Source organism: Amycolatopsis sp. cmx-4-61, from assembly GCF_046548775.1.
GTDB lineage: Bacteria > Actinomycetota > Actinomycetes > Mycobacteriales > Pseudonocardiaceae > Amycolatopsis.
On record NZ_JAEBEI010000006.1, the window covers coordinates 111800 to 222871 of the forward strand.

Annotated in this window: 114 protein-coding genes and 1 pseudogene (1 of these 115 running past the window's edge); 60 read left to right on the plus strand and 55 right to left on the minus strand. The window is 72.1% G+C overall.

Translation table 11 applies throughout. From position 1 onward, the window contains the following. From ACLJOU_RS19465 to ACLJOU_RS19475, 3 genes are all read left to right on the plus strand, one after another. Nucleotides 1-677: the 3' portion of a M4 family metallopeptidase gene (locus ACLJOU_RS19465; protein ID WP_410569062.1), read on the plus strand. 1597 nt of this gene lie to the left of the window's left edge; only the last 677 of its 2274 coding nucleotides appear in the window; the start codon falls outside the window, past its left edge; the stop codon is at nucleotides 675-677. Between the two features lie 112 nt (nucleotides 678-789). Then, nucleotides 790-2394 carry a M28 family metallopeptidase gene (locus ACLJOU_RS19470; protein ID WP_410569063.1) on the plus strand — a complete coding sequence of 535 codons (1605 nt, stop codon included), beginning with the start codon at nucleotides 790-792 and terminating at the stop codon, nucleotides 2392-2394. A 166-nt stretch (nucleotides 2395-2560) separates the two neighbouring features. After that, nucleotides 2561-3604, plus strand: a complete 1044-nt coding sequence (locus tag ACLJOU_RS19475; RefSeq protein ID WP_410569064.1) for a chitinase — start codon at nucleotides 2561-2563, stop codon at nucleotides 3602-3604. 24 nt (nucleotides 3605-3628) lie between these two features. Here ACLJOU_RS19475 and ACLJOU_RS19480 read toward each other — a convergent pair whose 3' ends face one another. From ACLJOU_RS19480 to dapE, 3 genes are all read right to left on the minus strand, one after another. Then, nucleotides 3629-4747 (minus strand): NADAR family protein, encoded by a 1119-nt coding sequence (locus ACLJOU_RS19480; protein WP_410569065.1) that lies wholly within the window; start codon nucleotides 4745-4747, stop codon nucleotides 3629-3631. A gap of 21 nt (nucleotides 4748-4768) precedes the next feature. Then, nucleotides 4769-5566 carry a DUF3152 domain-containing protein gene (locus tag ACLJOU_RS19485; RefSeq protein ID WP_410569066.1) on the minus strand — a complete coding sequence of 266 codons (798 nt, stop codon included), beginning with the start codon at nucleotides 5564-5566 and terminating at the stop codon, nucleotides 4769-4771. A gap of 214 nt (nucleotides 5567-5780) precedes the next feature. Beyond that, nucleotides 5781-6851 (minus strand): succinyl-diaminopimelate desuccinylase, encoded by a 1071-nt coding sequence (gene dapE / locus ACLJOU_RS19490; protein WP_410569067.1) that lies wholly within the window; start codon nucleotides 6849-6851, stop codon nucleotides 5781-5783. A gap of 44 nt (nucleotides 6852-6895) precedes the next feature. On the opposite strand from dapE, the gene ACLJOU_RS19495 reads away from it, so the two are divergent. Both ACLJOU_RS19495 and dapD read left to right on the plus strand, forming a co-directional pair. Next, on the plus strand, nucleotides 6896-7306 hold the full coding sequence (locus ACLJOU_RS19495; RefSeq protein ID WP_410569323.1) for a hypothetical protein: 411 nt from the start codon (nucleotides 6896-6898) through the stop codon (nucleotides 7304-7306). A 28-nt stretch (nucleotides 7307-7334) separates the two neighbouring features. Next, complete coding sequence (dapD, locus tag ACLJOU_RS19500; RefSeq protein WP_410569068.1) at nucleotides 7335-8318, plus strand: 2,3,4,5-tetrahydropyridine-2,6-dicarboxylate N-succinyltransferase; 984 nt, start codon at nucleotides 7335-7337, stop codon at nucleotides 8316-8318. 75 nt (nucleotides 8319-8393) lie between these two features. Here dapD and ACLJOU_RS19505 read toward each other — a convergent pair whose 3' ends face one another. Then, nucleotides 8394-9806: an FAD-dependent monooxygenase gene (locus tag ACLJOU_RS19505; RefSeq protein WP_410569069.1), complete on the minus strand. Its 1413-nt coding sequence runs from the start codon at nucleotides 9804-9806 to the stop codon at nucleotides 8394-8396. Between the two features lie 81 nt (nucleotides 9807-9887). Here ACLJOU_RS19505 and ACLJOU_RS19510 point away from each other — a divergent pair, with 81 nt between their 5' ends. Further along, nucleotides 9888-10505, plus strand: coding sequence for a TetR/AcrR family transcriptional regulator (locus tag ACLJOU_RS19510; protein WP_410569070.1), 618 nt, complete (start codon nucleotides 9888-9890; stop codon nucleotides 10503-10505). On the opposite strand, the gene dapC is transcribed toward ACLJOU_RS19510, so the two are convergent. The 3 genes from dapC to ACLJOU_RS19525 form a co-directional block, all read right to left on the minus strand. Beyond that, entirely contained in the window at nucleotides 10499-11590 is a 1092-nt protein-coding gene (gene dapC / locus ACLJOU_RS19515; RefSeq protein WP_410569071.1) for a succinyldiaminopimelate transaminase, read from the minus strand. The genes ACLJOU_RS19510 and dapC overlap by 7 nt on opposite strands. Then, complete coding sequence (fdxA, locus tag ACLJOU_RS19520; RefSeq protein ID WP_003083029.1) at nucleotides 11587-11907, minus strand: ferredoxin; 321 nt, start codon at nucleotides 11905-11907, stop codon at nucleotides 11587-11589. Before fdxA ends, dapC begins: the two co-directional genes overlap by 4 nt. 109 nt (nucleotides 11908-12016) lie before the next feature. After that, nucleotides 12017-12199 carry a hypothetical protein gene (locus tag ACLJOU_RS19525; RefSeq protein ID WP_410569324.1) on the minus strand — a complete coding sequence of 61 codons (183 nt, stop codon included), beginning with the start codon at nucleotides 12197-12199 and terminating at the stop codon, nucleotides 12017-12019. A 59-nt stretch (nucleotides 12200-12258) separates the two neighbouring features. Between ACLJOU_RS19525 and ACLJOU_RS19530 the strand changes: the two genes are divergently transcribed. The 7 genes from ACLJOU_RS19530 to ACLJOU_RS19560 are packed head-to-tail and all read left to right on the plus strand — an operon-like array spanning nucleotide 12259 to nucleotide 17103. Continuing rightward, nucleotides 12259-13023: a GNAT family N-acetyltransferase gene (locus ACLJOU_RS19530; protein ID WP_410569072.1), complete on the plus strand. Its 765-nt coding sequence runs from the start codon at nucleotides 12259-12261 to the stop codon at nucleotides 13021-13023. Then, nucleotides 13020-14009, plus strand: a complete 990-nt coding sequence (gene cofD / locus ACLJOU_RS19535) for a 2-phospho-L-lactate transferase (protein WP_410569073.1) — start codon at nucleotides 13020-13022, stop codon at nucleotides 14007-14009. The genes ACLJOU_RS19530 and cofD overlap by 4 nt, the downstream gene beginning before the upstream one ends. After that, nucleotides 14002-15348, plus strand: coding sequence for a coenzyme F420-0:L-glutamate ligase (locus ACLJOU_RS19540; RefSeq protein WP_410569074.1), 1347 nt, complete (start codon nucleotides 14002-14004; stop codon nucleotides 15346-15348). The genes cofD and ACLJOU_RS19540 overlap by 8 nt, the downstream gene beginning before the upstream one ends. After that, entirely contained in the window at nucleotides 15345-15890 is a 546-nt protein-coding gene (locus ACLJOU_RS19545) for an NUDIX hydrolase (RefSeq protein ID WP_410569075.1), read from the plus strand. Before ACLJOU_RS19540 ends, ACLJOU_RS19545 begins: the two co-directional genes overlap by 4 nt. Before the next feature lie 27 nt (nucleotides 15891-15917). Then, on the plus strand, nucleotides 15918-16388 hold the full coding sequence (locus ACLJOU_RS19550) for a hypothetical protein (protein WP_410569076.1): 471 nt from the start codon (nucleotides 15918-15920) through the stop codon (nucleotides 16386-16388). Then, the gene (locus tag ACLJOU_RS19555; protein WP_410569077.1) at nucleotides 16385-16750 is read left to right on the plus strand and encodes a GntR family transcriptional regulator; all 366 of its coding nucleotides are present in this window, start codon (nucleotides 16385-16387) and stop codon (nucleotides 16748-16750) included. Before ACLJOU_RS19550 ends, ACLJOU_RS19555 begins: the two co-directional genes overlap by 4 nt. Continuing rightward, entirely contained in the window at nucleotides 16750-17103 is a 354-nt protein-coding gene (locus ACLJOU_RS19560) for a hypothetical protein (protein ID WP_410569078.1), read from the plus strand. Before ACLJOU_RS19555 ends, ACLJOU_RS19560 begins: the two co-directional genes overlap by 1 nt. A 181-nt stretch (nucleotides 17104-17284) precedes the next feature. Here the strand turns inward: ACLJOU_RS19560 and ACLJOU_RS19565 are convergent, their stop codons facing one another. Then, nucleotides 17285-18181: a DNA-3-methyladenine glycosylase family protein gene (locus ACLJOU_RS19565; RefSeq protein ID WP_410569079.1), complete on the minus strand. Its 897-nt coding sequence runs from the start codon at nucleotides 18179-18181 to the stop codon at nucleotides 17285-17287. Nucleotides 18182-18184: 3 nt separating this feature from the next. Next, a complete protein-coding gene (locus tag ACLJOU_RS19570) occupies nucleotides 18185-19273 on the minus strand; it encodes a sugar phosphate nucleotidyltransferase (protein WP_410569080.1) in 1089 nt (362 codons plus the stop codon). 141 nt (nucleotides 19274-19414) lie between these two features. Here ACLJOU_RS19570 and ACLJOU_RS19575 point away from each other — a divergent pair, with 141 nt between their 5' ends. Continuing rightward, nucleotides 19415-19867, plus strand: coding sequence for a hypothetical protein (locus tag ACLJOU_RS19575; RefSeq protein WP_410569081.1), 453 nt, complete (start codon nucleotides 19415-19417; stop codon nucleotides 19865-19867). On the opposite strand, the gene ACLJOU_RS19580 is transcribed toward ACLJOU_RS19575, so the two are convergent. From ACLJOU_RS19580 to ACLJOU_RS19590, 3 genes are all read right to left on the minus strand, one after another. Next, nucleotides 19864-20724 carry a glycosyltransferase family 2 protein gene (locus ACLJOU_RS19580; protein ID WP_410569082.1) on the minus strand — a complete coding sequence of 287 codons (861 nt, stop codon included), beginning with the start codon at nucleotides 20722-20724 and terminating at the stop codon, nucleotides 19864-19866. The genes ACLJOU_RS19575 and ACLJOU_RS19580 overlap by 4 nt on opposite strands. A 67-nt stretch (nucleotides 20725-20791) precedes the next feature. After that, the gene (locus ACLJOU_RS19585) at nucleotides 20792-21922 is read right to left on the minus strand and encodes a glycosyltransferase family 4 protein (RefSeq protein ID WP_410569325.1); all 1131 of its coding nucleotides are present in this window, start codon (nucleotides 21920-21922) and stop codon (nucleotides 20792-20794) included. 76 nt (nucleotides 21923-21998) lie between these two features. After that, entirely contained in the window at nucleotides 21999-23075 is a 1077-nt protein-coding gene (locus tag ACLJOU_RS19590; RefSeq protein ID WP_410569083.1) for a glycosyltransferase family 4 protein, read from the minus strand. A 9-nt stretch (nucleotides 23076-23084) separates the two neighbouring features. On the opposite strand from ACLJOU_RS19590, the gene ACLJOU_RS19595 reads away from it, so the two are divergent. The 3 genes from ACLJOU_RS19595 to ACLJOU_RS19605 are packed head-to-tail and all read left to right on the plus strand — an operon-like array spanning nucleotide 23085 to nucleotide 27651. After that, nucleotides 23085-24020, plus strand: a complete 936-nt coding sequence (locus ACLJOU_RS19595) for a glycosyltransferase family 2 protein (RefSeq protein WP_410569084.1) — start codon at nucleotides 23085-23087, stop codon at nucleotides 24018-24020. Between the two features lie 33 nt (nucleotides 24021-24053). Beyond that, nucleotides 24054-26573 (plus strand): glycosyltransferase, encoded by a 2520-nt coding sequence (locus tag ACLJOU_RS19600; RefSeq protein WP_410569085.1) that lies wholly within the window; start codon nucleotides 24054-24056, stop codon nucleotides 26571-26573. Continuing rightward, nucleotides 26566-27651: a glycosyltransferase family 4 protein gene (locus tag ACLJOU_RS19605; protein WP_410569086.1), complete on the plus strand. Its 1086-nt coding sequence runs from the start codon at nucleotides 26566-26568 to the stop codon at nucleotides 27649-27651. The genes ACLJOU_RS19600 and ACLJOU_RS19605 overlap by 8 nt, the downstream gene beginning before the upstream one ends. Here ACLJOU_RS19605 and ACLJOU_RS19610 read toward each other — a convergent pair. Beyond that, the gene (locus ACLJOU_RS19610) at nucleotides 27637-28383 is read right to left on the minus strand and encodes an ABC transporter ATP-binding protein (RefSeq protein ID WP_410569087.1); all 747 of its coding nucleotides are present in this window, start codon (nucleotides 28381-28383) and stop codon (nucleotides 27637-27639) included. The genes ACLJOU_RS19605 and ACLJOU_RS19610 overlap by 15 nt on opposite strands. 74 nt (nucleotides 28384-28457) lie before the next feature. Here ACLJOU_RS19610 and ACLJOU_RS19615 point away from each other — a divergent pair, with 74 nt between their 5' ends. Continuing rightward, entirely contained in the window at nucleotides 28458-29039 is a 582-nt protein-coding gene (locus tag ACLJOU_RS19615; RefSeq protein ID WP_410569088.1) for a TetR/AcrR family transcriptional regulator, read from the plus strand. On the opposite strand, the gene rfbD is transcribed toward ACLJOU_RS19615, so the two are convergent. Then, on the minus strand, nucleotides 29018-29908 hold the full coding sequence (gene rfbD / locus ACLJOU_RS19620; protein WP_410569089.1) for a dTDP-4-dehydrorhamnose reductase: 891 nt from the start codon (nucleotides 29906-29908) through the stop codon (nucleotides 29018-29020). The two genes, ACLJOU_RS19615 and rfbD, sit on opposite strands and share 22 nt — an antisense overlap. 9 nt (nucleotides 29909-29917) lie before the next feature. After that, nucleotides 29918-30907, minus strand: a complete 990-nt coding sequence (gene rfbB / locus ACLJOU_RS19625) for a dTDP-glucose 4,6-dehydratase (protein ID WP_410569090.1) — start codon at nucleotides 30905-30907, stop codon at nucleotides 29918-29920. 137 nt (nucleotides 30908-31044) lie between these two features. Here rfbB and ACLJOU_RS19630 point away from each other — a divergent pair, with 137 nt between their 5' ends. Then, nucleotides 31045-32577 (plus strand): LCP family protein, encoded by a 1533-nt coding sequence (locus tag ACLJOU_RS19630; RefSeq protein WP_410569091.1) that lies wholly within the window; start codon nucleotides 31045-31047, stop codon nucleotides 32575-32577. Between the two features lie 38 nt (nucleotides 32578-32615). Then, nucleotides 32616-33881, plus strand: a complete 1266-nt coding sequence (locus ACLJOU_RS19635; protein WP_410569092.1) for an LCP family protein — start codon at nucleotides 32616-32618, stop codon at nucleotides 33879-33881. Between the two features lie 11 nt (nucleotides 33882-33892). On the opposite strand, the gene ACLJOU_RS19640 is transcribed toward ACLJOU_RS19635, so the two are convergent. After that, nucleotides 33893-34729 carry an NAD(P)H-binding protein gene (locus tag ACLJOU_RS19640; RefSeq protein ID WP_410569093.1) on the minus strand — a complete coding sequence of 279 codons (837 nt, stop codon included), beginning with the start codon at nucleotides 34727-34729 and terminating at the stop codon, nucleotides 33893-33895. Nucleotides 34730-34836: 107 nt separating this feature from the next. Here ACLJOU_RS19640 and ACLJOU_RS19645 point away from each other — a divergent pair, with 107 nt between their 5' ends. Continuing rightward, entirely contained in the window at nucleotides 34837-35541 is a 705-nt protein-coding gene (locus tag ACLJOU_RS19645) for a TIGR03089 family protein (RefSeq protein WP_410569094.1), read from the plus strand. 63 nt (nucleotides 35542-35604) lie between these two features. Here the strand turns inward: ACLJOU_RS19645 and ACLJOU_RS19650 are convergent, their stop codons facing one another. The 5 genes from ACLJOU_RS19650 to ACLJOU_RS19670 all read right to left on the minus strand — a co-directional run bounded on the left by ACLJOU_RS19650 (nucleotide 35605) and on the right by ACLJOU_RS19670 (nucleotide 39516). After that, on the minus strand, nucleotides 35605-36045 hold the full coding sequence (locus ACLJOU_RS19650) for a DoxX family protein (protein ID WP_410569095.1): 441 nt from the start codon (nucleotides 36043-36045) through the stop codon (nucleotides 35605-35607). A 113-nt stretch (nucleotides 36046-36158) separates the two neighbouring features. After that, a complete protein-coding gene (locus tag ACLJOU_RS19655) occupies nucleotides 36159-36974 on the minus strand; it encodes a DUF1206 domain-containing protein (RefSeq protein ID WP_410569096.1) in 816 nt (271 codons plus the stop codon). Between the two features lie 92 nt (nucleotides 36975-37066). Continuing rightward, entirely contained in the window at nucleotides 37067-37492 is a 426-nt protein-coding gene (locus ACLJOU_RS19660; protein WP_410569097.1) for a hypothetical protein, read from the minus strand. A gap of 68 nt (nucleotides 37493-37560) precedes the next feature. Beyond that, the gene (locus ACLJOU_RS19665) at nucleotides 37561-38490 is read right to left on the minus strand and encodes an esterase/lipase family protein (RefSeq protein ID WP_410569098.1); all 930 of its coding nucleotides are present in this window, start codon (nucleotides 38488-38490) and stop codon (nucleotides 37561-37563) included. 87 nt (nucleotides 38491-38577) lie between these two features. After that, the gene (locus tag ACLJOU_RS19670; RefSeq protein WP_410569099.1) at nucleotides 38578-39516 is read right to left on the minus strand and encodes an alpha/beta hydrolase; all 939 of its coding nucleotides are present in this window, start codon (nucleotides 39514-39516) and stop codon (nucleotides 38578-38580) included. A gap of 136 nt (nucleotides 39517-39652) precedes the next feature. Between ACLJOU_RS19670 and ACLJOU_RS19675 the strand changes: the two genes are divergently transcribed. Continuing rightward, nucleotides 39653-40504: a helix-turn-helix domain-containing protein gene (locus tag ACLJOU_RS19675; RefSeq protein ID WP_410569100.1), complete on the plus strand. Its 852-nt coding sequence runs from the start codon at nucleotides 39653-39655 to the stop codon at nucleotides 40502-40504. 183 nt (nucleotides 40505-40687) lie between these two features. Here ACLJOU_RS19675 and ACLJOU_RS19680 read toward each other — a convergent pair whose 3' ends face one another. Continuing rightward, nucleotides 40688-41839, minus strand: a complete 1152-nt coding sequence (locus ACLJOU_RS19680) for an acyl-CoA dehydrogenase family protein (protein WP_410569326.1) — start codon at nucleotides 41837-41839, stop codon at nucleotides 40688-40690. A gap of 110 nt (nucleotides 41840-41949) precedes the next feature. Here ACLJOU_RS19680 and ACLJOU_RS19685 point away from each other — a divergent pair, with 110 nt between their 5' ends. Continuing rightward, the gene (locus tag ACLJOU_RS19685; protein WP_410569101.1) at nucleotides 41950-43632 is read left to right on the plus strand and encodes a class I adenylate-forming enzyme family protein; all 1683 of its coding nucleotides are present in this window, start codon (nucleotides 41950-41952) and stop codon (nucleotides 43630-43632) included. Nucleotides 43633-43681: 49 nt separating this feature from the next. Here the strand turns inward: ACLJOU_RS19685 and purE are convergent, their stop codons facing one another. The 5 genes from purE to ACLJOU_RS19710 form a co-directional block, all read right to left on the minus strand. Then, nucleotides 43682-44179 (minus strand): 5-(carboxyamino)imidazole ribonucleotide mutase, encoded by a 498-nt coding sequence (gene purE, locus ACLJOU_RS19690; protein ID WP_410569102.1) that lies wholly within the window; start codon nucleotides 44177-44179, stop codon nucleotides 43682-43684. A 10-nt stretch (nucleotides 44180-44189) separates the two neighbouring features. Continuing rightward, nucleotides 44190-45374, minus strand: coding sequence for a 5-(carboxyamino)imidazole ribonucleotide synthase (locus ACLJOU_RS19695; RefSeq protein WP_410569103.1), 1185 nt, complete (start codon nucleotides 45372-45374; stop codon nucleotides 44190-44192). A 13-nt stretch (nucleotides 45375-45387) separates the two neighbouring features. Continuing rightward, complete coding sequence (locus ACLJOU_RS19700; protein WP_410569104.1) at nucleotides 45388-46596, minus strand: glycosyltransferase 87 family protein; 1209 nt, start codon at nucleotides 46594-46596, stop codon at nucleotides 45388-45390. Further along, nucleotides 46571-47914 (minus strand): glycosyltransferase 87 family protein, encoded by a 1344-nt coding sequence (locus tag ACLJOU_RS19705; protein ID WP_410569105.1) that lies wholly within the window; start codon nucleotides 47912-47914, stop codon nucleotides 46571-46573. Before ACLJOU_RS19705 ends, ACLJOU_RS19700 begins: the two co-directional genes overlap by 26 nt. A 71-nt stretch (nucleotides 47915-47985) precedes the next feature. Continuing rightward, complete coding sequence (locus ACLJOU_RS19710) at nucleotides 47986-48831, minus strand: GGDEF domain-containing protein (RefSeq protein ID WP_410569106.1); 846 nt, start codon at nucleotides 48829-48831, stop codon at nucleotides 47986-47988. 270 nt (nucleotides 48832-49101) lie between these two features. On the opposite strand from ACLJOU_RS19710, the gene ACLJOU_RS19715 reads away from it, so the two are divergent. The 6 genes and pseudogenes from ACLJOU_RS19715 to ACLJOU_RS19740 all read left to right on the plus strand — a co-directional run. Next, a complete protein-coding gene (locus ACLJOU_RS19715) occupies nucleotides 49102-51372 on the plus strand; it encodes a sigma-70 family RNA polymerase sigma factor (RefSeq protein ID WP_410569107.1) in 2271 nt (756 codons plus the stop codon). Between the two features lie 10 nt (nucleotides 51373-51382). Beyond that, a complete protein-coding gene (locus ACLJOU_RS19720) occupies nucleotides 51383-51892 on the plus strand; it encodes a GtrA family protein (protein ID WP_410569108.1) in 510 nt (169 codons plus the stop codon). A 38-nt stretch (nucleotides 51893-51930) separates the two neighbouring features. Next, nucleotides 51931-52458: a GtrA family protein gene (locus ACLJOU_RS19725; protein ID WP_410569109.1), complete on the plus strand. Its 528-nt coding sequence runs from the start codon at nucleotides 51931-51933 to the stop codon at nucleotides 52456-52458. A 234-nt stretch (nucleotides 52459-52692) separates the two neighbouring features. Next, complete coding sequence (locus ACLJOU_RS19730) at nucleotides 52693-53982, plus strand: MFS transporter (protein WP_410569110.1); 1290 nt, start codon at nucleotides 52693-52695, stop codon at nucleotides 53980-53982. Nucleotides 53983-53992: 10 nt separating this feature from the next. Then, a complete protein-coding gene (locus tag ACLJOU_RS19735) occupies nucleotides 53993-54835 on the plus strand; it encodes an NAD(P)H-binding protein (RefSeq protein WP_410569111.1) in 843 nt (280 codons plus the stop codon). A 13-nt stretch (nucleotides 54836-54848) separates the two neighbouring features. After that, nucleotides 54849-54977, plus strand: a pseudogene (locus tag ACLJOU_RS19740) (DNA-binding response regulator); the annotation flags it as partial. A gap of 428 nt (nucleotides 54978-55405) precedes the next feature. Here the strand turns inward: ACLJOU_RS19740 and ACLJOU_RS19745 are convergent. Together ACLJOU_RS19745 and ACLJOU_RS19750 are read right to left on the minus strand one after the other, a co-directional pair. Continuing rightward, the gene (locus tag ACLJOU_RS19745; RefSeq protein ID WP_410569112.1) at nucleotides 55406-56689 is read right to left on the minus strand and encodes an ATP-binding protein; all 1284 of its coding nucleotides are present in this window, start codon (nucleotides 56687-56689) and stop codon (nucleotides 55406-55408) included. A gap of 4 nt (nucleotides 56690-56693) precedes the next feature. Continuing rightward, nucleotides 56694-57389, minus strand: coding sequence for a response regulator transcription factor (locus tag ACLJOU_RS19750; protein WP_003105231.1), 696 nt, complete (start codon nucleotides 57387-57389; stop codon nucleotides 56694-56696). A gap of 42 nt (nucleotides 57390-57431) precedes the next feature. Between ACLJOU_RS19750 and hisN the strand changes: the two genes are divergently transcribed. Together hisN and ACLJOU_RS19760 are read left to right on the plus strand one after the other, a co-directional pair. After that, nucleotides 57432-58217: a histidinol-phosphatase gene (hisN, locus tag ACLJOU_RS19755; RefSeq protein WP_410569113.1), complete on the plus strand. Its 786-nt coding sequence runs from the start codon at nucleotides 57432-57434 to the stop codon at nucleotides 58215-58217. Between the two features lie 134 nt (nucleotides 58218-58351). Next, nucleotides 58352-61612 (plus strand): GH92 family glycosyl hydrolase, encoded by a 3261-nt coding sequence (locus ACLJOU_RS19760; RefSeq protein ID WP_410569114.1) that lies wholly within the window; start codon nucleotides 58352-58354, stop codon nucleotides 61610-61612. A gap of 25 nt (nucleotides 61613-61637) precedes the next feature. Here the strand turns inward: ACLJOU_RS19760 and ACLJOU_RS19765 are convergent, their stop codons facing one another. From ACLJOU_RS19765 to ACLJOU_RS19785, 5 genes are all read right to left on the minus strand, one after another. Further along, the gene (locus ACLJOU_RS19765) at nucleotides 61638-61898 is read right to left on the minus strand and encodes a hypothetical protein (RefSeq protein WP_003105220.1); all 261 of its coding nucleotides are present in this window, start codon (nucleotides 61896-61898) and stop codon (nucleotides 61638-61640) included. Next, nucleotides 61898-62887, minus strand: a complete 990-nt coding sequence (locus ACLJOU_RS19770) for a TNT domain-containing protein (RefSeq protein WP_410569115.1) — start codon at nucleotides 62885-62887, stop codon at nucleotides 61898-61900. Before ACLJOU_RS19770 ends, ACLJOU_RS19765 begins: the two co-directional genes overlap by 1 nt. Before the next feature lie 115 nt (nucleotides 62888-63002). Continuing rightward, on the minus strand, nucleotides 63003-63992 hold the full coding sequence (locus tag ACLJOU_RS19775) for a hydroxymethylglutaryl-CoA lyase (protein ID WP_410569116.1): 990 nt from the start codon (nucleotides 63990-63992) through the stop codon (nucleotides 63003-63005). Continuing rightward, nucleotides 63992-64570, minus strand: coding sequence for a PH domain-containing protein (locus tag ACLJOU_RS19780; RefSeq protein WP_410569117.1), 579 nt, complete (start codon nucleotides 64568-64570; stop codon nucleotides 63992-63994). Before ACLJOU_RS19780 ends, ACLJOU_RS19775 begins: the two co-directional genes overlap by 1 nt. Before the next feature lie 85 nt (nucleotides 64571-64655). Then, nucleotides 64656-65453 carry a biotin--[acetyl-CoA-carboxylase] ligase gene (locus ACLJOU_RS19785; RefSeq protein ID WP_410569118.1) on the minus strand — a complete coding sequence of 266 codons (798 nt, stop codon included), beginning with the start codon at nucleotides 65451-65453 and terminating at the stop codon, nucleotides 64656-64658. Nucleotides 65454-65534: 81 nt separating this feature from the next. On the opposite strand from ACLJOU_RS19785, the gene ACLJOU_RS19790 reads away from it, so the two are divergent. After that, a complete protein-coding gene (locus tag ACLJOU_RS19790; RefSeq protein ID WP_410569119.1) occupies nucleotides 65535-66563 on the plus strand; it encodes a C40 family peptidase in 1029 nt (342 codons plus the stop codon). Here ACLJOU_RS19790 and ACLJOU_RS19795 read toward each other — a convergent pair. Both ACLJOU_RS19795 and ACLJOU_RS19800 read right to left on the minus strand, forming a co-directional pair. Continuing rightward, nucleotides 66536-67204 (minus strand): response regulator, encoded by a 669-nt coding sequence (locus ACLJOU_RS19795; protein WP_410569120.1) that lies wholly within the window; start codon nucleotides 67202-67204, stop codon nucleotides 66536-66538. The two genes, ACLJOU_RS19790 and ACLJOU_RS19795, sit on opposite strands and share 28 nt — an antisense overlap. After that, entirely contained in the window at nucleotides 67201-68337 is a 1137-nt protein-coding gene (locus ACLJOU_RS19800) for a sensor histidine kinase (RefSeq protein ID WP_410569121.1), read from the minus strand. Before ACLJOU_RS19800 ends, ACLJOU_RS19795 begins: the two co-directional genes overlap by 4 nt. Before the next feature lie 187 nt (nucleotides 68338-68524). Here ACLJOU_RS19800 and ACLJOU_RS19805 point away from each other — a divergent pair, with 187 nt between their 5' ends. Genes ACLJOU_RS19805 through ACLJOU_RS19815 form a run of 3 tightly spaced genes read left to right on the plus strand, consistent with a single transcriptional unit; the run spans nucleotide 68525 to nucleotide 69650 of the window. Continuing rightward, nucleotides 68525-68845, plus strand: a complete 321-nt coding sequence (locus ACLJOU_RS19805) for a DUF6223 family protein (RefSeq protein WP_410569122.1) — start codon at nucleotides 68525-68527, stop codon at nucleotides 68843-68845. An 11-nt stretch (nucleotides 68846-68856) separates the two neighbouring features. Next, nucleotides 68857-69195: a VOC family protein gene (locus tag ACLJOU_RS19810; RefSeq protein ID WP_410569123.1), complete on the plus strand. Its 339-nt coding sequence runs from the start codon at nucleotides 68857-68859 to the stop codon at nucleotides 69193-69195. A gap of 56 nt (nucleotides 69196-69251) precedes the next feature. Beyond that, on the plus strand, nucleotides 69252-69650 hold the full coding sequence (locus ACLJOU_RS19815) for a nuclear transport factor 2 family protein (RefSeq protein ID WP_410569124.1): 399 nt from the start codon (nucleotides 69252-69254) through the stop codon (nucleotides 69648-69650). On the opposite strand, the gene ACLJOU_RS19820 is transcribed toward ACLJOU_RS19815, so the two are convergent. Continuing rightward, nucleotides 69608-70657 (minus strand): alkene reductase, encoded by a 1050-nt coding sequence (locus ACLJOU_RS19820; protein WP_410569125.1) that lies wholly within the window; start codon nucleotides 70655-70657, stop codon nucleotides 69608-69610. The two genes, ACLJOU_RS19815 and ACLJOU_RS19820, sit on opposite strands and share 43 nt — an antisense overlap. A gap of 65 nt (nucleotides 70658-70722) precedes the next feature. Here ACLJOU_RS19820 and ACLJOU_RS19825 point away from each other — a divergent pair, with 65 nt between their 5' ends. From ACLJOU_RS19825 to ACLJOU_RS19835, 3 genes are all read left to right on the plus strand, one after another. Next, on the plus strand, nucleotides 70723-71574 hold the full coding sequence (locus tag ACLJOU_RS19825; protein ID WP_410569126.1) for a sigma-70 family RNA polymerase sigma factor: 852 nt from the start codon (nucleotides 70723-70725) through the stop codon (nucleotides 71572-71574). A 123-nt stretch (nucleotides 71575-71697) separates the two neighbouring features. Beyond that, entirely contained in the window at nucleotides 71698-72516 is an 819-nt protein-coding gene (locus tag ACLJOU_RS19830; protein WP_410569127.1) for a class I SAM-dependent methyltransferase, read from the plus strand. A 24-nt stretch (nucleotides 72517-72540) separates the two neighbouring features. Further along, nucleotides 72541-73182 carry a TetR/AcrR family transcriptional regulator gene (locus ACLJOU_RS19835; protein ID WP_410569128.1) on the plus strand — a complete coding sequence of 214 codons (642 nt, stop codon included), beginning with the start codon at nucleotides 72541-72543 and terminating at the stop codon, nucleotides 73180-73182. Nucleotides 73183-73199: 17 nt separating this feature from the next. Here ACLJOU_RS19835 and ACLJOU_RS19840 read toward each other — a convergent pair whose 3' ends face one another. After that, nucleotides 73200-73583 (minus strand): nuclear transport factor 2 family protein, encoded by a 384-nt coding sequence (locus ACLJOU_RS19840; RefSeq protein WP_410569129.1) that lies wholly within the window; start codon nucleotides 73581-73583, stop codon nucleotides 73200-73202. Nucleotides 73584-73679: 96 nt separating this feature from the next. Between ACLJOU_RS19840 and ACLJOU_RS19845 the strand changes: the two genes are divergently transcribed. Beyond that, nucleotides 73680-74582, plus strand: coding sequence for a LysR family transcriptional regulator (locus ACLJOU_RS19845; protein WP_410569130.1), 903 nt, complete (start codon nucleotides 73680-73682; stop codon nucleotides 74580-74582). On the opposite strand, the gene ACLJOU_RS19850 is transcribed toward ACLJOU_RS19845, so the two are convergent. From ACLJOU_RS19850 to ACLJOU_RS19865, 4 genes are all read right to left on the minus strand, one after another. Further along, entirely contained in the window at nucleotides 74539-75423 is an 885-nt protein-coding gene (locus ACLJOU_RS19850) for a transglutaminase domain-containing protein (protein ID WP_410569131.1), read from the minus strand. The two genes, ACLJOU_RS19845 and ACLJOU_RS19850, sit on opposite strands and share 44 nt — an antisense overlap. A 20-nt stretch (nucleotides 75424-75443) precedes the next feature. After that, complete coding sequence (locus ACLJOU_RS19855) at nucleotides 75444-76442, minus strand: GlxA family transcriptional regulator (protein WP_410569132.1); 999 nt, start codon at nucleotides 76440-76442, stop codon at nucleotides 75444-75446. Nucleotides 76443-76568: 126 nt separating this feature from the next. After that, entirely contained in the window at nucleotides 76569-77318 is a 750-nt protein-coding gene (locus tag ACLJOU_RS19860) for an SDR family NAD(P)-dependent oxidoreductase (protein WP_410569133.1), read from the minus strand. Beyond that, nucleotides 77315-78166: an NAD(P)-dependent oxidoreductase gene (locus ACLJOU_RS19865; protein WP_410569134.1), complete on the minus strand. Its 852-nt coding sequence runs from the start codon at nucleotides 78164-78166 to the stop codon at nucleotides 77315-77317. The genes ACLJOU_RS19860 and ACLJOU_RS19865 overlap by 4 nt, the downstream gene beginning before the upstream one ends. A gap of 82 nt (nucleotides 78167-78248) precedes the next feature. On the opposite strand from ACLJOU_RS19865, the gene ACLJOU_RS19870 reads away from it, so the two are divergent. Next, complete coding sequence (locus ACLJOU_RS19870; RefSeq protein ID WP_354917938.1) at nucleotides 78249-78614, plus strand: winged helix-turn-helix transcriptional regulator; 366 nt, start codon at nucleotides 78249-78251, stop codon at nucleotides 78612-78614. Here ACLJOU_RS19870 and ACLJOU_RS19875 read toward each other — a convergent pair. Beyond that, entirely contained in the window at nucleotides 78580-79770 is a 1191-nt protein-coding gene (locus ACLJOU_RS19875; protein WP_410569135.1) for an FAD-dependent monooxygenase, read from the minus strand. The two genes, ACLJOU_RS19870 and ACLJOU_RS19875, sit on opposite strands and share 35 nt — an antisense overlap. Nucleotides 79771-79843: 73 nt before the next feature. Between ACLJOU_RS19875 and ACLJOU_RS19880 the strand changes: the two genes are divergently transcribed. Next, complete coding sequence (locus ACLJOU_RS19880; protein ID WP_410569136.1) at nucleotides 79844-80416, plus strand: TetR/AcrR family transcriptional regulator; 573 nt, start codon at nucleotides 79844-79846, stop codon at nucleotides 80414-80416. Here the strand turns inward: ACLJOU_RS19880 and ACLJOU_RS19885 are convergent. Continuing rightward, nucleotides 80413-80976, minus strand: coding sequence for a flavodoxin family protein (locus ACLJOU_RS19885; RefSeq protein ID WP_410569137.1), 564 nt, complete (start codon nucleotides 80974-80976; stop codon nucleotides 80413-80415). The two genes, ACLJOU_RS19880 and ACLJOU_RS19885, sit on opposite strands and share 4 nt — an antisense overlap. Nucleotides 80977-81054: 78 nt before the next feature. On the opposite strand from ACLJOU_RS19885, the gene ACLJOU_RS19890 reads away from it, so the two are divergent. Genes ACLJOU_RS19890 through ACLJOU_RS19905 form a run of 4 tightly spaced genes read left to right on the plus strand, consistent with a single transcriptional unit; the run spans nucleotide 81055 to nucleotide 84110 of the window. Continuing rightward, nucleotides 81055-81471 carry a MarR family winged helix-turn-helix transcriptional regulator gene (locus tag ACLJOU_RS19890; RefSeq protein ID WP_410569138.1) on the plus strand — a complete coding sequence of 139 codons (417 nt, stop codon included), beginning with the start codon at nucleotides 81055-81057 and terminating at the stop codon, nucleotides 81469-81471. Nucleotides 81472-81524: 53 nt separating this feature from the next. After that, nucleotides 81525-82322: an SRPBCC family protein gene (locus tag ACLJOU_RS19895; RefSeq protein ID WP_410569139.1), complete on the plus strand. Its 798-nt coding sequence runs from the start codon at nucleotides 81525-81527 to the stop codon at nucleotides 82320-82322. 34 nt (nucleotides 82323-82356) lie between these two features. Beyond that, nucleotides 82357-83463, plus strand: coding sequence for a sensor histidine kinase (locus tag ACLJOU_RS19900; protein WP_410569140.1), 1107 nt, complete (start codon nucleotides 82357-82359; stop codon nucleotides 83461-83463). Then, nucleotides 83460-84110 carry a response regulator gene (locus tag ACLJOU_RS19905; protein ID WP_410569141.1) on the plus strand — a complete coding sequence of 217 codons (651 nt, stop codon included), beginning with the start codon at nucleotides 83460-83462 and terminating at the stop codon, nucleotides 84108-84110. The genes ACLJOU_RS19900 and ACLJOU_RS19905 overlap by 4 nt, the downstream gene beginning before the upstream one ends. On the opposite strand, the gene ACLJOU_RS19910 is transcribed toward ACLJOU_RS19905, so the two are convergent. Then, nucleotides 84094-84906, minus strand: coding sequence for a GNAT family N-acetyltransferase (locus tag ACLJOU_RS19910; protein WP_410569142.1), 813 nt, complete (start codon nucleotides 84904-84906; stop codon nucleotides 84094-84096). The genes ACLJOU_RS19905 and ACLJOU_RS19910 overlap by 17 nt on opposite strands. A 55-nt stretch (nucleotides 84907-84961) precedes the next feature. Between ACLJOU_RS19910 and ACLJOU_RS19915 the strand changes: the two genes are divergently transcribed. After that, the gene (locus ACLJOU_RS19915) at nucleotides 84962-86599 is read left to right on the plus strand and encodes an acyl-CoA carboxylase subunit beta (protein WP_410569143.1); all 1638 of its coding nucleotides are present in this window, start codon (nucleotides 84962-84964) and stop codon (nucleotides 86597-86599) included. Then, nucleotides 86596-86817 carry an acyl-CoA carboxylase subunit epsilon gene (locus ACLJOU_RS19920; RefSeq protein ID WP_410569144.1) on the plus strand — a complete coding sequence of 74 codons (222 nt, stop codon included), beginning with the start codon at nucleotides 86596-86598 and terminating at the stop codon, nucleotides 86815-86817. Before ACLJOU_RS19915 ends, ACLJOU_RS19920 begins: the two co-directional genes overlap by 4 nt. Here ACLJOU_RS19920 and ACLJOU_RS19925 read toward each other — a convergent pair. After that, nucleotides 86808-87266 carry a MarR family winged helix-turn-helix transcriptional regulator gene (locus ACLJOU_RS19925; protein WP_410569145.1) on the minus strand — a complete coding sequence of 153 codons (459 nt, stop codon included), beginning with the start codon at nucleotides 87264-87266 and terminating at the stop codon, nucleotides 86808-86810. The two genes, ACLJOU_RS19920 and ACLJOU_RS19925, sit on opposite strands and share 10 nt — an antisense overlap. 4 nt (nucleotides 87267-87270) lie before the next feature. Beyond that, nucleotides 87271-88161 (minus strand): LLM class flavin-dependent oxidoreductase, encoded by an 891-nt coding sequence (locus ACLJOU_RS19930; protein WP_410569146.1) that lies wholly within the window; start codon nucleotides 88159-88161, stop codon nucleotides 87271-87273. Between the two features lie 480 nt (nucleotides 88162-88641). Here ACLJOU_RS19930 and ACLJOU_RS19935 point away from each other — a divergent pair, with 480 nt between their 5' ends. The 3 genes from ACLJOU_RS19935 to ACLJOU_RS19945 all read left to right on the plus strand — a co-directional run bounded on the left by ACLJOU_RS19935 (nucleotide 88642) and on the right by ACLJOU_RS19945 (nucleotide 92576). Beyond that, nucleotides 88642-90216 (plus strand): TROVE domain-containing protein, encoded by a 1575-nt coding sequence (locus ACLJOU_RS19935; protein ID WP_410569147.1) that lies wholly within the window; start codon nucleotides 88642-88644, stop codon nucleotides 90214-90216. A 139-nt stretch (nucleotides 90217-90355) separates the two neighbouring features. Further along, entirely contained in the window at nucleotides 90356-90982 is a 627-nt protein-coding gene (locus ACLJOU_RS19940; protein WP_410569148.1) for a helix-turn-helix transcriptional regulator, read from the plus strand. Further along, on the plus strand, nucleotides 90963-92576 hold the full coding sequence (locus ACLJOU_RS19945) for a DHA2 family efflux MFS transporter permease subunit (RefSeq protein WP_410569149.1): 1614 nt from the start codon (nucleotides 90963-90965) through the stop codon (nucleotides 92574-92576). Before ACLJOU_RS19940 ends, ACLJOU_RS19945 begins: the two co-directional genes overlap by 20 nt. Before the next feature lie 71 nt (nucleotides 92577-92647). On the opposite strand, the gene ACLJOU_RS19950 is transcribed toward ACLJOU_RS19945, so the two are convergent. Beyond that, nucleotides 92648-94498 carry a glycoside hydrolase family 3 protein gene (locus tag ACLJOU_RS19950; RefSeq protein ID WP_410569150.1) on the minus strand — a complete coding sequence of 617 codons (1851 nt, stop codon included), beginning with the start codon at nucleotides 94496-94498 and terminating at the stop codon, nucleotides 92648-92650. Between the two features lie 118 nt (nucleotides 94499-94616). Here ACLJOU_RS19950 and ACLJOU_RS19955 point away from each other — a divergent pair, with 118 nt between their 5' ends. Both ACLJOU_RS19955 and ACLJOU_RS19960 read left to right on the plus strand, forming a co-directional pair. Further along, the gene (locus ACLJOU_RS19955; protein ID WP_410569151.1) at nucleotides 94617-95246 is read left to right on the plus strand and encodes a Maf family protein; all 630 of its coding nucleotides are present in this window, start codon (nucleotides 94617-94619) and stop codon (nucleotides 95244-95246) included. A 100-nt stretch (nucleotides 95247-95346) separates the two neighbouring features. Next, nucleotides 95347-96705, plus strand: a complete 1359-nt coding sequence (locus tag ACLJOU_RS19960; RefSeq protein ID WP_410569152.1) for a dicarboxylate/amino acid:cation symporter — start codon at nucleotides 95347-95349, stop codon at nucleotides 96703-96705. Nucleotides 96706-96801: 96 nt separating this feature from the next. On the opposite strand, the gene ACLJOU_RS19965 is transcribed toward ACLJOU_RS19960, so the two are convergent. Then, nucleotides 96802-97524: a hypothetical protein gene (locus ACLJOU_RS19965; RefSeq protein WP_410569153.1), complete on the minus strand. Its 723-nt coding sequence runs from the start codon at nucleotides 97522-97524 to the stop codon at nucleotides 96802-96804. 114 nt (nucleotides 97525-97638) lie between these two features. Between ACLJOU_RS19965 and ACLJOU_RS19970 the strand changes: the two genes are divergently transcribed. The 5 genes from ACLJOU_RS19970 (at nucleotide 97639) to ACLJOU_RS19990 (ending at nucleotide 101366) form a co-directional block, all read left to right on the plus strand. Then, the gene (locus tag ACLJOU_RS19970) at nucleotides 97639-97914 is read left to right on the plus strand and encodes an SAV_915 family protein (RefSeq protein ID WP_410569154.1); all 276 of its coding nucleotides are present in this window, start codon (nucleotides 97639-97641) and stop codon (nucleotides 97912-97914) included. A 106-nt stretch (nucleotides 97915-98020) separates the two neighbouring features. Beyond that, nucleotides 98021-99814 (plus strand): acetyl/propionyl/methylcrotonyl-CoA carboxylase subunit alpha, encoded by a 1794-nt coding sequence (locus tag ACLJOU_RS19975; protein WP_410569155.1) that lies wholly within the window; start codon nucleotides 98021-98023, stop codon nucleotides 99812-99814. A 58-nt stretch (nucleotides 99815-99872) separates the two neighbouring features. Continuing rightward, entirely contained in the window at nucleotides 99873-100406 is a 534-nt protein-coding gene (locus tag ACLJOU_RS19980; protein WP_410569156.1) for a DUF1707 domain-containing protein, read from the plus strand. A gap of 7 nt (nucleotides 100407-100413) precedes the next feature. Further along, nucleotides 100414-100803, plus strand: a complete 390-nt coding sequence (locus ACLJOU_RS19985) for a DUF1707 domain-containing protein (protein WP_410569157.1) — start codon at nucleotides 100414-100416, stop codon at nucleotides 100801-100803. Between the two features lie 32 nt (nucleotides 100804-100835). Next, nucleotides 100836-101366, plus strand: coding sequence for a GNAT family N-acetyltransferase (locus tag ACLJOU_RS19990; RefSeq protein WP_410569158.1), 531 nt, complete (start codon nucleotides 100836-100838; stop codon nucleotides 101364-101366). A gap of 526 nt (nucleotides 101367-101892) precedes the next feature. Here ACLJOU_RS19990 and ACLJOU_RS19995 read toward each other — a convergent pair. Continuing rightward, nucleotides 101893-103626 (minus strand): glycerol-3-phosphate dehydrogenase/oxidase, encoded by a 1734-nt coding sequence (locus ACLJOU_RS19995; RefSeq protein WP_410569159.1) that lies wholly within the window; start codon nucleotides 103624-103626, stop codon nucleotides 101893-101895. A gap of 235 nt (nucleotides 103627-103861) precedes the next feature. On the opposite strand from ACLJOU_RS19995, the gene ACLJOU_RS20000 reads away from it, so the two are divergent. Both ACLJOU_RS20000 and glpK read left to right on the plus strand, forming a co-directional pair. After that, nucleotides 103862-104611, plus strand: a complete 750-nt coding sequence (locus ACLJOU_RS20000; protein WP_410569160.1) for an MIP/aquaporin family protein — start codon at nucleotides 103862-103864, stop codon at nucleotides 104609-104611. A gap of 31 nt (nucleotides 104612-104642) precedes the next feature. Then, entirely contained in the window at nucleotides 104643-106166 is a 1524-nt protein-coding gene (gene glpK / locus ACLJOU_RS20005) for a glycerol kinase GlpK (protein ID WP_410569161.1), read from the plus strand. Between the two features lie 58 nt (nucleotides 106167-106224). Here glpK and ACLJOU_RS20010 read toward each other — a convergent pair whose 3' ends face one another. The 5 genes from ACLJOU_RS20010 to ACLJOU_RS20030 form a co-directional block, all read right to left on the minus strand. Then, nucleotides 106225-107016, minus strand: coding sequence for a VOC family protein (locus ACLJOU_RS20010; RefSeq protein ID WP_410569162.1), 792 nt, complete (start codon nucleotides 107014-107016; stop codon nucleotides 106225-106227). An 82-nt stretch (nucleotides 107017-107098) separates the two neighbouring features. Then, nucleotides 107099-107758: a class F sortase gene (locus ACLJOU_RS20015; protein WP_410569163.1), complete on the minus strand. Its 660-nt coding sequence runs from the start codon at nucleotides 107756-107758 to the stop codon at nucleotides 107099-107101. Nucleotides 107759-107821: 63 nt separating this feature from the next. Beyond that, a complete protein-coding gene (locus ACLJOU_RS20020; protein ID WP_410569164.1) occupies nucleotides 107822-108346 on the minus strand; it encodes a hypothetical protein in 525 nt (174 codons plus the stop codon). 123 nt (nucleotides 108347-108469) lie between these two features. Further along, a complete protein-coding gene (locus ACLJOU_RS20025) occupies nucleotides 108470-108925 on the minus strand; it encodes a hypothetical protein (protein WP_410569327.1) in 456 nt (151 codons plus the stop codon). A 71-nt stretch (nucleotides 108926-108996) separates the two neighbouring features. Then, on the minus strand, nucleotides 108997-110397 hold the full coding sequence (locus tag ACLJOU_RS20030; protein WP_410569165.1) for an NAD(P)H-quinone dehydrogenase: 1401 nt from the start codon (nucleotides 110395-110397) through the stop codon (nucleotides 108997-108999). 127 nt (nucleotides 110398-110524) lie between these two features. Between ACLJOU_RS20030 and ACLJOU_RS20035 the strand changes: the two genes are divergently transcribed. Then, on the plus strand, nucleotides 110525-110977 hold the full coding sequence (locus ACLJOU_RS20035) for a gamma-glutamylcyclotransferase (protein WP_285988293.1): 453 nt from the start codon (nucleotides 110525-110527) through the stop codon (nucleotides 110975-110977). Nucleotides 110978-111072 lie beyond the last annotated feature (95 nt).

The following is a 111072-nucleotide window of genomic DNA, read 5'->3' on the forward strand; positions in this document are numbered from 1 at the left end:
CCTCGTGCAGCGGCGGCGGCCCGGACTTCTCCGTCGCGCTGAACCCGGCTTCCGGTTCCGTGCAGCCGGGCGCCTCGGCGACCACGACGATCAGCACCGCGATCACCTCCGGCGCGGCCCAGTCGATCACGCTGTCCGCCTCGGGCCTGCCCGCCGGCGCGACCGCGACCTTCAGCCCGGCCACCATCTCCTCGGGTGGCTCCTCGACGCTGACCATCGCGACCGCCGCGTCGACCCCGACCGGCAGCTTCCCGATCACCATCACCGCCGACGGGGCCAGCACCGACCACACGGCGACGTACACGCTGAGCGTCGGCACCACCGGCTCGTGCGCGCCGGTGACCAACTCGACCCGGCTGAACATCCCGGACTACCCGGCGAGCGCGGTCAGCAGCACCAGCACCGTCGGCGGCTGTGCGCGCAACGCGTCCGGCACCACGAAGGTCGAGGTGCACGTCGTCCACACCTACCGCGGTGACCTGGTCATCGACCTGGTCGCGCCGGACGGCACCGCCTACCGGCTGAAGAACTCCAGCAGCGACGCCACCCCGAACCTCGACACCACCTACACCGTGAACGCCTCTTCCGAGGCCGCCAACGGCGCGTGGCAGCTCCGCATCCGAGACGTCGGCCCCGCCGACACCGGTTACCTGTCCTCCTGGACGTTGACCGTCTGATGCGGCCCGATGCCGTCACTTTCACGAGAAAGTGACCACCCGGGGGCGGCACTTCCACGTGGAGTGCCGCCCCCGGAGTCGTCCCCAACCCCCACCGAAGGAATTCACCGCCATGAAGTGGAAGACACGACTCGGCGCCGGGGTCACCGCCCTGGCCGCCGTCCTGGGTGTGGTGACCGCGCCGGCGGCCACCGCCGCTCCGGCCACCGCGCTCGCCGCGCCGGACATCTCGCTGGCCAACATCAAGGGCCACCTCAACCAGCTGCAGGCCATCGCCAACAACAACGGCGGCACCCGGTCGGCCCGCGGCGGCGGGTACGCGGCCTCGGTGTCCTATGTGGAAAACCTGCTGAAGAACGCCGGGTTCACCACGACCCGGCAGACCTGCACCAGCTGCCTCGGGCAGTCCCAGAACCTGATCGCGGAGTGGCCGCAGGGTGACGCGAGCCAGGTCATCATGCTCGGCGCGCACCTCGACTCGGTCAGCGCGGGCCCGGGCATCAACGACAACGGCTCCGGCAGCGCGTCGATCCTCGAAACGGCGCTGACGCTCGCCCGCACCAACCCGGCGATGGCCAAGCGCGTCCGGTTCGCCTGGTGGGCCGACGAGGAGTCCGGCCTGGTCGGCTCGAAGTACTACGTCAACAACCTGCCGGGCACCGAGCGCACGAAGATCAAGACCTACCTCAACTTCGACATGATCGGCTCGAAGAACTGGGGCTACTTCGTCTACGACGACGTGGCCTCGATCAAGGCGGTCTTCGACGAGTACTTCGCTTCGATCGGCATCCAGACCGAGGGCGACAGCGAAGGCGACGGCCGGTCGGACCACGCGTCCTTCAAGAGCGCGGGCATCCCGGTCGGCGGCCTGGCCACCGGCGCCGGGGACATCAAGAGCTCCGCGCAGGCGCAGAAGTGGGGCGGCACCGCGGGTTCGCCGTTCGACAACTGCTACCACCGCGCCTGCGACACGACGTCGAACATCCCGGACACGCCGCTGGAGAAGAACTCCGACGCGATCGGGTACGCGCTGTGGAAGCTGGCGGTCGCCCCGACGCAGGGCAACGACTTCTCGGTGAGCCTGAACCCGGGTGCCGGAACCGTCCAGCCGGGACAGTCGCTGCAGGTCGCGGTGAACACCACGACGACGTCCGGCAGCGCGCAGTCGATCTCGCTGTCGGCGTCCGGCCTGCCCGCCGGTGCCACGGCGTCCTTCAGCCCGGCGACCATCTCCTCGGGCGGCTCCTCGACGCTGACCATCACGACGTCGTCGAGCACGCCGACCGGCACGTTCCCGATCACGGTGACCGCGGACGGCACGAACGCCGACCACACGGCGTCGTTCTCCCTCGGCGTCGGCAGCTCGTCGTGCGCGCCGGTGACCAGCTCGGCGCGGCTGGACATCCCGGACTACCCGGGGGCCGCGGTGAGCAGCACCGCGAACGTGGCGGGCTGCGCGCGCAACGCGTCCGGCACCACCAAGGTCGAGGTGCACATCACCCACACCTACCGCGGTGACCTGGTCATCGACCTCGTCGCCCCGGACGGCACGGCGTACCGGCTGAAGAACTCCAGCAGCGACTCGACGCCGAACCTCGACACGACGTACACCGTGAACGCCTCTTCCGAGGCCGCGAACGGCGCCTGGCAGCTCCGCATCCGCGACACCGGCCCGGCCGACACCGGTTACCTGTCCTCCTGGACGCTGACCGTCTGACCCCCTCAGGTGGGGCACTTCCACGTGGAAGTGCCCCACCTGGGGCCCGAGCTTTCACAGAAGGCCACAGTTGTCTAGACCACCCGTTCGTAGGTAGTCATCGGTTCCCCGCGGCGCTTATGTTGGGCGGACACGGCGTTCGCCCTCAACGACGATGGGAGCCGGAATGAAAATCCGTTGGCTCGGAACCCTTCTGACGGCGCTGCTCGCCGTCCCGCTGCTCGTGCCGGCCCCCGCGCAGGGGGCGGTGCAGGCCGACACGTGCGCGGTGAAGCCGCGGCCCGCCGGCAAAGTCCTGCAGGGCTACTGGGAAAACTGGGACGGCGCCGCGAACGGCGTCCACCCCGGGCTGGGCTGGATCCCGATCACCGACAGCCGCATGGCCCAGCACGGCTACAACGTCATCAACGCCGCCTTCCCGGTGATCCGCTCCGACGGCACCGTGTTGTGGGAGAACGGGATGGACGCCGGGGTGAAGGTGTCCACGCCCACCGAAATGTGCGCGGCGAAGGCCGCGGGCGCGACGATCCTGCTCTCCATCGGCGGCGCGGCCGCCGGGATCGACCTGTCGTCGTCGACGGTGGCGGACCGGTTCGTCGCCACGGTCGTCCCGATCCTGAAGCAGTACAACTTCGACGGGATCGACATCGACATCGAGACCGGCCTGACCGGCAGCGGCAACATCAAGACGCTTTCCGCGTCGCAGTCGAACCTGATCCGGATCATCGACGGCGTGCTCGCGCAGATGCCGGCGGGCTTCGGGCTGACGATGGCGCCGGAGACCGCGTACGTGACCGGCGGCAGCATCACCTACGGCTCGATCTGGGGCGCGTACCTGCCGATCATCAAGAAGTACGCGGACAACGGCCGGCTGTGGTGGCTGAACATGCAGTACTACAACGGGTCCATGTACGGCTGCTCCGGCGATTCGTACCAGGCCGGGACCGTGCAGGGCTTCACCGTGCAGACGCAGTGCCTGAACAACGGCCTGGTCGTGCAGGGCACGACGATCCGGGTGCCCTACGACAAGCAGGTCCCCGGCCTGCCCGCCCAGCCGGGCGCGGGCGGCGGGTACCTGTCGCCGAGCCTGGTTTCCCAGGCGTGGCGGTCGGTCCCGGGCCTCAAGGGCCTGATGGACTGGTCGATCAACTGGGACGGCTCGAAGGGCTGGACCTTCGGCGACAACGTCCGGTCCCTGCAGGGCCGCTGATCCGGTCGTGAGTGGGAAACGGTGTCAGAACCCTGTTTCCCACTCACGACCCGCCAGCTCGGAACGGACGAGCTCCAGGAGCCGGCCCAGCCAGTTGGCGCCGGTCGAGCTCCAGTACCTCGAAGCCCAGTCGTCGTAGAGCAGGCGGGCGTCCCCGGTGCCCAGCAATGTCTCCGCCATCGCCGGGTGACGCTCGAACTTGTCCCGCAGCAGCGCGGCCAGCACGCCCAGCCGGGCCACCGGCCAGCCCGCCCGCCGGGGCGCGTCCTCGCCGAGGGCCCGGGCGTCGAGGCCACGAGAGGCGGCGGCGATCCGATCGTGCCAACCGGCGTCGTCGGTGGACAGCGCCCAGTAGGCGTGCATGACGCTCGCGTACTCCCGGCCGCGGTGGACCACCGTCGCCGGGTAGTCGATCTGCAGGACCTCCAGGCCCGCGGGATCGGGCCAGCCGCTGGGGTGGACGTGCCCGCCCACGGTCAGCGGGATGGTCGTTTCCGGTCCGTCCGCCACCCGCTGCGCCCGGGTCCCGGCGGCACCGGCCTCGCTCCGGCGGAAGTAGCCGAGTGCCTGCTCGCGGACCTCCGGGGTCACCGTTATCGTCCGGCCCGCGTTCCGGGCCGGGATCGTCTCGCCCGCCTCGGCGAGCAGGATCCGCACCGGGACGTCGTTCTGGTCCATGTCGCCGAGCACGTAGATCCGCCGGTGCTCGGGCACCGCGTGGTACGACTCCCGGACGATCCCGAGGTTCGCCGGCGTCGGATCCGCGGCGTACTCCAGCAGAGCGTTCCAGCAGCGCCCGGAGGAATCCGGCCGGTCGTTGAGGTTGTCCACCTCGTCGGCGAGCTCGCCGATCACCAGCTCCGGGGTCAGCCACGACTCCAGTGCCGGCACGGTTCCCCTCGCCGTGCCGGTGATGAACAGCGGTGCGCCCTCGGGCGGGGTCAGGGTCAGCGTGCCGTCGTCGAACGCGGCGCGGAGACCGTCGAAATCGGTTGTTTCGTACTGCCAGCGGACGACGCCGTCCGCGAAGACGCCGAGCGTGGCGAGCGCGTAATGATCACCTTTGTGGACGAAGACGAGGCGTTGCCGCCCCTCGACGACGTCGCCGCCGGTCACGCGCGACGTCGGAGTGCTGTCCGGCATGCCGGCGAGCCTAACGGCAGGTCAGGAATCGCCCGCCGGGATGGGGTCGTCGTACTCCCCCGGCGGGCCGGCGTACTCGCGGGCGCCGTCCGGGAACGGCCACGGGTTCGGGACGCAGCCGTGCAGCCCGAGCGTCTGCTGCTCCATCACCGGCGCCGGTTTCCCCGGGCCGGGGCACAGCTCGTGGCCCTGGCCCAGCCGGTGGCCGGTCTCGTGGGTGACCATGTACTGCCGGTAGACGTCGAGGGCGGCTCCGTAACCCGGGACGGCGTTGGCCCAGCGGGCGACGTTGAGCACGACGTTGCTGCCGTTGCGGCAGGAGGTGTAGCTGTCCGGCGTGCCACCGCAGAGCTTGTCGCGGCTGGCCGGCGTCGCGAGGTAGATGGTGAAGTCGGCGCTGTCGGCCGGGCCGACCTGCTGCAGCCGCCACTGCCCGCCGGCGGTCCAGCCGCGCGGGTCGCCGAGGATCCCGCGGATGTCCTTGGCGAACGCGGTGGGCCCGACGCCGTCGATGTCGGTCTCGATGGCGATCCGGTAGCGCATCAGCCGGCCCGACTTCCCGGCGACTTCGGCGCTGCCGGGGGTGAACATCCACTGGCCGGAGCCGGTCCGCGGGAAGGTGACGGCGACCTCGGCGGGCGCGGGCGGCGGCACCGGCGCCCGCTCGTCCGGCGGCGGCGGGAGCGAGGTGGCGTCCCCGATGGCGGTGAGGACCGGCCCGGCCGCGGGCGCGGCCACGGGCTGTCGTTCCCCACCGCACCCGCCCACCGCCAGGGCGAGCACGGCCACCGCCGCGGCTCGTCTCGCGGATTGCGGCATGGGTCCTCCCGGGGTGCGCGGCTTCAGAAGGACATACGGCCCGGGGCGGGGAAAAGTTGCGGTGACCTGCGGTGGCGCAGCGTCACCGCAGCTCAGCACCGCCCAGTGTGACGACCACCACAGCGCCCCAAGGCGGCCTTCGGTGCGTCTCACGCACCCAAGGCGGCCTTCGGTGCGTCTCACGCACCGAAGGCCACCTTGGGGCGCTTGGGGGTCAGCTGAGGAACTTGCGCAGGACCTCGGTGACCCGGCGGATCTCCGCCGTCCGGACGTTCTCCTGCTGCGTGTGGGCCAACGTCGGGTTGCCCGGGCCGAAGTTCACCGCCGGCATGCCGCGGGCCGCGAAGCGCGCCACGTCCGTCCAGCCCAGTTTCGCCGCCGCGCGGCCGCCCGCCGCCGCCACCAGTTCCGCGGCCGCCGGGGCCGACAGGCCCGGCAGCGCGCCCGGCGAGAGGTCCACAACGGACAGTTCGTACCCGGCGAACACCTCGCGCAGGTGCCGCTCGGCCGCCGCCGGGTCGCGGTCCGGGGCGAAGCGGTGGTTCACCGTCAGCACCGCCGCGTCCGGGACGACGTTGCCCGCCACGCCACCGCCGACCGACGTCGCCTGGAGGCCTTCGCGGTAGGTGAGGCCGTCGATGTCGACGATCCGCGGCGTGTACTCCGCCAGCCGGCGCAGCGGCTCGGCGAGCGCGTGGATCGCGTTCTCGCCCATCCACGCCCGCGCGGTGTGCGCCCGCTTTCCGGACAGCCGCAGTTCGACGCGCATGGTGCCCTGGCAGCCGGCCTCGATCACGGCGTTCGACGGCTCGCCGACGATCGCCAGGTCCCCGGCCAGCCAGTCGGGCAGCTCCCGCTCGATCCGGCCGAGGCCGTTCTTGACCGCCTCGACCTCTTCGTTGTCGTAGAACACGAAAGTGACGTCGTGCTTGGGCTCCGGCAGCGTGGCGGCCAGGTGCAGGAAGACCGCGTCGCCGCCCTTCATGTCGACCGTGCCGAGGCCGTGCAGGACTTCCTCGGCACCGGAGCCTTCGCGCCGGGACGGCAGGTTGCCGTTCTCCGGCACGGTGTCCAGGTGCCCGGCGAGCACCACCCGCGACCCGCGGCCGAGGTTCGTCCGCGCGAGGACGGCGTCACCGTTGCGGACGACCTCGAGGTGCGGCGCCTGCGCCTGCAACGCTTCCTGCACCGCCGTCGCGATCTCGGCCTCGGCGCCGGACACGCTGAAGGTGTCCACGAGCGCTGCGGTCAGGTCCACGGGGTCGGCGTGCAGGTCGAGGCGCATGCCCCGCACGCTACCGTGGGAGTGTGCGTAGGTTCGGAGCCGCTGTGGGCGGCGCGGTGCTGGTCCTGGTCCTGTCGGGCTGCGGGAACGAGGCCGGCCCGGCCCCCAAGCCGCAGGCCGGGGAGCCCGGCCCGGACGCGCTGCCGGTCAAGCTCGACGCGCTGACCGTCGACCAGTGCTACGCCAGCCCGCGCACCCAGCTGCCGAAGGGCTGTGAGAAGTACGTCACCGAGGTCGGCAACGTCCCGGGCGCGGCCCGCAAGCGCGCGGCCGACCGCGACCCGCAGCTGACCGCCGAGGCCGCCGAGCTGGAGCAGGCGGTCGGGGAGTTCCGGGGCGCGGGCTGCACGACCGTCCCGGCCGCCGGTGGTCCCTGCTCGCAGGCGCTGGTCGACATCGCCGCCGCCCTCGGGGGCCTGAAGAAGCAGGTAGACGCGCGGCCCACGGGTGGTTGATCCGCGTCACTCCACTACGGTGAAGGCCGTGAGCGAGCAGAGCCCGAACCCCGAAACGACCGGCGCCAGCGGCGTCGGGCTGGCCACCGTCACGACCGACGGGACGGTCCTCGACACCTGGTACCCCCACCCCAAGCTGATCGAAGGGGGCACCGCCGGCACGGAACGCCTGAGCGCCGGCGAGGCCACCGAGCTGCTCGGCGAGGCCGCCGCGGCGCTGCTCGGCCCGGACACCGACCGCGGGGTCGAGGTCGTCGCCGTGCGCACCACGATCGGCAGGCTGGCCGACGCGCCCGCGGACACCCACGACATGTACCTGCGGCTGCACCTGCTCTCGCACCGCCTGGTCCGCCCGCACGGCCAGAACCTCGACGGCATGTTCGGCCTGCTGGCCAACGTCGTGTGGACCAACCACGGCCCGTGCCCGGTCGAAGGCTTCGAGACGACCCGGCTGCGGCTGCGCTCGCGCGGCGCGGTGACCGTCTACAGCGTCGACAAGTTCCCGCGGATGGTCGACTACGTCATGCCGTCCGGCGTGCGCATCGGCGACGCCGACCGCGTCCGGCTGGGCGCGCACCTGGCGTCCGGCACGACCGTGATGCACGAGGGGTTCGTCAACTTCAACGCGGGCACGCTGGGCGCGTCCATGGTCGAGGGCCGGATCTCGGCCGGCGTGGTCGTCGGCGACGGCTCGGACGTCGGCGGCGGCGCGTCGATCATGGGGACGCTTTCCGGTGGCGGCAAGGAGACGATCTCCCTCGGCGAGCGCTGCCTGATCGGCGCGAACGGCGGCATCGGCATCTCGCTGGGCGACGACACGGTCGTCGAGGCGGGCCTGTACGTCACGGCCGGCACCAAGGTCGTCGTCGAGGGCAAGGTCGTCAAGGCCCGCGAGCTCAACGGCATTTCGGGCGCGGTGTTCCGCCGGAACTCGGCGACCGGCGCGGTCGAGGTCGTGCCGCGGACCGGCGCCGGCGTCGAGCTGAACGCGGCGCTCCACGCCAACGACTGAGCTCGCCCCGCCTCCGAAAGCCGCGGATGACTCGTTCGGGACCCCCGCGTCCCGGATGAGTCATCCGCGACCCGCTCAGGAGCCGGAGAGCGACCAGACGTAGCCGTCCGGCCGGACCAGCACCCGGCGGCCCCCCGAAGCCTCGTAGGCCGCGTACGCGTGGCCGCCCTCGTCGACCAGGTCCGTGCCCGTCGCCACGCTTCCCGCGGGCAGGATCCGGTGGCCCGCCGTCTCCCCCTCGCCGAAGAAAAGCTCCGTCGCGTGCGGGCCGCGGAACAGCTCGAACATCCGCACCCGCTTGCCGTTCGCGTCCACCAGCGGGGCGTCCGGCGCCCGGTCGCCCGGCTGCAGCGCCCCGGTCCCCGGCGGCGACAGCGGGCCGCCCCGGTAGGTGATGTCCAGCTGCTGCGTGTCCTCGCCGCGCCGGTGGGCGTCCTCGTCGCCGTCGACGTACTTCTGCAGCAGCTCCGTCGTGACCCCCAGCACCCGGGCCGCGACCGTGCGCCGCTCGATCTCGTAGCTGTCCAGCAGCTCCGGTGCGCCGTCCGCGAGTTTCCAGCCCAGGTTGTAGCCGTCCTGGACGCCGGTGTTCAGGCCCTGCCCGCCGGTCGGCGGGTGGACGTGCGCCGCGTCGCCGGCCAGGAACACGCGGCCGTCGCGGAAGCGCGCCGCCAGGCGGACGTTCGGCCGCCACACCGTCGACCAGGCCAGGTCGGACAGCTTGACCGTGCCGCCGCTCAGCACGTCGAGCCGGGCCTGGACCGCCGGCAGCGCCGTCTCGACGTCGGTCTCGCCGTCGCCGAGCGAGGCGCCGAACTGGAAGTGCGGCGTGCCCGGCAGCGGGCTGAACATCATGCCGTTCATCGGCTCGTCCGGCGTCGCGAACCAGTGGCCGAAGTTCCGGTCGAGGCCGTCGGCCCGGACGTCGCCGAGCAGCATCCGGATCGACTCGTCCGTGCTGCCCTCGAACGCGATGCCGAGGGCCTTGCGCACGAAGCTCCTGCCGCCGTCGGCGCCGACCAGGTACGCGGCACGGACGGTCTCGCCCGTGCTCAACGTCGCCGTGACGCCGTCGGCGTCCTGCTCGAAGCCGGTCAGCGCGGTGGCGAGCTCGACGCGCACGCCGAACTCGGCCAGCCGGTCGCGCAGGATGCCCTCGGTCTGCGACTGGCCCAGGAACCAGCCGGTGGGGTACGGCCGCGACGGCGTCGGCTCGACCGGGTCGAACATCATCCGCTCGCCGACCACCTCGCCGCCGAGGTGGATCTTCATCGGCACCGGGGCCATGCCGGCGGCCAGCACCGCGTCGAGCACGCCCAGGTCCTCGAAGACCTCCAGCGTGCGCGGCTGCATCCCGTCCCCGCGCGAGCCGACGAAGTACTCCGCGGCCTTGTCGATGATCCGCACGGCGACGTCGCGCCGCGCCAGCTCGATGGCCAGCGTCAGCCCGGTCGGCCCCGCGCCGGCGATCAGCACCCGAGTGTCCATGTCACCCTCTCAGTGAATTTATGTTCAGTGAATCTGAATTCAGAATGACGCTGCTAGCGTCCCGTGTCAAGGGAGGTGGCGATGACGGCGACGAGCCGCAAGGAGAAGGCCGCGGAGACCGAGAGCGCGCTCAAGGCCGCGGCCAAGCGCGTCTTCGCCCGGAAGGGCTACCTGAACACGAAGATCACGGACATCACCGCCGAAGCGGGCCGCGCCGCGGGGTCGTTCTACAACCACTTCGCGGGCAAGGAAGAGCTGCTCGAGGCGTTGCTGGCCGACATCGCGGCGTCCGGCGACGAGAGCGCCGACAGCGAGGACCACCTGGCCGACTTCAGCGACCCGGACGCCGTGCGCTGGCACGTCGAGCAGTACTGGGAGTTCTACCGGGACAACGCCGCGACCATGCTGGCCCTGCGCCAGGCGGCCATGGTCAGCGAGACGTTCGCGCGCACGCTCGCGCAGTTCGGTGCGTCCCAGGCCGCCGACCTCGACGACCACCTCGCGCACATCACCCGGGCCGGGCTGAAGCTGCCGGCGAGCCCGGACCGGTGCGGGATGCTGATGTACAACCTGGTCGACGCGTTCGCGGCCACCTGGCTGCACGGGTCACCGCCGGACTGGACGCCGCCGTCCGACGAAGAAGCCGTCGAGCTGCTGACCCGGTTCGTCTACCGCGGCCTGACCGGCCGGGACTACTGAGTCAGGCGCTCCACGGCGGCGTCGACGCGCTCGTCGGTCGCGGTCAGCGCGACGCGGACGTGCTTGCCGCCCTTCGGGCCGTAGAACGTGCCGGGCGCGACCAGGATCCCGCGCTCGGCCAGCCAGGCGACGGTCGCCGGGGCGTCCTCGTCGCGGGTGGCCCAGAGGTAGAGGCCCGCTTCGGAGTGGTCGATGCGGAAGCCGTTGTCCAGCAACGCCTTGCGCAGGACGAGCCGGCGGCGCGCGTAGCGCTCGCGCTGGACTTCCAGGGCCTCGTCGTCGGCCAGGGCGGCGACCATGGCCTCCTGGACCGGGCGCGGCACGATCATGCCCGCGTGCTTGCGGACGTCGAGCAGCTGCTTGATCAGACGCGGGTCGCCGGTCAGGAACCCGGCGCGGTAGCTGGCCAGGTTCGCCGACTTGGACAGCGAGTGCACCGCGATCAGGCCGTCGGTCCGGCCGTCGCAGACGTCCCGGTGCAGGATCGAGAGCGGCTCGGCCTCCCAGCCGAGCGCGAGGTAGCACTCGTCGGAGACCACGACGACGTCCCGCTCGCGCGCCCACTCGACGACCTTGCGCAGGTGCTCGGCCGGGAGCACCTTGCCGGTCGGGTTGGACGGCGAGTTCAGCCAGATCATCGCCGGCTTCTGCGGGCCGAGGGCGACCGTGCTGTCGGTCCGCAGGATCGACGCGCCCGCCAGCAGCGCGCCGACCTCGTACGTGGGGTACGCCAGCTCCGGGATGACGACGACGTCGCCGGGACCGAAGCCGAGCAGCCGCGGCAGCCAGGCCACGGCCTCTTTGGACCCGATCGTCGGGAGCACGGCGTCCGGCTCGATGCCGTCGACGCCGTGCCGCCGCGAAAGCGCCCCGCGCGCGGCTTCCCGCAGTGCCGGGATGCCGTGGGTGGTCGGGTACCCGGGGATCTCGGAGACCGACGCGAGTGCCGCGCGGATGCCGTCCGGGACCGGGTCGACCGGCGTGCCGATGGAGAGGTCGACGACCCCGCCGGGATGCGCCTGCGCCGTGGCCTTGACCTCGGCGAGCGAATCCCAGGGGAAGTCGGGCAGGGCGATCCGGTTCATTCGCCCTGCGGGGGCAGCGCCTTGATGAAGGCCGGGTCGTGCGCGGTCTTGCCCACCTTGGACGCGCCGCCGGGCGAGCCCAGCTCGTCGAAGAAGTCGACGTTGGCCTTGGTGTAGTCCGACCAGTTGTCCGGGACGTCGTCCTCGTAGTAGATCGCCTCGACCGGGCAGACCGGTTCGCAGGCGCCGCAGTCGACGCACTCGTCCGGGTGGATGTACAGCATCCGCTCGCCCTCGTAGATGCAGTCCACGGGGCACTCGTCGATACACGCCTTGTCGAGCACGTCGACGCAGGGCTCGGCGATCACGTAGGTCACTGCGCACTCCTGCTTTTCTCTGCAAACAGCCAGTCGGGGCCGACACTACGCGGTTCGGGCACCCGTTCGGACGGTGAGGCAAGCCTTAGCCATACCCCGGGTACGGCGCTCACCTCGGCCGGCGGCGCGGGGGCGGGGTCGCCCGGGCGTCGCCGGTGATGACGAAGCGCGGCTTGGGGGCTTCGTCGGTGTCACCTTCGGTCTTCTTCTCCCCCACGGCCCGGTTGAACCCCTCGGAAATCTCGTCGACGAGCTTCTCGCTGTGCCGCTCGTCCTTGCGCTGGATGCCCACCGCCACCTCCTGAGGAAATCCGTTCCCGCGACGTTCACCGCCTCCGGCACAATCTAGCGGTGAACGCGCTAGAACGGCTCGAAATCACCTGCAGCAGAGCATGGCCGCCACTGGTGGCGGAACCCCTGGGTGAGTGGTCTCTGCGCTGGGCGGCCGGCTTCACCGGCCGCGCGAACAGTGCACTCGCCGTCGGCGACCCCGATCGCGAGCTCGGCGACGCCCTGGACGCGGTGTGTGACTTCGCCCACGGCCGGGGCATCGCCCCGATGGTCCAGGTGGTCCGCGACAGCCCCAACGAGCGCGCGATCGCGGCCGCGGGCTGGGTCCCGGCGGCCCACCACGGCGCCGGCCACGAGGTCGCCGTCCTCACGAAGGGGCACGTTCACGTGAAAGTGCCCCCAGCGGGTCACTTCCACTTGAACGTGGCGGACGAGCCGGAGCCGGGGTGGTGGGAGCTCGCGCTGCGGCCGGGCGAGGACTCCCCCGCCGCGCGGCAGGTCCTGACCGGCGGGAAGGTCGGCTACGGCGTCGCGACGACCGGGGACACCCTCGCCGGCGTCGTCCGGGGCGCCCTGGTCGACGACTGGCTGCACGTCGGGCGGCTCGAAGTCGCCCCGGCCTTCCGCCGCCGCGGGCTGGGCTCCGCGCTGATGGACGCGGTGCAGACGTGGGGTGCGGAACACGGGGCGGCCCACGCGGTGTTGCAGGTCGCGGAGGGGAATTCGGGCGCGCTCGCGCTCTACGCGGGGCTCGGCTACGCCCCGCACCACAGATACCGGTACTGGGTGCCCGCACCCGGCTCGTGCGAGGATTCGACGTCGTGAAGATCGTGGTAGTGGTCGGCGGAGTGGGCGGGGCCCGCTTCCTGCTGGGTGTCAAGGCGGCTCTGGGCATGGCCCCAGAGGGTGCCTCCGAGTCGGAGCACGAGGTGACGGCGCTGGTCAACACCGGCGACGACGTCTGGATGCACGGGCTGCGGATCTGTCCCGACCTGGACACCTGCATGTACACCCTGGGCGGCGGGATCGACAAAGAACGCGGCTGGGGGCACTCGGGCGAGACCTGGGTCGTCAAGGAGGAGCTGGCCGCCTACGGCGCCGAGCCGACCTGGTTCGGCCTCGGCGACAAGGACATCGCCACCCACCTGATCCGGTCGCGGATGCTGCGCGCGGGCTACCCGCTCTCGGCGGTGACCGAGGCCCTGTGCGACCGTTGGCAGCCCGGCGTCCGGCTGCTGCCGATGTCGGACGACCGCGTCGAGACGCACGTCGTGATCGACGACCCAGATCAGGACGGGCAGCAGAAGGCCGTCCACTTCCAGGAGTGGTGGGTGCGCTACCGCGCCGAGCCGAAGGCGCACTCGATCGTCGCGGTCGGCAACGACGAGGCCAAGCCCGCGCCCGGGGTGCTGGAGGCGCTCAAGGACGCGGACGCCGTGCTGTTCGCCCCGTCGAACCCGGTCGTGTCGGTCGGCACCGTGCTGGGCGTGCCCGGGGTGCGGGACGCGCTGCGCAAGACGTCCGCCGGCGTGGTCGGGGTGTCGCCGATCATCGGCGGGAAGGCGCTGCGCGGGATGGCCGACGCGTGCCTGACCGCGATCGGCGTCGAGACGTCGGCCGAGGCGGTGGGCCGGCACTACGGCTCGCGCCGGGACGGCGGCGTCCTCGACGGCTGGCTGATCGCCGAAGGCGAGACCGCGGACGTGCCGGGCGTGACCGTCCGCGACGTCCCGCTGCTGATGTCCGACGTGCACGCGACCGCGGCCATGGCCCGCGCCGCTCTCGAACTGGCTGGAGCCCCTGTTGACTGACACCGGTGACCACGCTTCCCCCAAACTGGAGATCCTGCCGGTCACCGGGCTGCCGGAGTTCCGGCCGGGCGACGACCTGACCGGCGCGATCGCGACCGCCGCGCCCTGGCTGCGCTCCGGTGACGTCCTGGTCGTGACCAGCAAGATCGTCTCGAAGGCCGAGGGCAGGCTCGTGCGCGTGCCCAGCGACCCCGAGGCCCGCGACGCCGAACGCCGGAAGCTCGTCGAGCAGGAGGCCGTGCGGATCGTCGCGCGGATCGCGCGCACGGTGATCACCCAGAACCACCTGGGGATCGTGCAGGCCGCGTCCGGGATCGACGCGTCCAACGTGGCCGGGGACGAGGTCGCGCTGCTGCCCGCGGACCCGGACGCTTCGGCGCTGGCGCTGCGCAACGGGCTGCGGGAACGGCTCGGCGTCGAGGTCGCCGTCGTCGTCACCGACACGATGGGCCGCGCGTGGCGGGTCGGGCAGACCGACGCCGCCATCGGCTCGTCCGGGCTGCGCGTGCTGCACGCCTACCGCGGCCAGATCGACGGGCAGGGCAACGAGCTCGCCGTCACCGAGGTCGCCGTCGCCGACGAGCTCGCCGCGGCCGCCGACCTGGTCAAGGGCAAGCTGGGCGGGACGCCGGTCGCGGTCGTGCGCGGGCTCTCGATCGAGGACGACGGCTCGTCCGCCCGGGACCTGGTCCGCCCGCTGGAGGAGGACCTGTTCCGGCTCGGCACCAACGAGGCCATCGCGCAGGGCCGGCGCGAAGCCGTCCCGGTCCGGCGTTCGGTGCGGCAGTTCGCCGACGAGCCGGTCTCCCCCACCTCGATCCGGCGGGCGGTGGGCTCGGCGCTGACCGCTCCCGCGCCGCACCACACGCACCCGGTGCGGTTCGTCTGGCTGCGCGACCCCGGCGTCCGGAAGAAGCTGCTGGACGCGATGCGCGAGTCGTGGCGGGCCGATCTGGAGTCCGACGACTTCACGCCGGAGCAGATCGCGAAGCGGCTCAGCCGGGGGGACATCCTGTACCGGGCCCCGGAGATCGTCATCCCGTTCCTGGTGCCGGACGGCGCCCACACCTACCGCGACGACCGCCGCAACGACTGCGAGAAGACGATGTTCACCGTGGCCGGCGGCGCCGCGGTGCAGGGCCTGCTGGTCGCGCTGGCGGCCGAAGGCCTGGGGTCGTGCTGGATCGGGTCGACGATCTTCGCCGCGGACATCGTCCGGGACGTCCTCGGCCTCGACGAGCGCTGGCAGCCGCTGGGTTCGGTCGCCATCGGCGTGCCGCTGACCGAGCCGACCCCGCGCGGACCGGCACTGGCCGGGGAAGGACTGCTGGAGCTGTGAGCCTGCACGCCGACGCCGTCGCGACGCTTTCGTCGTGGCGGCCCGCCGCCGCGGCCCAGGAGTCGCTGCGGCAGGCGTTCCTGGGGTTCCTGGCCGCCCGTCCGGACAGTTGCCGGCGCTCCTGCGAGGCCGGGCACCTGACGGCGTCGGCGGTGGTGCTCGACCACACGGGCACGCGGGTGCTGCTGACGCTGCACCCGCGCGTCGGCCGGTGGCTGCAGCTGGGCGGCCACTGCGAGCCGTCGGACACGTCGCTGGCCGGGGCGGCCCTGCGGGAGGCCACCGAGGAGTCCGGGATCCCGGGGCTGCGCCTGGCGGCGGAGCCGGTGCACCTGGACGTCCACCCGATCACCTGCTCGCTCGGGGTGCCGACGCGGCACTTCGACGTCCGCTTCGCCCTGCAAGCCCCGCCGGGTGCAGCGCCGGTGCGCAGCGACGAGTCCGACGACCTGCGGTGGTGGCCGGTGGACGCGCTGCCGGCGGGGTCGGAAGATCTCGCCGATCCGGTGAAAGCCGCGATTCCTGTCGGTGCCGGGCGATAACCTGGTCCGCGGACAGGGAGGGACCAGATGGCTACGCAGTTCCCCGAGCGGGTGCACTACCACTCCGGCGGTGGCGGCGACACCGGCGTGTTCGGGTACATCGTGCTCGGGCTGATCGTGCTGGGCATCATCGTGTTCGTGATCGCGGTGGTCGTCCGGGTGTCGAAGATGCGCCGCGAAGAGGCGATGAAGAACGGCGGGGCGGTCCCGCCGAACCCGAATTTCCCGCCGCAGCAAGGGTTCGTGCCACCGACGCAGGGTTTTGCGCCGCCGCCGCAGGGGTTCGCGCCGCCTTCGCAGGGCTTTCCGCAGCCTTCGCAAGGGTTTTCGCAGCCGGGTTCGCCGCCGCCCGGGTACCCGCCTTCGCCGCCGCCCGGGTACCCGCCTTCGCCGCAGCAGGGATTCCCGCAGCAGCCGGGGTACCCGCCGGCGCCGCAGGGTCCGTCGTTCCCGCAGCAGCAGCTGCCGGGGCCGGGTGCGGGTCCGCAGAGCTGGTGATCGTCCCCTTCGACAGCGGTTCGCCGGTCCCGCCGTACGAGCAGGTCCGGTCGGGGCTCGCGACGCGCATCAACGACCGGAGCCTGGCCGTGGGCACGAAGCTGCCCACGGTCCGGCAGCTCGCGGCCGACCTCGGCATCGCCCCGAACACGGTGGCTCGCGCGTACCGCGAGCTCGAAGAAGCGGGCCTGATCGAAACCCGCGGCCGCGCGGGCAGCTTCGTCGCGGCGGCCGGCGACCAGACCCGCCGCCGAGCCCAGCAGGCGGCGGCGGAGTACGCGAAGACGACCCGCAAGCTCGGCCTCGACGACGCCGAGGCGCTGTCGATCGTCCGCGCGGCACTCGACGAGGGGACCGGCTGATGGTGAGCGTCCTGACCCTGCTGATCCTGCTGCTGGTGCTCGGCGCCATCGTCGCGGTGGTGCTGGTCGTGGTGAACTCCGCCAAGCCGAAGCAGCCGCCGTACCCGCCGCAGCACCCGGGGTACCAGCAGCCGGGATACCCGCCACAGCAAGGGTTTCCGGCCCAGCAGCCGCCGGGTTACCCGCCGCAGCAAGGGTTTCCGGGCCAGCAGCCCCCGGGTTACCCGCCGCCGCAAGGCGGCTCGGGGCCGCAGGGATTTCCGGGGCAGCCTGGTTATCCGGGCCAGCAGCCGCCCTACCCGGGTCAGCCGCCGTATCCGGGGCAGCCGGGCGGGTTTCCTCCGCAGCAGTAGGCCTTTCGCTGGCGAATCTCGGGGATCTCGTCGAGCGTGGGCAAAGCGCGGCAGCGCGAGTTCCACCCCGCGCCGCGGCAGCGCGCCCGGCAGAGCGGCAGCGCAAGCCCACCACCGCACGCGGCAGCACACCCCGCGCCGCGGCAGCGCGCCCCCACCGCACCAACCGGCGGCGGCACCCTCACATCGCGCGGTAGTCGCGCAGCTCGATCCGCGGTCCGAACCGCGGCCGCGTGTGGCCCGCCGCCTCCAGGTACCGCACCGCGCGCTGCCGCTGGGGTGCGTACGGCGCCAGTACCTCCGCCATCCCCGCGTCGTCGAGCTTCGTGCCCAGCACCGCGTTCCCCACCATCGACGGGATGTTGTAGTCGCCGAAGCTCACCGCGTCCGGGTCGCCCCACGCGCGCTGGGCGATCTCCGCCGCCGTCCACACCCCGATGCCCGGGACCTGGCGCAGCCAGTGGCGCCCCGCGAGCCCGCCCAGTTCCACCGCGCGCTCCAGGTGCGGGGCGATCAGGGTCGCGTTCACCAGGGCCGTCCGGCGTTTGATGTCGACGCCCGCGCGGTGCCAGTGCCAGTCCGGGAGCGTCCGCAGCGTCTCCGGCGTGGGCGGCACGCGCAGCCGCTCGGGCGCCGGGCCCGGTGGGCGCCCGCCGAAGCGGCGGCACAGCTCGGCCCACGACCGGATCGCCTCCTTGCCCGCCACCTTCTGCTCCAGCACGGCGAGCACCAGCCAGTCCCACACCACCCCGGTCGCGCCGAGCCGCAGGCCGGGATTCGCCCGGCGCGCCCGCGCGACGACGTCGTGGTGCGCGACGAACCCCGAGTCGTCGTCGTTCGCGCCCAGCAACGCCGGCACCCCGCTCAAGAGCCGGTCCTTCGCCTCGCCCCACGCCGCCGCCTCGATGCGGCCGTCGGTGTGGCGGCGCAGGGCCAGCGTGCCGGGACCGTCCGGGGTGTTCGACGCGAGCCAGGTGATGCCGCGCTCGTCCGTGAGGATGTTGAGCGACCCGCGCCCACGCTTCAGCGGACGCAGGACCCGGTCCAGGTCGACTTCGAACGGGGGACGCCAGAACATCGGCTACGCGTCGCTGGAAAAGCGGACGGAACCGTCGGGCAGGACGACGTCCGGCCAGACGCGGGCGCCGTCCAGGAGCTCGCAGCCGGCCCCGACCGACACGCCGTCGCCCAGCACCACGCCGCGCAGCACCGCGCCGGCGCCGACGCGGGCGCCGTGGCCGAGCACCGAGCGCTCGACGATCGCGCCTTCGGAGACCGCCGCGCCGTCGAACAGCACCGAGCCGTCGATCTTCGCGCCCGAGCCCACGACGGCGGCGACCCCGATCGTCGACCCGCCGGACAGCTGGGCGTCCTCGGCCACCGAAGCGCCGTCGAGCACCAGGAAGTCGCCGGGACGGCCGGGCAGCGCCGACGTCGGCGCCAGGCCGCGCACGAGGTCGGCCGAGCCGCGCACGAACGCTTCCGGCGTGCCGACGTCCAGCCAGTACGAGGCGTCGATGAACCCCTGGATGTGCGCGCCCTGCTCCAGCAGCTGCGGGAACGTCTCCCGCTCCACCGACACGCGGCGCCCGGCCGGGATGGCCTCGATCACCGGGCGGCGGAAGACGTAGCAGCCGGCGTTGATCTGGTCGGTCGGCGGGTTCGGCGACTTCTCGAGGAACGCCTGGACGCGGCCGGTCTCGTCGGTCGGCACCGACCCGAACCGGCTCGGGTCCGGGACGCGCTGCAGGTGGAGCGTGACGTCGGCACCCGACTCGTGGTGCACCCGCAGCTGCTCGCCGAGGTCCGCGCCCGAGAGGATGTCGCCGTTGAAGACGATCACCTGCTCGGCGCGCAGCTTGTCGTACACGTTCCGGATCGCGCCCGCGGTGTCGAGCGGCTCCTCCTCGACGACGTACTCCAGCTCCAGGCCGATGGCCTTGCCGTCGCCGAAGTACTCCTCGAACACCTCTGCACGGTAGCTCGTGCCCAGGACGACGTGGCGGATGCCGGCCTCGCGGATGCGGGAGAACAGGTGACTCAGGTACGGCGTCCCGGCCGTCGGGAGCATCGGCTTCGGTGCCGAAAGGGTGAGCGGGCGCAGCCGGGTGCCCTTGCCCCCGACCAGCACGACGGCGTCGACAGCCTCGCCTCGGACCTCGGACGTCACGGAAATCTCCTCTTTTATCACGCACCGCTGAGCGACAAGCCGCGGGAAACCCTGACGGAGGTCGCCCGGAGGGCCTACCCTAGACAGGAAACAGGCGGGCCTTTCCCCAGAGGGCCCCGGGTCAGTCGGGAGGCCGAGGGGATGGACCCCCGCGATCGGGCGGACGCCCTGCTCGCACGAGCCCAGGCGCGCGGTGTGTTCGTCGTGACACCCGACAGCGCGACGTCACCGATGGACTCGTCGAACACCCAGCAGATCCCGCGCGCGCAGATCGACGGGCTCGACCGCAGCCGCGACCCCGACACGACCACGCAGCTGCCGGCGTCGCTGATCGAGGAGAACGACCACCCGCTGGCCGGCTCGGCGCCGACGCGGCGGATGGAGGTCCAGGGCGGCCGCCGCCCGCAGCGGACCACCCCGCTGAAGACGCCGTCGCCGACGACGCCGATGCCCGCGCCGCTGTCCCGCCGTCCGCAGGCCGAGCCGATCACGAGCCCCTTGAAGGAGCCCGATCCGGAGGACACCGGCCTGGTGCCGACGGTGACGCAGAACATCGGCAAGTCCGACCTTTCGCGCCGGCTCGACGGGATCTAGCGGGTTTCCAGCTTCAGCCGCAGCGCGAGGCCGAGCTTCACCGCGGCCAGCACCGGCTTCCAGACGAGCCCCGGGTGGCGGTCGGCGAGGTAGCGGTAGGCGCTGGCGTGGTGCGCGGCGAGCATCTTCTTCGACGCCTGCGAAGTCGAGTGCCCGCCTTCGTGCGTCACCCGCGAGGACGGCGCGTAGACGTTCAGCCAGCCGGCCTTCGCCAGCCGGTCGCCGAGGTCGACGTCCTCGAAGTACATGAAGTAGCGGGTGTCGAAGCCGCCGACGGAGTCGAACGCCTCCCGCCGGAACAGCTGGCACGAGCCGGACAGCCAGCCCGAGACGCGCTCGGCCGGGGTCCCGGTCTCCTGCCGGTACTGCTTCGTCCAGGGGTTGCCGGGCCAGACCTTCGCGAAGGTGGCGTGCCCGATCCCGCGCCCGAAGGACGGCAGCAGCCGAGCCGAGGGGTAGACGGTCCCCTCGAGGTCGTGGATGAGCGGCCCGAAGGCACCCCCGCGCGGCCACCGCTTGGCGGCGTCGAGCAGCGCGTCGAGCGACCCGGGCTCCCATTCGAGGTCCGGGTTGACGACGACGACCCACCCGTAGCGGTCGTCGAGCTCGGCGACCCCGCGGTTGGCGGCGGTCCCGTAGCCGACGTTCTCCCCGATGCTGAGCAACTGCACGTTCTCCCGGCCGGCGACGACCTGTTCGAGGGCCCCCTCGACGGACGCGTTGTCCGCGACGACCACCTTGACCTCGCGCTCGGTGGCCTTCTCGAGGGTGTCGAGGAACCGCTCGATGGTGTCCTCGGAGAAGTAGGTCACGGTCACGACGCCGACATCGTCGCCATAGCGGGATTGCTCAGTCACCCGGCCATTGTCCACGCGTCACGCAGGGTGAATCGGGTGCCCCGGCCCAGCAGCACGCTGGAAGAAATCAGCGGGTGCGGAGGTGGCGGGACCAGGCTTTGGCGTACGCCTCCCGGTGCCGCTCCGCGGTCGTGGCCCACGAGAACTCCTTCGCCCGCTGCTGCGCCGCCGTGGCCAGCTCGGCGCGCCGTCCCGGGTCGTCCAGCAGCTCGCCCAGGGCCGCCGCGACGTCTCCCGCGCCCACGCCGCAGTACGCCACCGCGTCGCCGCCCACCTCCGGCAACGACAGGCGGCGCGTCGTCAGCACGCACGCGCCGCACGCCATCGCCTCCAGGACCGGGAGCCCGAACCCCTCGCCCAGCGACGGGTACGCCACCAGTTCCGCCCCGCCCAGGAAGCCCGCCAGCGTGCCGAACGGCAGGTACCCCGCGCGGATCACCCGCAGCCGGTGCGGGACCGCGTCCAGGGCCCGCTCCACCTGCGTGTCCCAGCCCGGCTGCCCCGCCAGCACCAGCGCCGGCGCGTCGCGGCGGCCGGCCACCGCGCGGGCGAACCCGCGGATCAGCGCGGGCACGTTCTTCCGCGGCTCGAGCGCCCCCAGGAACGCCACGTACGGCGTCCGGCCCAGGCCGACCGCCGCCCGTGCGGCCGCGACCTCGGACGGGGACGGCGGGTGGAAGCGCTCGGTGTCGACGCCGTGGTGGATGACTTCGAGCGAAGCGTGCCGCACCGGGCCCACGCGGGCCAGCTCCGCGGCCGTCGCCGCTGAAGGGACTACACACAGCGTCGCGCGGCGAAGCGCCGTCGACGTCCACGCGCGGAAGAAGCGGGCCTTCACCGACGAGTGCAGCACGGCGTCGGTGAAGAACGTCGCGTCGTGCAGCGTGACCACGGACGCGGCCGACGTCGCGAGCGGCATCGTGTAGTGCGGCGAGTGGACGACGTCCGCGCCGAGGCGGCGCGCCAGCCGGGGCAGGGTCGCCTGTTCCCAGGTCAGCCGGGCCGTGCGGGTGGTCGTCGCCGGCGAAGCGGGCACGACGCGGGAACGCGGCGCCAGCCGATCGTAAAGCTGCAGGTCGCGGGGCTGGCAGACGACGGTGATCCGCGCCCCGTCCGCGTCGAGGGCGGCGACGAGCGAGTCCACGTACCGGCCGACCCCGCCGCGGTCCGCGGGAACCGCGGTCGCATCGATCAGCACGCGGGGGTCATCGCTCACCCCTGCAGGGTACGGCGGCGACCCTCCGTCATGGTGAGGAACTGGCAAACCGGGCAGGTCAGTCGTGCGCGCGGCGGTGGATCGCCCAGACGGCTTCCGCCGCGCGGCGCCACGTGAACGCGCGAGCCCGCTCCCGGCCCGCCCGGGTCAGGCGCGCCGCCACCGACGGTGAACCGAGCACTTCCCGCAGCGCGGACGCCAGCGCCGCCGCGTCCCCGCGCGGCACCACGACCCCCGCGCCGCCCGCCACCTCGGCCAGCGCCGGGACGTCGGTGTGCACCACCGGGACGCCCGCCGCCATCGCCTCGAGCAGGCCCAGCCCGAAGCCCTCGGCGAGGCTCGGCACGGCCAGCGCGCCGGCCCGGCGCAGCACCGTCGCCAGCTCGGCGTCCGACACCTTCCCCAGCATCCGCAGCCGGTCCGCGGGCAGGCCGCGCTCCCGGGCCAGCGCCACCGGGTCGATGCCACCCCAGCCGGGCTGGCCGGCCAGCACGAGCGCCGTGCCCTCCAGCGTCGCGACCGCGTCGACCAGCACGTCGATGCCCTTGCGCGGCTCGATCGTGCCGACGGCCAGCACGTACCGGTCCGGGAGGTCCAGCTCGGCCGAACCCGACGGCACCCGCACGCCGTGCGGCACCACGCGCACCGGGACGTCGACGTCGATGAGCACCGCCAGCTCGTCGGCCACCGCCCGCGTCGGCACGACGAGCCCGGACGCCCGCCGCGCGGCTCGCGCGATCATCGACCGGTGCCAGCTGACCCCGCGCGCGGTGAGCGTCTCCGGGTGGGTCCAGGGCACGGTGTCGTGCACGGTCACGCTCAGCGTCTTCCCGGCGGGCGCCCGCGGCGGCGCGAACGGCGTCGGCGCGTGCACCGCGTCGCCGCCCGGCCACCAGCGCAGGCCCAGCTGCCACGCGGCGACCAGCGCCCGCGGCGGGATCCGCAGCACCCGGGGACCCTCGACGCCGTCCAGCCGGGCCGCGGCCACGTCGGCGTGCCGCGCGACGACGCTGGACACCGTCCAGCCCGGCGGCGCGGTCTTCGCGAGCGCGGGAAGCAGCTCGGCCGTGTAGCGCCCGGTGCCACCCGGCACGGGCGCGAGGAGCTGCTCGGCGAGCACGACCAGTTCGGGCACGCGGCTATTGTGCGGGACGTGACCGCGAATCCCGCCACCACGGTGGTAGTCGTGACCTGGCGGGGTGCCGGGCACATCACGGCCTGCCTCGACGCGCTGGCCGCACAGACGCGTCCACATCGGACGCTCGTGGTCGACAACGCCTCCGACGACGGCACCGCCGCCCTGCTCGCGGCCCATCCGGCCCGCCCGGACGTGCTCCGCCTGCCGCGCAACACCGGCTACGCGGGCGCCCTCGCCGTCGCCCTGGAAAGGCTCGAAACTCCGCTGATGGCGTGGCTGAACGACGACGCCGAACCCGCGCCGGACTGGCTCGCCACGCTCGAAGACACCCTGGCGAAGGCGCCCTTGGCCGCCGCGGCGACGTCCCGGCTCGTGCGCTCCGACGGCACCACGCAGTCCGCCGGCGTCCGGCTGACCGCCGACGGCCACGGCGCTGACCTCACCGAACCCGCGGGCGAGGTGTTCGGCTTCTGCGGCGGCGCGGCGCTGCTCCGCACTGACGCGCTCAAGAGCGTCGACGGCGTGCCGGCCGGATTCTTCTGTTATTACGAGGACACCGACACGGCGTGGCGGCTGCGGCTGGCCGGCTGGGACGTCGTCGCGGCGCCGGACGCCCGCGTCCGGCACGCCCACGGCGTCAGCAGCGAGCTGGGCTCGCGGGAGTTCCACCGCTGGAACGAGCGCAACCGGCTGCTCATGCTGCTGCGGTGCGCGCCCCGCCGTGTCGCGGTGAACCAGCTGGTCCGCTTCGCCGTGTTGACAGCGGTGCTGCCACTGCGTCCCGGGCGGCCGACGGCGGCGAACTTCTCCCTCGGCCTGCGCGGCCGGGTCCTCGCCGACGTGGCCGTGCGGTTACCTGCGACGTTGCGGATGCGCCGCAAGATCACCCGTCGCGCGGCGCTCGGCCGAGGCGCGGTCTGGGAGGCATGGGCAGGCCTTTAAGCTTGCGCCAGGATCGACGACGAGGAGCTGGCTTTGGCGCAGGGGGATCCACAACCGCTCGTCTCGGTGATCGTGGTCAACTACCACGGCGCCGACGACACGATCACCTGCCTGCGCGCGCTCGCCGAGCACGACTACCCCGAGCTCGAGCTCGTCTGCGTGGACAACTCGTCCGGCGCAGACGAGGCCGCGCGCATCCGCGAAGCCGTCCCGCAGGCCCACGTCGTGCCCGCCGGCCGCAACACCGGGTTCGCCGGCGGCTGCAACCTCGGGGCGAAGCACGCCAAGGGCACCGTCCTCGCCTTCCTCAACAACGACGCCCGCCCGGCGCCCGGCTGGGTCTCCGCCGCCGTCGCGGAGCTGCGCGCCCAGCCCGGCGTCGCCGCCGTGGCCAGCAAGGTCCTCGACTGGGACGGCACCGGCACCGACTTCGTCGACGGCGGCCTGACCTGGTTCGGCATGGGCTACAAGCGCTACGCGGGCTCCCCGCTGGCCGACGTCCCGGCCGCCGAGCACGAGGTCGCGAAGGACGTCTTGTTCGGCACCGGCTCGGCGCTGTTCGTCCGGGCGAGCGTGTTCGCCGAGGTCGGCGGCTTCGACGAGCGGTTCTTCATGTTCTACGAGGACGTCGACCTCGGCTGGCGGCTCAACCTGCGCGGCTGGCGCGTCCGGTACGTCCCGGAGTCGCTGACCCACCACCGCCACCACGGCACGATGGCGTCGGTCGACGCGCCGGAAACCGGCCGCGAGACGTTCCTCCTGGAGCGCAACGCCCTGGCCGCGCTCTACAAGAACCTTTCCGACGAAACCCTGGCCCGCGCGCTGCCCGCGGCGCTCGCCCTCGCCGTGCGCCGGGCCACCGCCCGCGGCGAGCTGGACGCGACCCAGCTGGACCTCGAACACGGCGGTGCTCCTTCAGGCCCGATCGAGACCGGTGACATCGCCGTCCCCCGCACCACGCTCGCCGGGCTGCTGGCCATCGACCAGTTCGTCGAACAGCTGCCGTCGCTGGCCGAGTCCCGCGCGGTCGAGCAGGCCGCCCGCGTCCGCACCGACGCCGACCTCCTCCCGTTGCTGCGCAAGGCGTTGGAGCCGGCCTACCCGCTGCCGCGCTACCTGGCCGCGCACGACATCCTCGTCGAGGCGTTCGGCATCGAGCAGGCCTTCGGGCAGCGCCGGAAGATCCTGGTGATCACCGGGGACGCGCTCACCGAGCGGATGGCGGGCCCGGCGATCCGCGCCTGGAACATCGCCCTCGCGCTCGCCGCCGAACACGACGTGCACCTCGTCACCACCAACCCCCTCGCGACACCGCCGCCCGCGCCGTTCCGGGTCAGCGCGGGCAAGCACCGCGAGCTGGACGCGCCGATCGCCTGGGCCGACGTCGTCGTCCTGCAGGGTCACGTGCTGGAGCTGGCGCCGTCGCTGAAGAAGCAGCACAGCGGCAAGATCGTCGTCGCCGACCTGTACGACCCGATGCACCTGGAGCTGCTGGAGCAGGGCAAGGGCGTCCCGGACGACCGGCGCGCGGCCGACCTCGCCGGTGTCACCCGCGTCCTGGACGCCCAGCTCGAACGCGGCGACTTCTTCCTCTGCGCTTCCGAGCGGCAGCGGCACTTCTGGCTCGGCCACCTCGCCGCGATGGGCCGGCTTTCCCCGCGCCTCTACGACGCCGACCCGACGACGCAGTCGCTGCTCGCGGTCGTCCCGTTCGGCCTGCCCCCGGAACCGCCGGTGCGCACCGGGCCGGGGCTGCGCTCGTCGCTGGGCATCGGCGGCACCGACCACGTCGTCCTCTGGGCGGGCGGGGTGTACAGCTGGTTCGACCCGCTGACGCTGGTCCGCGCGATCGAGCGGCTGCGCCGCCGCCGCGGCGACGTCCGGCTGGTGTTCCTCGGCATGAAGCACCCGAACCCCGAGGTGGCCGAGATGGACATCGGCGCGCGGACGATCCGGCTGGCGGACTCGCTGGGGCTGACCGGCAAGCACGTCTACTTCAACGAGCAGTGGGTGCCCTACCACGAGCGCCAGAACTGGCTGCTCGACGCGAACTGCGGCGTCACCACGCACTACGAGCACGTCGAGACGACGTTCGCGTTCCGCACCCGCGTCCTGGACTACCTCTGGGCGGGCCTGCCGATCGTCACCACCGACGGCGACGCGTTCGCCGACCTGGTCCGGGCCGAGCGCCTCGGCGTCGTCGTCCCGGCCGAAGACGATGCCGCACTGGCCGACGCGCTCGAGAAAGCGTTGTACGACGAGGAGTTCGCCGCGGGCTGCGTCGAACGGCTCGCCGTCGTCGCGCAGCGGTTCGCCTGGCCGGAGGCGCTGAAGCCGCTGGTCGAGTTCTGCCGCGACCCGCGGCCGGCGGCCGACCGGCTGCCCGGCGCGGCCGACCTGGTGACGACGCCGGCGGTGCGCGGCCGGGCGATGCTGCGGCGCGACGTCGACCTGGTCCGCGAGTACCTCGCCGCGGGCGGCGCGTCGGAGCTGGCGCGGCGCGTCGGCGGCCGGGCGCTGAAGGTCGCGAAGCAACGGCTCCGCCGTGGGTAGGTCACTGCGCGTCCTCCTCGACGGCACCCCGCTGCTGGGCGCGCGCACCGGGATCGGCCGGTACACGGCCGCGCTGAGCGAAGAACTGGTGTCGATCCCGGAGGTCGACACGCGCGCGGTGGCGTTCACGCTGCGCGGCTGGCGGCGGCTGCGGCACGTGCTCCCGTACGGCGCGCGCGCCCGCGGGATACCGGTGGCGGCGCGGCTGCTGCGGATGGCCTGGCTCCGCTCGGACTTCCCCCCGGTCGAGCTGTTCGCGGGCCCGACCGACGTGGTGCACGGCACGAACTTCGTGCTGCCGGGCCGGTTCCGCGCGGCGGGCGTGGTCACGATCCACGACCTGGCGTTCCTGGACAACCCGGCGGAGCTGGCCCCGAGCGACCGCGGCCTGCCGGAGCTGGTCCGTCGCGGCGCCCGCCGCGCCAACGTCATCTGCACCCCGACGGCGGCGGTGGCGGACGCGGTGGCGGAGCGCCTCGACGTCTCCCGCGAAAAGATCGTGGTGACGCCGCTGGGCGTAAACCCGGCGTGGTTCACCGCGCGCCCCCCGGACGACGAGCGCCGGGCGCGGCTCGGGCTGCCTTCGCGCTACCTGCTGTTCGCCGGGGCGGCGGGCCCGCGCAAGGGCCTGGACTGGCTGACCCGCGCCCACGAAGCGGCACCCGACCTGCCGGACCTGGTGTTCGCGGGCCCGGGCCCGTTCCCCCGCGGTGACCGGCGGTGCCAGACCGGCTATCTGTCCGATGTGGACCTGCGCACGGTGGTGGCGGGCGCGGCGGCACTGGTGCTGCCCTCGCGCGACGAGGGTTTCGGCCTGCCGGTGCTGGAGGCGATGGCCTCGGACGTCCCGGTGGTCTGCACGGACATCCCGGCGTTGCGCGAGGTGGCGGGCGAGTGCGCGAGCCTGGTCCCGTACGGCGACGTGGACGGCCTGGCGGAGGCGCTGCGGATGGCGGTGACGGACCCCCACGCGGTGGCGACGTCGGCGTCGAGACGAGCGCACGCGGCGAACTTCACGTGGCGCACGTGCGCGGAGCTGACGGTGGGCGCGTACCGGCTGGCCTCAGGACGTCACTGAGCCCTTGTAGGCGGCCAGGACCTCGTCGAGCGGACCGGCCCCGCGGATCCGGCCTTCGTCCAGCCAAAGGGCGTCGGTGCACAGTTCCTTGAGCAGTTCGTCGGAATGCGAAGCGAAGACGAGCACCCCGGACCGCCGGGCGAGGTCCACCAGCCGTTCGCGGGCCTTGGCGAGGAAGGCCGCGTCGATCGCGCCGAGACCTTCGTCGAGGATGAGGATCTCGGGATCGATGGTGGTCACCACGCCGAGCGCCAGCCGCACGCGCATGCCGGCGGAGTAGGTGCGCAGGGGCAGGTGGAGGTAGTCGCCGAGCTCGGTGAACTCGGCGATGTCGTCGACGCGCTCCGCCATCTGCGCGCGGCTCATGCCGAGGAACAGGCCGCGGATCAGGATGTTTTCCCGGCCGGAGACCTCCGGGTCGAGCCCGACGCCGAGGTCGAACACCGGCGCGATCCGCCCGGCGACCCGGGTGCTGCCCCGCGTCGGCTCGTAGATGCCGGACAGCAGCCGCAGGAGCGTGGACTTCCCGGCCCCGTTGTGCCCGACCAGCCCGACGCGGTCACCGTCGCCCAGTGACAGCGTGATGTCCCGCAGGGCCTCGATGACCGGCGTCTTCGCCCCGGTGCCGATCTTCCCGCCGACCTTGCCCAGCACGCGTTTCTTCAGCGACCGGGTCTTCGCGTCGAAGACCGGGAAATCGACGTAGGCGTTCCGCACCTCGATGCTGACCATGCTGCCACCCCTCCGCGGTCGGATGCGAACGCAAGTTATCATTCGCATCCGAGCGCCGACCGTGGGAGGTATCCGTGCCGCAGGGTTTCCACCCGCCCCAGCAGGCCCGCAGCCGGGCGTCACTGGAAAAGGTGCTGGCCGCGGCCGAGCACGTGCTCGGCCACCGCGGCCACGAGGAGTTCACGATCGGGGCGGTCGCCGAACAGGCGGGCCTGTCGGTGGGCGCGATCTACCGCCGCTTCGCCGGCAAGGACCAGCTCCTGTTCGCCGTGAAGGACCAGCTGCTCAGCCGCCTGGAAGCGAGCGTCGGCGACGCACTCCGCGACTCAGGACCCGGGTTGCGCGAGGTCGTCGGCGCCTTCACCCAGGCGTTGGCGGATACCTTCGCCGCCCACGACCGGATCTTCTCCGAACTCCTCGACGGCCAGCGCGCCGACGGGCGGGAACGCGGTCTTCAGGCCCTGGCCGCCATCCAGCGGGCTTTCGTCGAAGCCGCGGGCGACCGCCCGGCCGTCCGGATGGCCGCCCGGACCGTCATCGGCGCCTGCGTGCACCGGGCCGCCACCGGGCGATACTGGCCCGACGGTCTGGACTGGACCACCTGGGCCGCCGAGACCACCGAGATGGCGCTCGCCTACTTGGCGGCCGCGAAGTAGGCGTCCAGCGCCTCTTCCCACGGCCGCATCGGGGTCAAGCCGGCCTCGGTCCACGAAGCCGGGGACAGGACCGAGTACGCCGGGCGCGGCGCCGGGCGCGGGAACTCCGCCGTCGTGCAGGGCTTCACCCGCGAAGCGTCCGCGCCCAAGTGCGTGAAGATCGCGCGGGCGAATCCGCACCAGCTCACCGCGCCCGCGTTGGTGCAGTGCAGGATCCGCTGCGCCGGCCCGTCCCCCGCCGCCGCGCGCGAAGCCAGCTCGAGCAGGCCCGCGGCCAGGTCGGCCGTCCACGTCGGGCCGCCGACCTGATCGTCCACAACGGACAGTTCCGGGCGGGAAGCCTCCAACGCGGCCATCGTCTTCACGAAGTTCACCCCGGACCGCCCGTAGAGCCACCCGGTCCGCACCACCCACGAAGCCGCGCCCGACCCGAGGACCGCGTCCTCGCCCGCCGCCTTCGTGCGGCCGTACGCCGACCGCGGGCCCAGCTCGTCGGACGGCTCGTACGGCCGGGAAGCGGCACCGGGGAACACGTAGTCCGTCGACACGTGGATCAACGGCACCCGCCGCGACGCGCACGCCGCCGCCAGCACGCGCGGGCCGTCGGCGTTCACCGCGAAGGCGCGTTCCTCGTCCGTCTCGGCCTTGTCGACCGCCGTGTACGCCGCCGCGTTGACGACCACCGGAACCGAGCCCGCTTCCCGGGCCCGCTCGGCCAGCGCCCCGACCGCGGCCAGCACCTGGCCCGTCTGCGTCACGTCGAGCTCGGCCGAACCGGGGGCCACGACCTCCACCACGGGCGACGCCAGGGCGGCGAGATCCCGGCCGAGCTGCCCGGAACCCCCGGGCACGAGCACCGTCAGCGGCACAGAAAACCCCTACTTCTTCAGCGCGGCCCGCTCCGCCAGCGGCTCCCACCACGCGCGATTGTTCTTGTACCAGGCCACCGTCGCGGCCAGACCGTCCTCGAAGGACACGCGCGGAGCGTACCCCAGCTCCTTGTTGATCTTCGTGATGTCCACCGAGTACCGGCGGTCGTGCCCCTTGCGGTCCTCGACCGGCTCGACGCTGTCCCAGTCCGCGCCCACGGCGGCGAGCAGCTTCGCCGTCAGCTCGCGGTTGGTCAGCTCGGTGCCGCCGCCGATGTTGTAGATCTCGCCCGGCTCCCCGCTCTCGGCGACCAGCTGGATGCCGTGGCAGTGGTCGTCCACGTGCAGCCAGTCGCGGACGTTGAGCCCGTCGCCGTAGAGCGGCACCTTCCGCCCGTCGAGCAGGCTGGTGACGAACAGCGGGATGACCTTCTCCGGGAACTGGTACGGACCGTAGTTGTTGGAGCACCGGGTGATGCACACCGGCAGCCCGTGGGTGCGGAAGAACGACCGCGCCACCAGGTCCGACGACGCCTTCGACGCCGAGTACGGCGAGTTCGGCTCCAGCACGTGCTCCTCGGTCCACGAACCGTGCTCGATCGAGCCGTACACCTCGTCGGTGGACACGTGCACGAACTTGCCGACGCCGGCTTCCAGGGCCGACTGCAGCAGGTTCTGCGTGCCGAGCACGTTCGTCAGCACGAAGTCGGCCGCGCCGAGGATCGAGCGGTCCACATGCGACTCCGCGGCGAAGTGCACGACGAGGTCCACGCCCGTCATGACGTCCACCACCAGCGAGGTGTCGCAGATGTCGCCGCGGACGAACCGCAGTCTCGGGTCGGCGGCGACCGGGGCCAGGTTGGCCTCGTTGCCCGCGTAGGTGAGTTTGTCCAGCACGACCACCTCGGCGTCACGCAACGCCGGGTAGGCGCCGGTCAGCACCTGCCGGACGTAGTGCGACCCGATGAAGCCGGCACCACCGGTGACCAGGACCCGCATCTTCCCGCCTTTCCGCACACCCCGGGCGGGGCGTTCCGCCCCCAGCCTACGGAGGCCCCACAACACCCTCAGTACAGTCTGGGTGGAGACACACTGGTGTCCTGGGGGAAGCACGGGGTTCACAGGGGAGGAAGCGCGTGACCGAACAGGCTGCGCCGCCCATCCCGGCACGTCACGGCGTCGCGGTCTTCGCCCGCCGCGGCGGCAAAGTCGTCGTGTCGTTGCTGTCCGTCGCCATCCTGGCCCTGACCTGGTACGGCTGGAACTACATCGGCGACCCGAACACCGGCCTGACGACCACGAACGTCTTCGCCGACACCGAGGCGCACGCGAAGCCGCTCGACGGCGCGGTCGACATCCTCCTGGTCGGCCAGGACAGCCGCACCGACGCGCAGGGCAACCCGCTGCCCCGCGAGGTGCTCGACATGCTGCACGCCGGCGTCTCCGACGGCGAGCTGAACACCGACACGATGATCCTCGTGCACATCCCCCAGAACGGGAAGCACGCGATCGCGGTGTCCTTCCCGCGCGACTCGTGGGTGGAGCTGACCGGCGGCTTCGGCAAGCACAAGCTCAACAGCGCGTTCGTCTACGCGTACACGGACACTTACCGCGCGTTGCAGCGCCAGGGCATGACCGACCTCAGGCAAGCCGACGCGCAGGCCAAGGTCGCCGGGCGGAAGAACCTCATCGCCACGCTCGAGAAGTTCATCGGCAAGCCGGGCATGATCGACCGCTACGCCGAGGTCAACCTGGCCAGCTTCTACGAAATCACCAAGTCGATCGGCGGCGTCGAGGTCTGCCTCAAAGGACCGGTCAAGGAAGCGAAGTCCGGTGTCGACCTGCCGGGCGGCCGCCAGACGATCGAAGGCGTGCAGGCGCTCGCGTTCGTCCGCCAGCGCTACGGGCTGCCGAACTACGACCTCGACCGGATCGCCCGGCAGCAGGCGTTCCTGTCCGGGCTGGCCCGCAAGGTGATCTCGACCGACGTGCTGACCAGCCCGGGGAAGATCGCCGACCTGGTCTCGGCGGTGAAGAAGTCCGTCGTGGTGTCGCAGGGCTGGGACCTGACGGAGTTCGCCGAGCAGATGCGCGGCCTGACCGGCGGCAACATCGAGTTCCACACCATCCCGACCCTGGGCAACGCGACCATCGGCGGCGCCGACGTGCTGCGCGTCGACCCGGCCCAGGTGGCGGCCGAGGTCACCCGGCTGACCTCGGACGGGGACACCCCGGCGGCACCGACGTCGACGCAGCTGGCCGGCGCGAAGGCCGTCACGGTCGAGCTGTTCGACGGCACGGGCTCGCCGTCGCTGGCCGGTCAGACCCACACGATGCTGCAGGGCAAGGGATTCACCCTGGCTCCCGACCAGCGGCTGAGCACCCGCACCACCACCGTCGTCCGGTACAACCCCGCCGACGAAGCCGCGCTGGGCCTGGTCAAGCAGGCGCTGGGCGGCAGCGTGCAGGCCGAGCCGGACCGGGACGTCACCGCCGGGCACGTGCGCGTGCTCCTGGGCAAGGACTTCCGGAACTCGGCCGCCGGCCCGGGTGGCGCGCCGACGTCTTCGGCCGCGAAGCCCGCCGCGCCCCCGACGGCGCCCCCGACCGCCGCCACCACCCCCGCCGCGCCGCCGATCACGGCGGGCGACGTGCCCTGCGTCAACTAGACTGCGTACGCAGGGTGTTCGGGGGGAGGCGGGCCAGCGTGGCTGACGACCAGGAAGAACCGGAGAAGAGCGCCGATCCGGTGACGGAGAGCGACGACGTCCAGCCGTCGCCGGTCCCGAGGGAGGCGGCCGGCCCGTCGCGGGTGCGCCGCGTGGGCCGGGTGAGCCGCCGGGTGGCGGTGGGCCTGGTGTCCCTGCTCGCGCTCGGGGGCAGCGGGTACGTCTACGTCACGAAGGACCAGCTGCAAAGCACCGTCCCGACGACGGACGTGCTCACGCCGCGGGCCGGCGAGCCCGCGCCCCCGCCGGCGGACGACGGCGCGGAGGACATCCTGCTCGTCGGCAGCGACGCGCGGACGGACGCGCAGGGCAACGCGCTGCCGCCGCGGGTGCTGCGGCAGCTGCGCACCGAGGCCAACAACGGCGCGGTGAACACCGACACGGTGATCCTGCTGCGGGTGCCGAAGAACGGCGGCAAGCCGTCGGCGATTTCGATCCCGCGCGACACGTGGACGGCCATCCCGGGCCGCGGCGAGGGGAAGATCAACTCGGCGTACGGCATCGCGAAGGCGCACTTCGCGCAGCAGCTGCGCTCGCAGGGCGAACACGACCAGGCGAAGATCGAGCGCGACTCCGACACCGAGGGCCGCCGGGTGCTGGTGCAGACCGTGCAGGACCTGACGCAGGTGCGGGTCGACCACTACGCGGAGATCAACCTGCTGGGCTTCTACCTGCTGACCGAGGCGCTCGGCGGCGTCAAGGTGTGCCTCAACCACGCGACCGAGGACAAGGATTCGGGCGCGAACTTCCGCCGCGGCGAGCAGACGGTCTCGGGTGGCGAAGCGCTGTCGTTCGTCCGGCAGCGCAAGAACCTGCCGCGCGGGGACCTGGACCGGATCGTGCGGCAGCAGGCGTTCCTGTCCTCGGCCCTGCACCAGCTGCTCTCGGCGGGCACGCTGACCAGCCCGGGCACGCTGAACGACCTGATGGACGCGGTCCACCGCTCGCTGACCCTGGACCCGGGCCTCGACCTGCTGCAGTTCGCGCAGCAGGCGAAGGGGATCGCGTCGGGCGACCTGGCCTTCGCGACCGTTCCCGTCGTGACGGCGAACGGCCGGAGCGCCGACGGGCAGAGCATCGTGCAGGTCGACGTCAAGGCCGTCCGCGAGTTCGTGGCGAGCTTGGCGGGCCGCCCCGCGCCGGCGGCGGCCCGGCCCGCCTCCGGCGGCGGCTCGGGCAGCGGCACCGCCCCCGCCGCGGCGCCGCTGCTCCGGGGCTCCCCCGGCGTCCCCTGCGTCAACTGACCCCGGCTTCGTCAGGCGAAGTCGGCGCGGTGCTCCTCCGCCCACCGGCGGAACGTCCGCGGCGCGTGGCCGGTCACCTCGCGCACGACGTCCGTCACCACCGACGGCTCCCGCGTCGTCCGCTCCATCGCGCGCAGGACCTCCGGCGGCACCTCCGGCGGCCAGCCCAGCGCGGTCATCCGCGCGGCGGCCTGCTCCGGCGTCAGCTCCTCGACACGCAGGGGCCGGCCCAGGACGTCGGCCAGCACCGCCGCCTGCTCCCGGAAGCTGATCGGCTCCGGGCCGCTCAGCTGCAGGGCTTCGCCGGCGTGCGAGCCGTCCGCGAGGATCTTCGCCGCGACGTCGCCGATGTCGCGCTCGTGGATCGCACCGACCTGCGAGTCCGGGTAGGGCGTGCGGACCACGCCCTCGGCGATGTCCGCGCGCCAGCCCAGCGTGTTCGTCGCGAACGAGCCCGGGTTCAGGAGCGTCTCCGCGAACGGTGCCGCGATCAGCGCCTCCTCCACCACCCGGTGCAGGCGCGCGATGCGGCTCTGCGCCGACCGCGGCTCCAGCGTCGCGCCGGACGACAGCAGCACGACGTGCCGCACGCCGGCCGCTTCGGCCGCCTTCACGAAGCCTTCGATGCCCTGCGGGCGCACGTAGAGGAAGACCGCGGAGACGCCGTCGAGCGCGGGCTCCAGCGTCGAGGCGTCCTCCAGGTCCGCGCGCACTTTCGCGACGCCGTCCGGGACGTCGAGCTTCGCGGCGTCGCGACTCGCCGCGCGGACGTCCTGACCTGCGGAAACGAGAGCATCGAGGACCGCCCGCCCGACGTGTCCACTGGCCCCGGTGACGAGGATGGTCATGCTGTCCCCCAGCTGCCGAATAGGTTTGCTTGCAAAGCAAACGTACTGAGGGTGGCGATCCGGTGTCAACCGGCGCAGCGCGTGGTCCGCGCTTTAGCCTGGTGCCCATGAGCCTGACCGACGAGCTGCTGCGCCCGCTGCCGGCCGCCCAACCGTTGATCACCCACTACGACGACCAGCTCGGCAGCCGCGTCGAGCTGTCCGTCGCGACCACCGCCAACTGGGCGGCGAAGACGGCCAACTGGCTGACCGAGGAGTTCGACGTCGAGCCGGGCGACGCGGTGGCGGTCCAGCTCCCGGCGCACTGGCAGACCGTCGGCGTGCTGCTCGGGGCGTGGTGGTGCGGGGCGCGCGTGGTGACCGAGGGCACCGGCGCGCGGGTGGCGTTCGTCGGGCCGGACGACCCGGAACCGACCGGCGCGGCGGCCACCGCGGTCGTGACGCTCGACCCGATGGGCCGCGGCCTCGCCGAGCCGCCGGGCGGCGGCGCGTTCGACTACCTGAGCGAGGCCCGGCTGGCCGGCGACCAGTTCCACCCGCTCTTCCCGGTGCCCGGCAGCACGGCCGCCCTGCACGAGTCCACTGTGGACGAGGTACTGGCCGAAGCCAGGGCGCGCGCGGCGAAACGCGGCCTCACCGCGGCCGACCGGGTGCTGTCCACCCGGGACTGGAGCGGCCCGGACGGCATCCTCGACGGCCTGCTCGTCCCCCTGGCCGCGGGCGCCCACCTGGTCCACGTCAGCCACGCGGACCAGGCGAAACTCGCCTCCCGCCGCGAAGCCGAACGCACCACGGCCGACCTCCCGGCGTAAAAACCGCGACCGGCCCACCGACGGACTCGATGTCCGTCGATGGGCCGGTCACGGCGCCTGAGGTCAGGCGTTGGCCAGTTCGCCGACTTCGGCGTCGCGGCGGGTCCGCTTGCGGCCCCACAGCAGGTGGTCGAGCGAGAGCCGGCCGCCGTTGAAGCCGAGCGCGAGCCCGGCGAGGGCCAGCACCAGGACCAGTTCGTAGCCACCCTGGCCGGTCAGGCCGTTGTCGATGTGCACCGACAGCAGCGCGCCGACCGAGATCACGACGTAGCCGATGCCGACGAGCGGCAGCAGGAAGCCGACGATGAACGCGATGGAGCCGAGGATCTCGACGGTCATCGCGAAGATCGCGGCGGCCGTGGGCAGCGGGATGCCCGACATCTCGAAGAACTTCGCCGTGCCGTCGAGACCGTTGTTCCACTTCTGGAGCCCGTGCGCGAGGAAGACGACCGCGACGCCGATCCTCCCCAGCAGCAGGGCCACGTCCTTGACTCGTCCGAACATCCGGTTTCCGCTCCCGAGTAGGTGAAATTTCAACTGACCCGACCCAAAGTAGGGCACCGGGCACCTTCACCGAAGCTCCGGACGGTGATCGACAGGAAACCGACAGGCACCGTTCAGCGCTTGTGCGCCCGGGCCGCGCCGAAGCAGTACACGCCGAACGCGGCGAGGCCGAGCGCCACGATGATCAGCAGCACGGTGCCGAACGGCTGGGCCGAGAGCGTCTTGAGGGCGGCGTCCAGGCCGCCGGCCTTGTTCGGGTCGGCGGTGAACCCGGCGATGGCCAGCAGGATCGCGACGATGGCCAGGACGACGCCCTTGGCGAGGTAGCCGGTGGTCCCGATCGTGCCGATCCAGCGCTGGGCCTTCCCCGGCAGCTCCGACGTGTTCAGGTCTTCGAGGAACTTCTTCTTCGCGCCCTTGAGGCCCGCGGCGATGGCGACGCCGAGCACGCACGCGGCGGCGATGACGACCAGCGCGGGGCCGGCCGGCAGCTGGAGCAGCTTGGCGGTGAACTCCTGCTGCTTCTGGTTGCCGGACCCGCCGCCCCCGCTGCCGGTGGCGATGCGGATGGCCGTGACGCCGAGCAGGATCACGACGACGCCGCGCGCGGCCGCGCCGATCCGCTTGCGCGTCCGCTTGCCGCCGGTGACCCACTCGTACCCGGTGGCGGCCATCAGGAACTGCCAGAGCCCGAACAGGATCAGGCCGATGGCGACGATCCACAGCAGGATCTGGCCGAACGCCGTGGAGCCGATCTGCTGCAGGGCGCCCTTCTGGTCCGCCTGCTCGCTGTCGCCGAAGGCGACCTGCAGGGCGAGGTAGGCGATCACCAGGTGCACGACGCCGTAGCAAGCCATGCCGACGCGCCCGAGCAGCTGCGCGGTGTTGCTCTTCTCGCCTCGTTCGGCGGTGGCCTCTGTCCGGTTCATGCCTGCTCTAATACCCACGTCCGACCTTGATCCGCTGGGCCAACCGGACTAATCACGTCCTGTGCCCGGAACGGACGCCAGCGTGGCCGGGCTCAGGCGGGGCGGCGCCGCACTTCGTCGAGGCGAGCCCAGCCGCCGTTGACCGCGAGCAGCGTCAGCACCTGTTCCGCCTGCTCGGCGAACCGGGCGAGGTCCTCGTGCAGCAGGGCCGCGCGTTCGCCGTCGAGCTGGTCGAAGTCGTCGAACCACAGCGAGATGGCCGAGCCGGCCGTGACGGCCAGTCCCTGCGTCAGGCTCAGGAAACCGGGCGACGGCGCCCCGGCGGCCGCCCGGTAGGCGGTCTCGATCTCGTCGCAGGCGGCGAGCAGGTCACGCAGCTGCCGGACGGCGCCCGCCGGGGTGCCGTCCCAGGCGGCGGTCGGCCAGGCGCGATCGGACAGCTCGAGCCACAGCCGCCAGCCGGCGACCAGCTCGGCTTCGTCGTGGGGCGTCCAGGACGCCGGAACCGGCCAGTACATGCTTCGAGGGTGACACCGCCGGGGCGCGAATCCACCCCGGCGGTGCGTTATGTCTCATGTGGCGAAATTCAGCCGATGACGGGCGGCACAGGGACGCAGGGCGGCGTCTTGGCGTGCGCGGGATCGAGCGCGTTGAGCACCAGCCCCTCGGCGACGGGGTCGTAGGTGATGCCGAGGTGATCGGTGAAGTCGAGCCCGCAGACGTTCTGCAGGAGGATGTTCCGCACGTTGGCCGCCGGGGCGAGGAAGGCGCTGGTGTACGGCGTCACGACGTCGTCGTAGCGGGTCTGGAGCACGGTGTACTGGATGCCGGGCACGGTCTCCCCGCCCGCGTTGAGGTCGGTGAGGAAGTCCGAGCCGACGGCTTGTTCGTTGCACGCCTGGCAGACCGCGCCGAGCCCGGCCGGAACGCCGGGGATCATTTCCAGGGTGCTCAACAGGCCGAAGAGATCGGTGCCGTGGTTGGACGGGGACAGCCCGACGAGCCGGCTGATCTTGTCCGCGCCCCCGAGGTACTTGATCCAGTACCGGACGTTCATGCCGCCCTGCGAGTGCCCGACGACGTCGAGCTTCGACGCCCCGGTGGCCCGCAGGATCCGGTCGCCGAACGCGGCAAGCGCTTTCGCGGTGTCCGCGATGGGCCCCACGGTCTGCAGGAAGGCGCCGGGAGCGCCGCCGAAGTTCCCGGCGAAGACGCAGTACCCGGCGTCCGCCAGCTTCTGGGAGAGGTTCGCCCAGTTCTCGTAGGCGTTGGCGGTGGTCCCGTTCGAGAGCAGGACGGGATTCGGATGCCGTTCCGAAGGCTTGCAGTCCCAGTCGTTGGCCCCGGGCGGCGCGATGGTGGGGGCGCCGAGCGAGTAGACCGCGGCCGTGAGGATGTTCGGCTGCACGGGCCCGGTCGGTTCCCGGCCGGCCGCCTGGCTCGTGCCCGCCCCGAGCAGGAGGGCCGCCACCGTGGCCGCGGCCGCCGTGAGCCACCCGCGCGTCGTCATACCCATCCGCTTCACCTCTCTGTGAACCGATGGTGATCCGCGTCACCAAAGGTTTAACGCGCGGGTAACTTGTTCGAACCTCCCCCTCGTGGGTCATTTTCTTCCGGCGTCGTTGCTGGTAAAAGCCGCACGGAAGTAGCCGGCGAGCTTCTCGACGGCGGGGTCGATGTACTCCTTCCGGTCGTAGAGGTCGACGTGGCTGGCGCCTTCGATCCAGTGGAGTTCCTTGGGACCGGCGGCCCGCTGGTGGACGTCGACGGCCATCCACGACGTGACGGCGCGGGTCCCGACGATCTGGAGCAGCGGCCGCGGCGCGATGAGCGGGACGGCGTGGAAGGCGTCGAACGACGCGAGCTTGTCGACGCTCGGCCAGGCGAGGTACTTCGCGGACCGTTCGTGCGCCCCGCGCGAAGTGCAGTAGTACTCGAAGCCCTCGACGCCGTGCTCACCGCCGAGCGCACCGGCCTGCTCGGCGGTCTCGGGGAACATGGTCATGACGCCGGGGTCGTCCCCGCGCGCGGCGGCGGTGCGAGCCTGGGCGGCGAGGTCGAGCAGGCCCTGGAAGACGGCCGGGTCCTGGGTGCCGTCGGCGCCGTGGCGGAACTGCCGGGCGACGTCGACGCCGGAGACCGTGGCGACGGCCTTGACCCGGTGGTCACCCCCGGCCGCGGCGAGCGAGTAGCCACCGGAGGCGCAGATGCCGAGCAGGCCGATGCGTTCGGCGTCGACCTCCTCGCGGGTGGCGAGGAACGAGACGGCGGCCTTGAAGTCCTCCACGCGCTGGGCGGGGTCTTCCAGCCCGCGCGGCAGGCCCCCGGACTCGCCCTGGTGGGCGGCGTCGAAGGCGAGGGTGACGAAGCCGCGTTCGGCCATCAGCCGGGCGTAGGTGCCGGCGGTCTGCTCCTTGACGCCGGTGCCGGGGTGGCCGACCACCAGCGCGGGCAAGGGCCCGGCCGCCGGGGTGTCCGGGGTGTGGAGGTGCGCGGCGAGCGGGAGGCCGGCGCTGTCGAAACCGACGGTGGTCCTGGTCATGGGGGTCTCCTCGATCGGGTACGCCACCACGTTCCGCCGGATTCCGCCCGGCCGGGAGAGACAGGTTTCTGCCGGGGAAAGAACTTGCCCCCGTTGCGCACCCGCGCCCACCGCGGCGACCGGCGACACTGGAGGCATGACGCCGGACTCCGACCCGAGGGCGCTGGGCGCGTACCTCAAGGCCCGCCGGGCGCAGCTGACCCCGCAGGACTGCGGGTTGCCCGAGCCGGAGGCGGGCCGCCGGGTCGCGGGCCTGCGCCGGGAGGAGGTGGCGCACCTGGCGGCGATCAGCGTGGACTACTACACGCGGCTCGAGCAGGGCCGCGTCCGGGCGTCGGCACCGGTGCTGACCACGCTGGCCAGGGCGCTGCGCCTGGACGAAGACCAGCAGCGGTACGTGTACGAGCTGGCCGGCCGGGCGGACGCGCTCCCCCGCCGCCGCCGGGCAGGACAGAGCGTGCGACCGGCGATGCGCCGCCTGCTCGCCCAGCTGACCGGAACACCGGCACTGGTCCTGGGCAAGCGCCTGGACATCCTGGCCTGGAACCAGGCGGCCGCGGCCCTCTTCACGGACTTCGAAGCCATCCCCCCGGACGAGCGCAATTATCTGCGCCTGCTGTTCACGAACCCCGAGGTCCGCGAACTGCACGAGAAGTGGAACCACGACGCCCGCGAAGCGGTAGCGGCATTGAGAATGGAGGCGGCAGCCGACCCGGGCGACCCGGCCCTGGCCCGCCTGGTCGGAGACCTGGCCATCCAGGACCGGGATTTCCGCACGTGGTGGGCAGAGCACCACGTGAACAGCGCAAGCTACGGAACAAAGAGCTATCGCCACCGCCAAGTGGGCAGGCTGACCCTGGACTGCGACACGTGGGCCAGCCCGGACGGCTCAGGCCAGCGCTTGATGGTCCTGACCGCAGAGCCGGGAACCCCATCCCACGACGCATTGCTGCTCCTGACCGCATGGAAAGCGGAGCAGACCCACTAACCGTGGCCGAACCGAACCGGAGGATCACCCCGCAACGCAACCACAGCGGAACCCAGACCCCCCCCCGCAACCCCGATCCGAAGCCAAAACACGGACGGCGGCAGCTTGTCAAGGCACGCTTTCCCGCCTTGACAAGCTGCCGCCGTCCGTAGTCACAATGGCGAATCGGGGTGGCGGAAAGGCTCAGCCCTTCAGCAGGGCCCGGGCCATGACAACCTTTTGGATCTGGTTCGTGCCCTCGTAGATCTGCGTGATCTTGGCGTCCCGCATCATCCGCTCGACCGGGAAGTCCCGCGTGTACCCGGCCCCACCGAAGAGCTGAACGGCATCCGTCGTCACCTCCATGGCGATGTCGGACGCATAGGCCTTCGCGGCCGAAGCCATGAACCCGGCCCGCTTGTCCCCCCGCTCGGAAGCCGCGGCGGAGGCATACACCAGATGGCGAGCCGCCTCGATCTTCGTGCCCATGTCGGCGAGCATGAACTGGACACCCTGGAACTCGGCGATGGCCTTGCCGAACTGCTTGCGGTCCTTCACGTACGCCACCGCGGCGTCCAGCGCCCCCTGGGCGATCCCCAGGGCCTGCGCGCCGATCGTCGGGCGGGTGTGATCGAGCGTGCGCAGGGCCGTCTTGAGGCCCGTACCCGGCTCGCCGATGATCCGGTCCGCCGGGATGGTGCAGTTCTCGAAGTAGATCTCCCGGGTCGGCGACCCCTTGATCCCGAGCTTCTTCTCCTTCGGCCCGACGGAGAACCCGGGGTCGTCCTTGTGCACGACGAACGCCGAAATCCCGTTGGCCTTCTTCTCCGCCTCCGGGTCGGTGACCGCCATCACGGTGTACCAGGACGACTCACCCGCATTGGTGATCCACGCCTTGGTGCCGTTGAGCACCCAGTGGTCCCCGTCGAGCCGGGCACGCGTGCGCATCGACGCGGTGTCCGAACCCGCCTCACGCTCCGACAGCGCGTACGACGCCGACGCCTCGCCCGACGCGATCGAGGGCAGCACGAGCTTCTTCAGCTCCTCGGAAGCGGACAGGATGATCGGCTGCGTGCCCAGCTTGTTGACCGCCGGGATTAGCGACGCGGACGCGTCCACCCGTGCGACCTCTTCGATCACGATGCAGGCGCCCACGGCGTCCGCGCCCTGGCCGTCGTACTCTTCGCCGATGTGGACGGCGTTGAACCCGGACTTGACCAGCGCGTTGTACGCCTCGATCGGGTAGCGCTCGTTCTCGTCGACCTCCGCCGCGTACGGCGCGATCTCCTTCTCGGCCAGAGCCCGGACCGCGGCCCGCAGCTCCTCGTGCTCCTCGGCAAGCTGGTACAGGCCCATCGTCACTCCGGTCACCTTCTCTACGACGTCGGGAGGGATCTGTCGATGTTAGCGCTCGTTCACCTGGGTCGTCCTTGTGGCGTTGACCGCAGAATTCGTATGGTCGGGTGATGCCGATCACCGCGCCGACGCCGCCGCCCGGTCTGCCCGCCTCCCTCGACTACCCCGAAGTCCCCGTCGGATCGATCCTGGCGGCGGGTGCCGCGCGCTGGGGTGACCGGACGGCCTTCGCCCACGACGGTCACAGCCTCACCTTCGCCGAGACCTACCGCGCCGCTTGCCGGTTCGCCAACGCCCTGCGCGAGCGCGGCATCGGCCGTGGTGACGTCGTGGCCCTGCACCTGCCGAACTGCCTGGCCTTCCCGGTCGCCTACTACGGCACGCTGCTGGCCGGGGCCACCTTCAGCCCGGCGAACCCGCTGCTCCCCCCGGACGACCTCGCCTTCCAGCTCGCCGACTGCGAGGCCGCGGCCGTGGTGACGTTCGGCCCGGTCGCGGGCGTGCTGGCGAGCGTCGCCGACCGCATCCCGGCGCGGTGCACCGTCGTCGTCCAGCCCACCGGCGAGCTCGAGCTGCCGGACGGCGCCGTCGAGTTCGAGGCGTTCCACGCCGGGCAGTCCGAGACTCCCCCGTCGGCGGAGTTCTCGCTGCACGAGGACCTCGCACACCTGGCCTACACCGGCGGCACCACCGGCCGGTCCAAGGGCGTGCGGCTGTCGCACCGCAACGTCGTGGTCAACACGCTCCAGCACGCCTGCTGGGGCACCGGCTCGGTCCCGGCGCTCGACGGGCGCGGCGACGTCACGATCGACCAGATCGGCAGCGAGGACGAGTGGCCGTCGCGGCTGGGCACCGGTGTCGCGATCAACCTGACGCCGTGGTTCCACGCGATGGGCATCATCGGCGGCCTCAACGCGGCGGTGATCGCCGGCACGACGATGGTCCTGCACACGCGCTTCGACCCGGCGGCGTACGTCGCCGACGCCGAACGGCTCCGCATCACCGGCATCGGCGGCGCGCCGGCGTTGTTCGCCGCGCTGCTCGCGACGCCGTCGTTCCAGACCGCCGACCTCTCGTCGGTCCGCTCGATCGGCTCGGGCGCGGCCCCGATGAACCACGCGATGATCAACGCGCTGCGCGAGCGGTTCCCGGGCGTGGTCGTCACCGAGGGCTACGGCCTCACCGAGGCGACGATGGGCGCGGTGATCTCGCCGACGTACCGGTCGGGCACGCGCAAGGTCGGCTCGGTGGGCCTGCCGCTCTTCGACACGCAGGTCAAGATCGTCCCGGCCGAGGGCGGCGAGGACCCACTGCCGGCCGGGGAGCAGGGCGAGGTCTGCCTGCGCGGGCCGCAGATCATGCTCGGCTACCGCAACCGCCCGGAGGAAACGGCGGCGGCCCTGGTGGACGGCTGGCTGCACACGGGCGACATCGGCATCCTCGACGCGGACGGCTACCTGTCCATCGTGGACCGCAAGAAGGACATGCTGCTGTACAAGGGGTACAACGTCTTCCCGCGCGAGCTGGAGGAGCTGCTGATCACGCTGCCGGGCGTCGCGGCGGCCGCGGTGGTCGGCCGCCCCGACCCCGAGGTCGGCGAGCTGCCGGTCGCCTTCGTGGTACCCCGCGGCGAACTCGACAAGGACGAGCTGATGGCCGCGGTGAACGAGAAGGTGCTGCCGTACAAGCGGTTGCGGGAGGTGCACGTCGTCGAGCAGATCCCGGTCTCGGCCGCCGGGAAGGTGCTCAAACGCGAACTCCGGCAGCAGCTGATCGGCAAGCTCGACGGCTGACCGCCGCCGAAGCCCATCCGGCCCACCGGCCGGGTGGGCGCGCCGGGCGCTAGTGGCCGGTCTTCTCGCGCAGGGCCGCGTCCTTGTCCAGGACGAGCTTCTCCAGGTCCGCCTGGAAGCGGGCCATCTTCGTGCGCAGGCCTTCGTCGGACGCCGCCAGGATGCGGACCGCCAGCAGGCCCGCGTTGCGGGCGCCGCCCACCGAGACCGTGGCCACCGGGACGCCCGCCGGCATCTGGACGATCGACAGGAGGGAGTCCAGGCCGTCCAGGTACTTCAGCGGGACCGGGACGCCGATCACGGGCAGCACCGTCGCCGACGCCACCATGCCCGGCAGGTGGGCCGCGCCGCCCGCGCCCGCGATGATCACGCGGATGCCGCGCGCCACCGCGGACGTGGCGTAGTCCAGCATGCGTTGCGGGGTGCGGTGCGCCGAGTAGACGCCGACCTCGTACTCGACGCCGAACTCGTCCAGCGCCGCGCCCGCTGCCTCCAGCGTCGGCCAGTCCGAGTCGCTGCCCATGATCACGCCCACCTGCGGCGCCATACCTGATCTCCTAGTGGATTTCGTAGCCGTCGAGCCAGACGGCGTGGGACAGCCAGTGCGCCGACAGCAACGCCCGGTTGCGCAGGTCTTCCATGCGCTCGCCGGTGAAGTTGACGTGCCCGAGCTTGCGCCCCGGCCGCTCCTGCTTGCCGTACAGGTGCACCCGCGCCTCCGGGTACCGGGCGAACAGGTGGTGCAGCCGCTCGTCCGGCCCCATCGCGGGCAGCTCCGGCGCGCCCAGCACGTTCGCCATCACGCACGCCGGCGCGATCAGGTCCGTCCGGCCCAGCGGGTAGTCGAGCACCGCCCGCAGGTGCTGCTCGAACTGCGACGTGCGCGCGCCGTCCATGGTCCAGTGCCCGGAGTTGTGCGGGCGCATCGCCAGCTCGTTCACCAGCAGCCCGGTGTCGGTCTCGAACAGCTCGACCGCGAGCAGCCCGGTGACGTCGAGGGTCGACGCGATCCGCAGCGCCAGGTCCTGGGCCTCGTGCACCCGCGAGTCGTCGAGGCCCGGCGCCGGGGCGAGGACCTCGGTGTTGATCCCGCCGGTCTGCACCGTCTCGACCACCGGGTACGCCGCACCCTGGCCGAAGGGCGAGCGGGCGACGAGGGCGGACAGCTCCCGCCGCATCGCCACCTTCGCCTCCACCAGCAGCGCCGTGCCCGCGGCCAGCAGCTCCGGCACGGTCTCGCGGGCGTGCTGGGCGGTGTCCAGCATCCAGACGCCGCGGCCGTCGTACCCGCCGGTCGACGCCTTGAGCACCACCGGCCAGCCGTGCTCGCCGCCGAAGGCCACCACGTCGTCCACAGTGGACACCTCGGCGAACGCCGGGCCCGGCACGCCGAGGCCGGCCATCATCTCGCGCATCACCAGCTTGTTCTGCGCGAACCCGAGGGCCGTCGGCGCGGGCCGGATGACGAAGCCCTCCATCACGAGCGTCAGCAGGTGCTCGCCCGGCACGTGCTCGTGGTCGAAGGTGAGCACGTCGACCGAGGCCGCGAACTTCCGCAGCGCGTCGAGGTCCGTGTGGTGTCCCAGCGTGACGTCGCCGGCGACGAGCCCCGCCGCTTCGTTCTCGCTCGCGGCGAGCACGCGCAGGGACTGGCCGAGGGAGATCGCCGCCTGGTGGGTCATCCGGGCCAGCTGGCCGCCGCCCACCATGCCCACGACGGGCAGACCGGTGTGTTTGTCCATAGCGCCGATCAGCCTAAACGGTGACGACCTGCGCCGACCGCCGGACCAGGTGAAGCTCACGCGCCGCCAGCCCGAGGATCCCGCCCGCCGCCGCCAGCACGTACAGGTTGCCCAGGACCGACCAGCCCAGGCCCCAGCCGAACTCCGTGCTCCCGCCGTTGGGCACCAGCATCACGATCTGCGAGGCGAACAGCACCGCGACCGCCGCCGCGGCCCACCACCGCGCCTTCACCAGCAGGAGCGTGATCAAGGGCACGCACCAGACCCAGTGGTGCGACCACGACACGGGCGAGAGCAGCAGCCCGTAGAACGCCGTCACGAGCAGCGCGCCCGCGTCCTCACCACGCCGGTGCAGCCGCACGACGAGCCATACCGCCGGCACGGCGAGCACCGCCGCCACCCCGACCGCCACCGCCAGCGACCAGGGCGCCAGCTCAGAAGCCCGGTTGACCAGGCCGTTGAGCGACTGGTTGAAGATCCAGTGCACCGACCCGACCCGGGTCGGGTCGGTCGCCGAATCCCGCCAGAACCGCGCCGCGTCGACCGGGATGACCGCGAACATCACCGCTTCGAGCGCCACGAACGTGCCGAGCGCCCGCAGCCCGTCCTTCCACCGGCCCGTGAAGAACAGGTGCGGCACGAAGATCAGCGGAGTCAGCTTGATCGCCGCCGCCACGCCGATCAGCACACCCGCCCAGCGCGACCGGCGCGCCGACAGCACCAGGACGTCCAGCACCACGAACGCCATCAGAATCAAGTTGATCTGGCCCAGGAACAGCGTCTTCCACACCGGTTCCAGCGCCAGCGCGATGGCCGTTCCCGCCGGCAGCGCCCACCGGCTTCTTCCCAGAAGCGATGCGCGCCCCGGCGGCGACGAAACCACCGTGATGACGACCATAAGGGCGACCACCGACAAAACCGCGATCACGCCCCAGACCAGCCCGGACGGCACCAGGGCCAGCGGGAGGAAGAGCGGCGCGGCGGCCGGGGTGTAGGTGAACGGCAGGCGCACCCAGTCCGGCAGCGCGGTCAGCACGTCCCGCGTGTAGAGCGGGTCGCCGTGCACCAGCGTCAGCGCGCCCGCGCGGTAGACGGCGCTGTCCGCGCCGAGGTGCCAGCCCGCCAGCCACACGACCACGCCGAACGCCAGCACCAGCAGCGCGAGCCCCCCGGCGAAAACCCGGCCGGCGCGCGCCTCAGACCCCGGCGGGGACGTCGGCATCCGCGGCCGCCTTCTTCCGCGCCCGCCGCTGCAGGCCCCAGCGCAGCGCGAGCGCGGCGGCCAGCACGACCGGCATCAGGATGTAGGCGTCCCCCAGCACGTTCTGCCACACCTTCCAGTGCAGCTCGACGTTGCGGCCGTTCGGCAGGATCAGCAGCACGCAGCTGACGAACACGAACGCCACCAGCCCGGTCCCGACCCAGCGCTTCCACGCCGTCTTCGGAGTGGTCTTCGGCAGCCGCGAGACCAGCAACACGATCAGCGGGATCACCCAGACCCAATGGTGCGTCCACGAGATCGGTGAGATCAGCAGCGTCCAGAACGCGGTGACGAGCATCGCGGCCAGCACCTGACCCTTGCGGTGGAAGCGCAGCAGCAGCCACAGGGCCGGGATCGCGAGCAGGAAGCCGATGCCCATCGCCGCCTTCGACGCCCACGGCGCGAGGTCGGTGGCCCGGTTCATCAGCGCGTTCAGCGACTGGTTGCCCGCCCAGTGCACCGGTCCGATCCGGCCGGTGTCCGGCAGGGTGACGGTCCAGTACTTGGCCGCGTCGTGCGTGTTGATCAGGAACATCAGGCCCTGGAGCAGCACGAACGTCGCCAGCCCGCGCAGCGCGTCCATGCGGCGGCCGGTGATGAACAGGTGCCCGAGGAACACCAGCGGCGTCAGCTTGATCGCCGCCGCGATGCCGACCAGCACCCCGCCCCACCGGCTGCCGCGGGCGCCGATGACCAGCATGTCCAGCAGGATCATGGCCATCAGGATCAGGTTGATCTGGCCGAGGAAGATCGTCCGCCACACCGGCTCGAGGCCCAGGCAGACCAGGAAGAACACGATGGTCGAGCGGGCGGGCGAGGCCCACCAGCGCGGCCCGTCGGCGGCCGGGCGGGGCAGCGCGCCGATCGCGATGCGGATCGACAGCGCCATCGCCACCAGCGAAACGGCCGTGATCAGGCCCCAGGAAATCTGCGTCGGGAACGCGGCGAGCGGCACGAAGATCAGTGCCGCCGTCGGCGGGTAGGTGAACGGCAGCAGCGCCCACCACGGTTCGTCGGGCAGGGTGTTGGCGTCGTAGAGCGAGTCGCCGTGCAGCAGGCTCAGCGCGCCGGCGCGGTAGACCGCGCTGTCGACGCCGAGCACCCAGTCGTGCTGCCAGCCGTAGATGCCGTACCCGATCGCGAACAGCGGGATCACCGCGAGGATCAGGATCGACCGCGGGCGGACGGAGAGGCGGGCGAGTGACTTCCGCAGGGCCAGGCGGTGCTGGGGTCTGCCCGCTACTTCGCCGTCGACGTCGGTGGGTACGGTCCGGGTCACCCCATCAGGAAATCATGACCGGCCCGGTCCCGGTCGGAAGGGTCCTGGCGGAACCGGACTTTTCCGATGTTCTACGCGCGCGCCAGCTGGGCCAGCAGGTCGCAGGCCAGTTCGTGGGTCGCCGGCAGCCGCACCACCGAGACGCGCGGCCGGCCGACGTCCGCCAGCTGCGTGTCGACCGACAGCCGCTCGTGCAACGCCCTTCGCAGCGCGACGCCGTGTGAAGCGACCCGCTCGTCCTTCGGGACCAGGGCGGCGACGACGGACGGCCCCAGCGAAGCGACGCTCTGCCCGCTGTCGAACACCGTCCGCAGCGCGTCCGCGACCAGGATCATCCCGGTCAGCCGCGGGAACCCCGCGACGGCGGTGAGGTCGAGGGAGACGACCAGCAGCACGTGGTCGTCGGCGGCCGGCCGGCCACCCGCGGCGGCGGCGCGGTAGACCTCCTCGAGCCGCGTGCGCAGGTAGGCGGCGGTGGGCAGGCCGGTCAGCGGGTCGGCGACCTCGGTGTGCACGAGCTGGTCGGTGGCGACGTCCGCCCAGGCCAGGGCGGTGGTCCGGAGCAGCCGCGCCGGCGTGGCGTCGACGTCCGGCGCGACGAACCCGTCGCCGCCGTGGCCCAGCACCGCGTGCAGCGCGGCGAGGTCGGCGAGGGTTTCGGCCAGTCCCGCCCCCGCCGCGGCGCGGGCCCTGGCCAGCCCGGCCAGCGCGGTTTCGGCGGCCTCGACACCGCCCTTGGCCATCACCGCCGCGCAGACGGCGTCGACCTCGGGCAGCGCCCAGTCGCTCGGGAACCGCCAGCCGGCGGCGAGGCTGGCCGTGCGCCAGCGCGCCCGCAGCTCGCGCAGGGACGCGTCACGCTCGGCCGGCGTGAGCGGGGAGTCACCGGAGCCGGGTTGCGCAGCCGGAGCATCCACTGGCCACCCGCTCCTTTCGTCCGGTTCGTGTCGATCTTGTCGAGTGCTTCACGATGAGGACGTACCCCGGAGGACACCGTGACGCGTACTGACCGGTTTTTGTCGTGAAGCTTTTCCCCGCACCGGCCCGGGGGTGGGTGATTTTGCTCCGCCGTCGGAGTCATCACCCGGACCACAACGTGACGGTCGAGGGTGGGTCAGTCACACTTGTCTCGCGTCCCGGATCGGCCTGTAATGGCAGGTCCTGGCTCTAGCCGACCGAGGAGTGCCGTGTCCACCGTTCCCGCCGATCTCAGCGGAAAGAGTGACGCCGAGCTGATCGCGGAGGTCCGCTCCGGGAAGATCGCGTCGTACGGGACGCTCTACGAACGGCACACCGGTGCGGCCCGCAACCTGGCCCGTCAGCTGGCCCGCTCGAGCTCCGAGGCCGACGACCTCGTGTCCGAGGCGTTCGCCAAGGTGCTGGACACGCTCCGTGGTGGCAAGGGCCCGGACACAGCCTTCCGGGCGTACTTGCTGACCGCCCTGCGTCACACCGCGTACGACCGCACGCGCAAGGAACGCCGGGTCGACCTCAACGAGGACATGACCGAGGTCGGCGGGGCCGCGGCCGAGGCGCTGACCGTGCCGTTTTCCGACACCGCCGTCGCGGGGCTCGAGCGGACGATGGCCGCCCAGGCGTTCGCGCGGCTGCCGGAGCGCTGGCAGGCGGTGCTCTGGCACACCGAGATCGAGCAGCAGAGCCCGGCCGAGGTCGCGCCGCTGCTGGGCCTGACCGCGAACGGCGTCTCCGCGCTCGCCTACCGCGCCCGTGAAGGCCTCCGGCAGGCCTACCTGCAGGTCCACCTGCAGCAGAACGCCGAAGAACGCTGCCGGGCGTGCGCGGAGCGGCTCGGCGCGTGGACCCGCGACGGGCTGTCGAAGCGGGAGCGCGCCCAGGTCGAGAGCCACCTCGACGAGTGCGCCAAGTGCCGGGCGCTGGCCGCGGAACTGGCGGACGTCAACGGCGGCCTGCGCGCGGTCATCGCCCCGATCGTCCTCGGCGGCGCCGCGCTGGGCTACCTGGCGACCATCGGTGCGGCGAAGGCGAGCGCGGCCACCGCGGGCGCGGCCGCCGCCGGGACCGCCGGAGCCGCCGGTGCCGCGGCCGGGGGCAAGGGCGGCGCGGCCGCGGGCGCCGCCGCCGCGGGACCCCGCCAGTTCGCCGGGGTCGCCGCTTCCGGCACGGCGATCGTCGCCGCCGTCGTCATCGCACTCACCGCGGGCGGCGGGACGCAGGAGATCCCGGTCGCCGCGCAACAGCCGCCGCCGGCCCAGCAGGTCCAGCCGCCGGCCCCGAAGCCGCAGCCACCGGCTCCGACCGCCGCTCCGCCGGTCGAGCCACCGGCGGCACCGCAGTCCCCAGCACCGCAGCCCCCGGCACCGCCGGCGGCACCTCCCGCGGCACCGTCGGTCGAGCCCGCGCCGCCGCCGGTCGCCCCGCCGGCCCCGCCCGCTCCGGCACCGCCGCCGGCGCCTCCCGTCCCGGCACCGCCGTCGATGTCGGCGACGACCCCGTCCGGCGGCGTCGAGCTCAGCCCGGGCACCGCGACGAACGTGCCGATCACCGTGCGCAACGACGGCGGCAGCGTGTCCGAGCCGGTGGCGGTCGCGCTGAACCTGCCCCGCGGGGTCCGCGCGGTCGACACCGGCGGTGGCGGGGCGCCGATAGCCCGCGCGCAGGCCGCCGACCCCGTCTCGGTCAACTGTCCCCGCGGCGAGGGCACGGTCACCTGCAAGACCGGTGCGGGCCTGCAGCCGGGCCAGAGCGCGACGCTGAACTTCCGCCTGGAGGCCGACGCGGACGCCGAGGGCGGCACGGTCACCGGATCGGTCACGGCCGGCGTGCGGATCTCCGTCAAGGTGAGCGTCAAGGTCACCGTGAAGCTGCCGCGGGACGCCGTGGTCCTGGAGGCGCAGGGCGACGGGCTCTCGGCGTTCCCGTGGAACCACAGCCCGCTGGTGTACGTGCGGGTCCGCAACACCGGCGAAACGACCAAGCCGGTCACGGTCACCTTCGACGCCCCGCTCGGGCAGTGGTGGAGCCTGAGCGGCTTCCCCTGCACGACGACCGACGAACGCGCGAGCTGCACGACGAAGAGCGCGGTGGCGCCGGGCCGGCACGTCAACCTGTGGGTGCGGCTGCTGGGCCGGCCCAACGACGGCCGCGTGACGATCAACGCCAGGCTCGGCCGGGCGTCGGCGCCGCCGGTGACCGTGGACTTCGGCTGCTGGCTCCACTGGTGCGGCACGGACCCGGTGCCCTCGACGCCGACCCTTCCGTCACTCCCGACGCTCCCGTCCGTCCACACACCGACGCCGGGCAAGCCGAAGCCGACGCCCACGAAGCCGAAGCCGCCGGTGACGACCAAGGAGGAGCCCACGGTCGAGCCGCCGGTGTCGACGACCACGACGAGCGCTCCGCCGCCCGCCCGCGGGAGCTCCGGCGCCAAGCCGCCGACGGTCAGCCCCGAGAAGGCCTTCGGCTGGTTGACCGGGTAGCGTCCGCGCGGTGCGCGAGCTGCTGACGAAGCATCGCGAGCTCCTCCGCTTCGCCGTCGTCGGCGGGATCAGCTTCGTGATCACGATGTCCGTGAACTACGGCTTGAAGTTCACCGTGCTGCGGACCCACCCGGTGACGGCCCTGATCGTCGGCGTTCTCGTCGCGACGATCTTCTCCTACGTCGCCAACCGCGAGTGGTCGTTCCGCACCCGCGGCGGCCGGGAGCGGGCGCACGAGGCCGCGCTGTTCTTCCTGCTCAGCGGCATCGCGCTGGGCCTGAACGCGCTGCCGCAGTGGTTCTCGCGGTACGTGCTGGACCTGCAGGCACCGCGGCTGTCACCGTTCGGCGTCGAGGTGGCCGACTTCGTCAGCGGCATCGTCGTCGGCACGTTGCTGGGCACGCTGTTCCGGTGGTGGGCCTTCAAGAAGTGGGTCTTCCCCGACGTCGGCGGCCGCCTGCGCACGGCGCCCGCCGACGCTGCGCAATATCCGGACAATCACGACAGCAAGGCCGCCTGAACCACAGGTCAACGCGCGTTGCTCCTAGACTGCGTGGTGTGACCGTTGTGGAAACCGTGCTCAAGCGCACGCCGGAGCCACTGCGTTCGGTGCTGATCAAGCACCGGGAGCTGCTGAAGTTCGCGATCGTGGGCGGCACGACGTTCCTGGTCGACAACGGCGTCTGGTACGCGCTCAAGCTCACGGTGCTGGAGCCGAAACCGACGACGGCGAAGGCGATCGCGATCATCGTCGCGACCATCGTGTCCTACATCCTCAACCGCGAGTGGTCCTTCCGGACCCGCGGCGGGCGCGAGCGGCACCACGAAGCCGCCCTGTTCTTCGTCATCAGCGGCATCGCCGTCGGCGTGAACCTGATCCCGCTGATCGTCTCGCGGTACGTGCTCGACCTCGAAGTCCCGCACGTGACGTTCCTGGTCCAGGAGGTCGCGGACTTCCTGAGCGGCTCGATCATCGGCATGCTGCTGGCCATGTTCTTCCGCTTCTGGGGCTTCAAGAAGTGGGTGTTCCCGGACGAACTGGGCGAGCGGCGGCGGGACAGCGACCAGGTCACCCGCCTCCCCTGAGAAAACTCCTTGCACTTTGACATGTAGTTGTCTACTGTCATCCTCGTCAGTGTTCCTCCGCAAAGGACGCCGTCCGGGTTCGGCCGGGCGAGCGGGACGATTCGAGGTGGTTTCCGAGCGCGAAGAGGTCGCATCCGTCCGCGGATGACGATGGAACCTTTTCCCGGCTCGACGGGACGCGTTTTCCCGCGCGTCCGCATCTCTCGTCCCTTCTGACGAACCAAGGACTTCTTCTTGAGCACCATCGCGCCTCAGCGCGCCCTCAACCGTGCCCTCGCGGGCCTGTTCCTGTCCGTTTTTCTCGCGATGCTCGACGCCCAGGTCGTCGCCACCGCGCTCCCCCGGATCGCCGCCGAGTTCGGCGGGACCGGCGCCTACGCCTGGGTCACCACCGCCTACCTGCTCGCCGGGAGCGCCACCGCACCCCTGTACGGCAAGCTCGGCGACGTCTTCGGCCGCAAACGCGTGCTCCTGGGCGCGCTCGGTCTCTTCCTGCTCGGCTCGCTCGCCTGCGGCCTGGCGCCGTCGGCCGCGTTCCTGATCGCCGGGCGCGTCCTCCAGGGCACCGGCTCCGGTGGCCTCTTCGTCTCCGTCGGCGCTTCGCTCGGCGAGATGTTCACGCCTCGCGAAGGCGCGAAGTACTTCGGCTGGTTCTCGATCTGCTTCGCCGTCGCCTCGCTCGCCGGTCCGGTCGTCGGCGGCCTGCTCACCGGAATCGCCGGCTGGCGGTCGATCTTCCTGGTCAACCTGCCGCTCGGGCTCGTCGCCCTCGCCGGCCTGCAGGCGCTCGACCTGCCGAAACGGCGTCGGGAAGCACCGTTCGACTTCCCCGGCGTGGTCCTGCTCGGCACGGCGATCACCGGCTTCACGCTGCTCACGCCGTGGTCGATCGCCGTCGGTGCGGCCGCGGCCGTCGGGTTCGTGTTCGTCGAACGGCGAGCCGAAGCGCCGGTGCTGCCCCTGCGGCTGTTCCGCGACCGGACGTTCACCGTTTCGGTGCTGCTCAGCGTGCTCGCCGGGTTCGCGTTCCTCGGGTCGGTCAACTACATCGCGGTCTTCCTGCAGGCCGACGCCGGTCCGGCGGAAGGCGGGCTGCGGCTGCTGCCGATGACGCTCGCCGTGTCCGTCGCCTCGCTCGTCGCGAGCAGGGTCATCGCCCGCACCGGCGCGTACCGCTGGGCACCGCGGTCGAGCATGGCGCTCGGCCTGCTCGCGGTGCTCGGCCTGCTCACCCTGGACGGCCTGCCGGCCGCGCTCGGCTGCCTGGTCGTCTTCGGCGTCGCCGCCGGGCTGAACCTGCAGGTGCTCGCCATGGCCACCCAGAACACCGCCCCGCCGGCCGACCGCGGCGCGGTCGCCGCCGGCGTCAACCTCGCCCGCGCGCTCGGCTCGGCCCTCGGCCCGGTCGCACTCGGGTTCGCCTACCAGGCCGGCACCCACGGCGTGTTCCTCGCGCTGCTGCCGGTCCTCGCGCTCGCCCTCGTCACGGCGTTCGCGCTCCCCCACGTCCCGCTTTCCCGCTAGGAGAACCACGATGATCTTCGTCCTCGGCGCCACCGGCAAGGTCGGCCGCGCCCTCGTCCCCGCCCTGCTCGACGCCGGTGCCGCCGTCCGCGCCCTGACCCGCGACCCGGCGAAGGCCCGGATCGACCCGCGCGCCGAAGTGGTCCGCGGCGACCTCGACACCTCGGATCTCGCCCCCCTGCTGGACGGCACGGACCGCGTGTTCGTCCTGACCCAGGGGCACAGCGCCGACCGGGAAGCGGCCGTCGCGCAGGCGGCCGCCCAGACCGGCGTCTCCCACCTCGTCAAGCTGTCCACCACGGGCGTCCACTTCGGACAGACCGACCCGATCACCCGGACGCACGCCGAGGCCGAGCAGGCGATCCGCGAAGCCGGGCCGGCGTGGACGATCCTGCGGCCCGGTGCCTTCATGGACAACCGGTTCGCCTGGCTCGGCACCATCCGCGAAGAGAACGCCGTGTACGTGCCCGAAGGCGATCCGGCCTCGGCGCTGGTGCACGTGCGCGACATCGCCGCGGTCGCGACGCTCGCGCTGACGACGTCCGGCCACGAAGGCGCGACCTACGAGCTCACCGGCGGCGAAGCCCTCACCACCGAACAGCAGGTCGCCGTCCTGTCCGAGGCGATCGGCCGTCCCGTGAAGTACGTCGAAGAGCCCGAAAGCGCGGCTCGCGAGCGCATGGTGCGACAGTTCGGCTGGCCAGCCGAAGCCGTCGACGGCTTCTTCGCGCTCAAGCGCGAGTCCGGTGCGCACGAGCACGTCGTCTTCGACACCGTCGAGCGGCTGCTCGGCCGGCCGCCGCTGACCTTCGCGGCCTGGGCGCGGGAGAACGCGTCCGCGTACCGCGAGTGACGTTCCGGAGGCCGATCTGTCCGGGATCCAGGCGACCCGGCACATCGTGGCCGCGAACCCGGGCACCGGCGGGCTGATGCTGACGATGGCGGACGAAAGCGAGCCGGTCTTCGCGGCGATGCGCGCCGGGGCCCGGGGCTACCGCCGGCCACCGAGCCGGCGTTCGCCAATATGGCGTTGCGGGAGGCGACCGGGCGCGTCCCGCCTACCGCGGGACGCGTCCGGCCGGTCGGCGGACGTGATCGCCACCCGGCGATCACGTCCGCCACTCCCATTCCTCGCCGACCTCCGCCTAGTCCTGGAAGATGATTTTCTCGCAGTATTCGCACGGGTCGTTGTACCCCTTGCGAACCCAGGTTTCCCGGTGGCAGTGCGGGCAGCGGACCTTCACGTTCGTCATCGTGACCACTCCTTGGCAAATTGCCGCCGAATCGGAGAGCCGGCCGGTTGCCTGCCCTTCCGGCGGCGATTCGAGATAGCCACCAAGTCGCCGAGGCAGAAGACGGCGTTACGCGACCAGCCCGAAAAACAATCGTCATCGAACCGAGCGCATTGCGCGTGATCTGTCGCCTACCGCGGGACGCGCTCGGCCGGCCACCGCACCTCGGGCACATCGCTCGGGCGCGGCACCTTCAGGAACAAGCTGAACACCGCCGGACGGCGGTTCGACAGCTCGAGGCGACCGCCGTCCGCCTCGACCAGGGCCCGCGCCAGCGCCAGGCCCACGCCCGTCGAGCCGCCGCCGGAAAAGCCGCGCTCGAAGATGTGGGGCGCCAGCTCGTCCGGGACGCCCGGGCCCGTGTCGCTCACCTCGATCACCACCGTGCCCTCCGCGTCGCCGCGGCGGGCGGTGAGCGTCACCGTGCCCGAGCCGTGGCGCAGTGCGTTGTCCAGCAGCACGCCGATGACCTCGCGGAGCCGGCCCGGGGTGGCCCGCGCCATCAGGCCGTCGGCCACCCGCGTGCGCAGGTTGCGGCCCTCCGAGCGAAGCAGCTCTCGCCACTCCTGCGCCATCTCCGGGAGCTGGGTCGGCAGGTCCACCGGTTCCGCGCCGACCTCGCGCGCCGCGCGGGCCGCCGCCAGCAGCTCGTCCAGCGCTTCGGCGAGCCTGTCCGCCTGCTCCTGGGCCGCCTTCGACTCGTCGGCGACCTCCTCGTCCGGGTGCACCGTGAGCGGCTCCAGCCGCAGCTGCAACGCCGTCAAGCGGCTGCGCAGCTGGTGCGAAACGTCCCCGACGAGCTGGCGCTCCCGCTGCACCAGCTGGGCCAGCGCGGTGCCGGACGCGTCGAGCGCCTCGGCGACCATGTCGAGCTCGCCGACGCCGTAACGGCTCGGGTCGGGGCGGAAGTCGCCGCCGCCGAGGCGGGCCGCGCGTTCGGCCACGTGCCGCAGCGGCTTCGCGAGCCGCCGGGCCGTCGCGATCGCCACCACCGCGCCGGTGGCCACCGACAGCAGCACCAGCAGCACGACGACCAGCGTCACCGTCGTCTGCCGCTCGTGCATCGGGCCGGCCGGGACGGCGATCTCCACCTTGCCGTCGCGAGCGAGGTCGGCCGACTCCTTCACGGTGTCGGCGCCCGGGCTGCTCCCGTAGCGCTTCTCGGTCTGGCCGCTGGCCCGGACGGTCAGCAGCCCGTTCGCCGGGACGGCCGCGCGCACCTGGTCCAGATCGATCTCCTGGCCGTTGGCGATCTCGGTGTCCAGGATCGCCGCCGCCGCGCGGGCGTTCTCCGCGAGCGTCTCGCGGTAGCTCGACTCGATCTGCCAGCTCGCCACGATGCCCAGCGGGATGCCCAGCACCACCGCGCTGACCGCGACGGCGAGCAGGATGGCCAGCAGGATGCGGCGGCGCACGGGCTTATTCGGCGTTGAAGCGGAAGCCGACGCCGCGGACGGTCGCGATCCGCCGTTCGCCGTCGTGGGTCTTGCTGGTCCGCCCCGCGGCCTCGTCGGCGGCGATGGCGAGCTTCCGCCGCAGCCACGACATGTGCATGTCGAGCGTCTTCGACGTCTTCGACTCCAGGTCGTTCCACACCTCGGCGAGGATCTCGTCGCGGCTGACCACCTGGCCGGCCCGGCTCATCAGCACGCGCAGCAGTTCGAACTCCTTGTTCGCCAGCTGCACCTCGTGGTTGTCCACGGTGACCAGCCGGGCGCCGAGGTCCATCCGCACCCCGCCGGCCTCCAGGACCTCGGGCACCCGGCGGCGCAGCAGCGCACGGATCCGGGCGAGCAGCTCGGCGAGCCGGAACGGCTTGGCGACGTAGTCGTCGGCGCCGGCGTCCAGGCCGACGACGAAGTCGACCTCGTCGGTGCGGGCGGTGAGCATCAGCACGGGCAGCTCGGTGCCGCCCGCGCGCAGCCGGCGGCAGACTTCGAGACCGTCCATCCCGGGCAGGCCGAGGTCGAGCACGAGCAGGTCGACGCGCTGCGCGGCGGTGGCGTCGAGCACCGAAGGACCGTCGGTCACGACGTGGATCTCGTATCCCTCGCGTTCGAGGGCGCGGGAGAGCGGTTCGGCGATGGCCGGATCGTCTTCGGCAAGTAGGACCATGCTCACCTGGCCAACTCTACGGCGCACGGGCGTGAAAACATCGTGACCGTGCCTGGCTACGAAGATGATCTGGCTCTCGCCACCCGGCTGGCCGACGCCGCCGACGGGATCACGACGGCGCGGTTCCGCGCCCTGGACCTGGCGGTGGAGCGCAAGCCCGACCGCACCCCGGTGACCGACGCCGACACCGCGGTCGAGGACGCGATCCGCGCCCTGCTGGCCGCGGAACGCCCGGACGACGCCGTGCTCGGCGAGGAGCGGGGCGGCACGGCCGCGACGGGCCGCGCGTGGGTGCTCGACCCGATCGACGGCACCAAGAACTTCCTCCGAGGTGTACCCGTCTGGGCGACGCTCATCGCCTTGGTGGCCGACGGCGACCCGGTCGTCGGCCTGATCAGCGCGCCCCTGCTGGGCCGCCGCTGGTGGGCGGCCAAGGGCGCCGGGGCGTTCTCGAGCGACTCGGCCGGGACCCGCCGGCTGGCCGTTTCGAAGGTTTCGTCCCTTTCGGACGCTTATCTGTCCACAACGGACTTGAACTCGTGGGTCGAGCACCACTCGCGCGAGAAGTACCTCGGCCTGGTGGACGCGTGCTGGGAGACCCGCGCGTTCGGCGACTTCTGGCACCACGTCCTGGTGGCCGAGGGCGCCATCGACGTCGCCGCGGAGTGCGTCGTGAACCCGTGGGACGTCGCCGCCGCGCAGGTCATCGTGACCGAGGCCGGCGGCCGCTTCAGCGACCTCGACGGCCTCGCGCGGTACGACAACGGCAGCGCGTTGTCGACGAACGGACGGCTCCACGACGAGGCGCTGGCGATCCTCAAGAGGTAACCGGGTAGGCCGCTCGGCGGGCACTTCTTGACCGGTCCGAACCCGCGGTGGTTCACTCCGGGTGCTCGCCGGGTCACCCGGTCCGTTGACAACGTTGTCAACGCGGGCGGCCCGCTCACCCCGGGAGGAAGAGCATGCGCAGAGTCGTCACCGCGGCTTTGATCGTCCCCCTCGTCACGGCGGCCGCGCCCGCGGCCGCCGCCACCCAGCACCACGACCTCGCCGCCTACGTCAACCCGTTCGTCGGCGCCAAGGCCGGCGACACGCCCGAGACCAACACCTACGCCGGCGACACGTTCCCCGGCGCCGACGTCCCCTTCGGCATGGTGCAGTGGAGCCCCGACACGCCGCTGCAGCCCAAGCCGCCCGCCGGCCAGGGCCGCTACTACGCCCGCGACCGCGACGGCGGGTACGCCTGGGAGGAAACCAAGCTCCGCGGCTTCAGCCTCACCCACTTCAACGGCGCCGGCTGCGGCGGCGCGGCCGGCGACGTCCCGTTCCTGCCGTTCGCCGGGAACATCACCACTTCGCCCGCCGTCGACGCGACCAGGTACTTCCCCACGTTCAGCCACGCGAACGAATCGGCGTCGCCCGGCTACTACAAGGTGACGACGGACTCGGGCGTCACCACCGAGCTGACCACGACCCAGCGGTCCGGCCTGGGCCGCTTCACGTTCCCGAAGGACTCCCCCGCCACGCTGCTGATCGACGTCGCCCAGTCCGCGATGGGCAGCGACGACGCCTCGGTCACCGTCGACCCGGCGCGGCGGACCGTCGAAGGCTGGGTGTCGAGCGGGCACTTCTGCCGCGGCCCCAACACGTACAAGGTCTACTTCACCGCCGCCTTCGACCAGCCGTTCCGCACGTCCGGGACCTGGCAGGACGCGACCGTGACACCGGGCGGCACCAGCGCGCGCGGCGGCGACCTGAGCAAGACGACGTGGGACAAGCAGGTCGTCACCGCCGAGGGCGGCTCCGGCGCCTACCTGACCTTCGACCCGGCGACGCCGGTGCAGGTGCGCGTCGGCTTGTCCTATGTGGACGCCGCGGGTGCGCGGCTGAACCTCGCCGCCGAGCAGCACGGGGCCTCCTTCGACGCGGTCAGGGACGCGGCGCGCCGGGCCTGGAACGACCGGCTGCGGCAGATCACCGTCGAAGGCGGCACGGACGCGGCCACGAGGACGTTCTACACCGCGCTGTACCACACGCTCCTGCAGCCGAACGTCTTTTCCGATGTGGACGGTCGTTACGCCGGCTTCGACAAGGCGGTCCACCGCGCGAAACCGGGACACGCGCAGTACGCGAACTTCTCCGGCTGGGACACCTACCGCGACGAGGTTCAGCTGCTGTCTCTGCTCGCCCCGCACGAAGCCGCCGACATGGCGCAGTCGATGCTCAACCAGGCCGACCAGGCGGGCGGGATCTGGGACCGCTGGTCGCAGAACAACGACTTCATGGGCGTGATGGGCGGCGATCCGTACCACTCGATCATCGCCAGCACCTACGCCTTCGGCGCGACGGACTTCGACGCCCGCAGTGCCCTGAAGTCCATGGTCACCGGCGCCACCCGCGTCCAGCAGGCCGGCGAACGCGCGCTCGAACGGCCAGGGCTGTCGGACTACCGGACGCTGGGCTACCACCCGAACAACGTCTCGGACATGCTCGAGGAGACGACGGCGGACTTCGGCATCGCCCAGCTCGCCCAGCGGCTCGGTGATGCCCGGACCCACCGGCAGTTCATGAGCCGGGCGCAGTACTGGGAGAACGTCTACAACCCGGCGACGGGCTACCTGCAGACGCGGATGCGCGACGGGCAGTTCCTCTCGCCGTTCGACCCCGCGCAGTACCAGGAAATGCGTTACCAGGAGGGGAACGCGGCCCAGTACACGTGGATGGTGCCCTACAACGTCCGCGGCCTCTTCGACGCGATGGGCGGCGACGACGCCGTCAAGAAGCGCCTCGACTTCTTCTTCACGAAGCTGAACAGCGACGCGAATTCGCCGTACGCGTTCATGGCGAACGAGCCGTCGTTCGAGGTGCCGTGGGAGTACGCCTACGCGGGTGCGCCGTCGAAGACGCAGGACATCGTGCGGCGCTCGGCGGAGCTGCTCTTCAAGCCGACCGAAGACGGCCTGCCCGGCAACGACGACCTGGGGGCGACCTCGGCGTGGTACGTCTTCGCCGCGCTCGGGATGTACCCGGAGGCGCCCGGGCGCGCCGAGCTGGTGCTGGCCAGTCCGCTGTTCCCGAAGATCACGCTGACCCGGGCGACCGGGCAGCGGATCACGATCACCGCGCCCGGCGCGTCCAGCTCGGTGAAGTACGTGCAGCACCTCCGGGTCAACGGCGAGCCGAGCACGAAGCCGTGGCTGCCCGAGTCGTTCGCGCTGAACGGCGGACGGCTGGACTTCACGCTGGGGACGTCGCCGACGTCCTGGGGCGCCGGGAAGGCCGACGCGCCGCCGTCGTTCCGCGACGGTGAAGTCCCGGTGCGCGGGCGAACGGGTCCGGGCCGGGTGGTGGTCGCACCCGGCGGGAGCACGAGCGCCACGGTGACCGCCGAGTGCATCACCGGCGCCGGCACGGTGTCGTGGCAGGCGAAGCCGCCGGCCGGGATCACCGTGACGCCGTCGAGCGGGACGCTCACCGTCGGCGCCCACGGGACGGCGTCGCAGCAGGTGCGGATCACCGCGGCGGCCGGGACGCCCGACGCGTACACGAGCGTGCCGGTGACCTTCAGCGGGCAGCCGGTGCCCGCGTACCTGCCGGTGACCGTCGGGCGGCCGGGGACGCTGCACGCGGCGAACACGAACGTCGGCGTCACGGACGACAAGCTCGTCCAGTACGGCGACTTCGGCGAAACCGACCTCTACCCGGGCGGGTTCGTGTTCTCCTACTCGGCGCAGGGGTTCGCGGCCCACGGCATCACGCCCGGCGCGACGGTGACGGCGAACGGGCAGCGGTTCCGCTGGCCGTCGAGCCCGGTGGGATCGCCGGACAACGTGATCGCGGCGGGGCAAACGCTTGCGGTGGACGCGCCGAAGGGTGCGGCGAAGCTGTCGTTCCTCGGCGCGGCGACCGGCGCGGACGCCCAGGGCACGGTGACCGTCACCTACACCGACGGGTCGACGCAAGCTGCTTCGCTGGGTCTGTCGGAGTGGCTGCTCAAGGGTGGTGCGGAGACGCCGCAGTTCGGGAACACGGTGGTCGCGACGGTCCCGTACGTGAACTCGGCGTTCCCGCGGTACATGTTCCGGCTCCAGCGGCCGTACACGTCGTACCTGTTCGCGACGGCCCCGATCGCCCTCGACCCGGCCAAGCAGGTCAAGTCACTGACCCTGCCCGCGTCGACCGGCGCGGGTCAGGCGCACATCTTCACCTACGCGGTGAGCTGACCGGCCTGCCCGGGTCGTGCGTCCGTCACGACCCGGGCAGCAGGCCGACGGCGCCGCGGGCGACCTGCGCCCAGGCCAGCCGGCCGAAGAGGTAGTGGCACGCCACCTGTTCGCTGGTGAACCGCGCCCAGTCGTAGCGGTTGCCCTGCTCGCGCCAGAACACTTCCCAAGCCTCGTCCTCGCCCTGCATCAGGCACCAGGCGTTGTCCACCTCGGCGCCGAGCGAGACGACCTCCGGCGGCACGCCCAGCACGCCGAGCCACCGCTGGATCGACTGGGTGTTCATCAGTCCTCTTCCCCCTTGGCCTCGGCGAGGTAGCCGAGGGTCACCAGTTCGTCGGCCGCCAGCAGGGCACGGTACCGGGTGCCGCCGCCGACCTGGCCGAACCAGTTCGCGGTCTCCGAGCGCCACATCGGCACCTTGCGCACCACGACGTACCGGCGGTACTCGGCGTCCAGTGTCGCGGGCGGCAGGGAGCGTTCGGCGAACGGCGTGCCGTCCTCGTACAGCACCCGCCCGTACGCCGGGCCGAAGCGGTCGAGGACCGTGTCGGCCGGGACCATCACCGGCTCGGGCCAGTCCACGCTGCTCTCCGGGAACTGCTCGCCCGGCGGCCAGGCGTACTCGGGGCCGAGTTCGCTGTGCCCGACGACGAACCGGCGGATCCACACCGCCTGCGTCGCCCGCGCGTACGGGACGTACCCCGCGGTCAGGTGCCGCGGCACCGGCCGCGGCGGGGCCGTCGGCGACCGGCGGAACCCGGCGGTGACGTTGGTCAGGGCCTGGTCGTCGAAGATCAGCCGGGCGTCCGGGTGGTCGTTCGGCGGGAAGCCGTCGGGGTCCTCGGGCAGCGGCAGCTGACGCGCCGGCTTGTCCATCGCCACCGGCAGGTGCCCGATCGGGAACATGTGCACCAGGAACAGGGCGACGATGCTTTCCCGTTCCGTGCGCGGCGAGCCGAGCGGGGGCAGCGGCACGGGTGAACCCGGGTTCGGCGGCGGGCCCGCCACCGGCGGCGGCCCGGCTATCGGCGGCGGGAGCGGAGGCGGAGGCGGCGGCAGCGGGGGTGGGGTCGGCGGGGCGGGCGGGGGCAGCGGGAACGGCGGCAGCAGCGGCGACACCGCGTGCGGCCACGGCGCGGGGTTGCCCGAGGGCGGGGTGGGCGCCTCTTCGAAGGCGCCCGGATCCGCCAGGCCGTACCCGGGCAGCTGCACCGGCCCGGTGTCGAGGTCGGCCTCGACCGGTTCGGAGCCCGCCTCGGAAGGCTCGGTCACACCCATCCTCCGGCTCGGTCGGTGCCCGGCGGGGCACACGCTGTTCGACGCGGCCGCGGCGCTGCCGGTCCCCCTTGATACCGCACCCCTTCTCCGAGGGCGCGCCGAGGTCAGCTCACTGCTTCTTTTCGGGAGCTTCGGGTGGCGAAGCCCCCGGCCCGGGGCGAAGCCCCGGGCGGCTCAGTGCGGCGACCACGCGGGACGGGCTCGGGCGGCCGAGCTGTCCCGCCATCCACGCGCTGGCCGCCACCAGCGCGTCCAGGTCGACGCCGTGGGCGACGCCGAGCCCGTCGAGCATCCACACCAGATCCTCGGTCGCCAGGTTGCCGGTGGCCGATTCAGCGTAGGGGCAGCCGCCGAGCCCGCCCGCCGACGAGTCCACAGTCGACACTCCACACCGGAGCGCCGCGAGCGTGTTGGCCAGCGCCTGTCCGTAGGTGTCGTGGAAGTGCACGGCCAGCGCACCGACGTCGCCGAAGAGCCCGATCAGGTTTTCGACCTGGCCCGCGGTCGCGACGCCGATGGTGTCGCCCAGCGAAAGCTGCGTGCACCCCATCTCCAGGAGGCGGCGGCCGGCCGCGGCGACCTGCTTCGCCGGCACGACGCCTTCCCACGGGTCGCCGAAGCACATCGAGAGGTAGCCGCGGACGTCCAGACCCGCTTCCCTGGCCCGCGTGACGACCGGCTCGAACATGGCGAACTGATCGTCGAGGGTGGAATTGAGGTTCTTGCGCGCGAACGTCTCCGTCGCGCTGGCGAAGATCGCGATGTGCTCGACGCCGGCTTCGAGGGCCCGGTTCAGGCCCTTCTCGTTCGGCACCAGCACCGGATACCGGACGCCTTCGCGCCGGTCGAGCCGGGCCAGCAGCTGCTCGGCGTCGGCCAGCTGCGGCACCCACTTCGGGTGGACGAAGCTGGTCGCCTCCAGTGTGGTGAGCCCGGCGCCGGCGAGCCGGTCGAGGAACTCCAGCTTGACCTCGACCGGGACGATCGCCTTCTCGTTCTGCAGCCCGTCGCGCGGGCCGACCTCCCAGATCGTGATCCGCTCCGGCAGCTCACCCGCCGCGGGGACCCGCTCGGGCAGTCCCAGTTCACGCGTGCCCATCAGCGCCGTCTCTCGCCACGCGGCGGCTGGCCGCCGCCCTGGGGCGGCAGGGGCGTGGTCTGCTGGGCGCCCGGCCGGTAGTCGTCGTAGGGGTTGTCGTTGACCTCGCGGTAGATCACCGTGTGCACCTTCTCGACGTGCGGGATGTCCTCGAACCGCAGCGGCTCGTCCGACGCCGACTCGATGATGAGCGTGCCGCAGCCGAAGACCCGGTCCAGCAGGCCGTGCTCGAACTGGACGCTGTTGATCCGGCCCATCGGGATGTCGATCCCGGTGCGCTTGAGGACGCCTTCGCGGGCGATCAGGCGGTCGGTCGTGACGATGAAGTGGGTGGTCCGCCAGCGCACGAGCGGCGCCAGGAACAGCCACACGACCAGCACGAGCGCCACGACGCCGATGGCGATCAGCCCGACCGAGTTCCACGGCGACGACGCGTTCTCGGCCAGGATCGCCAGCCAGGTGCCCGCGCCCAGGGTGACCAGCAGCGCGAGCGTCGGGAAGATCAGCATCTTGAAGTGCGGGTGACTGTGCACCACGACGTGCTCTTGCTCGCTGAGCAAATCGTCCGGATAAGCCACGGCGGACGCTCCCAAGGTCGGTGCGGCGGTGTCGTCCCACCGTACCGGCGAGCGGGCCGGCCGGTGCGGGCAACGCCCTGATGGATCAGGCCGGGCGGACGTGCACCACGTCACCCGCGAACACGGTGTGCCGCTGCCCGCCCGGGACGTCGACCTGCAGCTGGCCGGCTGCGTCGATGTCGGCCGCGCGGCCGGTCAGCGACGTCCCGTCCGGCAGCTGGACCTCGACGTCCTGGCCGAGGGTCGCGCAGTGGGCGCGGTAGTCGCCGAGCAGCCCGGCCTCGGTGAGGTCGCCGCCGGCGAGGCGCCAGCGCCGCTCGAGGTCGGCGAACCCGGTGAGCAGCGCGACGGCGACGTCGGTGCGGTCGGTGTTCGTGGCGCCCTGCTCGGCCAGCGACGTCGCGGGCAGGCCGCCGGGGCCGGGCCGGACGTCGCCGAGCGGCAGGACGTTGAGGCCGATGCCGAGCACGATCGAGGGGTCGGGCCCGGCGACGGCTTCGGCGAGGATGCCAGCGCACTTGGCGCCGTCGACGAGGACGTCGTTGGGCCACTTGAGCACGGCGTCCACCCCGACGGACGCCGCGGCCGCCCGGACGGCGAGCCCGGCGACGACGGACAGCGAGCCGAGCACCGCGAAGGGGACACCCGGCCGGAGGGCGACGCTGAGGTACAGCCCGGCGCCCTTCGGCGAGCTCCACGAACGAGCCCGCCTGCCGACGCCCGCGGTCTGCTCCTCGGCGAGCAGCACGGTCCGGTCCGCGGCGCCTTCTTCGAGGGCTTTCCGCAGGTCGGCGTTCGTGGAGCCGGTGCGATCGACGACGTCGACCCGCGCATAACGATCTTGGAGCGCCGCGGTCAGCCGGCCGGCGTCGATCTCGGACATGTGCCCACAATATGGGAGTCCCCCTAACGTGCAAGCTACTCGCTCGTTCACTAAGAGGTGCGCTCTTCTAAGTTGGAACCTGTGACGACGAAGCAGACTTCCTGGGCCCGCGGCGCGGCGCTGCGCGGCCTGGTCGCGCTGCCGCTCGTCGCCGGGCTCGTCACGGCGGGCTGGCTGCTGGCCGACCGCTCGCCGGAACCCGCGCCCGCCCCGGCCGCGCTGCCGGTGGTGCGGGACGCGGCGCCGGGGCCGTCGGTCCTCGAAGTGAGCGCACCGGTGAAGGCGCAGGAGCCGGGCCAGGGCGCGTCCGGCCAGGGCGGCAAGAGCCCGTTGCGGCAGTGGGCCGACCAGCTGGCCGGGCCCCTCGACATCCCCGCGGACGCGCTCGTCGGCTACGCGAACGGCGAGCTGGCGCTGCGCAGCGAGGACCCGTCGTGCCACCTCTCGTGGGTCACGCTCGCGGGCGTCGGCTCGGCGGCGTCGAACCACGGCCGCGGCGGCGGCAACCTGCTGGGGCTGACGGCGGCCCAGACCAAGAAGTACGGCACCGACGCACCGGTCGCGGCCGGGCGCGCCCTCTGCGCGGGCGGCACCGACCTGGGCGCGGGCCCGGGCTGGTGGAAGGCGATCGCGGCCTTCCACCCGGGCAGTGACACGGAGCTGTTCCGGCAGCGCGTCCTGGGCATGGCCCAGCTGTACGCGACGCTGTCGCTGGACCCGGCGTCGGCGGACTCCCCGCGGGTCCGCGCGACCCGCTTCGCGCTCGGGCAGCTGGGCCTCCCGTACGTCTGGGGCGGCAACGGCCCGGACGCGGGCGCGGCGGGCTTCGACTGCTCGGGTCTGACGAAGGCGTCGTACGACAGCGCAGGGGTGTCGTTGCCGCGGACGGCGGACAGCCAGTTCCGCGCGCTCCCGCCGGTCCCGGCCGCGCAGGAGCCGCGCCTGGGCGACCTGGTGTTCTACGGCAGCCCGGCGACGCGCATCCACCACGTGGGCCTGTACCTGGGCAACGGCCTGATGATCAACGCCCCGACCGAGGGCCAGGCCATCCAGATCCACACGTACCACTCGAAGGGCGACGACTACGCGGGCGCGGGCCGCCCGGCCTGAGGCACCAGCCCGGACTCGTAGGCGAACACCACGAGCTGGGCCCGGTCGCGCGCGTGCAGCTTGACCATCGCCCGGTTGACGTGCGTTTTCGCGGTGAGCGGGCTGATCACCATCCGGGCCGCGATCTCGTCGTTGGCCAACCCGCGGGCCACCAGCGCGACCGCCTCCCGCTCGCGGTTGGTCAGCTCCGCCAGCCGCGCTCCGGGCACCGGCGGCTGCGAGACGTACCGGTCGATCAGCTTGCGGGTGATCGACGGCGCGAGCAGCGCGTCGCCCCGGGCCGCGACGCGCACGGCGTGCAGGAAGTCCTCCGGCCGGATGTCCTTCACCAGGAACCCCGCGGCCCCGGCGCGCAGGGCTTCGAAGACGTACTCGTCGAAGCCGTAGTTGGTCAGGATGACGACGTGCACGGCGGCCAGCGCCGGGTCCGCGGCGATGCGGCGGGTCGCCTCGAGGCCGTCGACGCCCGGCATCCGGACGTCGAGGAGCACGACGTCCGGCAGGTGCTTCCGGGCGAGCGTCACGGCTTCGCCGCCGTCGGCCGCCTCGGCGACCACCTCGACGTCGGCTTCGGCGTCGAGGAGCGCGCGGAACCCGCTGCGGATCAGCGGCTGGTCGTCGGCCAGCAGGACGCGGATCACGCCTGGCCGTCCACGGGGAGTTCGGCCTGGACGCTGAAGCCGCCTTCGCGGCGCGGCCCGGCGTGGAGCCGGCCGCCGAGGGCGGTGACGCGCTCGCGCATCCCGGTCAGGCCCACCCCCGGCGCACAGTCCACAGTGGTCCCGCCAGTGGTCCCGCCGGTGGTCCCGCCGGTGGTGCCGTCGTCGTCGACGCGCACGACCAGCGTGCCCGGCCGGTGGTCGATCCGGACCGACGCGCTCGCCGCGGCGGCGTGCCGGGCGACGTTGGTCAGCGCCTCCTGGACGATTCGGTAGGCGGTCCGGCCGACCGCCGTGGGCACGTCGGCACAGTGTCCTTCGATGGTCAGCCGCGCGTCGAGACCGCCGGAGCGGGCGCGGTCCACCAGACCGGGGACGTCGTCGAGCCCGTGCGGCGGGTTCTTGTCGTCGTCGCGCAAGGCTTCCAGCGTCGCACGCAGCTCGCGGGCCGCGTCCCGGCCGGCGTCGCGGATCGCCAGGAGGGCCTCGGGCACGTCTTCGCCGCGCTTGCGGGCCAGGTGGACGGCGACTTCGGCCTGCACCTTGATGACGGAGATCTGGTGGGTGAGCGAGTCGTGCAGCTCCCGCGCGATGTGCAGCCGTTCCTCGTCCGCGCGCCGCCGGGCGGTTTCCTCGCGGGTGCGCTCGGCTTCGTCGGCGCGGCGCTCGGCCTGGCGCAACGCCTCCCCCGCCGCCCCGGCGGCGATCAGCCAGGCGAGCTGGAGGACGTCCCGGGACTGCGTGAACGCCGCGCCGGCGCCCGGCACGCCGGAAGCCAGGAGCGCGAGCGGGACCCCGGCCAGCATGAGCACCGAAGCGACGATGGCGGCGGTCCGGTGTCCCGCCCGGACGGCGGCGTACACGGCGAAGAGGTAGGCGACGACGGGCACTTCGAAGCCAGCGGCCTGGTACGCCAGGGCGCAGCCCGCGGTCGCGGCCAGCACGGCGACCGGCGCCCGGCGGCGCGCGGCCAGCGCCAGCCCGCCGGCCGCGAGCGCGACGTACCCGAGCACGTCGAGGCCCGCGCTCCGGTGGGCACCGGACAGCCCGGCGACCACCAGCGCCGCCGCGACCCCGGCGGCGATCACCCCGTCGACGACCTGCGCGCGGCTCACTCACGCACCCTAACCGGGTCCGCGCGCGGTGAACTCCCACGAGAAGAGCATTTCCGGGCTACTGCGGCGGTGGTAGCCCGGCGGTTCCTCCTGCGCGGGCGGCAGCGCGAAGTGCCTGCCGCGGCACGACGACGCGCGAAGGGCCGGGCGGCCATGCTCCCGGCGTCGGAATCGAAAGGAGCACCCCATGAACGTCCTCGCCGCCGTCGGTACCTACGACCTGACCCCCGGACGGCTCTGGTCCCTGATCGCCGCGGTCCTCGGCGTGGCGGGGGTGGTCGCGGGCGGCCTGGCCCTGGCGCGCGGCCGGGGAGCCGTCGTGGCACTGGCCGGCGGCCTGGCCGCGGTGGTCATCGGCGGATGGGTCGTGGCCGCCGCGAAGGGCGGTCCCGGCACCGGGTACGGGATCGTCGGGGGCTACGTGGACCTGGTGCTCGGCGCGGCCGCCCTCGTCCTCGGCGGGCTGGCAGCGGCTCGCTCGCGCGGTTTTGTCGGTGGTCGCCGCTAACGTCCCGGGGCATGGAAGAAGTCGATTTCGCCGAGTTCCCCTCGACGTCGGCCGCGGCGTCCGGCCGGTTCTTCGAGCGCGCGTTCGGCTGGACGGTGACACCGTACGGCCCGGACTACACCGACGTCCGGGCCGCCGGTCTCACCTTGGGCTTCCAGTCGGATCCGGCCGAGCAACCCCGGGCACCGCTGGTGACGATCCGCACGGACGACCTGGCGGCGGCCCGCACGGCGGTGGAAGCCGCGGGCGGCGTGGTGACGAAGGAGCCGTTCGCGTTCCCGGGCGGCCGCCGGTTCCACTTCCGCGAGCCCGGCGGCAGCGAACTGGCGGTGTGGTCACCGGAGGCTTGAGCGCGGCGTCCGGTTTCCGCCGGTGACCCGCCCGCGCAGGCGCCATGGTGATCATCATGAGCGTCTCCGTTCTCGAAGGCATGTACGCCGCCGAAGCCGAGTACTTCGCGACCGGCGATTTCGCGCCGCTGCGGCGGTTCTTCGCCCCCGACTTCGTGCTGCACCAGGCCGGGGGCCTGCCGTTCGGCGGCGTCTGGCGCGGCCACGACGGTCTGCAGCGGTTCTTCGCGGCGATGAGCCGCACGTGGGCCGCCTTCGACTTCGTGGACCAGACGTTCCTCGCCACGACGTCCCCGCTGGTCGTGCTGACGAACGTGCGGGCCCGCGCCCGGGCCACCGGCCGCGAGCTCGCCTTCCCGATCCTCCAGACGATCGAGGTGGTGGACGGGCGCATCGCCGAAGTGCGCCCGTTCTACTGGGACAGCGCCGCCATCGCGGCGGCCTGCTCGACGTAACCGGCGGCCCCGCCGCCGTAGAACGTCGCGGGGTCGGCCGGCACCACCGGCAGGTCGAGCGCGAACCGCGTCACCAGGTCCGGGTTCGCGACGAAGTGCCTGGCGTAGGACACCGCGTCGGCGATACCGGCCTCGACCACCGCGTCGCCGGTCTCGCGGTCGAAGCCGTTGTTGACGATCAGCAGGCCGTTGAACAGCTCCCGGTAGCGGGCGAAGGCCGCGAAGTCCGGCCCGGTGTCGGGTCCCCTCAGGTGCAGGTAGTCCGCGGTGAGCCCGGCGACCAGCTCTTCGTACTCGGCGCGGAGCGCATCGTCCACAGTGAACAGTCCGCCGGTCCACCACGGCGAAAGCCGCACCCCGACGCGACCGTGCGCGGCGGCCGCGTCGACGACCTCCGCGAGCACCCTCCGGCGGGCAGCCGGGGAGCCGCCGTAGGCGTCGGTGCGGCGGTTGAGCCGCGGGTGCAGGAACTGCGCGAGCAGGTACACCCCGTTGGCCGCGATCTCGACGCCGTCGAACCCGGCGTGCCGCGCGTTCTCCGCCGCCGTGCCGTAGTCCGCGACCGTCGCCCGGATCTCGGCCGGGCTCATCTCACGCGGGGCGCCGGTCAGGTGCCGTCCGGACGCCGTGTGCACCGGCTCGCCCGGGTTCACCGCCGACGGTCCCGCCGGCCGGCCGCCGAGGAAGTCCGGGTGGGACACCGCTCCGGTGTGCCACAACTGCAGGACGATCCGGCCGCCGAGCGCGTGCACGACGTCCGTGACCCGCCGCCACCCGGCCACCTGCGCCTCGGTGTACACCCCGGGCACGTCCGGGAAGCCGACCGCCCGGTCGCTCACCCAAGTCCCTTCGGCGACGATGAGCCCGGCCCCGGCGCGCTGCGCGTAGTGGGCGGCCTGCAGGTCGCCGGGCACTCCGCCGGGGACGCGGGCCCGGGTCGTCGGCGCCATGACGACCCGGTTCGGCAGGTACCACCCGGCCAGGTCGGCAGGGGTCAGCAAGCTCATCCGGTCACCTCCGGTCGCAGGGATGCGTCGAAGAGGCGACGGTGGACACGGGCGAAAGGTGACCGATGGACCTGGCGGCGGAATTCGAGGCCGAACGCGGCCGGCTGCGCGGGCTGGCCTACCGGATGCTCGGCTCGGCGGCCGAAGCGGACGACGCCGTCCAGGAAGCGTGGCTTCGGCTGAGCCGCGCGGCCTCGGTGGACAACCCGGCGGCCTGGCTGACGACGGTCGTTTCCCGCGTCTGCCTCGACGTCCTGCGCGCGCGGAAAGCCCGCCGCGAGGAGCCGTTCGAGGTGTGCCCGGAGCCGGTGGCCGACGCCGATCCGGCGGGCGAAGCCGCACTCGCCGACTCGGTGGGCCGCGCGCTGCTCGTCGTGCTGGCCGCACTCGGTCCGGCCGAGCGGATCGCGTTCGTGCTGCACGACCTGTTCGCGGTGCCGTTCGACCGGATCGCCCCGGTGCTGGACCGCACGCCGGTGGCGGCGAAGAAGCTGGCGAGCCGCGCGCGGCAGCGGGTCCGCGGCACCGCGCCGCTGCCGCCGGCCGACCTGGCCCGGCACCGCCGGGTGGTCGACGCGTTCCTGGCCGCGGCCCGCGGCGGCGACCTGACCGCACTGCTCGACGTGCTGGCGCCGGACGTCGTCCGCCGCGCCGACGCGGCTGCCCTGCCGGTGGGTGCGGCGCTCGAGACGCGCGGAGCTCGTGCGGTGGCCGGGGAGATCCAGGTCTTCGGGAAACGGGCCCGGTTCGCCGAACCGGCCCTGGTCGACGGCGCGGTCGGCGTTGTCGTCGCACCGCGCGGCCGGCTGGTGCTCGCCCTGGCCGTGACGGTCGACGGCGAGCGGGTGGCCGCGTACGAGGTGATCGCCGACCCCGCCCGCCTCGCCGCGCTGCACATCACGCTCCTCAGCGCTTGACCCGAGCGACCACTCGAACAGGTGATCGATGCGGTCTTCAGGGATCGGTTCCTTGACAGGCTTCTGCGGCGGCGGGACCATGAACAGACGTTCATGAACGCGTGTTCATGAGAGGGGATGGGGATGACCGGGATCGTCAACACCGCACAGGCCGAGGCGTGGAACGGCTACGAAGGCGAGCACTGGGCGGCGCACGCCGACCGCTACGACGACGTGAACAGCGGCTTCAACGGCCACCTGCTCGACCGGGTGGGCGCGGAGGACCGCGTGCTGGACATCGGCTGCGGCACGGGCCAGCTGACGCGGCTCGCCGCGGCGCGCGCCCGGTCCGCGCTCGGCGTCGACCTGTCCGGGCCGATGCTCGCGACCGCCCGGGCGCGGGCGTCCGGGGTGCCGAACGTGACGTTCGAGCAGGGTGACGTCCAGGTCCACCCGTTCGCCGAAGGCGCGTTCGACCTGGCGGTCAGCCGGTTCGGGGTGATGTTCTTCGCCGATCCGGTGGCGGCGTTCGCCAACGTCCGGCGGGCCCTGTCTCCGGGCGGGCGGCTCGCTTTCCTCTGCCTGACCGCCCTTACCGGCACCGATCTCGGCCGGGTGTTCGGCGCGATGGCGGCCTACCTGCCGCAGCCGACCGGGCCGGACGGCAGCGGGCCGACGTCGTTCGCGGACCCGGGCCACACCCGAGCGGTGCTGACCGAAGCCGGCTTCGAGGACGTGGCGTGCACCCGCGTCGAGGCCGATCAGGTCTGGGGCCGGGACATCCCGGATGCGGCGGGGTTCATCGCAGACTGGGGTCCGGTCCGCCACCACCTGAGGCAGGTCGACAGCGCGCGGGCGGCCAAGGCGACCGAGGCACTGGCCGGGGCACTCGAACGCTTTGCGGTTCCCGACGCGGTCCGGCTGCGCGGCACGGCGTGGCTGGTCACGGGAAGGAGGCCGTAGCGGGCGCCCGTACGATGGCGGGTGATGTCACCGAGGAAAGCCGCCGCCCAGCGGGACGGGCAGTCACTGCACGACCTGCTGGTCGAGACCGCGCAGAAGATGATCGCCACGCACGGCACGGCCGGCATGACCGTGCGCGAGATCGCGCGCATGGCGGGCGTCGCCGACGGCGTGCTCTACAACCACTTCTCCGACAAGGAGGAGCTGGTGGCCCGGGCCTTGCTGGAGCACGTGCGCGCGACGGAGGCGGAACTCGGTGAGCTGCCGGTGGCGGGCGAAGGCACCCTCACCGGGAACCTCCGCCGCCACGTGGAGTTCGGTCTGGCGCTGCACAAGGCACTCGTGCCGGCGTTCAGCGGGCTGGTCGCGCAGCCTCGGGTCCTGGAGCGGTTCGCGGAGATCAGCGAGCGGTCCGGCTACTGGCGGGATCGGCTGGTGGCCTACCTGGAGGCGGAGCGAGCATTGGGCCGCCTGCGCGTGGAGTCCGAAGTGGACGCAACAGCGGCGATGCTGGTCGGCTACTGCCACGCCTCGGTACTGACCACGGTCTTCCCGCACACGGCCCCCCTCGACCCACCACCGGTGAACTCGGTGGTGACCGCCGCCCTCCACGGCATCGCCCCGCGGGACCCCGAACCGCCACCGGAGACCGTCGCCGACGGGTGAGCACCCGGCGAGCCTGCCTACACCACCGGGTTGCCGCTCACCGTCGCTTCCGGAACCTCCTGCACCACATCCCAGTGCTCCACGATCCGGCCGTCCCGCACCCGCATCACGTCCGCGACCGCGCTCCCCCGCGAGCCGGGTGTCAGGCGCAGCAGGCTGTGCGTGCCGACGAGGTCGCCCTCGGCGATCACCCGGTGCACTTCCAGGGTGAGCTCCGGGAACCGGGCCACGAACCCGGCCAGGTACCGGGCCGAGGCCGCCGCGCTCGCCGGGGCGTGGGGGTGGTGCTGGATGTAGCTTTCACCGACGTGCTCGGCGAAGGCGTCGGCCGGGCGCTTCTCGGTGAAAGCCGTCCGGAGGAAGGCCAGGACCACTTCCTTGTTGCGTTGCGTTTCCGTCATCGACGTCCGTCCTTTGTGGAGTTATCGACACCAACTCCACCATTCGCGAAACAGAAAGGGAAAGACCTGTGGACTCTGCCGCGATACTCTCCCGGTATGGACGATGTCGAGGTCCGTGAGCTGCGGTATTTCCGCGCGGTCGCCGAAGAGCTGAACTTCTCCCGCGCCGCCGAGCGGCTCGGGATGGCGCAGCCACCGCTGTCACGCGCGATCCGGCTGCTGGAGCGGCGGCTCGGGGTGCAGCTCTTCGAACGCACCAGCCGGCACGTCTCGCTGACGCCGGCCGGCGCCGTCCTCTTCGCCGAGTCGGCGAAGGCGCTGGACGCCGTCACCGCGGCGGTCCGGCGCACCCGGCGGGCGGCGCAGCGGACGCCGGCGCTCGTCGTCACCGCGAAGCCGGGAGTCGCCACCGACCTGCTGCGGCGGATCGCCGATGCGCACCCGGATCCGGTCGACGTCCGGGTCAGCGGGTTCGGCGAGCAGACGGAGATGCTGCGGGACGGGCGGGCCGACGTGGCCGTCCTCGGCTGTCACGGCAGCTCGCACCACGGCTTGGACGTCGAAGTGCTGTTCAGCGAGCCGCGGGTGGCCGCGCTGCCCGCGGACCACGAGCTCGCCGGACGGTCGGTGCTGACCTGCGCCGACCTCGCCGGGCGGCCGACGCCGTGCTGGCCGCTGTCCTCGGCCGCGGACCGGGCGTACTGGTCCGGGCAGGACGTCACCGGCGGGCCGGTGACACCGGGGCCGGTCGTGCACGACAGCGCCCAGCTGCTGGAGACGGTCGCGCTCGGGCAGGCGGTCGCGCTGCTGCCCGCGTCGGTCGCCGAGCTGCGGTCGCGGGACGACGTCGTCTACCGGCCGGTCGTCGACGCGACGCCGTACTCGCTGGCCCTCGCCTGGCCGGCCGGGGCGCGGGATCCGCGGATCGCGCGGTTCGTGCGGACCGCGGCCGAGGTCAGCGAAGCACTACCTCGGCCGGGAGCCGTCCCGGCGGGGTGACCGTGTGGATCACCGGCGGCACGCGGACGTCGTCCGCCTCGAAGGCGGCCCGCAGCCGGCCGACGTCCGCGCCGGCCATCAGCTCGGCCAGTTCGTCGGCGCGGGCGAGGGTGGCCGGGGCGAGCGAAACGGCGTCGTCGACGGCGCCCCAGAGGTCCCACTGGAGCATCTCGTGCTTGTTGAGCGCGGCGAGGTCGAGCACGAGGTTGTGCCACGCGTACGGGAGGCCGCGCAGGAACGGCACGTCCAGGTCCGGCGAGACGACGAGCCGGTCCGGGTCGAGCTCGCCCGAGCGGGCCGCGGTCCACGCGTCGGGGCCGGTCAGGAACCGGTTGCGCGGGACGTCGAGGAGGTCGAACTCGACGTCGTCCCCGGGGTCGTGGAAGCCGGGTGACAGCTGGGGCTCGACGAGGCGCCAGCCGTTGGCGGTGCGGACCTCGGCGACGACGTGGTCGAGGTACCAGCCGGGCATCAGGTAGCTCGCGAAGCCGACGCGGGCGCGGGCCGGGATGCCGTGCTGGCGCGCCATCGAGACGAAGAGCAGCGTGAAGTCGCGGCAGCAGCCGACGATCCGGTGCAGCGTCGGCCGCGGTTCGCCGGGTGGTGCCGGGTCGAGTTCGCGCAGGCGTGCCCACATGTCCGCGGCGTACCGCAGGGTGATCTCGTCGTTGCGGGCCGCCGGGAAACCGTGGTCGGTGATGGGGCCGGCGCCCCAGTAGTGGAACACCAGCTGGGACGCGGCTTCACGCAGGGCGGCGAGGTCGGCGGGGGCCGCGTCGAGCCAGCCGGCGTGCGGGCCCGGGTCGCTGAAGCGGCTGTGGCTGACGTAGAAGTCGTCCATGCCGTGACGCTATCCGGATTTCAGCCGGCTTGAACAGCCAGTTCGCCGCGGAACGTCGACCGGTACGCGCTCGGCGACACCCCGAGCGCCGCCTGGAAGTGCTGGCGCAGCGAGGCCGCCGTGCCGAAACCGGCTTCCGTGGCGACGCGGTCGACCGGCAGGTCGGTCTCCTCGAGCAGCTGGCGGGCGCGCTCGACCCGTTGCTGCGTCAGCCATTGCAGCGCCGAAATGCCGACCTCCTCGCGGAAGCGGCGGGTGAACGTGCGGGTGCTCATCGCCTCGCGGGCGGCGAGCTCGCGCAGCGTCAGCGGCCGGTGCAGGTTCTCCAGCGCCCACGCTCGCGCCGCCTTGGTCGACGACGTGCCGGGCTCGGGAACCGGCCGCCGGACGAACTGGGCCTGGCCGCCCTCGCGGTGCGGGGACACGACCGTTCCGCGGGCGACTTCGTTGGCCACGGCCGCGCCGTGGTCGCGGCGGATCATGTGCAGCACCAGGTCGATTCCGGCGGCGACGCCGGCCGACGTCAGCACGTCGCCGTCGTCGGTGTAGAGCACGCACGGATCCACGTCGACCTCGGGGAACCGGTCCTGCAGTTCCTCCGCGGAGCGCCAGTGGGTGGTGGCCGGGCGGCCGTCGAGCAGCCCGGCCGCGGCGAGGACGAACGCGCCGGTGCAGATGGACGCGATCCGCGCGTCCGGCGGAATGCGGTCGAGCGCGGCCTTGAGCGGCGGGGTCAGCACCCGCGCCATCGGTTCGTACTCGGTCAGCGACGCCGGGACGATCACGGTGTCGGCCTCGGCCAGCACCTCGGGGCCGCGGTCGACGGGGATGGCGAGGTCCGCGTCCGTGCGCACCAGGCCGGGCTCGAGTGTGCAGGTCACGACCTCGTACAGCGGCTCGCCGGCCGCCGAGCGGGCTTGGCCGAACAGGCGGTGCACGATGCCCACCTCCATCACCAGCATGCCGTGGCGGACCAGGACGGCGACGTGGTGACGGTTCGGGTACACGAATTCGGCCATGGCTCGATTCTTGCACATGATGGCCTTCGGGCCACTCGATCGGCCGCGACCACCCGCGTGGCCGGGGCAGCCCCGCCGAAGGCCTGCCCCGGCCACACCACCGGCGCTACCGGCCCGCGCCGCGCCTCACGCGGGCAACGTGAGGCGCTGCCCCAGGCCGCCGTCGACCGGGAGGTCGGCGCCCGTGGTGAACGTCGCCTCGAACGCCAGGAACAGCACCGCCGCCGCTACCTCCTCCGGACTCGCGTGGCGCTTCAGGGGCGTTGTCTCGTCGCCGATCGCCTTGAACTCCGCCAGTACCGCCTCGGGCACACCCGTCACGCCCATCGTCGGCGTGTCCGTGTAGCCGGGGCTGACCACGTTCACCCGGATCCCGCGCGGGGCCAGCTCCGCCGCGTACGTGCGGGCGAACGAGCGAACCGCGGCCTTCGCCGCCGAATACAACCCCATTCCCGCGATCCCCGCCTCGGCCGCGACCGACGTCGTGAAGACGAACGAGCCACCCGGCCGGACCAGCGGTGCCAGCCGCCGGGCCGTGAAGTACGCGCCCTTGGTGTTCACGTCGAACGTGCGGTCGTACAGCTCGGGGGTCGCGTCCTCGTGCGGCGTCAGCGTCGAAAACCCGACGTTGACGAACACCAGGTCCAGCTCGCCGAGCGTGTCCGCGGCCACCGTGCCCAGCTCCTCGACGTCGGCCAGGCGGGCCGCGTCCGACGACAGCAGGTGCGCTTTGCCGGGCAGTTTCCCTTCCAGCGGCGACACGTCCCGGCCGGTCAGCAGCACCTCCGCGCCGCCGTCGAGCAGGGCGCGGACCACCGCCAGGCCCATGCCGTGGGTGCCGCCGGTGACGACGGCCTTCTTGCCGGAGTACTTCACCGGATCTCCTCGATGACGCTGGCGATCGCGTGCGAGCCGTGGCCCGCCGCGACCGCGCGGTCGAACAATTCCCGCAGCACGGTGGGCACCGCCGCACTGATTCCCTGCGCGCGGCTCGTCTCGACCAGCAGGCCGAGCCCGGCCGCGTTGATGTCCAATGCGGACACTTCGGTGGCGTAGTCCCCGCTGGCGACCTGGGCGCCGAGGCCGGGCAGGAACCCGCCGACGGCCGTGTGCCACGCCGACGCCATCGGCGTGAACTGCGCCGGCGTGACGCCTTCGGTCCCGACCAGCGCGAGCGCGTGCAGGTAGCCGGCCATGGTCGACCACATCATGCCGAGCAGCGCCAGGTCGAACAGCGCGGGCCGCCCGGCGTCCTCGCCGAGGAACACCGGCGTCCCCAGTACTTCGAGCACGTCCCGCTGCGTCGTGAAGGCCGGCTCCGAGCCGCCGTAGAGGATCTGCGCCTCCGGCGTCCCGATGCCCTGCGGCACGGCCATGATCGCGCCGTCCACGTAGTCGATCCCCTCGGAGGCAGCCCACTTCGCGACACCGCGCGCCTGCTCCGGCGTCCCGGACGTGAGGCTGACGAGCACCTTCGGGGACGCGGCTTCCAGTACCGGCTGCTGAGCGTCGTAAGTGGACAGACAGCTGATGACGACGTCGGCCGAGGCCGCTTCCGCCGGGGTCGCCGCGAGCCGGGCGCCCCGGTCGAGCAGTGGTCCCGCCTTGAGCGGCGACCGGTTCCACACCGAGACGTCGTGCCCCGCCCCCACGAGCGCGCCGGCGAGGGCGGCGCCCATCCGCCCCAGGCCGAGCACGCCCACCTGTTTCTTGCTTTCTCCCATGGCTTCCATGCTGCTGACGCGCTTTACACTGGACAAGTACCGACTAATAAGTCAGGTACCCACCAAAACGTAAGGATCCTGGATGCAGCCTCGAACGTACCGCTGCGGACTGGACGCGGCCGTCGACGTCATCGGCGGCCGCTGGAAGGCCCTGATCCTCTGGGCGCTGCACGCCGAGCCCCTGCGGTTCGGCGAGCTGAAGCGGAAGGTGGCGGGGATCAGTGAAAAGATGCTGATCCAGGCCCTGCGCGAGCTGGAGGCGGACGAAATCGTGCACCGCGAGGTGTTCCACGAGATCCCGCCGAAGGTCGAATACTCGCTGACCGAGCTGGGTCAGCGGCTGAACACGGCGTTGCTGCCGCTGGGCGACTGGGGTGAGGAGAACATGGCCGGCATCGCGAAGCGCCGCGGCGTCACGCCCGCGCCGCCGCATACGGCTTCAGCGTGATCGCGTTGCCTGCTTTCAGCGGCAGTTCCTCGATCAGCCTGCGCCACGGCAGGTACGGCAGCAGCCGGTAGTTGAGGTTGCGGAACTTCAGCCACGCGCGTGTCGGCGGGACGAACCACTTCCCGTTGCCCTGACCCAGCTTCTGGCACGCGTCGACGAAGCCGCGCATCTCGGCGGTGTAGGCGCCGAACGCCGTCGTGTGGTCGCCGCCGGCGGCCGCCAGCTCGCCCGCGAGCACGTACGCGCCGACGATCGCCAGGCTCGTCCCCATGCCCGAGAGCGGCGCGGCGCAGTACGCGGCGTCGCCGACCAGCGCGACGCGCCCGCGCGAGTACGCGTCCAGCCTGATCTGGCTCGCCGAGTCGAAGTAGAAGTCCGGCGCTTCCCGCATGGCCTTCAGCAGCGTCGGCGTCTCCCAGCCGACATCGCGGAACGTCTCCTCGACGATCCGGCGCTGCTGCTCGACGTCACGGTGGTCGTAGTCCAGCCCAGCGGAGCCGAACCAGAACAGCGCCTTGGCTTCGGTGTTGTCCCGCGCGCTGTAGACGCCGACGGTCCGGTTCGGCTCGTTGTGGAACCGGCCGGCGCGGTCGAGGCCGAGGTGGTTCGGCACGGTGCAGATGGCGACGTGGTAGCCGAGGTCGCGCCGGAACCGGGTTTCGTCGCCGAAGGCCAGCGACCGCACGGTGGAGTGCAGCCCGTCGGCCCCGATGACCAGGTCGAACTCGCGCGGCTCGGTGCGGGCGAAGGTCACCGTCACGCCGTCGCCGTGCTCGCCGATGCCGGTGATCGAGTCGCCGAAGACGTACTCGACGTCGTCCTTCGTGGCGTCGTACAGGATGCGCGCGAGGTCGCCGCGCAGGATCTCCAGCTCGCCGCTCTGGTAGGTCGGCGGCGTCACCACCAGCGGCCGGTCCGCACTGTCCACATAGGTCACTGCGCCCATCCGGGTCGCCGCCGCTTCGACGGCGCCCAGCAGGCCCATCCGGTCGAGGACCCGCAGGGACGCTCCCCGGAAGTCGACCGCGTAGCCGCCGTCGCGCAGTTCGGGAGCGCGTTCGACGACCGTCGGGGTGAAGCCGTGACGATGGAGCCAGCAGGCCAGGGCCGGGCCGGCGACGCTCGCGCCGGAAATCAGGACTCGTCGGTTCCGCATGCCGAAGACGGTAACCCCGATTTGGGCGATCGCGCAATGCGAACGCCTAAGACGATCGTGCTAGGGTCCCGCCATGGGCAACAAGGAGTCACTGCTGGCCGGCGCGAAGCGCTGCCTGTACGAAAAGGGCTATGCCCGCACGACCGTGCGGGACCTGGCCTCGGCGGCGAACGTGAGCATGGCGGCCATCGGGTACCACTTCGGCTCGCGCGAGGCACTGCTCAACGCCGCGCTGATCGAGGCGAACGAGGAGTGGGGCGAAACGCTGGCGAAGACGCTCCGGGTGGAGACGCCGCCGGACACGCCGCCGGCCGAGCGCTTCGCGCTGATCTGGCAGCGGGTGATCGAGTCGTTCGGCGAGCACCGCCGGATGTGGGCGGTGAGCTTCGAAGCCTGCTCGCAGCCGGACCTCGACGAGAGCGTCCGCGCCCAGCTCGCGAACGCGGTCGAACAGGCCCGGCACGGCCTGGCGAACCTGTTCCAGGGCCTCGACGACGGAAGCGCCGAGGCCCGGGCCGTCGGCACGGTCCACCAGGCCCTGCTGTCGGGCGTGATGCTCCAGTGGCTGATCGACCCGGGCCACGCCCCCTCGGGCGACGACCTGGTGCGCGGCCTGCGCCTGATCGCGCGGGACGTCCTGGCTTAGGCGGTGACCAGGTCCGCGCCGGTGAAGAACGTCGGTGCGGCCGCCATCGCCTCGGCGTCGCGCAGGACGTCACCCGGGCGGCTGCCGTTGCCCAGCAGTACCCCGCCCCAGTTCATGCCCAGGTATTCGGCGCAGAGTTCCAGCGTGCCGATCAGCGGCTGGGCCTCGCGGGGCGTCTCGCTCAGGACGCTGACGCCCCACAGCGTCTTGCCGCGCATCCGCGGCTTGAACTCCACCGGCAGCCGCATCCAGCCCGACCAGTAGTCGAGGTACAGCTTCACGCTCGCCGAGACCGAATACCAGTACACCGGCGAGGCGATCACGATGTCCGTGGCGGCGAAGGTCGCGTCCATCAGCAGCTGCTCGTTCTCCCCCGGCTCGGGGTGCTCACCGGCGCCGTGCCGGCGGTCCTCGAACGGCGGCAGCGGCACCTCGGGCAGCCGGATCCACCGCTGCTCGACGTCCTGCGGCAGCTCCTTCGCCGCCAGCCGGGCCAGTGTCTCGGTGTTGCCCCCGGCCCGCGCGGCGCCCACCAGGAACAGGAAGCTGCGATCGCTCATGTCCACCCTCTCGAAGTACTTGCATGTACATATAAATACTGTCCCTGGACTACCCTGGCGTCAAGAGGAGGCCGGAAGATGACTGCCGACGAACAGGCCTGGGGCCGGGTACTCGTCCTGCACGCCCGGATCGAGCAGGAACTCGCCAAAGCACTGCACCGGCGCCACGGGCTCGGCCTGTCCGAGTACCGCGCACTGGGGAAGCTGGTCGCCGGCCCCCGCGGGGGCTTGCGGATGCAGGAGCTCGCCGAGGCCATCGGCCTCAACCAGAGCTCGGTCAGCCGGATGTGCGCCCGCCTCGAAGACGCCGGCCTGACCCTCCGCGACCTGTGCGAAAACGACCGCCGCGGCGTCTACTCGGTGATCACCGACGCCGGCCGCAAGCGCTACGCCGAAACCGAGCCGACGTACAACGCGGTGCTGCGGACCGCGCTCGACAAGGCCGCGAGCGACCCGGAGCTCGCCGCCGCCGTCTCCGCCGTCCGCGGCGCTTGACCCACATATTCCTCAGTGGTTATATACCGGCACGGCAACCCACGGGAGGACGCGTGTCCGGACGAGCGAAGCTGCAGACCGACGGCGAACGACCGGTGCTCCGGCTGGAACGCCGCCTGAAGCACGCACCCGAACGGGTCTGGCGGGCGCTCACGGACCCGGCCGAGCTCGGGCACTGGTTCCCCGCGAAGGTCGACGTCGAGCTGCGGGACGGCGGCGCCATCCGGTTCACCTTCCCCGGCGAGGACACCACGACGACCGGGCGGGTGCTCACCGTCGACCCGCCGCGCGAGTTCACCTTCGTCTGGAACGACGACACCCTGCGCTGGCTGATCACCCCCGACGGCGACGGCAGCCTGCTGGAGTTCACGCACACCTTCGGCCGCGGCGACCCGGCGATCGCCAAGCTCGCCGGCGGCCGCACCGCCGCCGGCTGGGACGTCTGCCTCGACACGCTCGCCACGCGTCTGGCCGGGCAGGACTTCGAGCAGCCGCAAGGCTGGCACGCGCGGATGGCGTCCTATGTGGCGGAATTCGGCCTCGACGACGGCGAAGTCCTCGAGGACGGCACGATCCGCTTCCGCCGTGACCTCGGCTTCAAACCCCTCGACGAGCTGCGGCCGCTGCTCCCGGACGAGCCCGGCTGGCGCCTGGTGCACGACCCGCGCGAAGGCACTCGCGTCGAGTTCACCGAAACGGCCGGGGACGACGTCCCGGCGCAGCTGGCCCGGCGGCACGAGCAGCTCGACAAGCTGTTCGCCGCCACCCACGGCGTCGACCTGCCGGACTGGCCGCCCGACCGCGTCGAAGCCGTCCGGAAGCACTACGCGGAGCATCCGACCCAAGGTTGACGCGCGGGCGGGACGCCCGCATTACGGTCGGTTCATGCGCATTCGCGTCGTCTTGGACGCCCTCGCCGTCCTGGTGCTGACCCTGGGGGCCGGCGGCAACCTCGCCGCCGGCGCGTGGTCGCTGCCGCCGTGGCTGCCCGCCTGGCTCGGCTGGGCGATCCTGCTGACGAGCGTCGCCCCGATCGTGGTGCGGCGCTGGTGGCCGCGGCCCGCCTACGTCCTTTCGCTCGTGCTGACCGCGGCGGCGATCCCGATCGGCGGCCCGGTGCTGGCGGTCGCCGTCGTGTCGGCCGGGTGCGCGCTCTACTCGTTCGTGGTGCGCCGCGGCAGCCGCGCCTCGCGGGCCGGGTTCGTGGCCGGCCTGCTCGGAGTCGGCCTGCTCGGCGTCGCGGTGCCGAACCCGAGCACGGCGACGACGGTGAACTTCGGCACGTCGGCGCTGGTCGTCGGGTTCGCGCTCGGCATCGCCGTCCACGGCCGCCGCGAGCACGCCGCGATCGAGCGGGAAACCCATGCGCAGCAGGCGGTTTCCGCGGAACGGCTGCGGATCGCGCGCGAGATGCACGACGTCGTCGCGCACAGCATGAGCCTGATCGCGGTGAAGGCCGCGGTCGGCAACCACGTCGCCCTCGAGCAGCCCGACCAGGCACGGGAAGCCTTGCGGGTCATCGAAGACACGAGCCGCGAGACGCTGGCCGAGCTGCGGCGCATGCTCGGCGTGCTGCGCGACGGCACCGGCGTCCCGGCGCTGGCGCCCGCCCCGTCGCTCGACGACCTGCGGGCGCTCGCCGAACGCGCCCAGCAGGCGGGGCCCGCCGTCGACCTGGTCGTCGACGGCCTCACCGAGCTGCCGAGCGGCGTCGGCCAGTCGGTGTACCGGATCGTGCAGGAGGCACTGACCAATGTGGTCAAGCACGCGGACGCGGCGACGTGCCGGGTCCACGTCACCGGCGGCGAGGGCGAGGTGACCATCGAGGTGCTCGACGACGGCCGCGGCGGCGAGGCCGTCCCCGGCCACGGGCTGATCGGGATGCGCGAGCGCGTCGCGGTCTACGTAGGCGAATTCTCCGCGGCGCCCACCGGAACCGGCTTCCGCGTGTTCGCGCGGCTGCCCTACGCGGAAACGGCGGTGGCCCGATGACCCGCGTCCTGATCGCCGACGACCAGGCCCTGCTGCGGGGCAGCTTCCGGGTGCTGGTCGACAGCGCACCGGGCCTCGAAGTGGTGGGCGAGGCGTCCGACGGCGCCGAGGCGGTGGCGCTGACCCGCGTGGAGCGGCCGGACGTCGTGCTCATGGACGTCCGGATGCCGGAGATGGACGGCATCGAGGCCACGCGCCGCATCTGCGCGGAGACGGACGTCCGGGTCCTCATGCTGACCACGTTCGACCTGGACGAGTACGTCTATTCGGCGTTGCGCGCCGGAGCGAGCGGCTTCCTCTTGAAGGACACCCGCCCGGCGGACCTGCTGGCGGCGATCGAGGTGGTCGCCTCCGGCGACGCCCTGCTGGCCCCCTCGGTGACGCGACGCCTGGTGGCGGAGTTCGCGCGGCTGCCGTCGGGCCCGGTGACCCGCCTGGACGGCGTCACGGCTCGCGAGCAGGAGGTCCTGACGTTGATCGCGCGGGGCCTGTCGAACGACGAGATCGCCGCGCGCCTGCACCTGGGCATCGCCACGGTCAAGACCCACGTCGGCCGCCTGCTGCACAAGCTGGCCGCGCGGGACCGGGCCCAGCTGGTGATCGTCGCCTACGAATCGGGCCTGATCCGGCCTACACCGCCCGTGTGAACGGCGCGAACCGCATCGAGGAATCCCCCGGCAGCGAACGGCCACCCAAGACCAGCCGCGGCGCCAACGGCCCCGGAACCAGCCCGCGCTCCTCGAGCCACCCCGCCAGCGAAGGGAACCGGAAGTCCGGATCCACCCGAACCTCCCCCGGCACGGTCCGCGCCACCCCGCGGATCAGGGCCTTCGCCTGCTCCACCGACCGCGCCACGACCGGCCCGATCACGGTCACGTGCCCGATGTCCGTCCCGAACGCGAACCCCCCGTCGACCACGAACGGCGTTCCCAGCCGCGCCAGGAACGGCCGCCGATCCACGCCGTGCGCGGCGAGATCCAGCGGGAGCACCTCGGCCAACGAGCCGGGCGAAGCGCCCGGACCGCCGTCGTCGGCGAATCGGCCGACGTGCCCCCGGCAACCGCCGTCGGCCACGAACCCCATCGACTCGTACAGCGGCCGGCCGAGCGTCGAAGCGTGCAGCCACACCACCCGGTCCCCGGCCGCCGCGACCGCCCGCTCGGTGATCGCGCGGCCCAGCCCCCGCCGCCCGTGGCGGGGCGCGACCAGCACCATCGAAATCGACGCCACCGAGCCCAACGCCACCGAGCCGAACACCACCGAGCCGAACACCACCAAGGCCGCGGACGCCGCCAGCCCGGGACCGTCCGGGGCGTCGATCCCGAACAGCGTTCCGGTCTCGTGCAGCAGCCGCCACTTCGGTGGCTCGCGCGGCCATGAGCGGGACTCGGCCAGGTCGGAGCAGGCGGGCAGGTCGGCGGCGGTCAGGGTGCGGATCTCCACGGACGTTGCCTACGCCACACGCCAAGTGACCGACAAGTAGTTAAGCTCCCGTGGCATGAGCAGTGCGACGGAGCCGCTCGGGACGCCGCCCGAGGATGAACCGGACATCCACACCACGGCCGGCAAGCTGGCCGACCTCTATCGCCGCTACGACGAGGCGGTGCACGCCGGCTCGGCCCGTGCGGTGGAGAAGCAGCACGCCAAGGGCAAGAAGACCGCGCGCGAACGCATCGAGCTGCTGCTCGACGAGAACTCGTTCGTCGAGCTCGACGAGCTCGCCCGGCACCGCTCGACCAACTTCGGCCAGGAGAAGAACCGGCCCTACGGCGACGGCGTCGTCACCGGCTACGGCACCGTCGACGGCCGCCCGGTCTGCGTGTTCAGCCAGGACGTGACCGTCTTCGGCGGCAGCCTCGGCGAGGTCTACGGCGAGAAGATCGTCAAGGTGATGGACCTGGCGATCAAGACCGGCCGCCCGATCATCGGCATCAACGAGGGCGGCGGCGCGCGCATCCAGGAAGGTGTCGTCTCGCTCGGCCTCTACGGCGAGATCTTCAACCGCAACGTCAAGGCGTCCGGCGTCATCCCGCAGATCTCGCTGATCATGGGCGCGAACGCCGGTGGCCACGTCTACTCCCCCGCGCTCACCGACTTCATCGTGATGGTCGACGAGACGTCGCAGATGTTCATCACCGGCCCCGACGTCGTCAAGACGGTCACCGGCGAGGACGTCACCTTCGAGGAGCTCGGCGGCGGCCGCACGCACAACACGAAGTCCGGCGTCGCGCACTACCTGGGCTCCGACGACGAGGACGCCATCGCCTACGTCAAGGAACTGCTCTCCTACCTGCCGCAGAACAACCTCTCCGACGCGCCGGCGTTCGAGCCGCCCGCCGACCGGCCCGGGTTCTTCGACGACGTCACCGACTCGGACCGCGAGCTCGACACGATCATCCCGGACTCGCCGAACACCCCGTACGACATGCACGAGGTCATCACCCGGGTGGTCGACGACGGCGACTTCCTCGAGGTCCACGAGCTGTTCGCGCCGAACATCATCGTCGGGTTCGGCCGCGTCGACGGCCACAGCGTCGGCGTCGTCGCCAACCAGCCGACGCAGTTCGCCGGCTGCCTCGACATCGACGCGTCCGAGAAGGCCGCGCGGTTCGTCCGCACCTGCGACGCGTTCAACATCCCGGTGCTCACCTTCGTCGACGTCCCGGGCTTCCTCCCGGGGACCGACCAGGAGTGGAACGGCATCATCCGCCGCGGCGCGAAGCTGATCTACGCCTACGCGGAGGCCACGGTCCCGCTGGTCACGATCATCACGCGCAAGGCGTACGGCGGCGCGTACGACGTCATGGGGTCGAAGCACCTCGGCGCCGACATCAACCTGGCCTGGCCGACCGCGCAGGTCGCGGTGATGGGTGCCCAGGGCGCGGCCAACATCGTCCACCGCAAGACCCTCGCCAACGCGGCGAACGAGGGCAAGGACGTCGACGCACTGCGCGCCGAGCTGATCCAGGAGTACGAGGACACGCTGCTGAACCCGTACGCGGCGGCCGAGCGCGGGTACGTCGACTCGGTGATCGTGCCGGCGCACACCCGCGGGCACGTGGCCCGCGCGCTCTCGCTGCTGCGGAACAAGCGGGAGTCGCTGCCGCCCAAGAAGCACGGGAACATCCCGCTGTGAGCGAGGAAAGCCGTCCCCTGCTGAGGGTGGTCCGCGGGAACCCGAGCGACGCCGAACTGGCGGCGCTGACGGCGGTCGTCGCCGCGGCGTCGGCCGCGAAGGCACCGGAGAAGCCGAAGCCGCGTACGTCGTGGTGGGGCGATCACGCCGCTTCGCTGCGCAAGCCGCTTCACCCCGGCGAAGGTGCTTGGCGCGCTTCGGGTCTTCCTCAGGGCTGAACGGCGTCGAGGAAGACCGTCGGGACTTCGTTGTCCCGCACGATCGCGCCCAGCAGCGCCGCGAGCCGGTCGCGGTCCTGCGTGCTCAGGCCCGCGGCCAGCTCGTCGACCCGGCGGCACGTCGCCGCGTAGAAGTCCTCGGCCAGTTCGCGGCCTTCGCCGGTCAGGACGACGTGGACGGCCCGGCGGTCGGCCGGGTCGGGCTCGCGGCGGACGAGCCCGCGCCGGACCGCGCGATCGACCAGGCCGGTGAGGCTCGATTTCTCGAGGCCGAGCGTGCCGCCCAGGTCGCCCATGCCGTACGGACGGCCCATCAGCACGCACAGCAGCTGCCCCTGCTGCACGGTGAGCCCGTATTCGCGGGCGGACTCGGCGTAGACGGCGTTCACCAGGAACGACGCCCGCACCAGCCCGGCCACCACGCCGAGGTCCGCCCCGCTCTTCCCCATCCGGTCAGCCTACGGCGTCCCGCACCGCGGGCACGATTTCCTCGGCCCACCGCGCGGCCGCGGCCGGGTCGGGCGTGCTGCCGCCGGGCCCGAAGAGCACGAACCCGGCGGCGCCGTGCTCCAGCACCGCGCCGGTCAGCTCCTCGATCCACTGGTCCGGTGACCCGCCGATCCAGCGGCCGTCGCCGGTGCGGGTCCGGGCGAGCGGCTCCGCCGTGATGCGGCCGGGAAAGTTGTAGACGGTGACGATCTCGGCGGGGTCGCGCCCGGCCTCGACGGCGGCCTGGTCGATCAGCGGCCGGGACGTGCGGTAGCGCTCGCTGAGCCAGTCGGCGGCGTGCCCGGGCAGCCACCCGTCAGCCACCCGCCCGGTGACGGCGAGGGACTTGGGCCCGACCGAGCCGGTCCACACCGGCGGCATCGCTTCCGCGGCCGGTTCGAGGTTCGTGACCCGGTGGAACTCGCCGTCGAAGGTGACCGGCTCGCCGCCCCCGCCGAGCAGCTTCACCAGCCGGATCCCTTCCTCGAAGGCGCGGACGGCCTGCCCGGGAGTGAGCTTGGGGAAGCCGAGCCGCACGATGTCGTCCCACAGCCCGCCGACACCCATGCCGAGCACGATCCGGCCGCCGGTGAGGGCGGACAGGCTCGTCACGGTGCGCGCGAGCATCGACGCCGGGCGCGTCGCCAGGTTGGTGACGCTGACCAGGCCGGAGATCCGTTCGGTCTTCCCGAGCAGGACACCGAGTTCGGCGTACGCGTCGAGCCGGTCGGCGTGGTACGGGTGATCGGACACGGTGATCAGGTCGAGACCGCCCCGGTCGGCGCGGACGGCCAGTTCCAGGGTGTCCGGGACGGCGGTGACGGCCGTGGACACGCCGATGCCGAAATACGTCATGATTCCTCCCAGTTAGTTCGTACTACGAACATATCACAGATAGTTCTTAGTGCGAACTACAAGTGGTGGACGCGCTCGCCGACCGCTCCCGGAAAATCGATCGTGCAGCAGCGGTCCGCTTGCTACCTTGGGTTCCGCCCGGTGCGACGGGGAAGGTTACTTCGGTATCACTTGGTTCGAATCCAGGAACCGGCCACCACGGTGGCCGGTCAACGCACCTTCTCCACTCAAGACCTCGGGCACCCAACTTCATCCGCACTCCCGGTGCGTCACCGATCTCGGGAGCCACGGCCACACCGGTGCCCGGTGCGCAGGCGAGGGTTACTTCCACTCCTAATGGGCAGGTCGGGGGTTCGAATCCCTCCCGGACCACCTGCGGTCCGGTAGCTCAGTGGCCTAGAGCAGCTATGTACCTTCACCGACTTCGATCTCGGGCATCGCTGTGGCCGTGGCTCCCCCGCAAAAAAATCAGGGGGAGAAATGAGCAAGTTCAACACCGCACGCGCGCCCGCCGCGACCTCTCCGGTCCGCGGGGAGGCCACGCCGTCCACCGTCACGCACCAGGGCGGTGCCGGGTATCTGCGCGACACCAAGTCCGAGCTCTTCCTGCTCGCCGTGGCCAACATGGTCGGCGAGCACACCTTCTACGAGTCCGCGGACACGCGTGACACGCGGTACGCCGAGCTGGTCCGTCAGTCCACCTTGGACGATCCGCAGTGGACGGCGCGGTTCCTGCGCTGGCTGCGCTCCGGCGCGCACCTGCGGACGGCGTCGCTCGTCGGGGCCGCCGAGTTCGCCAAGGCGCGCCGCGACGCCGGCCTCGACGGCCTGAGCCGTCAGGTCGTCGCCGACGTGCTGCAGCGGGCCGACGAGCCCGGTGAGCTGCTCGCCTACTGGACCTCCGTGCACGGCCGCGCCGTCCCGAAGCCGGTCAAGCGCGGCGTCGCCGACGCCGCGGCGAAGCTCTACGACGAGCGGTCCTTCGCCAAGTGGGACTCCGCCGCGCGGGCGTTCCGGTTCGCCGACGTCCTCGAGCTGACCCACCCGGCAGGCGGGGGTGAGCTGTTCAAGCACATCATCGACGAGCGGCACGACCGCGGCAACGCGATCCCGGAGTCCCTCGGCACCCTGCGCGCCCGCGCCGAGCTGCTGTCCTGGGACGTCGGCGACCGCCGGAAGCTCTTCGACCGGCCGGACGCCGCCGACGTGCTCCGCACCGCGGGCATGACGTGGGAGTCCGTCGCCGGGTGGCTGCAGGGTCCGCTGGACGCCCGCGTCTGGGAGGCGCTGATCCCGTCGATGGGGTACATGGCCCGGCTGCGGAACCTCCGCAACTTCGACGAGGCCGGCGTCTCGGACGCGGTCGCCCACCGCGTCGCCGAGCGGCTCGCCGACCCCGTGCAGGTCGCGAAGTCCCGGCAGCTGCCGATGCGGTTCCTCGCGGCCCACCGCGCGGCGCCCTCGCTGCGGTGGGCGTGGGCGCTCGAGCGGGCGATCGCGCACGCGCTGGCCAACGTGCCGAAGCTGGACGGCCGGACGCTCGTCCTCGTCGACACGTCGGCGTCGATGAACGACCGGTTCAGCAAGGACGGCAGCCTGCTGCGCTGGGACGCGGCCGCGGTCTTCGGCCTGGCGCTCGCCCGCCGCTGCGCGCAGGCCGACGTCGTGTCGTTCTCGGACGGCTACTGGGCGGGCCGCAAGGGCACCAAGGTGTTCAAGCTGCGTCGCGGTGGCTCGCTGCTGAGCGACGTCGAGCGCTGGAAGTCCGGCGGCTTCTTCATCGGCGGCGGCACCGACACGGCCGGCGCGGTGAAGAAGCACTTCGCGCGGCACGACCGCGTCGTGATCCTCACCGACGAGCAGGCCGCGTACGGCGACGTCGGGCAGGCGCTGCCCGCGCACGTGCCGCTGTACACGTGGAACCTCGCGGGCTACCGGGCCGGCCACGCGCCGTCCGGCGGCGGGCACCGGCACACGTTCGGCGGCCTGACCGACCAGGCGTTCCGGATGATCCCGCTGATCGAGCGGGGCCGGAGCGCCGACTGGCCCTTCTGAGAGACGCCGTGCAGGCCCCCGTGACGACATCATGGGGGCCTGCACGCTGTGTACGGACCGTCACAAGAAAGACCGTGGACCACGCACTAATCCACCCCGTATAGTCCACGTGGAATAACCGACGTGGAGGGATCCGATCATGGCCTCACCCAAGCTGACCCCGCTCGGCCTCGCCGTGCTGGAGCTGCTCCACGAGGGGCCGATGCACCCGTACGAGATGGCCCAGCTCATGCGCGAGCGGTACGTCCACATGCGGGTCAACGTCAAAGCCGGCTCGCTCTACCACACGGTGGAGCGCCTGCTCCGGGGCGGGCTCATCGAGGTCGTCGACACGCAACGTGACGGACGACGGCCCGAGCGCACCGTCTACGGCATGACCCAGACCGGGCTGGACGAGTTCACCCAGCGCGGCCGCGAGCTGCTCGGCGACCTCGCCACCGAGTTCCCCGCCTACCTGTCCGGGCTCGGCGTGATCGACGAACTCGGGCGCGAGACGGCGTTGGTCGAGCTCGAACACCGGATCACCCGGCTGCGCGCCGCGGTGGCCGGGGACGACGCGGTGCTGCAGCGGCTGGCGGAGGACGAGACGCCGCCGATCTACTGGCTGGACTGGCGCTACCAGTGCGACCACCGGAAGTTCGAGCTCGAGTGGACCGAACGGCTCCACGACGACCTCGAGTCCGGGCGGATCACCTTCAAGGACAACGGACAACCCAAGCTCACGCTCATCACCAGGGAAGACGACGATGAACGCAAGACAAGCTAACCCGTGGGCCGCGCTGGGTGCGCTGTGCCTCGGCTTCTTCATGATCCTGCTCGACACGACCATCGTGTCGATCGCGATCCCGACCATGCTGCGCGAACTGGGCGCCGGGCTGAACTCCATCGTCTGGGTGATCAGCGTCTACCTGCTCACCTACGCCGTGCCGATGCTGTTCACCAGCCGGCTCGGTGACCGCTTCGGCCCGAAGCGGGTGTTCCTCGCCGGGCTCGTCGTGTTCACCGGCGCGTCGCTGTGGTGCGGCCTGTCCGGCAACGTGGAGATGCTCATCGCCGCGCGGGCCGTGCAGGGGCTCGGTGCCGCCCTGATGACGCCGCAGACGCTGGCGTTCATCACGCACCTGTTCCCGCCGGCCAAGCGCGGCCCGGCGATGGGCATGTGGGGCGGCGTCGCCGGCCTGGCGACGATCGCCGGCCCGCTGCTCGGCGGCGTGCTGGTCGACCACCTCGGCTGGGAGTGGATCTTCTACGTCAACGTGCCGATCGGCGTGGTCGCCGTCGTGCTCACGGTGCTGCTGGTGCCGGACTGGCAGCCGAAGCACTCGCACTCGTTCGACCTGCTCGGGATCGTGCTTTCGAGCGCGGCGCTGCTGTGCATCGTGTTCGGCGTCCAGAACGGCCAGCAGTACGACTGGGGCACGGTCTTCGGCGGCATCACGGTGTTCGAGATCATCGGCGCCGGTGTGGTGCTGATGATCGCCTTCCTGGTGTGGCAGCGGGTCAACCGGCGCGAGCCGCTGCTGCCGCTGCAGGTGTTCTCGAACCGCAACTTCTCGGCCGGGACGTTCACCGCGGCGACCGTCGGCTTCGCGATGACCGGCATGTTCCTGCCGCTGGTCATCTACATCCAGTCGGTGCTCGGGCTGAGCCCCACCATGGGCGGCCTGCTCACCGCGCCGATGTCGCTGCTGTCCGGGATCATCGCGCCCTTCGTCGGGCGCGCGTCGGACAAGGTGAACGGCAAGTATCTGGTGATGTTCGGCTTGGCGGCGCTCGCGGCCGGGCTCGGGATCATCGCGCTGCAGGCGGCGCCGGACAGCAACGCGTGGACGTTCGTCCCGGCGCTGCTGGTGTGCGGCCTGGGCATCGGCTGCATCTTCTCGCCGATGAGCAACCTGACGATGGGGTCGGTGGAGCCGCGGCTGGCCGGGACCGCGTCCGGCATCTTCAACACCGCGCGCCAGGTGGGCGGGGTGCTCGGCAGCGCGGCGATCGGCGTGCTGCTGCAGGCGCGGATCAGCGCGTCCATCGCGGACGAGGCGACGAAGGCGGCCTCGCAGCTGCCGGAGCCGTACCGGGCGCCGTTCGCCGAGGGGATCGCGCACGCGGCGGCGAGCACCGGCGAGTTCGGCTCGGCGGGCGGCGCGGCGCCGATGCCGGGACTGCCCGCGGAGATCGCCGCGCAGGCGGGGAAGCTGGCCCGCGACGCTGTCCAGAGTGGACTGACCGACGCGGCCCGCGTCACGATGCTGCTGCCGATGGGCGTGCTCCTGCTCGGGGTGCTTTCGGCGGCCGTGATGCAGCGGGTCAAGCCGCGCTGGCAAACCCCGGCGCCGGCGCCCGAAACCGCCGCGGCCTGAGACCGCGCAGGCCCCCGCACCGGTGTCGGGTTACCGGAGCGGGGGCCTGCACGGACCGCGGGAGCGGTGGCCTAGCGGCGACGGCTGTAGGACAGGCCGTACCCGTACGGGAACAGGCCCTGCTTGCCGTCACCGGCGTTGATCGGTTCCTGCGAAGAGCTCTTCGGCCAGGTGAAGCTCAGCTTGCCGGTCGGGTTGTAGTCGCCGTAGAGCACGTCCGCGACACCGGCGCCTTCCGAGCCCGGCAGCCAGGCGGCCAGCAGTCCCCTCGCCGACGGCAGCTGCGCCGCGATGTCCAGCGGCCGCCCGGAGACGGTCACCACGACCAGCGGCACCCCGGACGCCTTCAGCTTGCCGATGAGGGCGACGTCTTCGGCGTCGAGGCCGAGTCCGTTCGGCCGGTCTCCCTGCCCCTCGGCGTACGGCGTTTCGCCCACCACGGCGACCGCGACCTTGTAGCTGGCGTCGATTCCGTTACCCGCACGGTCATAGGTCACCCCCGTGCCCTTCCCGGCACCGGCTTTGATGCCGTCGAGGATCGTCGTGCCCGGGATCACCCGCTCGCCGCTCTGGCCCTGCCAGGTCAGCGTCCAGCCGCCGGCCTGGTTGCCCAGGTCGTTCGCGTTCTTCCCGGCCACGAAGATCTTGTTGTTCTGCTTCGCCAGCGGCAGCACGCCGTCGTTCTTCAGCAGCACCTGCGACTCGCGCACGGCCTGGCGCGCCACGGCGCGGTGCGCCGCGCTGCCGAAGTCCTGCTGCAGCGAGCGGTCGGTGTACGGGTGCTCGAACAGGCCCAGCTCGAACTTCTTCGTGAGGATCCGCCGGTTGGCGTCGTCGATGCGGGACATCGGGACGTGCCCGTTGCGGACTTCGGCCGTCAGCGTGCTGGTGAACTTCAGGTAGTCGTTGGGGACCATGGCCATGTCGATGCCGGCGTTGACGGCCTGGCTGACCTCGGCCGCGGTGAACCCCGGCTGGCCGTCGATCTGGTCGATGCCGTTCCAGTCGGAGACGACGTACCCGGAGAAGCCCAGCTCACCCTTGAGCAGGTCGGTGATGAGGAACTTGTTGCCGTGGTCCTTGACGCCGTTCCAGCTGTTGAAGCTGATCATCACCGAGCCGACGCCGTGGGCGACCGCGGCCTGGAACGGCGGCAGGTGGATGCGGCGCAGCTCGTCCAGGCTGATCTGGGTGTTGCCCTGGTCGACGCCGCCGGTGGTGCCGCCGTCGCCGATGAAGTGCTTGGCCGTGGCCATGATCGACGTCGGGGCGGCGAGCGAAGAGCCCTGCAGGCCTTCGATGATCACGGAATTCGCGACGGCGTTGGCCGGGACCTCGCCGAAGGACTCGTACGTGCGGCCCCAGCGGTCGTCGCGGGCGACGCACAGGCAGGGCGCAAAGCCCCACTTGACGCCGGTGGCCGCGGATTCGCCGGCGGTGATCGCGCCGATCTGCTCGACCAGCTGCGGGTCGTTCGCGGCACCGAGGCCGATGTTGTGCGGGAAGACCGTGGCGCCGTAGACGTTGTTGTGGCCGTGCACGGTGTCGGAGCCGTAGACGATCGGGATGCCGAGGCCGGTCGACGTCGCCGCCCGCTGGTAGGCATCGATCATGTCCGCCCAGGCTTGTGGCGTGTTCGGCGTCGGTGTCGAACCGCCGCCGGAGAGGATGGAGCCGAGCCGGGCCGCGGCGGCCTGCGCGGGGGTCGCGGCACCGCGCTCGCCCTGGGTCATCTGCCCGACCTTGTCCTCGAGCGTCATCCGCGCCATCAGGTCGGTCACGCGGTCGGCCACGCGGGCGTGCGGGTTCCGGTAGAGCGGCGCCGCGGCGGCGGACGCCATCGGGACGAGGGCCGTGCCGGCGAGCAGAAGGCCGGCGAGGGCGGTGGTTCGCAATGATCTCGTGGTGCGGAGGAGCGGCATTGTTCTCTCCGTGACGATCCGTCGATCGATAAGTTGCGAGCCAAAACAAATTAGCTCTCCTGTGGAGTGACGCCGGTCACAATTCGGTCACGACCGCCTGGTCAAGTAAGTTTCAGTCGTGCAGTTCGTCCTCGCCTCCCAGTCCCCCGCCCGCCTCGCCGTCCTGCGGTCCGCCGGCCTCGATCCCGCCGTGTTCGTCTCCGGCGTCGACGAGGACGCCGTCGCCGCGTCCCTGACCGACCCGGCGCCGTCGGAACTGGTCGCCGCCCTGGCCGCGGCCAAGGCCGAAGCGGTGCTCGACCAGGTCGCCGCGGCCCATCCGGACGCTGTCGTCGTCGCCTGCGACTCGATGCTCAACATCGGCGGCCGGATGGTCGGCAAACCAGGCGACCCGGACGTCGCCCGGGCCCGCTGGGCCGCGATGGCCGGAACATCCGGTGAACTCCTCACCGGCCACGCGGTCGTCCGGCTCGACGGCGGGGCCCGCGGGAAAGAGGCCGCCGGCTGGGAAGCGACCACCGTCCGGTTCGGCACGCCGAGCCCGGCGGAGATCGACGCCTACGTCGCCACCGGGGAGCCGCTCAACGTCGCCGGCGGGTTCACGATCGACGGCCGGGGCGGCTGGTTCGTCGAAGGACTCCACGGCGACCACACGAGCGTCATCGGCATCAGCCTCCCGCTGACGCGCCGGCTGCTGGCCGAGGTCGGCGTGAGTGTCGTGGATCTCTGGCGGCCTCCCGCATCCTGAGAAAGGCACCACACCAACGGGTGATCCGGAAGAGTGCCCCCTTGCCTAACGTTCTCTTCACGAGGCAAGACAGGAAACTTTCGAGCACCGGAGTCGCCCCGTGTCTTTCGTACGGACATACACCAAGCCGCGGGTGTTCGCGGCCGCGGTTCTCGGCTCGCTCGTCGTCGGCGCCCTGCTGGGCGTCGTCGCGCGGCAGACCGAGGCCGGCTGGCTGACCGATCTCCTCGACCAGATCGGCACCATCTTCACCACGCTGCTGCAGATCGCGGTGATCCCGCTGGTCTTCACGGCGATCGTGGTCGGCATCAACAGCCTCCGCGGCCTGGGCGGCGGCCGCACCGCCGCGCGCCTCGGCGGCAAGACGGTGCTGTGGTTCGCGATCACGTCGTTCATCGCGTCGCTGATCGGCATCGCGGTCGGCCGGATCTTCAACCCCGGCGCCGGTGGGCTCGGCGGCGTCGCGGCGACGGCCAAGAACGCCGACAAGGCCGCGAAGAGCGTCGACCACTGGGGTTCGTGGGACGCCTTCGTCAACGGATTGCTGCCGGAGAACTTCGTGAAAGCGTTCTCCGACGGCGAGACGCTGCAGGTGCTGTTCCTGGCGTTGATCATCGGCGCGGCGGCCTACAGCCTGGGTGACCGGGCGAAGCCGTTCGTGGACTTCACGACGAGCGTGTTCGAGATCATCCAGCGCTACCTCGGCTGGATCGTCCGGCTGGCCCCGATCGGCATCGTCGGCCTGATCGGCGCGGCGGTGTCCAACTACGGGGACGCGCTGTTCCGGCCGCTGTTCTCCACCACGCTCGCGGTGTACGTCGGCTGCCTGCTCGTGCTGTTCGTCGTCTACCCGCTCCTGCTGCAGTTCGTGGCCAAAGTCAGCCCGCTGAAGTTCTTCGCGAAGGCGGGCACGGCGATCCAGTTCGCGTTCGCCTCGCAGTCCTCGGCCGCGACCCTGCCGCTGACCCGCCAGTCCGCGGTCAACCTCGGTGTCCAGCCGGCGTACGCGGCCTTCGCGACCCCGCTCGGCAGCGCGACCAAGATGGACGGCTGCGCGGCGGTGTTCCCGGCGATCGCGGCGATCTTCGTCGCCAACCTGGCCGGGGTGTCCCTGAACTTCTGGCAGTACGCGGGCATCGTGGTGGTGGCCGTGGTCGGCGCACTGGCGACGGCCGGGACCACGGGCTGGCTGACGGCGTTCACGCTGACGACGTCGTTCATCGGCCTCGACGCCAAGCAGGTGGCGCTGGGCCTGGCGCTGATCTACTCGGTCAACCCGATCATGGACATGATGCGCACGGCGACGAACGTGGCCGGCCAGATCGTGGTCCCGACGATCGTGGCGCGCAGCGAGGGTCTCCTCGACGACGAGGTCCTCAACTCGCCGACCGACAACCCCCTGCACACCGACGACGGCTCGGCGGCCCGGCACACCGAACCCGCCCCGACCCCCGCCTGACCGCAAGCGCCCCAAGGCGGCCTTGGTTGCGTCTCACGCACCGAAGGCCGCCTTGGGTGCGTCTCACGCACCGAAGGCCACATTGGGGCGCTCTGGTCAGGAGGGGCAGGTGCGGAGGTCGGCGCGGGTCAGGCGGATGTCCGGCCAGCCGCGCAGGTCCGACGGCGACGTCACCCGGCGGGTGCAGCCCACCGACCGGCCCGACAGGTCGTACACCTCGCCCAGCACCGGGGCCGCCGCGCACTTCGGGGTGCCGGAGGCGGCGTCCGGGCAGTCGTGGCGGACCACGATCACGTCGGGGCTGGCGTCGGCCGTCACGTCGTAGAGCGACAGCGTCCCGGCGTCCGCGTAGTACGGCTTGCCCGGATCGCGCCACACCCCGCCGCTGCCGACGAGCAGTTCGCCGTACGCGGCCGTGCCGTCGTCGCCGACGTCGCCGCGGACCAGGCACGCCGGGGCCGGCCCGTCGATGCAGCGCAACGAGTTCTGGTCCAGCCGCACGCCCAGCTGGGCGATCGACAGCTCGAACACAGTGCCCGGCTCGGGACCGACGCGCAGGCGGGCCGAGCTGCCCACCGTGTCGGTCAGCAACACGACCGGCGTGCCCCCGACCGTCACCGCCGCGAGCTGGCGGCACGGCCCTCCGCCGCAGGTCACCGCGGGTGTCACCGGCGCGGCAGCGGGTTCGGCCGGCCCGGGGAGGGCCTCGGGGCGCGGGCGCAGCAGGAACACCGCGCCGATCGCGCCGACGGTGACCACCGCCGCCAGCACCGCGGTGAGCAGCGCCGACCGGGGCGTCCGCGCTGCCGTAGTCCGCATGAGACAGAGCGTAAGCCGCTTTGCGACGGCGTGTCGGCAGCGCCCCGGCACGATGTGGCGGGTTCAACCCGACGGGGTCGGGCGTAGCAGACGGTGTCCGTCTATGTTGTCCGGGTGACGAACCCGAACCTCCCACCCGCTCTGTACCTCCCGACCGGCCCGGTCAGCGCCGAAACCGAAGGCGCGTCGATCGAGCTGCGCCGCACGCCGGACGGCCGCACCGCGCTGGTCGCGTTCACCGCGCTGGACCGGCTGATCGACTGCTGCGGCGAGCACCAGCCGTGGGTGCTGGTGAGCACCGAGCACCTGCCGAAGGTGCACCGGGCGAACCCGTACGACGTGATCGTGCTCGATTCGCCGCTGCCGGAGGAGCTGCGCCACCACGTCTGAGCGTGGTTCACCTCTCACTCAAGAGACTCCCGACGTCAGATCCGTAGACTTCCCTGATGCCGCGTGGGCGGTCAGCAATGCAGCTGTCGGACGCAGGAGGTGCGGGGTGGCCGAGCAGGTCGGCGAATCCACGGGTGGTCCGGTGACCAAGATCCTGGTCGCCAACCGTGGCGAAATCGCGGTACGCGTCATCAGAGCGGCCAAGGACGCCGGCCTGGCCAGCGTCGCGGTGTACGCCGATCCGGACCGCGATGCGCCCCACGTCCGGCTGGCCGACGAGGCCTTCGCGCTGGGCGGCACCACGGCCGCCGAGAGCTACCTGAACATCGAGAAGATCCTCGACGCCGCGAAGCGCGCGGGCGCCGACTCGGTGCACCCGGGCTACGGCTTCCTCTCCGAAAACGCGGACTTCGCCCAGGCCGTCCTCGACGCCGGGCTGACCTGGATCGGGCCGAGCCCGCAGGCCATCCGCGACCTCGGTGACAAGGTCACCGCCCGCCACATCGCCATGCGCGCGGGCGCGCCGCTGGTGCCGGGCACGAAGGAGCCGGCCAAGGACGCCGCCGAAATCGTCGCGTTCGCCGACGAGCACGGCCTGCCGGTGGCCATCAAGGCCGCGTTCGGCGGCGGCGGGCGTGGCCTGAAGGTCGCGCGCACCCGCGAAGAGATCCCCGAGCTGTTCGAATCGGCCACGCGCGAAGCGGTCGCGGCGTTCGGCCGCGGCGAATGCTTCGTCGAGCGGTACCTGGACAAGCCGCGGCACGTCGAGGCGCAGGTGCTGGCCGACATGCACGGCAACGCGATCGTCGTCGGCACCCGCGACTGCTCGCTGCAGCGACGGCACCAGAAGCTCGTCGAGGAGGCGCCCGCGCCGTTCCTCAGCGACGAGCAGCGCGCCCGCATCCACTCCTCGGCGAAGGCGATCTGCAAGGAGGCCGGCTACTACGGCGCCGGCACGGTCGAGTACCTCGTCGCGACCGACGGCACGATCTCGTTCCTCGAGGTCAACACGCGCCTGCAGGTCGAGCACCCGGTGTCGGAGGAGACGACCGGGCTCGACCTGGTCCGCGAGATGTTCCGCATCGCGCGCGGCGAGAAGCTGCGGATCACCGAGGACCCCGAGCCGCGCGGGCACTCGATCGAGTTCCGCATCAACGGCGAGGACGCCGGCCGCGGCTTCCTGCCGGCGCCGGGCACGGTGACGAAGTTCGTCGCGCCGAGCGGCCCCGGCGTGCGCGTCGACTCCGGCGTCGAGTCCGGCAGCGTCATCGGCGGGCAGTTCGACTCGATGCTGGCCAAGCTGATCGTCACCGGGTCGGACCGCAACAACGCCCTGGAGCGCAGCCGCCGCGCCCTCGACGAGATGGTCGTCGAAGGCATGGCGACGGTCCTGCCGTTCGACCGCGTGATCGTCAACGACCCGGCGTTCATCGGCGACGAGAACGGCTTCAGCGTGCACACGCGCTGGATCGAGACGGAGTTCGACAACAAGATCGAGCCGTTCGTGGCGCCGGACGTCGAGGCCGCCGAGGAGCAGCCGCGGCAGAACCTCGTCGTCGAGGTCGGCGGGCGGCGGCTCGAGGTGTCGCTGCCGGGCGGGTTCGCGCTCGAAGGCGGCGGTGGCGGCGGCACGGCGGTCAAGGCGAAGCCGCGCAAGCGCGCCGGCGGCACCAAGGCCGCGGTGAGCGGCGACGCCGTCACGGCGCCGATGCAGGGCACGATCGTCAAGGTGGCCGTCGAAGAGGGCCAGAGCGTCGAGGCCGGCGAGCTGATCGTCGTCCTCGAAGCCATGAAGATGGAGAACCCGGTCACCGCCCACAAAGCGGGCACCGTCACCGGCCTTTCGGTCGAGGTCGGCGCGGCCGTGACGCAGGGCACGCAGCTTCTGGAGATCAAGTAGCGCGGTTCGTTACAGATGTCGTGGTGGGCCGCCCCCGGGGCGGCCTACCATCGACTACGTGACCGAAGTCCCGTCTCCGCAGCTGCGGATCAGCGACCAGAACCGTGAGTCCGCGCTGTCCGCGCTCGGTGAGCACATGACGGCGGGCCGGATCGACATCGACGAGTACGGCGAACGCTCGGCCCGGATCACCGCGGCCAAGACGCGTGGCGAGCTGAGCGAGATCTTCGCGGACCTGCCGGCCCCGCACCCCCAGTACGAGGACATCCCCCGCACCGTCGCGGCGCCCGAACCCGCTGCCGCGGCACCGAAGCCGTCGGGGACACCGGACGGCTGGTCGCCGGCGCAGCGGTTCCTCGCCGCGATCGTGCCGCTGACGTGGATCGCCGCGATCGCGCTGATCGCCGCCGTCAGCGGTCACCTGTGGCCGGTCATCTTCGTCCCGATCGGGCTGACGGTGTTCGGCAAGTCGATGTGGGGCCACGACTGGAACCCGAACCACGACCACCGCGCCCGCCGGGACCGGCACCTGCGCGACCGGGACCGCCGCCGCGAGCTGCGTGACTCCTACCGGCGCGAGCTGGGCCGCTGATCCCGCGGTGGGCGACATGCGGTTGAGCGACGCCGAACGCCAGGACGCCCTGGACGTCCTGGAGGAGCACGTCCGCACCGGCCGGCTGGACATCGACGAGTACGGCGCCCGGTCGGCGAAGGTGACGGCGGCGAAGCGGGTCAGCGAGCTGGTTCCCCTGTTCGACGACCTGCCGTCACCTCGCCCGAGCGCGCTGCTGAACGGGGCTTCGGCGCCGGTGCCGTCGGCTGCCGAGGACAGCGCCCTGGTCCGGTTCCTGACCGCGGGCGCGGTCCCGATCGCGATCGTCCTGGCGATCGCGGTGCTGATCCTGACCCGCGGCAGGCTGCTGATCATTTCGGTGGCGTTGCCGCTGGTGGTGGCGGCGATCGCGGGAGCCCGCCGCCGCCGGTCGTGATCGTCCCGCCCGGCCTGGCTAGGCTGGGTGGAGTGGAACCGGTGGAGATCAACGCGGGCACGTACTACCTGCGCCAGCTGCGCGCCGACCGCCACATCGACGACCGCCCGTTGTTGATGGAGGCGTTCGCGGACCCGACGCACCGCAAGTACGTGCTGAACTACCGCCTGCGGACCCTGGACGAGGCCACGGAGTACGTGGCCCTGCGAGCGGCCCAGTGGGCAGGCGACGAGCGTTGTTCCTGGGCGATAGCGGAGCCGACGTCGGGCAGGTTGCTGGGCGAGGTGGGCTTGCGCGAGCTGAACCTGGACGCCTCGTACGCCGAAGCGACGATCTGGGTCCACCCGGCGGAGCGCGGCAAGGGAATCGCCACGACGGCCCTGAACGCGGCCCTGCGGTTCGGCTTCGGGGGCTTGGGCCTGCGGGAAGTGAGCTACCGGTACGAGGAGAGCAACACGGCATCGGCGATCGTGGCGGAGCGCTGCGGGTTCACGTTGCTGGGCCCGGAGCTGGAGCGAGCGGCGACCGGCGAGCGCCTGATCCGGTGGCACCGAACATCCTGACCGCCACCGGATCGCCGTCGGCCGCTCAGCTCACCGGCTCCACGATGCCCGCCCGGGCCCAGCCAGCTGCGGTTCGGCGACCCGCTTGCTGGTCTTCGGGTGGGTCACCGCGCGACAGCCACCTCCTGAGCGTCGCGATGCGGTCGAATCCCCGGAAACGTGGTTTCCGGTGGCAGGCCGTGAAGCCCGAACCGGATCGGCGATCACGATCCGGTCGTGCGACCTGAGAACCGGCGGAACCCATCCACACCGCGGTGACCGCTCGCGGCTTCCCAGCGTGTTCGCGGTGCACCATGCGGTTTCCCGGCTGCCGACGAATGCGTCTCCCGGCACGCCCGAATGAACCGTTTGCCACACGGCTTACCTCGCCGGGACGCGCCAAGCCCAGAACATCCCCCGCCACTCCCAGGGGGGCGGCCCCGAGGCCAGTCTATCGGCGCCTCCGGACAAAACCCCGGGTGAAGCCGCCCGGTCGGTTCGGTTGCCCACAAGTCGGTCACCCTGTGGACAACCCCGCGGGACCCGCTCAGCTCACCGGCTCCACGATGCCCGCCCGGGCCTCCGGGGCCGCTGACCTCAGCGCGTCCGCCGCTTCGTCGCTCGGCTGGGACTGGGACTTGCGCTCCGCCTCCACCCGGGCCCGGTAGACCTCGATCTCGTGCTTCACCGTTTCGGGTGACCAACCCAGAACTTCACCCACCAGAGTGGCCACCTGCGCGGCGCAGTCCACCCCTCGGTGCGCGTACTCGATCGAGATGCGCGTCCGGCGGGCCAGGACGTCCTCCAGGTGCAGCGCGCCCTCGTGCGAAGCCGCGTACACCACCTCCACGCCCAGGTAGTCCGGGGCGTGCTCGATCGGCTTCAGCAGCTCCGGGCGGCCCTCCGCCGACGCCAGGACCTCGTGGACCAGGGAGCCGTAGCGATCCAAAAGGTGCCTCACCCGGTACGGGTGCAGGCCGTGCTCGGCCGCCAGGTGATCCGCCTGGTTGACCAGCGCGTGGTAGCCGTCCGCGCCCAGCAGGGGGACCTTGTCCGTGATCGACGGCTGGGAACGGCCGGGCAGGTCCACCGCCGCCGCGTCGACCGCGTCCGCCGCCATCACCCGGTACGTCGTGTACTTGCCGCCCGCGATCGCCACCAGGCCCGGGGCCACGCGCGCCACCGCGTGCTCGCGCGAGAGCTTCGACGTCTCTTCGCTCTCCCCCGCCAGCAGCGGGCGAAGGCCGGCGTACACGCCTTCGATGTCGTCGTGCGTCAGCGGCGTCGCCAGGACCGTGTTGACGTGCTCGAGGATGTAGTCGATGTCGTGCTTCGTCGCCGCCGGGTGGGCCAGGTCGAGGTTCCAGTCCGTGTCCGTCGTGCCGACGATCCAGTGGTTGCGCCACGGGATCACGAACAGCACCGACTTCTCGGTGCGCAGGATCATCCCCGATTCCGACACGATCCGGTCGCGTGCGACGACGATGTGCACGCCCTTGCTCGCGCGCACCCGGAACCGGCCGCGGCCGCCGGACAGCCGCTGCAGCTCGTCGGTCCAGACGCCGGTGCAGTTGATCACCGCGGCCGCCGAGATCTCCGTTTCGCGGCCGTCCTCGACGTCGCGCACCCGTACGCCGGACACGCGGTCGGCCTCGCGCAGGAACCCGACGACCTGGGTCGACGTCCGCACGACCGCGCCGTAGTGCGCCGCCGTCCGCGCCACCGTCATCGTGTGGCGGGCGTCGTCGGACTGCGCGTCGTAGTAGCGGATGCCGCCGATAAGCGCCGAGCGCTTGAGCGCCGGCACCATCCGCAGCGCACCCGCGCGGGTGAGGTGCTTCTGCCCCGGGACGCTGCGGGCGCCGCCCATCGTGTCGTACATCAGCAGGCCCGCCGCGGTGTACGGCCGCTCCCACACGCGGTGCGTCAGCGGGTAGAGGAAGCTGACCGGCTTCACCAGGTGGGGCGCGATCGTCGTCAGCATCAGCTCGCGCTCGCGCAGCGCCTCCCGGACCAGGCCGAATTCGAGCTGCTCGAGGTAGCGCAGGCCGCCGTGGAACAGCTTGCTCGACCGGCTGGACGTCCCGGAGGCGAGGTCACGGGCCTCGACGAGCGCGACCCGCAGACCGCGCGTCGCGGCGTCCAGCGCCGTGCCGGCCCCGACCACACCGCCGCCGATGACGACGAGGTCGAACGTCTCCTTGCCGAGCCGCTGCCACGTCTCTTCCCGCTTGACCGGGCCCAGTCGAGCCGGGTTCGTCTCCGCTGCGTGCTGAGCCACGTGACATTCCTCCTCGTGCCGGCGAGGCTTCCAGCATCGCACGACCCGGTGATCATCCGCCCGTCCACGGATGACACTTGTGGCGTAACCCTCCGCGATCTTGAAAAGATTCGGCTCTCCGGTGCTTGGACGTAGCTTCTACGCCCCGGTAACGTCGCGCGAACGTGGGTCGGCAACGGAGCCGTGGCACGCCGTGATCGACCCTGCGCAGATTGTCCAGTGTGGAGGTGCAGCGGTGAGTGCTGGGGCAATAATCGTCTGGGAACTATTGGGAACGGCCGCCCTGATCCTGCTCGGCAACGGTGTGGTCGCGAACCACGTCCTCCGGAAGACCAACGGCAACAACGGCGGCATGCTGTTCATCAACTTCGGCTGGGCGTTCGCCGTCTTCACCGGCGCCAGCATCGCCGCGCCCAGCGGCGCGCACCTCAACCCGGCGGTGACGCTGGGCCTCGCCATCGCCGACAAGACCCCGTGGGCCGACGTCCCCTTCTACTTCATCGGCCAGTTCGCCGGCGCGATCATCGGCGCCATGCTCTGCTGGGCCACCTACAAACTGCAGTTCGACGACCACCCCGAGCCCGAGAACACCCTCGGCATCTTCTCCACCGGCCCGCAGATCCCGAACATCGCGTGGAACCTCGTCACCGAGGTCATCGGCACCTTCGTGCTGGTCGCGTGGATCCTGCTCAGCCCGACCTACGCCGCCGGTGACGGCGGGACGCCGAACTTCGGCAACGCCGCGCTGGGCTACGCGGGCGTCTCGTTCGTCGTCCTCGTGATCGGCACCTCACTCGGTGGCCCGACGGGGTACGCCATCAACCCGGCGCGTGACCTCGGCCCCCGGATCGCGTACGCGTTCCTGATGCCGATCCGCAACAAGGCCAACGCCAACTGGGGCTATTCGTGGATCCCCGTCGTCGGCCCACTCGTCGGCGGTGCCCTCGCCGCCCTGCTGTACCTCGTCGTCCACAACCTGACCTGATCGCCCGATCGACGGATTTCCGGGAGCACACATGACTTCGTACGTAGCCGCGATCGACCAGGGCACCACCTCCACCCGGTGCATGATCTTCAACCACGAAGGCCGCGTCGTCTCGGTCGACCAGCGCGAGCACGAGCAGATCTTCCCCCGCGCCGGCTGGGTCGAGCACAACGCCGAAGAGATCTGGGAGAACACGCGCCGGGTCGCCGCGGGTGCACTGGCCAAGGCCGACCTCACCGCGAAGGACATCGTCGCCGTCGGCATCACCAACCAGCGCGAGACCGCGCTGGTCTGGGACAAGACGACCGGCAAGCCGGTGTACAACGCGATCGTCTGGCAGGACACCCGCACCGACCGGATCGTCACCGAACTCGGCAACCTCGGCGGCGGGCAGGAGCGCTACCGCGACAAGGTCGGCCTCCCGCTCGCGACCTACTTCTCCGGCCCCAAGGTCAAGTGGATCCTCGACAACGTCGAGGGCGCACGCGAGAAGGCCGAAGCCGGTGACCTGATCTTCGGCAACATGGACACCTGGGTGCTGTGGAACATGACCGGCGGGGCCGACGGCGGCGTGCACGTCACCGACCCGACCAACGCCTCCCGCACCATGCTGATGGACCTCGACACCCTGCAGTGGGACGCCGAGATCGCCGGCGAGATGGGCATCCCCCTTTCGATGCTGCCGGAGATCCGCTCCTCGTCCGAGGAGTACGGCAAGGTCCGCGAGAAGGGCGCGCTGGCCGGCGTCCCGATCGCGGGCATCCTGGGCGACCAGCAGGCCGCGACGTTCGGCCAGGCCTGCCTCTCGCCCGGCGAGGCCAAGAACACCTACGGCACCGGCAACTTCATGCTGCTCAACACCGGCACCGAGAAGGTGATGTCGCAGAACGGGCTGCTCACCACGGTCTGCTACAAGATCGGCTCGAACGACACGGTCTACGCGCTGGAAGGCTCCATCGCCGTCACCGGTTCGCTGGTGCAGTGGCTGCGCGACAACCTCGGCATGATCACGACCGCGGCCGAGATCGAGGAGCACGCGCGCAGCGTCGAGGACAACGGCGGCGCGTACTTCGTCCCGGCGTTCTCGGGTCTGTTCGCTCCTTACTGGCGGTCCGACGCTCGCGGCGCGATCGTCGGGCTCACCCGGTTCGTCAACAAGGGCCACCTCGCCCGCGCGGTGCTGGAGGCGACCGCCTTCCAGTCGCGCGAGGTCATCGACGCGATGAACGCCGACTCCGGAGTTCCGCTGAAGTCGCTCAAGGTGGACGGCGGCATGGTCGTCAACGAACTGCTCATGCAGTTCCAGGCCGACATCCTCGGCGTGCCGGTGATCCGCCCGGTGGTCAACGAGACCACCGCGCTGGGTGCCGCGTACGCCGCCGGCCTCGCCGTCGGGTTCTGGAAGTCCGAGGACGACATCCGCACCAACTGGGCCCAGGACAAGCAGTGGGACCCGTCGATGGACGACGCCCGCCGCGAGCGCGAGTACCGCAACTGGAAGAAGGCCGTCACGAAGACCTTCGACTGGGTCTCCGAAGAAGACTCAGAAGACTGAGAGGACTGACCGGCCGGGGCCGGGGGTGCCGCCTGGTGGCGCTCCCGGCCCGCCCGGGTCACCCTTCCCAGCCCTCCGGCTCGCCCGACTGCTCGTTCGGCGCGATGAGCATGAACGGCACGCCCTGGTCGTCGGTGACGCGCAGTTGCCGCCCGTACGGCGAGTCGAACGGTTTCCCCTCGACCGTGCCGCCGAGCTCGGCGACCCGGGCCGCGCTCGCGTCGACGTCCGCCACCCAGAAGTACGCCGACCAGTGCGACGGCACCTCGGGCGCCGCCGCGCCGAGGCCGCCGACCGGACGCCCGTCGAGCAGCAGGACCGCGTACGTGAAGCTGTCGCCGGAGATGTCCTGGAAGCCGTAGCCGAAGACCTCCTCGTAGAACGCCTTCGCCGCCGCGTAGTCACGGCTCAGGCACTCGTTCCAGGCCACGGTGCCCGGGGCCGCGGTGACCTGCGTGCCGATGTGGTGGCCGGCCTCCCACAGGCCGAAGACCGCGCCCGCCGGATCCGCCGCGACGGCCATCCGGCCTTCCTTCAGCACCTCCATCACCGGCATGACGATCCGCCCGCCCGCCTCGGTGATCGCCGCGGCCGTGCGGTCCACATCGGACACCGCGAGGTACGTCGTCCAGAACGCCGGGATGTCCTGGCCCGGTGGCGTCCGCCCGATGCCGGCGACCGGGCGTCCCCGCAGCTCCGCCATGCCGTAGAAGCCGGTGTCCTCACCGCCCCGCTGCACGTTCCAGCCGAACAGGCCGCCGTAGAAGGCGACCGCCTTCGCCTGATCGGGCACCATCAGGTCCACCCAGCCGGGCGTACCTTCGGGCCATCTTTCGTCCCGGAACACCATGTCGACTCTCCCAACCCTCGTCTGCGCCGCCTCTGGTGACGACCGGCACAGTGTGGCACCGGGCACCGACAAAAATGGAAAATCAGGCCTGGACCAGCCGGGCGTAGACGACGATGTTGTCGACGTAGTTGTGCGCGCTCCGGTCGAACACGCCGCCGCAGGTGATCAGCCGCAGCTCGGGACCGGCCGTGTCGTCGTAGACGCCTTCGGCCTCGAAGTCCTTCTTCGGCACCTGGTGCACCTTCGTCACTTCGAACACGGCCGTCGTGCCGTCCTGGCGGGCGATCGAGACGCGGTCGCCGGCGGCCAGCTCCTTGAGCCGGAAGAAAATTCCCTTCTGGTGGTTGCCGTCGACGTGCCCGAGCACGACGGCCGGCCCGGTTTCGCCCGGCGTCGGCGCGTAGGTGTACCAGCCGGCCTGCAGGGGCGTGGTCACCGGCGGGACCTCGATGGTGTTGTCCGGGTTGAGTCCCAGCGGGATCAGCGACGAGTGGGCGCCGAGCTTCGGGATGTCGATCGAAACGGGCTCGGACCTGGGCAGCGCCGCGACGGCGTCCTGGCTGCGCGCCTGGGGCACCGGGGCCGCGGCGACGGGCTGGGTGGCTTGGGTGGGCGCTGGTCGGGCAGTGTCCGGGCCGCTGCCGTCGGCGAGGGTCAGGACCAGCACCACCAGCGCGGCCAGCAGGGCCACGACGAGTGCGATCAGGAAGCCCCGCCTGCCGCCCGTGGTCCTCGTGCTCATGCTCTCCCCCGTCCCTCGACGGTCACACGTCCGGGTGGCCCGGACGGTTGAGCCGGGTCGCGGTCAGCGCCGCCAGGACCGCCGGGCCAGCACGAGACCGCCGCCGCCGACCGCCAGCACGCCCATGGCGCCCGCCGCGGCGAGCGGGTCGTCGCCGACCGGGCCACCACCGGTCTGCGGCGCCCCCGACGGTACCTTCGCCACCTGACGGTGGTCACCCAGGACGGTGAACTTCGCGGTCAGTTCCGCGCCGCCGCAGGAGAACGAGACCTGGTAGACGCCCGGCTTCGCGGGCCGGACGGTCGCCGACGCGGCCGCGGCGGGCGCCTTGGCCGGGTCGTCCTGCGGGCCGACACGTCGGAGCGCACCGACCTCGAGGACCGGGGACGCCGGGTCGCGCGTGCTCGCGGCGTCGCAGCCGAGCCGGATCTGCACCGTCGCACCCGGGCGGGCCGCGGTCGGCATGACACGCAGGTAGGCCTTCGGGTTCCCCGCGTGCCCGGCCGGCGTGGCGGCGAAAGCGGCCGGAGCCGAGAGCAGCAAGCCACCCGAAACGGCGGCGACGGCCAGCGCCTTTTTCATTTCCATCCCTTTTCCCTCCCCCGGGAGTTCTGCCGGGAAAGACGCCCTACCTGCGGCGAGGTTGCCCCTGGACACGAAAAAACCACCCCGGAGCGTGGCTCGCGGGGTGGTCGTGAACGTTTCGGGGAATCAGCCCGCCATGCTGCCGTCGCCGGCCTTCGCGGCGCCGGACGGCACCTTCGCGACCTGGGCGGCGGGCACCGTGAACTGCGTGGTGTAGGTCTGGCCGCCACACGTCACGGTCAGCGGGTACGTGCCCGCCGCGGTGCCGGGCTTCAGTTCGGCGTCGGCGCTGATGTTCGCTTCGGCGCCCATGAACGGGCCGGGGGTGTAGTTGGCGAAGGTGAGCACGGGCGACGAGAACGCCGGCGAAGGGCCTTCGCACTTCGCGAGCGCGACGTTCGGCGCGTCGCGGACGTACTTGTCCACCAGCGTCTGGTTGATCGCGGTGTTCACGTTGAGCTGGACCTTGCCCGCGGGAGCCTTCGGCGCCGGGCTCGGGGTGGTGCTCTGCGCCATCGCCGGTCCCGTCAGCACCGTCGCCCCGAACACCGCTGCCGCAACGAAAAACACCGTCTTGCGCACCTTCACCCCTTCGCGTCCTTCAGCCTTACCACCGACAAGACGCGACGGGGCGCGACGGGTTGCGTACGGGATCAGTCGAGATCGTCGTGGCGCATGAGCTGGCGCCCGGCCTCCGTGATCGAGCCCGACAGCGACGGGTAAACCGAAAATGTCAGTGCCAGGTGGTCCACTGTGAGCTGGTTCTGGACGGCGAGCGCGATGGGAAGGATGAGCTCGCTCGCCTGCGGCGCCACGACGACTCCACCGACGACCACGCCGGTGGCGGGGCGGCAGAACAGCTTCACGAAGCCTCGGCGGAGGCCCTCCATCTTCGCGCGCGCGTTCGTGGCCAGGGGCAGCATGATGGTGCGCGCGGGCACCTCGCCGGAGTCGATCGCCTGCTGGCTGATGCCGACGGTGGCGATCTCCGGGTGGGTGAAGACGTTGGCGGCGACCGTCTTGAGCTTGATCGGCGCGACGCCCTCGCCCAGCGCGTGCCACATCGCGATGCGGCCCTGCATGCTCGCCACCGAGGCCAGCATGAGCACGCCGGTGCAGTCGCCGGCGGCGTAGATCCCGGGAACGGAGGTGCGCGAAACGCGGTCGACGGTGATGAACCCGCCGGGGCCGAGCTCGATGCCGACCTTGTCGAGGCCGATGTCCTTCGTGTTCGGGACCGACCCGACGGTCATCAGCGCGTGGCTGGCTTCGATCACGCGGCCGTCGGCGAGGTGGATCTCGACGCCCTTTTCGGTGCGCTCGACGCGGTCGGCGCGCGCCTGCTTGGCGACGGTCGTCCCGCGCTGGGAGAAGACCTCTTCGAGCACCGCGGCGGCGTCGGCGTCTTCGTGCGGGAGGACGCGGTCACGGCTGGAGACGACGGTGACCTTGACGCCCATCTCGGTGTAGGCGGAGGCGAACTCGGCGCCGGTGACGCCCGAGCCGATCACGGCGAGGTGTTCGGGGAGCTCCTGGAGCTCGTAGAGCTGGCGCCAGTCGAGGATGCGCTCGCCGTCGGGCACCGCGCCGGGCAGCACGCGCGGGGTGGCGCCGGTGGCGATGAGGACGACGTCGGCGGGCAGCTTCTCGGTGCCGTCCTTCGTCGTGACGGCGACCTTGTGGGTCGCCAGGCCGGGCTCTTCGTCGCAGAAGCGGGCCTCGCCGGCGATGACGCGGACGCCTTCGCGCTGGACGCGGGCGCGGATGTCGGCGGACTGGGCGAGCGCGAGCCCCTTCACCCGGCCGTGGACGGTCGGGAGGTCGATGCTGGTGTCGGCCATGTCGGTGTTGATGCCGAGTTCGCCGAGGTCGTGCATCTTCGCCAGGGCGCCGGAGCTCGCGATGAACGTCTTCGAGGGGACGCAGTCGTAGAGGACGCAGGCCCCGCCCAGGCCGTCCCGCTCGACGATCGTGACGTCGGCTCCGTGCTGGGCCGCGACCAGCGCGGCCTCGTAGCCGGCCGGGCCCCCGCCCATGATCACGATCCTGGTCACCTGGGTCCTCCTCTGGGCTGTTCGTGCGGTGCTCTCACCGTACGCGGCGAAGGTGACCGGACACTGAAGTGGGCGAACACGGCGAGTGCGTCCACTCGGGTGAGGAAGGTGTCGCTACGCTGTCGGCGTGCCGTTGTATGCCGCGTACGGATCGAACATGGAGCCCGCCCAGATGCTGGAGCGCGCGCCGCACTCTCCGATGGCCGGCAGCGGCTGGCTGGAGGGGTGGCGCCTGACCTTCGGCGGCGAGGACCTGGGGTGGGAAGGTGCCCTGGCCACGATCGTGGAGGACCCCGGGTCACGGGTGTTCGTCGTGTTGTACGACGTGACCCCGCTGGACGAGACCGGGCTGGACCGCTGGGAAGGCGGCGAGCTGGGCATCCACTCGAAGATCCGCCTCCGCGTCCAGACGATGGACGGCTCGGTCCTGGCCTGGCTGTACGTCCTGGACGCCTACGAAGGCGGCCTCCCGTCGGCCCGCTACCTGGGCGTCCTGGCGGACGCCGCCGAGGCGGCCGGCGCCCCTGCCGACTACGTCGACGACCTCAGAACCCGCCCCTGCTCCGGCATCACCGGCTGACTCGTGTCGACCTCCCAATCACGCGTGTCGACCTCTCAATCACGCGTGTCGACCCTTCAATCACGCGTGTCGACCGTTCAATCACGCGCGTCGAC

Bases quoted from the DNA above. Each gene is read 5' to 3' on its own strand.
- ACLJOU_RS19470 (WP_410569063.1), top strand. From the start codon at position 790: ATGAAGTGGAAGACACGACTCGGCGCCGGGGTCACCGCCCTGGCCGCC.
- ACLJOU_RS19475 (WP_410569064.1), top strand. From the start codon at position 2,561: ATGAAAATCCGTTGGCTCGGAACCCTTCTGACGGCGCTGCTCGCCGTC.
- ACLJOU_RS19480 (WP_410569065.1), bottom strand. From the start codon at position 4,747: ATGCCGGACAGCACTCCGACGTCGCGCGTGACCGGCGGCGACGTCGTC.
- ACLJOU_RS19485 (WP_410569066.1), bottom strand. From the start codon at position 5,566: ATGCCGCAATCCGCGAGACGAGCCGCGGCGGTGGCCGTGCTCGCCCTG.
- dapE (WP_410569067.1), bottom strand. From the start codon at position 6,851: ATGCGCCTCGACCTGCACGCCGACCCCGTGGACCTGACCGCAGCGCTC.
- ACLJOU_RS19505 (WP_410569069.1), bottom strand. From the start codon at position 9,806: ATGGACACTCGGGTGCTGATCGCCGGCGCGGGGCCGACCGGGCTGACG.
- ACLJOU_RS19510 (WP_410569070.1), top strand. From the start codon at position 9,888: ATGACGGCGACGAGCCGCAAGGAGAAGGCCGCGGAGACCGAGAGCGCG.
- dapC (WP_410569071.1), bottom strand. From the start codon at position 11,590: ATGAACCGGATCGCCCTGCCCGACTTCCCCTGGGATTCGCTCGCCGAG.
- ACLJOU_RS19550 (WP_410569076.1), top strand. From the start codon at position 15,918: ATGGCTACGCAGTTCCCCGAGCGGGTGCACTACCACTCCGGCGGTGGC.
- ACLJOU_RS19560 (WP_410569078.1), top strand. From the start codon at position 16,750: ATGGTGAGCGTCCTGACCCTGCTGATCCTGCTGCTGGTGCTCGGCGCC.
- ACLJOU_RS19565 (WP_410569079.1), bottom strand. From the start codon at position 18,181: ATGTTCTGGCGTCCCCCGTTCGAAGTCGACCTGGACCGGGTCCTGCGT.
- ACLJOU_RS19575 (WP_410569081.1), top strand. From the start codon at position 19,415: ATGGACCCCCGCGATCGGGCGGACGCCCTGCTCGCACGAGCCCAGGCG.
- ACLJOU_RS19610 (WP_410569087.1), bottom strand. From the start codon at position 28,383: ATGGTCAGCATCGAGGTGCGGAACGCCTACGTCGATTTCCCGGTCTTC.
- rfbB (WP_410569090.1), bottom strand. From the start codon at position 30,907: ATGCGGGTCCTGGTCACCGGTGGTGCCGGCTTCATCGGGTCGCACTAC.
- ACLJOU_RS19640 (WP_410569093.1), bottom strand. From the start codon at position 34,729: ATGACCATCCTCGTCACCGGGGCCAGTGGACACGTCGGGCGGGCGGTC.
- ACLJOU_RS19645 (WP_410569094.1), top strand. From the start codon at position 34,837: ATGAGCCTGACCGACGAGCTGCTGCGCCCGCTGCCGGCCGCCCAACCG.
- ACLJOU_RS19650 (WP_410569095.1), bottom strand. From the start codon at position 36,045: ATGTTCGGACGAGTCAAGGACGTGGCCCTGCTGCTGGGGAGGATCGGC.
- ACLJOU_RS19655 (WP_410569096.1), bottom strand. From the start codon at position 36,974: ATGAACCGGACAGAGGCCACCGCCGAACGAGGCGAGAAGAGCAACACC.
- ACLJOU_RS19660 (WP_410569097.1), bottom strand. From the start codon at position 37,492: ATGTACTGGCCGGTTCCGGCGTCCTGGACGCCCCACGACGAAGCCGAG.
- ACLJOU_RS19665 (WP_410569098.1), bottom strand. From the start codon at position 38,490: ATGGGTATGACGACGCGCGGGTGGCTCACGGCGGCCGCGGCCACGGTG.
- ACLJOU_RS19670 (WP_410569099.1), bottom strand. From the start codon at position 39,516: ATGACCAGGACCACCGTCGGTTTCGACAGCGCCGGCCTCCCGCTCGCC.
- ACLJOU_RS19675 (WP_410569100.1), top strand. From the start codon at position 39,653: ATGACGCCGGACTCCGACCCGAGGGCGCTGGGCGCGTACCTCAAGGCC.
- ACLJOU_RS19680 (WP_410569326.1), bottom strand. From the start codon at position 41,839: ATGGGCCTGTACCAGCTTGCCGAGGAGCACGAGGAGCTGCGGGCCGCG.
- ACLJOU_RS19685 (WP_410569101.1), top strand. From the start codon at position 41,950: ATGCCGATCACCGCGCCGACGCCGCCGCCCGGTCTGCCCGCCTCCCTC.
- purE (WP_410569102.1), bottom strand. From the start codon at position 44,179: ATGGCGCCGCAGGTGGGCGTGATCATGGGCAGCGACTCGGACTGGCCG.
- ACLJOU_RS19695 (WP_410569103.1), bottom strand. From the start codon at position 45,374: ATGGACAAACACACCGGTCTGCCCGTCGTGGGCATGGTGGGCGGCGGC.
- ACLJOU_RS19700 (WP_410569104.1), bottom strand. From the start codon at position 46,596: ATGCCGACGTCCCCGCCGGGGTCTGAGGCGCGCGCCGGCCGGGTTTTC.
- ACLJOU_RS19735 (WP_410569111.1), top strand. From the start codon at position 53,993: ATGATCTTCGTCCTCGGCGCCACCGGCAAGGTCGGCCGCGCCCTCGTC.
- ACLJOU_RS19750 (WP_003105231.1), bottom strand. From the start codon at position 57,389: ATGGTCCTACTTGCCGAAGACGATCCGGCCATCGCCGAACCGCTCTCC.
- ACLJOU_RS19760 (WP_410569114.1), top strand. From the start codon at position 58,352: ATGCGCAGAGTCGTCACCGCGGCTTTGATCGTCCCCCTCGTCACGGCG.
- ACLJOU_RS19765 (WP_003105220.1), bottom strand. From the start codon at position 61,898: ATGAACACCCAGTCGATCCAGCGGTGGCTCGGCGTGCTGGGCGTGCCG.
- ACLJOU_RS19775 (WP_410569116.1), bottom strand. From the start codon at position 63,992: ATGGGCACGCGTGAACTGGGACTGCCCGAGCGGGTCCCCGCGGCGGGT.
- ACLJOU_RS19785 (WP_410569118.1), bottom strand. From the start codon at position 65,453: ATGTCCGAGATCGACGCCGGCCGGCTGACCGCGGCGCTCCAAGATCGT.
- ACLJOU_RS19805 (WP_410569122.1), top strand. From the start codon at position 68,525: ATGAACGTCCTCGCCGCCGTCGGTACCTACGACCTGACCCCCGGACGG.
- ACLJOU_RS19810 (WP_410569123.1), top strand. From the start codon at position 68,857: ATGGAAGAAGTCGATTTCGCCGAGTTCCCCTCGACGTCGGCCGCGGCG.
- ACLJOU_RS19815 (WP_410569124.1), top strand. From the start codon at position 69,252: ATGAGCGTCTCCGTTCTCGAAGGCATGTACGCCGCCGAAGCCGAGTAC.
- ACLJOU_RS19820 (WP_410569125.1), bottom strand. From the start codon at position 70,657: ATGAGCTTGCTGACCCCTGCCGACCTGGCCGGGTGGTACCTGCCGAAC.
- ACLJOU_RS19825 (WP_410569126.1), top strand. From the start codon at position 70,723: ATGGACCTGGCGGCGGAATTCGAGGCCGAACGCGGCCGGCTGCGCGGG.
- ACLJOU_RS19830 (WP_410569127.1), top strand. From the start codon at position 71,698: ATGACCGGGATCGTCAACACCGCACAGGCCGAGGCGTGGAACGGCTAC.
- ACLJOU_RS19835 (WP_410569128.1), top strand. From the start codon at position 72,541: ATGTCACCGAGGAAAGCCGCCGCCCAGCGGGACGGGCAGTCACTGCAC.
- ACLJOU_RS19840 (WP_410569129.1), bottom strand. From the start codon at position 73,583: ATGACGGAAACGCAACGCAACAAGGAAGTGGTCCTGGCCTTCCTCCGG.
- ACLJOU_RS19845 (WP_410569130.1), top strand. From the start codon at position 73,680: ATGGACGATGTCGAGGTCCGTGAGCTGCGGTATTTCCGCGCGGTCGCC.
- ACLJOU_RS19850 (WP_410569131.1), bottom strand. From the start codon at position 75,423: ATGGACGACTTCTACGTCAGCCACAGCCGCTTCAGCGACCCGGGCCCG.
- ACLJOU_RS19855 (WP_410569132.1), bottom strand. From the start codon at position 76,442: ATGGCCGAATTCGTGTACCCGAACCGTCACCACGTCGCCGTCCTGGTC.
- ACLJOU_RS19865 (WP_410569134.1), bottom strand. From the start codon at position 78,166: ATGGGAGAAAGCAAGAAACAGGTGGGCGTGCTCGGCCTGGGGCGGATG.
- ACLJOU_RS19870 (WP_354917938.1), top strand. From the start codon at position 78,249: ATGCAGCCTCGAACGTACCGCTGCGGACTGGACGCGGCCGTCGACGTC.
- ACLJOU_RS19875 (WP_410569135.1), bottom strand. From the start codon at position 79,770: ATGCGGAACCGACGAGTCCTGATTTCCGGCGCGAGCGTCGCCGGCCCG.
- ACLJOU_RS19880 (WP_410569136.1), top strand. From the start codon at position 79,844: ATGGGCAACAAGGAGTCACTGCTGGCCGGCGCGAAGCGCTGCCTGTAC.
- ACLJOU_RS19885 (WP_410569137.1), bottom strand. From the start codon at position 80,976: ATGAGCGATCGCAGCTTCCTGTTCCTGGTGGGCGCCGCGCGGGCCGGG.
- ACLJOU_RS19890 (WP_410569138.1), top strand. From the start codon at position 81,055: ATGACTGCCGACGAACAGGCCTGGGGCCGGGTACTCGTCCTGCACGCC.
- ACLJOU_RS19900 (WP_410569140.1), top strand. From the start codon at position 82,357: ATGCGCATTCGCGTCGTCTTGGACGCCCTCGCCGTCCTGGTGCTGACC.
- ACLJOU_RS19905 (WP_410569141.1), top strand. From the start codon at position 83,460: ATGACCCGCGTCCTGATCGCCGACGACCAGGCCCTGCTGCGGGGCAGC.
- ACLJOU_RS19915 (WP_410569143.1), top strand. From the start codon at position 84,962: ATGAGCAGTGCGACGGAGCCGCTCGGGACGCCGCCCGAGGATGAACCG.
- ACLJOU_RS19925 (WP_410569145.1), bottom strand. From the start codon at position 87,266: ATGGGGAAGAGCGGGGCGGACCTCGGCGTGGTGGCCGGGCTGGTGCGG.
- ACLJOU_RS19930 (WP_410569146.1), bottom strand. From the start codon at position 88,161: ATGACGTATTTCGGCATCGGCGTGTCCACGGCCGTCACCGCCGTCCCG.
- ACLJOU_RS19935 (WP_410569147.1), top strand. From the start codon at position 88,642: ATGAGCAAGTTCAACACCGCACGCGCGCCCGCCGCGACCTCTCCGGTC.
- ACLJOU_RS19940 (WP_410569148.1), top strand. From the start codon at position 90,356: ATGGCCTCACCCAAGCTGACCCCGCTCGGCCTCGCCGTGCTGGAGCTG.
- ACLJOU_RS19945 (WP_410569149.1), top strand. From the start codon at position 90,963: ATGAACGCAAGACAAGCTAACCCGTGGGCCGCGCTGGGTGCGCTGTGC.
- ACLJOU_RS19950 (WP_410569150.1), bottom strand. From the start codon at position 94,498: ATGCCGCTCCTCCGCACCACGAGATCATTGCGAACCACCGCCCTCGCC.
- ACLJOU_RS19965 (WP_410569153.1), bottom strand. From the start codon at position 97,524: ATGCGGACTACGGCAGCGCGGACGCCCCGGTCGGCGCTGCTCACCGCG.
- glpK (WP_410569161.1), top strand. From the start codon at position 104,643: ATGACTTCGTACGTAGCCGCGATCGACCAGGGCACCACCTCCACCCGG.
- ACLJOU_RS20010 (WP_410569162.1), bottom strand. From the start codon at position 107,016: ATGGTGTTCCGGGACGAAAGATGGCCCGAAGGTACGCCCGGCTGGGTG.
- ACLJOU_RS20015 (WP_410569163.1), bottom strand. From the start codon at position 107,758: ATGAGCACGAGGACCACGGGCGGCAGGCGGGGCTTCCTGATCGCACTC.
- ACLJOU_RS20020 (WP_410569164.1), bottom strand. From the start codon at position 108,346: ATGGAAATGAAAAAGGCGCTGGCCGTCGCCGCCGTTTCGGGTGGCTTG.